Annotated in this window: 97 protein-coding genes, 2 tRNA genes and 2 pseudogenes (1 of these 101 running past the window's edge); 56 read left to right on the top strand and 45 right to left on the bottom strand. The window is 61.4% G+C overall.

The window, feature by feature from the left end:
* On the top strand, positions 1-1,638 hold the 3' portion of the coding sequence (gene putA, locus NP503_RS21610; RefSeq protein WP_127328132.1) for a bifunctional proline dehydrogenase/L-glutamate gamma-semialdehyde dehydrogenase PutA. The gene continues 1,974 nt to the left of window position 1, outside the view; only the last 1,638 of its 3,612 coding nucleotides appear in the window; the start codon falls outside the window, past its left edge; the stop codon is at positions 1,636-1,638.
* Between the two features lie 69 nt (positions 1,639-1,707).
* On the opposite strand, the gene NP503_RS21605 is transcribed toward putA, so the two are convergent.
* The 4 genes from NP503_RS21605 to NP503_RS21590 all read right to left on the bottom strand — a co-directional run bounded on the left by NP503_RS21605 (position 1,708) and on the right by NP503_RS21590 (position 5,820).
* Complete coding sequence (locus NP503_RS21605; RefSeq protein WP_027039045.1) at positions 1,708-2,022, bottom strand: antibiotic biosynthesis monooxygenase; 315 nt, start codon at positions 2,020-2,022, stop codon at positions 1,708-1,710.
* Positions 2,023-2,082: 60 nt separating this feature from the next.
* Complete coding sequence (locus tag NP503_RS21600; RefSeq protein WP_306255281.1) at positions 2,083-3,087, bottom strand: TonB family protein; 1,005 nt, start codon at positions 3,085-3,087, stop codon at positions 2,083-2,085.
* Between the two features lie 85 nt (positions 3,088-3,172).
* Positions 3,173-3,616: a hypothetical protein gene (locus NP503_RS21595; protein WP_023812248.1), complete on the bottom strand. Its 444-nt coding sequence runs from the start codon at positions 3,614-3,616 to the stop codon at positions 3,173-3,175.
* A 5-nt stretch (positions 3,617-3,621) separates the two neighbouring features.
* Complete coding sequence (locus tag NP503_RS21590; protein ID WP_127272242.1) at positions 3,622-5,820, bottom strand: TonB-dependent hemoglobin/transferrin/lactoferrin family receptor; 2,199 nt, start codon at positions 5,818-5,820, stop codon at positions 3,622-3,624.
* Between the two features lie 198 nt (positions 5,821-6,018).
* Between NP503_RS21590 and hemP the strand changes: the two genes are divergently transcribed.
* The 5 genes from hemP to NP503_RS21565 all read left to right on the top strand — a co-directional run bounded on the left by hemP (position 6,019) and on the right by NP503_RS21565 (position 10,240).
* Positions 6,019-6,231: a hemin uptake protein HemP gene (gene hemP / locus NP503_RS21585; protein ID WP_127271521.1), complete on the top strand. Its 213-nt coding sequence runs from the start codon at positions 6,019-6,021 to the stop codon at positions 6,229-6,231.
* A gap of 124 nt (positions 6,232-6,355) precedes the next feature.
* A complete protein-coding gene (locus NP503_RS21580) occupies positions 6,356-7,417 on the top strand; it encodes a hemin-degrading factor (RefSeq protein WP_127272243.1) in 1,062 nt (353 codons plus the stop codon).
* A gap of 10 nt (positions 7,418-7,427) precedes the next feature.
* A complete protein-coding gene (locus NP503_RS21575) occupies positions 7,428-8,336 on the top strand; it encodes a hemin ABC transporter substrate-binding protein (RefSeq protein ID WP_127272244.1) in 909 nt (302 codons plus the stop codon).
* An 11-nt stretch (positions 8,337-8,347) separates the two neighbouring features.
* Entirely contained in the window at positions 8,348-9,445 is a 1,098-nt protein-coding gene (locus NP503_RS21570) for an iron ABC transporter permease (RefSeq protein WP_127267526.1), read from the top strand.
* A gap of 6 nt (positions 9,446-9,451) precedes the next feature.
* Positions 9,452-10,240: a heme ABC transporter ATP-binding protein gene (locus tag NP503_RS21565; protein WP_127267527.1), complete on the top strand. Its 789-nt coding sequence runs from the start codon at positions 9,452-9,454 to the stop codon at positions 10,238-10,240.
* 29 nt (positions 10,241-10,269) lie between these two features.
* On the opposite strand, the gene rirA is transcribed toward NP503_RS21565, so the two are convergent.
* Positions 10,270-10,731, bottom strand: coding sequence for an iron-responsive transcriptional regulator RirA (rirA, locus tag NP503_RS21560; protein ID WP_127267528.1), 462 nt, complete (start codon positions 10,729-10,731; stop codon positions 10,270-10,272).
* Positions 10,732-11,006: 275 nt separating this feature from the next.
* On the opposite strand from rirA, the gene NP503_RS21555 reads away from it, so the two are divergent.
* The 3 genes from NP503_RS21555 to NP503_RS21545 all read left to right on the top strand — a co-directional run bounded on the left by NP503_RS21555 (position 11,007) and on the right by NP503_RS21545 (position 13,532).
* Complete coding sequence (locus NP503_RS21555; protein ID WP_127272245.1) at positions 11,007-12,302, top strand: DUF445 domain-containing protein; 1,296 nt, start codon at positions 11,007-11,009, stop codon at positions 12,300-12,302.
* Between the two features lie 112 nt (positions 12,303-12,414).
* Positions 12,415-12,843 (top strand): phasin family protein, encoded by a 429-nt coding sequence (locus tag NP503_RS21550; protein WP_127267529.1) that lies wholly within the window; start codon positions 12,415-12,417, stop codon positions 12,841-12,843.
* A gap of 191 nt (positions 12,844-13,034) precedes the next feature.
* Positions 13,035-13,532 carry a MaoC family dehydratase gene (locus tag NP503_RS21545; protein WP_127267530.1) on the top strand — a complete coding sequence of 166 codons (498 nt, stop codon included), beginning with the start codon at positions 13,035-13,037 and terminating at the stop codon, positions 13,530-13,532.
* A gap of 39 nt (positions 13,533-13,571) precedes the next feature.
* Here NP503_RS21545 and NP503_RS21540 read toward each other — a convergent pair whose 3' ends face one another.
* Positions 13,572-15,023, bottom strand: coding sequence for an MFS transporter (locus NP503_RS21540; RefSeq protein WP_127267531.1), 1,452 nt, complete (start codon positions 15,021-15,023; stop codon positions 13,572-13,574).
* 128 nt (positions 15,024-15,151) lie between these two features.
* On the opposite strand from NP503_RS21540, the gene NP503_RS21535 reads away from it, so the two are divergent.
* Entirely contained in the window at positions 15,152-16,045 is an 894-nt protein-coding gene (locus NP503_RS21535; RefSeq protein WP_127267532.1) for a LysR family transcriptional regulator, read from the top strand.
* 49 nt (positions 16,046-16,094) lie between these two features.
* On the opposite strand, the gene cml is transcribed toward NP503_RS21535, so the two are convergent.
* Together cml and NP503_RS21525 are read right to left on the bottom strand one after the other, a co-directional pair.
* Entirely contained in the window at positions 16,095-17,291 is a 1,197-nt protein-coding gene (gene cml, locus NP503_RS21530) for a CmlA/FloR family chloramphenicol efflux MFS transporter (RefSeq protein WP_127267533.1), read from the bottom strand.
* A gap of 213 nt (positions 17,292-17,504) precedes the next feature.
* Positions 17,505-18,914 carry a PLP-dependent aminotransferase family protein gene (locus NP503_RS21525; RefSeq protein ID WP_127273129.1) on the bottom strand — a complete coding sequence of 470 codons (1,410 nt, stop codon included), beginning with the start codon at positions 18,912-18,914 and terminating at the stop codon, positions 17,505-17,507.
* A 104-nt stretch (positions 18,915-19,018) separates the two neighbouring features.
* Between NP503_RS21525 and NP503_RS21520 the strand changes: the two genes are divergently transcribed.
* A complete protein-coding gene (locus tag NP503_RS21520) occupies positions 19,019-19,909 on the top strand; it encodes a DMT family transporter (protein WP_127272798.1) in 891 nt (296 codons plus the stop codon).
* A 121-nt stretch (positions 19,910-20,030) separates the two neighbouring features.
* Here the strand turns inward: NP503_RS21520 and NP503_RS21515 are convergent, their stop codons facing one another.
* Together NP503_RS21515 and NP503_RS21510 are read right to left on the bottom strand one after the other, a co-directional pair.
* The gene (locus NP503_RS21515) at positions 20,031-21,071 is read right to left on the bottom strand and encodes a zinc-dependent alcohol dehydrogenase family protein (protein WP_127258661.1); all 1,041 of its coding nucleotides are present in this window, start codon (positions 21,069-21,071) and stop codon (positions 20,031-20,033) included.
* Positions 21,072-21,169: 98 nt separating this feature from the next.
* Complete coding sequence (locus NP503_RS21510) at positions 21,170-21,631, bottom strand: helix-turn-helix domain-containing protein (protein WP_127271974.1); 462 nt, start codon at positions 21,629-21,631, stop codon at positions 21,170-21,172.
* A gap of 102 nt (positions 21,632-21,733) precedes the next feature.
* Here NP503_RS21510 and NP503_RS21505 point away from each other — a divergent pair, with 102 nt between their 5' ends.
* Positions 21,734-22,975, top strand: a complete 1,242-nt coding sequence (locus tag NP503_RS21505) for an MFS transporter (RefSeq protein WP_127273130.1) — start codon at positions 21,734-21,736, stop codon at positions 22,973-22,975.
* Positions 22,976-22,977: 2 nt separating this feature from the next.
* Here NP503_RS21505 and NP503_RS21500 read toward each other — a convergent pair whose 3' ends face one another.
* From NP503_RS21500 to NP503_RS21490, 3 genes are read right to left on the bottom strand one after another with little or no spacing between them, the layout of a single operon-like run.
* Positions 22,978-23,451 carry a DUF4262 domain-containing protein gene (locus tag NP503_RS21500; protein ID WP_127271343.1) on the bottom strand — a complete coding sequence of 158 codons (474 nt, stop codon included), beginning with the start codon at positions 23,449-23,451 and terminating at the stop codon, positions 22,978-22,980.
* Positions 23,441-24,091 (bottom strand): maleylacetoacetate isomerase, encoded by a 651-nt coding sequence (gene maiA, locus NP503_RS21495; RefSeq protein ID WP_127271345.1) that lies wholly within the window; start codon positions 24,089-24,091, stop codon positions 23,441-23,443. Before maiA ends, NP503_RS21500 begins: the two co-directional genes overlap by 11 nt.
* Before the next feature lie 4 nt (positions 24,092-24,095).
* Complete coding sequence (locus NP503_RS21490; RefSeq protein ID WP_127273131.1) at positions 24,096-24,791, bottom strand: fumarylacetoacetate hydrolase family protein; 696 nt, start codon at positions 24,789-24,791, stop codon at positions 24,096-24,098.
* Between the two features lie 174 nt (positions 24,792-24,965).
* Between NP503_RS21490 and NP503_RS21485 the strand changes: the two genes are divergently transcribed.
* Entirely contained in the window at positions 24,966-25,649 is a 684-nt protein-coding gene (locus tag NP503_RS21485; protein WP_027039066.1) for a response regulator transcription factor, read from the top strand.
* 38 nt (positions 25,650-25,687) lie between these two features.
* On the opposite strand, the gene NP503_RS21480 is transcribed toward NP503_RS21485, so the two are convergent.
* Both NP503_RS21480 and NP503_RS21475 read right to left on the bottom strand, forming a co-directional pair.
* Positions 25,688-27,028: a hybrid sensor histidine kinase/response regulator gene (locus NP503_RS21480; RefSeq protein WP_127270232.1), complete on the bottom strand. Its 1,341-nt coding sequence runs from the start codon at positions 27,026-27,028 to the stop codon at positions 25,688-25,690.
* 15 nt (positions 27,029-27,043) lie between these two features.
* Positions 27,044-28,228 carry an FIST signal transduction protein gene (locus NP503_RS21475; RefSeq protein ID WP_127270230.1) on the bottom strand — a complete coding sequence of 395 codons (1,185 nt, stop codon included), beginning with the start codon at positions 28,226-28,228 and terminating at the stop codon, positions 27,044-27,046.
* Between the two features lie 264 nt (positions 28,229-28,492).
* Between NP503_RS21475 and NP503_RS21470 the strand changes: the two genes are divergently transcribed.
* The 4 genes from NP503_RS21470 (at position 28,493) to NP503_RS21455 (ending at position 33,636) form a co-directional block, all read left to right on the top strand.
* Entirely contained in the window at positions 28,493-28,990 is a 498-nt protein-coding gene (locus tag NP503_RS21470) for a (2Fe-2S)-binding protein (protein WP_127272058.1), read from the top strand.
* A gap of 122 nt (positions 28,991-29,112) precedes the next feature.
* Entirely contained in the window at positions 29,113-31,461 is a 2,349-nt protein-coding gene (locus NP503_RS21465; RefSeq protein WP_127276722.1) for a xanthine dehydrogenase family protein molybdopterin-binding subunit, read from the top strand.
* A gap of 85 nt (positions 31,462-31,546) precedes the next feature.
* Entirely contained in the window at positions 31,547-32,344 is a 798-nt protein-coding gene (locus NP503_RS21460; RefSeq protein WP_127268336.1) for a xanthine dehydrogenase family protein subunit M, read from the top strand.
* Between the two features lie 269 nt (positions 32,345-32,613).
* Positions 32,614-33,636, top strand: a complete 1,023-nt coding sequence (locus NP503_RS21455) for an acyltransferase (RefSeq protein WP_127268337.1) — start codon at positions 32,614-32,616, stop codon at positions 33,634-33,636.
* A gap of 42 nt (positions 33,637-33,678) precedes the next feature.
* On the opposite strand, the gene NP503_RS21450 is transcribed toward NP503_RS21455, so the two are convergent.
* From NP503_RS21450 to NP503_RS21440, 3 genes are all read right to left on the bottom strand, one after another.
* The gene (locus NP503_RS21450; RefSeq protein ID WP_127268338.1) at positions 33,679-34,176 is read right to left on the bottom strand and encodes a GNAT family N-acetyltransferase; all 498 of its coding nucleotides are present in this window, start codon (positions 34,174-34,176) and stop codon (positions 33,679-33,681) included.
* A complete protein-coding gene (locus NP503_RS21445; RefSeq protein WP_127268341.1) occupies positions 34,173-34,943 on the bottom strand; it encodes a copper homeostasis protein CutC in 771 nt (256 codons plus the stop codon). Before NP503_RS21445 ends, NP503_RS21450 begins: the two co-directional genes overlap by 4 nt.
* An 85-nt stretch (positions 34,944-35,028) precedes the next feature.
* On the bottom strand, positions 35,029-35,460 hold the full coding sequence (locus tag NP503_RS21440) for a cupin domain-containing protein (RefSeq protein WP_127268342.1): 432 nt from the start codon (positions 35,458-35,460) through the stop codon (positions 35,029-35,031).
* 223 nt (positions 35,461-35,683) lie between these two features.
* On the opposite strand from NP503_RS21440, the gene NP503_RS21435 reads away from it, so the two are divergent.
* The 4 genes from NP503_RS21435 to NP503_RS21420 all read left to right on the top strand — a co-directional run bounded on the left by NP503_RS21435 (position 35,684) and on the right by NP503_RS21420 (position 37,493).
* On the top strand, positions 35,684-36,172 hold the full coding sequence (locus NP503_RS21435; protein WP_127268343.1) for an Hsp20 family protein: 489 nt from the start codon (positions 35,684-35,686) through the stop codon (positions 36,170-36,172).
* Between the two features lie 68 nt (positions 36,173-36,240).
* Complete coding sequence (locus tag NP503_RS21430) at positions 36,241-36,696, top strand: hypothetical protein (RefSeq protein ID WP_127268339.1); 456 nt, start codon at positions 36,241-36,243, stop codon at positions 36,694-36,696.
* 43 nt (positions 36,697-36,739) lie between these two features.
* Positions 36,740-37,039: a DUF982 domain-containing protein gene (locus NP503_RS21425; protein ID WP_127268340.1), complete on the top strand. Its 300-nt coding sequence runs from the start codon at positions 36,740-36,742 to the stop codon at positions 37,037-37,039.
* Positions 37,040-37,247: 208 nt separating this feature from the next.
* Entirely contained in the window at positions 37,248-37,493 is a 246-nt protein-coding gene (locus tag NP503_RS21420) for a hypothetical protein (RefSeq protein WP_127272080.1), read from the top strand.
* A 381-nt stretch (positions 37,494-37,874) separates the two neighbouring features.
* Here NP503_RS21420 and NP503_RS21415 read toward each other — a convergent pair whose 3' ends face one another.
* Positions 37,875-38,123, bottom strand: a complete 249-nt coding sequence (locus NP503_RS21415) for a hypothetical protein (protein WP_127272210.1) — start codon at positions 38,121-38,123, stop codon at positions 37,875-37,877.
* Between the two features lie 688 nt (positions 38,124-38,811).
* On the opposite strand from NP503_RS21415, the gene NP503_RS21410 reads away from it, so the two are divergent.
* Positions 38,812-40,131, top strand: coding sequence for a site-specific integrase (locus NP503_RS21410; RefSeq protein ID WP_127272211.1), 1,320 nt, complete (start codon positions 38,812-38,814; stop codon positions 40,129-40,131).
* A gap of 150 nt (positions 40,132-40,281) precedes the next feature.
* Here the strand turns inward: NP503_RS21410 and NP503_RS21405 are convergent, their stop codons facing one another.
* Positions 40,282-40,521, bottom strand: coding sequence for a helix-turn-helix transcriptional regulator (locus tag NP503_RS21405; RefSeq protein ID WP_127271801.1), 240 nt, complete (start codon positions 40,519-40,521; stop codon positions 40,282-40,284).
* Positions 40,522-40,686: 165 nt separating this feature from the next.
* Here NP503_RS21405 and NP503_RS21400 point away from each other — a divergent pair, with 165 nt between their 5' ends.
* The gene (locus NP503_RS21400; RefSeq protein WP_127272212.1) at positions 40,687-41,352 is read left to right on the top strand and encodes a hypothetical protein; all 666 of its coding nucleotides are present in this window, start codon (positions 40,687-40,689) and stop codon (positions 41,350-41,352) included.
* Positions 41,353-41,702: 350 nt separating this feature from the next.
* On the opposite strand, the gene NP503_RS21395 is transcribed toward NP503_RS21400, so the two are convergent.
* Positions 41,703-41,915, bottom strand: coding sequence for an AlpA family transcriptional regulator (locus tag NP503_RS21395; RefSeq protein WP_127269046.1), 213 nt, complete (start codon positions 41,913-41,915; stop codon positions 41,703-41,705).
* A 928-nt stretch (positions 41,916-42,843) separates the two neighbouring features.
* On the opposite strand from NP503_RS21395, the gene NP503_RS21390 reads away from it, so the two are divergent.
* From NP503_RS21390 to NP503_RS21375, 4 genes are all read left to right on the top strand, one after another.
* A complete protein-coding gene (locus tag NP503_RS21390; RefSeq protein ID WP_256754990.1) occupies positions 42,844-42,978 on the top strand; it encodes a hypothetical protein in 135 nt (44 codons plus the stop codon).
* 411 nt (positions 42,979-43,389) lie between these two features.
* Positions 43,390-44,283 carry a helix-turn-helix domain-containing protein gene (locus NP503_RS21385; RefSeq protein ID WP_127269045.1) on the top strand — a complete coding sequence of 298 codons (894 nt, stop codon included), beginning with the start codon at positions 43,390-43,392 and terminating at the stop codon, positions 44,281-44,283.
* A 423-nt stretch (positions 44,284-44,706) separates the two neighbouring features.
* A complete protein-coding gene (locus tag NP503_RS21380; RefSeq protein WP_236383342.1) occupies positions 44,707-56,085 on the top strand; it encodes an autotransporter-associated beta strand repeat-containing protein in 11,379 nt (3,792 codons plus the stop codon).
* Positions 56,086-56,160: 75 nt separating this feature from the next.
* Entirely contained in the window at positions 56,161-56,706 is a 546-nt protein-coding gene (locus tag NP503_RS21375; RefSeq protein ID WP_236383341.1) for an invasion associated locus B family protein, read from the top strand.
* Between the two features lie 228 nt (positions 56,707-56,934).
* On the opposite strand, the gene NP503_RS21370 is transcribed toward NP503_RS21375, so the two are convergent.
* Complete coding sequence (locus tag NP503_RS21370) at positions 56,935-57,270, bottom strand: hypothetical protein (RefSeq protein ID WP_127268392.1); 336 nt, start codon at positions 57,268-57,270, stop codon at positions 56,935-56,937.
* A gap of 203 nt (positions 57,271-57,473) precedes the next feature.
* Entirely contained in the window at positions 57,474-57,749 is a 276-nt protein-coding gene (locus NP503_RS21365; RefSeq protein WP_127270657.1) for a hypothetical protein, read from the bottom strand.
* A gap of 849 nt (positions 57,750-58,598) precedes the next feature.
* Between NP503_RS21365 and NP503_RS21360 the strand changes: the two genes are divergently transcribed.
* On the top strand, positions 58,599-59,234 hold the full coding sequence (locus tag NP503_RS21360) for a helix-turn-helix domain-containing protein (protein WP_236383339.1): 636 nt from the start codon (positions 58,599-58,601) through the stop codon (positions 59,232-59,234).
* Between the two features lie 342 nt (positions 59,235-59,576).
* On the opposite strand, the gene NP503_RS21355 is transcribed toward NP503_RS21360, so the two are convergent.
* The 7 genes from NP503_RS21355 to NP503_RS21325 all read right to left on the bottom strand — a co-directional run bounded on the left by NP503_RS21355 (position 59,577) and on the right by NP503_RS21325 (position 68,975).
* Positions 59,577-60,236 (bottom strand): hypothetical protein, encoded by a 660-nt coding sequence (locus tag NP503_RS21355; protein ID WP_127270661.1) that lies wholly within the window; start codon positions 60,234-60,236, stop codon positions 59,577-59,579.
* Between the two features lie 1,472 nt (positions 60,237-61,708).
* On the bottom strand, positions 61,709-62,407 hold the full coding sequence (locus tag NP503_RS21350; protein ID WP_164748741.1) for a YoaK family protein: 699 nt from the start codon (positions 62,405-62,407) through the stop codon (positions 61,709-61,711).
* 536 nt (positions 62,408-62,943) lie between these two features.
* Positions 62,944-63,990, bottom strand: coding sequence for a cytochrome d ubiquinol oxidase subunit II (cydB, locus tag NP503_RS21345; protein WP_127269965.1), 1,047 nt, complete (start codon positions 63,988-63,990; stop codon positions 62,944-62,946).
* Positions 63,991-63,993: 3 nt separating this feature from the next.
* On the bottom strand, positions 63,994-65,418 hold the full coding sequence (locus NP503_RS21340; RefSeq protein WP_127270663.1) for a cytochrome ubiquinol oxidase subunit I: 1,425 nt from the start codon (positions 65,416-65,418) through the stop codon (positions 63,994-63,996).
* Positions 65,419-65,420: 2 nt separating this feature from the next.
* Complete coding sequence (locus NP503_RS21335; RefSeq protein ID WP_127270666.1) at positions 65,421-67,718, bottom strand: FdhF/YdeP family oxidoreductase; 2,298 nt, start codon at positions 67,716-67,718, stop codon at positions 65,421-65,423.
* A gap of 175 nt (positions 67,719-67,893) precedes the next feature.
* Entirely contained in the window at positions 67,894-68,358 is a 465-nt protein-coding gene (locus tag NP503_RS21330; RefSeq protein ID WP_127270298.1) for a nuclear transport factor 2 family protein, read from the bottom strand.
* Between the two features lie 101 nt (positions 68,359-68,459).
* Complete coding sequence (locus NP503_RS21325) at positions 68,460-68,975, bottom strand: Dps family protein (protein ID WP_127270297.1); 516 nt, start codon at positions 68,973-68,975, stop codon at positions 68,460-68,462.
* Between the two features lie 342 nt (positions 68,976-69,317).
* Here NP503_RS21325 and NP503_RS21320 point away from each other — a divergent pair.
* Positions 69,318-69,883, top strand: a pseudogene (locus tag NP503_RS21320) (transposase); the annotation flags it as partial.
* A gap of 96 nt (positions 69,884-69,979) precedes the next feature.
* Here the strand turns inward: NP503_RS21320 and NP503_RS21315 are convergent.
* Positions 69,980-70,609: a uracil-DNA glycosylase family protein gene (locus NP503_RS21315; RefSeq protein ID WP_127270300.1), complete on the bottom strand. Its 630-nt coding sequence runs from the start codon at positions 70,607-70,609 to the stop codon at positions 69,980-69,982.
* Between the two features lie 564 nt (positions 70,610-71,173).
* Positions 71,174-71,419, bottom strand: coding sequence for a hypothetical protein (locus NP503_RS21310; protein WP_127270296.1), 246 nt, complete (start codon positions 71,417-71,419; stop codon positions 71,174-71,176).
* 939 nt (positions 71,420-72,358) lie between these two features.
* Here NP503_RS21310 and NP503_RS21305 point away from each other — a divergent pair.
* From NP503_RS21305 to NP503_RS21270, 8 genes are all read left to right on the top strand, one after another.
* Positions 72,359-73,510, top strand: coding sequence for an HlyD family secretion protein (locus NP503_RS21305; protein ID WP_127269550.1), 1,152 nt, complete (start codon positions 72,359-72,361; stop codon positions 73,508-73,510).
* Positions 73,507-75,072, top strand: coding sequence for an MDR family MFS transporter (locus NP503_RS21300; RefSeq protein WP_127270669.1), 1,566 nt, complete (start codon positions 73,507-73,509; stop codon positions 75,070-75,072). The genes NP503_RS21305 and NP503_RS21300 overlap by 4 nt, the downstream gene beginning before the upstream one ends.
* Before the next feature lie 293 nt (positions 75,073-75,365).
* A complete protein-coding gene (locus NP503_RS21295; protein WP_127269552.1) occupies positions 75,366-75,806 on the top strand; it encodes a nuclear transport factor 2 family protein in 441 nt (146 codons plus the stop codon).
* Between the two features lie 9 nt (positions 75,807-75,815).
* Positions 75,816-76,304: a Gfo/Idh/MocA family oxidoreductase gene (locus tag NP503_RS21290; RefSeq protein ID WP_127269553.1), complete on the top strand. Its 489-nt coding sequence runs from the start codon at positions 75,816-75,818 to the stop codon at positions 76,302-76,304.
* Entirely contained in the window at positions 76,297-77,334 is a 1,038-nt protein-coding gene (locus tag NP503_RS21285; protein WP_127270672.1) for a zinc-binding dehydrogenase, read from the top strand. Before NP503_RS21290 ends, NP503_RS21285 begins: the two co-directional genes overlap by 8 nt.
* A gap of 42 nt (positions 77,335-77,376) precedes the next feature.
* Complete coding sequence (locus tag NP503_RS21280) at positions 77,377-77,550, top strand: hypothetical protein (protein ID WP_164748740.1); 174 nt, start codon at positions 77,377-77,379, stop codon at positions 77,548-77,550.
* 238 nt (positions 77,551-77,788) lie between these two features.
* Positions 77,789-77,998 (top strand): DUF2945 domain-containing protein, encoded by a 210-nt coding sequence (locus NP503_RS21275; protein WP_127270674.1) that lies wholly within the window; start codon positions 77,789-77,791, stop codon positions 77,996-77,998.
* A 2-nt stretch (positions 77,999-78,000) separates the two neighbouring features.
* A complete protein-coding gene (locus tag NP503_RS21270) occupies positions 78,001-78,537 on the top strand; it encodes a DUF488 family protein (protein ID WP_206517121.1) in 537 nt (178 codons plus the stop codon).
* A gap of 141 nt (positions 78,538-78,678) precedes the next feature.
* Here the strand turns inward: NP503_RS21270 and NP503_RS21265 are convergent, their stop codons facing one another.
* Positions 78,679-79,458, bottom strand: coding sequence for a carbon-nitrogen hydrolase family protein (locus NP503_RS21265; RefSeq protein ID WP_127270679.1), 780 nt, complete (start codon positions 79,456-79,458; stop codon positions 78,679-78,681).
* A gap of 380 nt (positions 79,459-79,838) precedes the next feature.
* Here NP503_RS21265 and NP503_RS21260 point away from each other — a divergent pair, with 380 nt between their 5' ends.
* From NP503_RS21260 to NP503_RS21230, 7 genes are all read left to right on the top strand, one after another.
* On the top strand, positions 79,839-80,681 hold the full coding sequence (locus NP503_RS21260) for an alpha/beta fold hydrolase (protein ID WP_127270695.1): 843 nt from the start codon (positions 79,839-79,841) through the stop codon (positions 80,679-80,681).
* Between the two features lie 232 nt (positions 80,682-80,913).
* Complete coding sequence (locus tag NP503_RS21255) at positions 80,914-81,948, top strand: DUF4331 family protein (protein WP_127270681.1); 1,035 nt, start codon at positions 80,914-80,916, stop codon at positions 81,946-81,948.
* Positions 81,949-82,027: 79 nt separating this feature from the next.
* Positions 82,028-82,618: a HupE/UreJ family protein gene (locus NP503_RS21250; protein WP_127270684.1), complete on the top strand. Its 591-nt coding sequence runs from the start codon at positions 82,028-82,030 to the stop codon at positions 82,616-82,618.
* A gap of 547 nt (positions 82,619-83,165) precedes the next feature.
* A complete protein-coding gene (locus tag NP503_RS21245; RefSeq protein ID WP_127270687.1) occupies positions 83,166-83,807 on the top strand; it encodes a response regulator transcription factor in 642 nt (213 codons plus the stop codon).
* Position 83,808: 1 nt separating this feature from the next.
* Positions 83,809-84,186, top strand: a complete 378-nt coding sequence (locus NP503_RS21240; protein ID WP_127270690.1) for a response regulator transcription factor — start codon at positions 83,809-83,811, stop codon at positions 84,184-84,186.
* Positions 84,187-84,425: 239 nt separating this feature from the next.
* On the top strand, positions 84,426-89,969 hold the full coding sequence (locus NP503_RS21235; RefSeq protein WP_127273142.1) for an ATP-binding sensor histidine kinase: 5,544 nt from the start codon (positions 84,426-84,428) through the stop codon (positions 89,967-89,969).
* Positions 89,970-90,117: 148 nt separating this feature from the next.
* Complete coding sequence (locus NP503_RS21230) at positions 90,118-92,349, top strand: PAS domain-containing protein (protein ID WP_127266652.1); 2,232 nt, start codon at positions 90,118-90,120, stop codon at positions 92,347-92,349.
* A 63-nt stretch (positions 92,350-92,412) separates the two neighbouring features.
* Here NP503_RS21230 and NP503_RS21225 read toward each other — a convergent pair whose 3' ends face one another.
* Together NP503_RS21225 and NP503_RS21220 are read right to left on the bottom strand one after the other, a co-directional pair.
* Positions 92,413-93,159 carry a response regulator transcription factor gene (locus tag NP503_RS21225; RefSeq protein ID WP_127266653.1) on the bottom strand — a complete coding sequence of 249 codons (747 nt, stop codon included), beginning with the start codon at positions 93,157-93,159 and terminating at the stop codon, positions 92,413-92,415.
* A 377-nt stretch (positions 93,160-93,536) separates the two neighbouring features.
* Positions 93,537-94,349, bottom strand: coding sequence for a HAMP domain-containing sensor histidine kinase (locus NP503_RS21220; RefSeq protein ID WP_127266654.1), 813 nt, complete (start codon positions 94,347-94,349; stop codon positions 93,537-93,539).
* Positions 94,350-94,577: 228 nt separating this feature from the next.
* Here NP503_RS21220 and NP503_RS21215 point away from each other — a divergent pair, with 228 nt between their 5' ends.
* Entirely contained in the window at positions 94,578-95,612 is a 1,035-nt protein-coding gene (locus tag NP503_RS21215) for a cupin domain-containing protein (RefSeq protein WP_206517119.1), read from the top strand.
* 143 nt (positions 95,613-95,755) lie between these two features.
* Positions 95,756-96,589: an SDR family NAD(P)-dependent oxidoreductase gene (locus NP503_RS21210; RefSeq protein ID WP_127266655.1), complete on the top strand. Its 834-nt coding sequence runs from the start codon at positions 95,756-95,758 to the stop codon at positions 96,587-96,589.
* Positions 96,590-96,999: 410 nt separating this feature from the next.
* Here NP503_RS21210 and NP503_RS21205 read toward each other — a convergent pair whose 3' ends face one another.
* The 3 genes from NP503_RS21205 to NP503_RS21195 form a co-directional block, all read right to left on the bottom strand.
* A complete protein-coding gene (locus NP503_RS21205; protein ID WP_127266656.1) occupies positions 97,000-97,599 on the bottom strand; it encodes an HdeD family acid-resistance protein in 600 nt (199 codons plus the stop codon).
* 140 nt (positions 97,600-97,739) lie between these two features.
* On the bottom strand, positions 97,740-98,234 hold the full coding sequence (locus tag NP503_RS21200; RefSeq protein ID WP_127266657.1) for a hypothetical protein: 495 nt from the start codon (positions 98,232-98,234) through the stop codon (positions 97,740-97,742).
* Complete coding sequence (locus NP503_RS21195) at positions 98,221-98,727, bottom strand: helix-turn-helix transcriptional regulator (RefSeq protein WP_164748739.1); 507 nt, start codon at positions 98,725-98,727, stop codon at positions 98,221-98,223. The genes NP503_RS21200 and NP503_RS21195 overlap by 14 nt, the downstream gene beginning before the upstream one ends.
* A gap of 184 nt (positions 98,728-98,911) precedes the next feature.
* Between NP503_RS21195 and NP503_RS21190 the strand changes: the two are divergent.
* Positions 98,912-99,388 (top strand): annotated as a pseudogene (locus tag NP503_RS21190) (AraC family transcriptional regulator); the annotation flags it as partial.
* A 498-nt stretch (positions 99,389-99,886) separates the two neighbouring features.
* Here NP503_RS21190 and NP503_RS21185 read toward each other — a convergent pair.
* Positions 99,887-100,135 carry a conjugal transfer protein TraD gene (locus NP503_RS21185; protein ID WP_127266660.1) on the bottom strand — a complete coding sequence of 83 codons (249 nt, stop codon included), beginning with the start codon at positions 100,133-100,135 and terminating at the stop codon, positions 99,887-99,889.
* Position 100,136: 1 nt separating this feature from the next.
* Positions 100,137-100,463 carry a conjugal transfer protein TraD gene (locus tag NP503_RS21180; protein WP_127266661.1) on the bottom strand — a complete coding sequence of 109 codons (327 nt, stop codon included), beginning with the start codon at positions 100,461-100,463 and terminating at the stop codon, positions 100,137-100,139.
* 182 nt (positions 100,464-100,645) lie between these two features.
* On the opposite strand from NP503_RS21180, the gene traA reads away from it, so the two are divergent.
* On the top strand, positions 100,646-103,693 hold the full coding sequence (gene traA / locus NP503_RS21175) for a Ti-type conjugative transfer relaxase TraA (RefSeq protein ID WP_127266667.1): 3,048 nt from the start codon (positions 100,646-100,648) through the stop codon (positions 103,691-103,693).
* Between the two features lie 236 nt (positions 103,694-103,929).
* Here the strand turns inward: traA and NP503_RS21170 are convergent, their stop codons facing one another.
* From NP503_RS21170 to NP503_RS21160, 3 genes are read right to left on the bottom strand one after another with little or no spacing between them, the layout of a single operon-like run.
* A complete protein-coding gene (locus NP503_RS21170; protein WP_127266662.1) occupies positions 103,930-104,469 on the bottom strand; it encodes a hypothetical protein in 540 nt (179 codons plus the stop codon).
* Positions 104,470-104,475: 6 nt separating this feature from the next.
* Positions 104,476-105,024: a hypothetical protein gene (locus tag NP503_RS21165; RefSeq protein ID WP_127266663.1), complete on the bottom strand. Its 549-nt coding sequence runs from the start codon at positions 105,022-105,024 to the stop codon at positions 104,476-104,478.
* 54 nt (positions 105,025-105,078) lie between these two features.
* Positions 105,079-105,399 carry a hypothetical protein gene (locus NP503_RS21160; protein ID WP_127266664.1) on the bottom strand — a complete coding sequence of 107 codons (321 nt, stop codon included), beginning with the start codon at positions 105,397-105,399 and terminating at the stop codon, positions 105,079-105,081.
* A 47-nt stretch (positions 105,400-105,446) separates the two neighbouring features.
* On the opposite strand from NP503_RS21160, the gene NP503_RS21155 reads away from it, so the two are divergent.
* Positions 105,447-105,803 carry a hypothetical protein gene (locus tag NP503_RS21155; RefSeq protein WP_127266665.1) on the top strand — a complete coding sequence of 119 codons (357 nt, stop codon included), beginning with the start codon at positions 105,447-105,449 and terminating at the stop codon, positions 105,801-105,803.
* Between the two features lie 323 nt (positions 105,804-106,126).
* Here the strand turns inward: NP503_RS21155 and NP503_RS21150 are convergent.
* Positions 106,127-106,201, bottom strand: a tRNA-Asn gene (locus tag NP503_RS21150).
* Between the two features lie 222 nt (positions 106,202-106,423).
* Between NP503_RS21150 and NP503_RS21145 the strand changes: the two genes are divergently transcribed.
* Positions 106,424-106,681, top strand: coding sequence for a hypothetical protein (locus NP503_RS21145; protein ID WP_024503836.1), 258 nt, complete (start codon positions 106,424-106,426; stop codon positions 106,679-106,681).
* Positions 106,682-106,705: 24 nt separating this feature from the next.
* Here NP503_RS21145 and NP503_RS21140 read toward each other — a convergent pair whose 3' ends face one another.
* Entirely contained in the window at positions 106,706-106,909 is a 204-nt protein-coding gene (locus NP503_RS21140; RefSeq protein ID WP_127267807.1) for a hypothetical protein, read from the bottom strand.
* A gap of 221 nt (positions 106,910-107,130) precedes the next feature.
* Here NP503_RS21140 and NP503_RS21135 point away from each other — a divergent pair.
* The 6 genes from NP503_RS21135 to NP503_RS21110 all read left to right on the top strand — a co-directional run bounded on the left by NP503_RS21135 (position 107,131) and on the right by NP503_RS21110 (position 115,176).
* Positions 107,131-107,204 (top strand) — tRNA-Cys (locus NP503_RS21135).
* Between the two features lie 90 nt (positions 107,205-107,294).
* Entirely contained in the window at positions 107,295-107,963 is a 669-nt protein-coding gene (locus NP503_RS21130; protein ID WP_127267806.1) for a protein-L-isoaspartate O-methyltransferase, read from the top strand.
* A gap of 181 nt (positions 107,964-108,144) precedes the next feature.
* Positions 108,145-109,536 (top strand): TolC family outer membrane protein, encoded by a 1,392-nt coding sequence (locus tag NP503_RS21125; protein WP_127272694.1) that lies wholly within the window; start codon positions 108,145-108,147, stop codon positions 109,534-109,536.
* A 205-nt stretch (positions 109,537-109,741) separates the two neighbouring features.
* Positions 109,742-110,566, top strand: a complete 825-nt coding sequence (locus NP503_RS21120; protein ID WP_127267804.1) for a PopZ family protein — start codon at positions 109,742-109,744, stop codon at positions 110,564-110,566.
* Positions 110,567-110,786: 220 nt separating this feature from the next.
* Positions 110,787-113,570: a valine--tRNA ligase gene (locus NP503_RS21115; RefSeq protein WP_127328213.1), complete on the top strand. Its 2,784-nt coding sequence runs from the start codon at positions 110,787-110,789 to the stop codon at positions 113,568-113,570.
* A gap of 358 nt (positions 113,571-113,928) precedes the next feature.
* Positions 113,929-115,176: an OmpP1/FadL family transporter gene (locus tag NP503_RS21110; RefSeq protein WP_127267802.1), complete on the top strand. Its 1,248-nt coding sequence runs from the start codon at positions 113,929-113,931 to the stop codon at positions 115,174-115,176.
* The last annotated feature ends 167 nt before the right edge of the window (positions 115,177-115,343 follow it).

The following is a 115,343-nucleotide window of genomic DNA, read 5'->3' as shown; positions in this document are numbered from 1 at the left end:
GCGGGCACGCAAGCGCGCGGCGCCATCGTCTGCATTTCACCGTGGAATTTTCCGCTCGCCATCTTCACCGGCCAGATCGCGGCCGCGCTCGTCACCGGCAATTCGGTCATCGCCAAGCCGGCCGAGCAGACGCCGCTGATCGCCTTCCGCGCCGTCGAATTGCTGCGCGAGGCCGGCGTGCCGGAAGATGTCATCCAGCTCCTGCCCGGCGACGGCCCGTCGGTCGGTGGCCCGCTGACCGCTGACCCGCGCATTGCCGGCGTATGCTTCACCGGCTCGACCGAGGTTGCCAAGCTGATCGAGAAGCAGCTGGCCGAGACGGCCGAGCCCGACGCCATGCTGATCGCCGAGACCGGCGGCCTTAACGCGATGATCGTCGATTCCACCGCGCTGCCCGAACAAGCGGTGCGCGATATCCTGGCCTCGGCCTTCCAGAGTGCCGGCCAGCGCTGCTCGGCGCTGCGCGTGCTCTACGTGCAGAAGGACGTCGAGAAGAAGATGCTGGAGATGCTGAAGGGCGCCATGGAGGCGCTCAATGTCGGCGATCCCTGGCGGATTTCGACCGATGTCGGCCCGGTCATCGACGACGAGGCACAGACCTCGATCCGCGAGTACTGCACGAAGATGGGCCTGCAGGGCCGGCTGATCGCCAAGCTCGAAGCGCCGAAGGAAGGTCGCTTCGTCGCGCCCCACGTCTTCCGCGTCAAGGGTATCGAGGATATGGAGCGCGAGGTGTTCGGGCCGGTGCTGCATGTCGCCAGTTTCGACGCCGACGAGATCGACGCGGTCATCGCCGCCATCAACCGCAAGGGCTACGGCCTGACCTTCGGGCTGCACACCCGGATCGAGGGCCGCGTGCAGCATTTCGTCGACGGCATCCACGCCGGCAACATCTATGTCAACCGCAACCAGATCGGCGCCGTCGTCGGTTCGCAGCCGTTTGGCGGCGAGGGGCTTTCAGGCACCGGTCCGAAGGCCGGCGGCCCGCACTACCTCCGCCGCTTCCGCAAGGGGCCGGAGGCTGGCACCCATGTGCAGGATGGCCACAAGGTCACGGCGACCGAACTTGCCGACAATCTGCCGGATCCCGCACTTGGCGGCTGGTCGACGCGGCCCGACCGGATCGCCATTCTGAGGAAGCATCTGCGCGGCAAGGGTGCTGCGGCCATTGGTGCGGCCGCCGGCATCGATTTCGGCCAGGTCGACCTGCCCGGGCCGACCGGCGAGGCCAACACGCTGTCGCTGTCGCCACGCGGACGGGTGCTGTGCCTTGGTCCTGACGGCGATACGCTGCTGGCGCAGACGATCCAGGCGCTCGCCGCCGGCAATGCCGTGCTGGCCGTTGCGCTAGGTGCACCGGCAGCCCTTTCCGCGTTGACCGGCAAGGGCCTGCCGCTGGCCGCCATCGACGGCCGGCCGGATCCGGTCGAGGCGCGCGCGCTACGCGTCGACGTCGTCGCTTTTTCAGGCACGTCCGAGGCCGCGCGCATCGTGCGCAAGGTCATCGCCGACCGCTCCGGCCCGATCGTGCCGCTGGTCACGGAGGTGCTCAACCCGGCGGCTTATGCGCATGAACGGGCGGTCTGCGTCGACACCACCGCCGCGGGCGGCAATGCGAGCTTGCTGGCCGGGGCCTGACCCCCGGTCAACTTTTGTTTTTATGCATGTCGTTGTCCCAAAACCGGGACCACTTTTGGACGACATGCATTACGCGCCTTCGACGACCGAAAAACCCTCGAACTGGGGGTGGCCGAGATAGTGGACCTTTGTCGTGCCGACATTCCTGTGGGCGGCGCGGAAATTCTCGGACTTGGTCCAGGCGATAAAATCGTCGTGGCTGGCCCACACCGTGTGCGACGCGAAAAGCGTGTAGCCTTCGGTCTCGTTGACCGGGCCGCGCAGCAGATGGAATTCCCTAAACCCCTTCATCTCAGCAAGGCTGGAATCGCGGTTCTTCCAGACGGCTTCGAAGTCGTTCTCCGAGCCGGTCTGCACCTTGAAGCGGTTCATTGCGATGTACATGGCGGTTCCTTTCGTGCGGATGTTGATGATTGGCGGCTGCAGCGTTTGTTCTGCGCACATTCAAAATGGGCCGATTTCGGTCTCGAACTCCAAATTTGCGCTTGCTGCCTGCGGTGGAATCGGAGGGAAGGGGGCTGCCTTGCGGACAATGCCAAGCGCTGCCTGATCGAAAGCCGCCGATCCTGAGGTTTCCAGAATGCGCAACTCGTTTATGTTGCCCTTCCTGCCTATGACGAATGTGACAACCGCATTGTTGCGTGCCGCCAGCTGTAGGGAAGGCGGGAGGGTGCGATTGACGCTGCCGAGCTTTCTAAAAACATCGCCGCGGTAGTTGTCTTCCGCGGCCGTGCCTGCCTCTTTTTGCCTTTTGCCCTTGCTGGCTGCTTGCGCCGACCGGTCCTCGCCATCCGCCGTGCCGCGCTTCTCATCCGCCATCTTTGAAGGGGCAGCTGCCGGAGTTGGCCTGGCTCTAGGGATCGGAGGCCGCTCCGGAACGGCGACAGGCGCTTCCGTGCTCTCAGGCTGAACGGTCAGCTGCGCCGGCGTTTCGGTCTTGGGAGCCACGCTCTGGCCATCGGGGCGTGGGACACCGGCCACCAATATGTCTGGGGCAACCGTCTGCTGTTTGACAGGTTCCGGCTTGGTCGTTGCCGCTTCCTTGGCTGGCCGAGAAGGCTCCGTTGGCGGCGACGGCTTGGGCGGCGTTGCCGGCTGTGGTTTGGCCGGTTGCGGGCTGGGCACCAGTGCAACGTTTATTGCCGCCGGGTCCTTGTCCAGCGCGCTGCCGGCCACGTTGCTGCCCGACTGTTCACTACCTTCCGGCTGCTCGGCGTCCTGGAAACTGGAAATCCCCGTAGGGGAGATCAGAAAGGCCGCCGCCACCGCGACATGGAGCAGGCAGGAGACGACGATCGCCGCCGTCCATTTGCGGCTCCAGGCCGATGGCCGCGGCAGCGCGAGCGGCTCGGTTGGCTCTATGGTCAGCTCGGCGCCGGCCTCGGGGAGGGGATTGATGTCCTGCATGTCTCGCCGCGAGACCTGCAGCGACAAGAGTAGAGTTGTCAAATCAAGATCGTTCGCCGGCAGTCTGCTATCGCCGGCCAGAGGCTGCACTACGGTGTTTCGCGGGAATGCATGATGCAGCCCCACCTCAGACTCCGAAAGCGATCCCGGTCTTGGTGTCCGTCTTCAGCTTTCGCATGCAGGCGTTCGGTTCGACGCCGGTACCGGTGCATTCGGTCGCGCTGTTGATCAGCACGCGGCTGACTTTCGAGCACTCGGTGCCGGCCAGATCGAAACGCGTCACCTTGGTCTTGCCTGCCGGCAATTCCTTGAAGTCGAGCACGGTCAGCCGGTCGACGACGCCGGCCTCGTTGAACAGGGCGATCTCGAACGCCGCCTTGGACAGGTCGGCGCCGAGATTGTTGTTGACCACGAACGTCAGGCGGCAACCCTTGTCGGAAGGTTGCGCACCGTTGAGTTCAAGGGTCAGCGCAGGGACCGGCGCGGACTCTTGTGCCCATGCCGGAACCATCGCAAGCGACATCGCCAGCATCGAGGTCAGCAGACGAAGGGATGTCATCAAGCTCGTCATGGTCATCAGCCTCCAAATCGCATCGTCGCCGCCAGCTTCAGGGTGACGCCGGGCTCGTAAGCCGCGAAAACCGGCTGCGGCGGCTGGCCGGCCGTGGTCAGGTTGAGCGGGTTGGCGTATTTTACATCGAACAGATTGTCGGCGCGGAAATCAATCTTCAAATTGTCCGTCGCCTGGTAGCTGGCAAAAGCATTGACCAGCGTGTAGTCCTCGGCGATCGGATTGCCCTTGGGCTTGCCATTGTATTGCACTTCGCCGCCCACGGTCAGCTTGTCCTCGAGGAAGCGCAAGCCGAGCTGCGCGGTGACCTGGGATGAGGGGATGGTCAGCAGGTCGGCCCGAACGTCCTTGTAGGAAATGGTATGACCATTGGTGATTGAGGCCGAGAGCCCGGCATAGCCCCATCCGGCATCATAGACGCCCTCAAGTTCGAAGCCGTCGATCTTGGCCTTGGCAAAATTCTGGTACTGGAAGCATATCGGGATACCGGGTCCGCTCGGGCAGCCGGCTGTCGGGTCAAACCGCGACAGGGTAACGCCATCGATGTAGTCTTCGACATCGTTGTTGAAATAGGCTGCCTTGATGCGCAGCGCATCGCCGGCTTCGAGGATGTCATCCTGCTTGTAGTTGACGCCGAATTCGACGGTCTTTCCGGTTTCCGGCCGCAGATTGGGATTGGGCAGGAACGGGAAGGTGACACCTGCCGGATGGCGACCGCTGATCAGTGTTTCCGACAGGGAGGGTGACCGGTATCCTTCCGCATAGGTGCCGTAGAATTGCAGGCCGGCAAGGCTGGCGCTGTCGAAAGGCGAGACGCCGACGGTGATGCGCGGCGACAACCGGTCCCCCGACGTTTCGTGGGTGTCATCCTTGAGGCTGTAATTGTCGTAACGCAGCCCGGCGATGACTTCGAGCCACTCCCAGGTGAGCTTGTCCTGGACATAGGCGCCGGAGACGTTCCGCTTGCCGGAAGGCGTATAGAAGCTGTCGCCACCGGCCGTGCCGCCGGTCTCGACTTTATCGCCGGCCCAGTCGCCGCCATAGGTCAGTTCGTGCGCGATTCCCGCAGTCTCGAATCTGGACGTGTTCCAAATGTCGATGCTGGTCGTGCCGATGTCGAATCTCGATGTCGAGCCAGCCGGCAAAACAACTGGAAGGCCGGTGCTCGGGTCAAACCGGTTGAGAGGCACGAGGCTGGTCAGATCGAGATTGGTCTTGTTGTAGGAGGTGTTGATATGGAGATCGAGCCAGCTCTTGTCCTCATCCGTAATGTTGTAGCGGGCGGTGAAGGTGTTCGACTTCAGGTCGACGTCATTGACCGGCACGCCGCCGCTGATCTCGTTCCAGCCGTCGCTTGAGCCGACCCAGCCGAGCTTCAGCTCACTGTTGTCGGTCGGCCGGATGGTGGTCTTGAGCAGGCCGCTAAGCACATCGAAGCCGGTGCCCTTGACGGTGTCGCCACCGCCATCCTTGTAGTCGTCATAGTTGCGGTAGACGATGTTGCCGAGCACGTCCCAGTTCTCGTTGAGGCGGTAGGCACCGGATGCGCTTGTTGTCCAGCCTTTGCCGTTGCTCTCATAGCGTCCCGTGACGGAGCCGGCCCATGTTTCTTCCGGCTTAAGGAAATCCCCGGCGTCCTTGGTGTCGAAGAAGACGACGCCGCCGATGGCGCCTGAGCCATAGGTGTTGGCGACAGGACCACGGATAACATCCACGGATTTAACGAGTTCGGGGTCGATGTAGAAGGTCGACTGCGTGCCGTGGTCGGAACGCTGGAAGTTCTGACGGGCGCCGTCGACGATGACCGCGACGCGACCAAAATCCTGCAAGCCTCGGATGTTGATACTGGTGCTGACGCGTCTGGCGTCGGCCTGCGCCGCGACACCGGGCACGCCAAGCAGCATCTCATTCGGCGTCGTCGCCATGCGGCGGTCGAGCTGTTCCTGGCCGACATGGCTGGTCGATGCCAGCGATTCGATCGCCGTCTCGCCGGTGCGGCTGATGACGAGGATCTTGTCGAGCAGCGTTGCTCCCGCTGGTGCGGCGTTTTCTTCTTCAGCCTTCTTCGTTTGCTCTGTCGGCTGCGCCGCTTGCTGGGCGTTAGCCAATTGCGCCGACAAGGCGATAGCCGCCACGCTTGCCAACAATGCCGCCGCGCCGTTCGCCGCCGACCGGCCACGCCATTCCCAAGTCACCAACCCCATGCCCCAACTCCAAAGTCCAGGTTTCATGCTGGCTGGCCCGGGGCTGGCTGGCATTTTTGATCGTCTCCGGCGTCTTAAATGTTGACTCATTTAATCCGGTATTGCACTGACTAGTAAACATGATTATTCAAGTCAAGAAATGAATCGGATTACGCAACGCCTAGCCAGACGCCCGGCACAGGAAAGGGATCGACAGAGATGAACACCCACAATCCCAACGATTTTCGCTATCGCGTCCGCCGTTCCGACGATGCCTCGGCCCCCACCCGTTTCGACCGGGTTCCGCTGGCGGTGCGAACCCTGTCCAGCAACACTCTGTTCCAGGGCGAGCACGAGATCGGCATCGAGCATCACGGTGCGCTCTACCGGCTGAAGATCACCCGTCAGGGCAAGCTCATTCTCAACAAGTAAGGCTAGAGCGGTTCACCGTTTCTCGGAAACGCCGAACCGCTCTAGCTCTTTGTTTTAACGCAATTCCGGACGGAAAACCGTTTCACACTTTTCCCGGAATTGCTCTAGGCAGCAGGGACGAAACATGGATCAGCGCGTAAAACCCGCCCCGCATGAAATCCGGCGGGCACGGACAGACAATCCGAAGACGCGCGAGCGTGATCTGGCTGCCCAGCTCGGCATTTCGGAAGCCGAACTGGTCGCCGCGCATTGCGGCGACGGCGTCGTGCGCATCGAGCCGCGCGTCAACGATCTTCTGACCGGCCTCGAGGCCGTCGGCGAGGTCATGGCGCTGACCCGCAATGAGAGCGCGGTGCACGAAAAGATCGGCGTCTATGACAAGGTCGTCACCGGCAACCACAATGCCATGGTGCTTGGCGAAAACATCGACCTGCGCATCTTCCCGAAGGTCTGGGCACACGGCTTTGCCGTCGAGAAGCGAGACGGCGACGAAATCCGCCGCAGCCTGCAGTTTTTCGATGCGGCGGGCGAGGCCGTGCACAAGGTGCATTTGCGTCCGGCCTCCAGCCTCTATGCCTATCAGAAGCTGGTTGCCGCGCTCGAATCGTCCAATCAGGAGCCGACCGTCGACATTTCGGGACCACTCCCCGATGACGAGAGCCATGGCGACGAAGCGGCCGCCAATCTCGACGATCTGCGCGACCGCTGGAGCCGGCTGACCGATGTGCACCAGTTCTTCGGCATGCTGAAGACGCTGAAGCTCAGCCGCCGGCAGGCGGTGCGCCTGGTCGGGCAAGACTATGCCTGGCAGCTCGACAATGATGCCGTCCGTGCCATGTTTCATCACGCTGCGGAGGGCGAGATGCCGATCATGTGCTTTGTGGGAAACCGCGGCTGCATCCAGATCCATTCCGGTCCGATCAAGTCGATCAAGCCGATGGGGCCATGGATCAACGTGCTGGACGAAACCTTCCACCTGCATTTGCGCACCGACCACATCCAGGAGGTCTGGGCGGTGCGCAAGCCGACCAAGGACGGTCATGTCACCTCGCTTGAGGTCTATGATTCCGACGGCAAGATGTTCATCCAGTTCTTCGGCAAGCGTCATGAAGGCGAAAGCGAGCGGGATGACTGGCGCTTCCTGGCGGAAAACCTGCCGCGCATCCCAAGCCCGACCGCAGCCTGAGGAAAATGCGATGCGTTTTTTCCCAAGATTGTCGACCGTGCGCGGATCTATTTTCCGGCCGGTGATCGGTCTCTCCATGGCTGTTATCGCACTGCAATCCGCCAGCGCCATGGAAGGCACGGCCGTGTTTGCCGATCCTTCGAAAATCGTGGCCGTTGGCGGCTCGATCACCGAGATCGTCTATGCGCTCGGCGAGGAAAAGCATCTGGTGGCTCGCGATTCCACCAGCCGGTACCCAAAGGCGGCGCTTGAGCTGCCCGATGTCGGCTATATGCGTGCGCTGTCACCGGAAGGCGTGCTCTCGGTCAACCCGACCGGCATCCTGGCGTTGCATGGCAGCGGTCCCAAGGAAGCCGTCGACGTCTTGAAGAAGACGAGCGTCCCGTTCATCGAAGTGCCCGAGCACTATAGCCACGAAGGCATCCTCGAAAAGGTCCGTATCGTCGGCAAGGCGCTCGGCGTCGACGCCAAGGCAGAGGTGCTCGCCGGGGAGCTCGATGCCAAGCTCACGGCCGCCGAAGGGCAAACGACGTCGATCAAGGAACGCAAGCGCATCCTGTTCGTGCTGTCGATACAGGGCGGCAAGATCCTGGCGGCCGGCAGCGAGACCGCGGCGGACGGTATGGTCAAGCTGGCTGGCGGCGTCAACGCGGTCGAGGGCTTCTCCGGCTACAAGCAAATGTCCGACGAGGCGATCATAACCGCCAGACCGGACGTGATCCTGATGATGAGCAATGCCGGGCCTCCGGTCTCGGATGACGAACTGTTCGGCAATCCGTCGATCGCCTCGACGCCGGCCGGAAAGGCGCGCAAGCTGATCCGCATCGACGGTGCCTATCTGCTCGGCTTCGGGCCACGCACGGCCGATGCCATCCACGACCTCGCTGTCTCGCTTTATGGCGGGCAGGTCACGGACTGAACGGGCGGATCATGGTCGATCAATCGATCGCCGGCCCGGTGATGGCAAGCGTATCCGAAGGCGACAGGTCGGGCCGCGCCCGCATCGTCATTCTGCTGCTGTGCCTGGGGCTCGCGGCTGCCGTTTTTCTGTCGCTGACATCGGGGGCTTCGGACGCTTCGGCCGTCAACGTCATCGGGGGCTGGCTGTTCGGCACAGTGCCTGATGACGCCGCAGTGAGCGCCCGCGACAGCCTGATCGTCTATGACATCCGCCTGCCGCGCATCATCCTCGGCATGCTGGTCGGCGCGGCGCTCGCGGTCTCCGGCGCGGTCATGCAGGGACTGTTCCGCAATCCGCTGGCCGACCCCGGCCTGATCGGCGTCTCGGCCGGCTCCAGCCTCGGCGCGGTTGCCGTCATCGTGCTCGGCGCCACGATATTGGCTCCGGTGACCGCCTTGCTCGGCACGCTTGCACTGCCGCTGGCGGCCTTCTGTGGCGGGCTCGCCACCACGCTGGTGCTTTACCAGGTCGCGACGCGGCGGGGGCAAACCTCGGTTGCCACAATGCTGCTTGCCGGCATCGCGCTGGCGGCGCTCGCCATGGCGCTGACCGGCATTCTTATCTTCATGGCCGACGATCGCCAGTTGCGCGACCTGACCTTCTGGCAACTCGGATCGCTCGGCGGCGCAACCTGGGCGAAGATCGCGTCGGTAGGGCCGATCATCGTGCTGGCGCTGGCGGCGATGCCGTTCCTGGCACGCGGCCTCAACGCGCTGGCGCTTGGCGAGGCGACCGCCGGTCATCTCGGCATTCCGGTGCAGCGGCTGAAATACACGGCCATCGTCGGCGTCTCTGCCGCGGTCGGCGCATCCGTCGCCGTCAGCGGCGGCATCGGCTTCGTCGGCATCGTGGTACCGCATCTGCTGCGCCTGCTGATTGGTCCGGACAATCGCTATCTGCTGCCGGCGTCGGCGCTGCTCGGTGCCTCGCTGCTGCTTCTGGCCGACGCGGTCGCACGCACCATCGTTGCGCCGGCCGAACTGCCGATAGGCATCGTCACCGCGATAGCGGGCGCGCCGTTTTTCCTTTGGATCCTGCTGCGCAAGCGCGGCGTGGTTGATTTGTGAGGCTTGATGATCGAGGCCAAGGATGTTTCGGTTGATATCGCCGGCAAGCCTATCGTCAGCGGTATCGATTTCCACGCGCGGCCCGGCGAGATCGCCGCCATCGTCGGCCCCAATGGTTCGGGCAAGACGACCTTCCTCAAAGCGCTTTCCGGCGAACTCGCCTACACCGGGCGCGTTGCCCTCAACGGCCGAGATCTCTCGACGATGAAGCCGGTCGAGGTGGCCGTCCATCGTGCGGTGCTGCCGCAGGCGACGACGCTGTCGTTCCCGTTCACCGTGCGGGAAGTGGTCAAGCTCGGCCTTGTCGGCGGCCGCTCAGGCGTCTTGCCGGGCGAGGATGCGCGGCTGCCGGAACGGGCGCTGGCGCGTGTCGATCTCGACGGCTTTGCCGGCCGTTTCTACCAGGAGCTTTCGGGCGGCGAGCAACAGCGCGTTCAGCTCGCACGCGTGCTGAGCCAGGTCTGGGCACCGGTGCTCGACGGCAAGCCGCGCTTTCTGTTCCTCGACGAGCCGGTTTCCAGCCTCGACATCAAGCACCAGCTGATCATCATGAACATTGCCCGCGACTTCGCCAGAAGGGGCGGCGGCGTGGTCGCCATCCTGCACGACCTCAATCTGACGGCCATGTATGCCGACCGGATCTTCGTCATGCATCGCGGCCGGCTGGCCGCCACCGGGTCGCCGCGGGATGTGCTGAGCGATGACCTGATCGAAAAAGTGTTCGACTGCCGGCTCAGGGTCGGCGTGCTGCCGGCCGGCAATATGCCGTTCGTTCTGCCTCAGTCAGCGGCCTGATTGCAGATCTAGCCCGCGCCCCTGCTGGGTCAGGCAGCTGGTGCGCGGCGCTCCAGCATGTCGATTCCGAGCAGGTTGCGCACATTTGGACGTGCCGCCACGAGGTCGGCGATCGTATAGCGCTCCAGCACGGCGAAGAACGCGTTCAGCGCCTCGCGCAGCGCCGAGTTCAGCGCGCAGCTATCGACGAGCGGGCATTCGGCGGCATCGTTCTCGAAGCATTCGGCCATAGCGAAGCTCTCTTCCGTCACGCGCACGACATCGAACAGGCTGATGGCTTCGGCCGCCCGGCCAAGCTTGACGCCGCCATTCCTACCGCGCACGGTCTGGACGAGGCCGTGCTCGACCAGGGGCTGCAGGATCTTGAACAGGAAAAGCTCCGACACCGAATAGGCGGCCGCGATCTCGGGGATGCGGCTCAATCGGTCATCATTGGCCGCGCAATACATCAAGATGCGCATGGCATAGTTGGTCTGGCGCGTAAGCCGCATTTTGTCCTCACAAGGCACTGGTGCGGTGCAACCACGCCAGATCTGGAAATTTTGCTGATATGGCTTTGACCCGAATTTCCGGATTCGCCACATTGGCCTCGGCGGAATATGGCCTATACCTTGGAATAATTCCAGACTAGCTTCGCCCGATAGATGAATTTTCTCCTCAACTTTGTGTGCGCGGCCGGGGAAAGTTCCGGGCGAAACCCGCTGTCGCGGGTATTTCGGCCATCGGAACACTAAATAGGCTGAGATCGACGAGGAGCGGCTCACCCATGTCACAATCGGCTTCGCCCCTGGCGCCGGTCCGTTTCGATGCCGAGGCGGATGCCAAGCTTTCCGCGTTGCGGCGGACGAAATTCCTCGCGGCGGCCGCACTGGCGCTTTGCGTGCTGGTGTTTGCGCTCGCCAAATCCTTCGAGCGCACCTATCCATGGCTCGGCTTCGTCGCCGCCTTTGCCGAGGCCGCGACCATCGGCGGTCTGGCCGACTGGTACGCGGTGGTGGCGCTGTTCAGGCGGCCGCTGGGGCTGCCGATCCCGCACACGGCCATCATCCCGGAGAACCAGAACCGCATCGCCGACAATCTCGGTCGCTTCATCGAGGTCAACTTCCTGGCGCCTGAACCGGTGCGCGAAAAGCTCGCCGAGGTCGATTTCTCGGCACTCGTCGCCGACTGGCTGGCCGATACGGAGCGCGCCGCCGGCCTGTCGCGCTTCGTCGTGCGGCTGGTGCCGCAGACGCTGGCCGCTGTCGAGCAGTCCGGCCTGCGCGGCTTCGTCACCAGCCGCATGCTCGAACAGATCGAAAAGGTGCCGCTGGCGCCGCTGGCCGCCGAGCTGTTGTCAGCGCTTACCGACGACCGCCGCCACCAGAAACTGTTCGACGAGTTCACCAAGGTGATCGGCAGGTTCCTCAATGACGAACAGGCGCTGGCGACGATGCGCGAAAAGATCCGCGAGGAACTGCCGTCGCTGTTCAACCTGTTCCGCGCCGACGCCTATCTCCTGAAGAAGATCGTCGCCTCGGCCGGCTCGCTTCTCGACGAGGTGAGGGCCGATCCCGACCACCCGATGCGCGCCGAATTCGACCGCTTCGCCCAAGGCTTCGTCGAGAAGCTGAGAACATCGAAGCAATACGCCAAACGGGCCGAGAAGCTGAAGCGCGACTTCCTGGCCCGGCCGGAGGTCAAGGGGTTGGCCGGCGAGATGTGGGCAAGCCTCAGCCAGTTCATCGAGCAGGACGCCAAGGCGCCGAATTCGGTTGTCCGCGCGCATCTTGCCAACATGTTCGTCGAGGTCGGTCGCCATCTTGCCGGCGATGCGCAGATCCGGGCCGACATGAACCAAGGGTTCGTGGTGGCTCTGGCGTCGTTCGTGGAGAGCCAGAAGGCCGGCGTGTCGACATTCATCGCCGACCAGGTCAAGCGCTGGGATCTTGCGCAGCTGACGCGGCTGATCGAGATGAACATCGGTCGGGACCTACAGTATATCCGCTTCAACGGCATGATCATCGGCGGGCTCGCCGGTGTCGTGCTCTATGTGGCCGAGCGGCTGTTCCTCGTGAATTGATGCGCGACCAGACTGGCGCTCACTCCTCCGTGTCCGAATGGACTCACGGCATGCGAGTGCTATTCTCCCGCCGAGGGTGCCCGCATCATGCGGCAAAGGGGAGCAAACGAGCATGGCGAAACAACCGGAATCCGATTCCTTCATGGACATGTTCGGCAGGTTCGGCCGCGACCTGAAGGTGCCCAATGTCGATGTCGAGGTGATCCTCGCCCATCACCGCAAGAACCTCGAAGCGCTGGAGAAATCGGCACGAGCCAGTGCCGCCGGCGCGACCTCGCTGTTGTCCAGGCAGCGCGAGATGCTGGAGGACACGCTGCGCGAGGTCACGGACATGGCGCAAAGCTACAGGGCGCCGGGCAATCCGCAGGAACTGATGACCAAACAGACGGAGTTTGCCAGAAAGTCTTTCGAAGTCGCATTGAAGAATGCGGGCGAAGTGGCTGAACTGGTCAAGAAATCCGGCGCCGAATCGGTCGACATCCTGCGCACGCGCATCAAGGAGGCGATGGAGGAAATCCGCGCCGGCTACGAGAAGAAGTAGCGGAAATGGCCGAGGCTGGCTCGTTGCTGCCAGCGGCCCCTGAAGCCTGGGAATCCCGTTTTAGCCTGCGACTGCGCTCGCGGCGTGGCACGATTGCGGCCGAAACCGGCGGAACGGATTCGCGCCGAGCGAATTGACAGAGGCCGTCAGTTCGTGGTCCGGAGGCTTTGGAAGCGATCGGGAAACCAGGAATGAACGAAATACGCCCTAAAGCGCCGCCGACCTACGAGCAGTTGAGGATGATGGCCGGGCAGGAGCTTGGCGTATCGGAGTGGACGACGGTCGACCAGAACCGCATCGACCAGTTCGCCGAATGCACCGGCGACCACCAATGGATCCATGTCGACCCTGAAAGGGCGCGGCGGCAAAGCCCGTTCCGCACGACGATTGCGCATGGCTATCTGACGCTGTCGATCATCGGCGCACTGGCGCTCGGCATGGGTATCGTGCCCGAGAACACCCAGGCTGCCTTCAATTATGGCTTCGACAAGGTGCGCTTCCTGGCGCCGGTCAAGGTCGGCGCGCGCATCAGGCTGCGCATCACGCTGCTGTCCATGGAGGACAGGGGTCCCGGCCAGTATCTCATGAAGGCAGCCAATACGGTCGAGATCGAAGGCGAGGAAAAGCCTGCCTTGACGGCTGAAACGCTGGTCATGCTCTATGAACGCCGCAAGCGGGCAGGCGCCTGAGCCTGTTTGGGAATTCTACTCTCTGAGCGGTGTGGCGCGTCACGAACCCCTGGATTCCGTGCGGCCTGCGGCGCGGGCAGAGAGCAGCGCGAGGACCAGCGCGATCAGCGCCAGCACTGTCGCCGTCTGAAATGTGACCTGCATCCCCCGGGCGGCCTCGGAACTCAGAAGACCAATGCTTTGGTGCTTTTCGGCCGATGCGACGGCGAATATGGCACCCATCAACGAGGCGCCGGTGATCAGCCCGAGATTGCGCGAAAGGTTGAGCAGGCCGGAGACGACGCCGCGCTGGCCGGCACTGATGCCGGCCATGACGGCTGCATTGTTGGATGTCTGGAACAGCGCGTAGCCGATGCAGGTGACGGTGATCGGAACGACATAGCCGGCAATGCCGAGCGTCACCATGGCGAGCGACAGCAGGAACGTGCCTGTCGTGAGGCTGAGCAGGCCGGCGACCATCATCTTGTGGGCGCCGAAGCGATCGGTCAGGCGTCCAGCCACCAGCGCCGACAGGGCCGAGACAAGCGGCCCGGTCGACAGCACGAGGCCGACCATTGCGGCATCGAGCCCAAGTCCTCGCGAAAGATAGAACGGGGCAACCACCAAAGTCGCCATCATTACCGTCGCGACAACGAGGCTCATGGCGAGGCTGGCGCTCAGTTGGAAGTCGCGGAAGCTGGCAAGCTGGATCAAGGGGTTTTTCACACTCGCCTGCGCGGCGGCGAAAAGAAAAACACCGATGCCGGCAGCGACCAGCAGGCCGACGTTGAGCGGTCCGAAATTGCCTCTGCCAAGCGTCATGGCCAGCGCATAGGCGGCCAATGTCAGGGCCAGCAGGGCAGTGCCCATGACATCGAACGTGCCTCGGTCGAGCCGCGCGGTTTTATTGCGTGCCGGCAAGGCACGCCAGGCGAGAGCGAAGGTGAGCACACCCAGCGGGACATTGACGAGGAAGATCGCGCGCCAGCCAAAGCCGGCGATCAAAAGGCCGCCGAGCGAGGGGCCAAGTGTCGTGCCGATCGCGGACATGGCGCCGAGCAGGCCCATGGCGCTGCCAATTCTGTCTTTGGTCACGGTTTCGGCGACAAAGGCCAGCGTCAGCGCCATCATCAGCGCCGCGCCAAGTCCCTGCACGGCGCGTGCGGCGATCAGCAGCCACAGCGTCGGCGCCAGGCCGCAGAGCACCGATGCCGATGTGAACAGCGCGATGCCGCCAAGCAGCAACGGCCGGCGTCCAAACATGTCGGCCAGCCGGCCGGCGCTGACGATCAGTGTGGTGATGGCGAGCAGATAGGCCAGAACAACCCATTGCACGGACTGGAACGTCGCGCCGAAATTCTGCATCAGCGACGGCAGCCCGACGCTGGCAATGCTGGTTCCCAGCGACGACAGCAGCGTGGCGAGCGACAGGCTTGCCAACGCCCAGCCGGCGGATTGCATCCGTGGTGGCGCCGATGTCAGCCCGTCCCGATTTTGCTCAGCGATTGCCACGGCGATCTCCTTCCATCAGTCCCACAACCGGAACTGCTGGAGATCTAGTTCCTTGGCCAATGTGGCGGAAGGCGCAGCATTTGCATCTTATTCGTGCGTTTGGCGCCATATGATGCCATGATCTGCCGATGACATCACCCGATCTCAACTTATTGTTCGCTCTCGACATCCTGCTGACCGAAGGCAGCGTGGCGCGTGCCGCCAGCCGCCTGCGCCTCAGCCCCTCGGCGATGAGCCGGACGCTGGCGCGGCTGCGCGAGGCTACGGGCGATCCGCTGCTGGTTCGCGCCGGTCGCGGCCTGGTGGCGACGCCGCGTGCGGAAGAACTGCGACAACAGGTGGGCCGTGTCGTCCAGGATGCGGAGGCGCTGCTGCGCCCTGCCACCTTGCTCGATCTCCCGAGCCTGGACAGGGTCTTCACGCTGCGCACCAATGAGAGCTTCGTCGAAGAATTCGCACCTCGTCTCGTTGCCCGTATCCAGGCCGATGCGCCCGGCGTGCGGCTGCGCTTTGCGCCGAAGTCCGATAGAGACGTCATGTCGCTGCGCGACGCGGCGATCGACCTGGACATAGGCGTCGCTGGCGAGACCGGACCGGAGGTGCGCATCCAGGCATTGCTTCGCGACTGCTTCATCGGCGCCGTGCGAATGGGCCATCCGTTGAGCGAGGGCACGGTGACGCCAGAGCGCTATGCGGCAGGCCGGCACATCAGCGTTTCACGGCGTGGCCGCGAGAAAGGGCCGATCGACGAGGCCCTGAACCGGCTCGGGCTGCAGCGGACAGTCGTGTGCATGGTTTCCGGTTTCTCGGCAGCCCTTGCCATGGCCCGCACATCAGACCTGATCGCAAGCGTTCCGGAGCGGCATACCGAGGGTGCACGCACCGGCATGCACAGTTTTCCCCTGCCGGTTGCCACCGCCGAGGTCACCATCTCCATGCTCTGGCATCCGCGCCTCGATGCCGATCCGGCGCAACGCTGGTTGCGCGACCGCGTGCGGGAGGTCTGCGCGGCGTCGCGCTGACAACGATGAGAAGCCTGCGCCAACCGCCCAGGCTTCTCATCTGTCCCGTCTATTCGGTTTGGCGTTTCTGCAAATGCCTCAGTGCGCCTAGTGTGAGCGTCGCCATGACCGAACAGTAGCCCACCAGCGGCCACGCCGTGTCTCCATCAAGCAGGATGACGAACAGCGTGCCGAGGATGCCGACGACAAGGCTCTGGATGCAGAAGTAGAGCGCGACGGCGGTTCCCGCGACATCGCCGAACGCCTCGAGCGCACCGTTCGCGGTGACTGAGACAGTGAAGACGATACCCGCGGCAACGACCCACATCGGTAAGACGAATGTCGCGAAGGACGGCGCCGCGAACAGTTGCCCGGCCGCAAGCAGAGCCGCGCCGAGCAGCAACATCGCCATACCTCTGATAGCACTGCCCGCGACGCCCCAACGTGCAATGAACTTTTTGGCGAAGCGGGTGGTCACGATCATCACCAGCGCCGCGGTGGCGAAGGCCAGGCTGAAACCGAGCTGTGAAAAGCCGGCGCGGTCCATGAGCACCCGCGGCGCCGTCGAAAAGAACACGAAGAAGGCGCCCATGGCGGCACTGAAGCCGAGCGTGTACGCCCAGAAGGCGAAGCTGGAGAGAATGGGACGAAACGCCATTCGCCTGTCGTTGCCATTGGTAGGTCGTGTTTCATGCCATCTCGGCCATGCATTGAGGGTGGCGGCTACCGCCAGACCGCCGAGCGTCAGGAAGATCGCGCGCCAGCCGAGATTGTCGGCGATCAACGCACCGGCAATCGGCCCTAACGCCGGCACGAAGGCCAGCATCGAACTGAACAGGCCGTAGATGACGGCACTTTCAGGCCTCTGCGCATAGACGTCGCGAACCGTTGCAAAGGTCGCAACGAGAACGGCGGATGCACCGATGGCCTGCACGACCCGCAAGGCGACGAACACCATGGCCAGCGAGGTGCAGGCGAGCAGGGCGGAAGCGCCTGCAAACAAAAGCGCGCCGCCGATCAGCACCGGACGCCTGCCGATCCTGTCGGAAATCGGGCCGAAGACGATTTGGCCGAGCCCAAGGCAGATCATGTAGAGGCTCAGTGTCAGTTGGATGACATCGGGCGATGTCTTGAGGATCTCCGGCATCGCCGGGACAATCGGGAGGTAGATGTCCATGGCCAGCGAGGCCAGGATGTCGAAGGGCGCCATCAGCACCATGGCTGCTGGCAGGGAAGTGGTCCATGTCGGGTTTTTTGGAAAAGGCATGATTGAACATCCGCTCAAATGGCTACATTTGGCGGCGATCTGCCGTTCGCACTGAAGATGGGAAATGACGGGCCGCCGCAACAACGAAGTGCTGTTGCGGCCTACTTGTCTGCTGACTTGCTGGTTCCCATAGTCGTTATCCCGGATCGCGCGGATATTCTCTCGACGCGCAGATCCGTCCCTTAGCAGCCGGAGGTTGTCCAGGCAACAGGATCAGCTTGGTCGCGCCATCGCTGCCTCGATCACCCTGAAAATCCGCTCGTCCGTGCATTGGGCGACGTTGAAGCGCAGGAAGCGGCTGGCCGTTCCAGACAGGCTGAATGCGTTGCCGGGCGCCAGCACGATATTGTCGGCCAGAGCGCGGCGGGCCACTTCGGCCGCATCGACGCCATCCGGCAGACTGCACCACAGGAACAGGCCGGCCGGCTGGTCGATCCAGGGTGAGATGCCGATCGCCTTCAGGCGGGCGCCCGTCTCGCCCATGGCGCGCGCAAGCCGTGCGCGCAGCAAATCCATGTGCTTCCGGTAACTGCCGTCTTTGAGCAGCGTCAGCACCAATTCGGCCGCAAGCCGGCCGCCGCCAAAGGTGGTGGCGATCTTCAGGTCGGTCAGGGGCTCGATCCAGTCGCGGGGGGCTGCGATGAAGCCGCAGCGAACCGACGCCGACAGCGTCTTGGAGAAGCTGCCGATGTGGACGACGCGGTTCAGACCATCGAACGCCGCCAGCCTGGGGGCGGGCGCATGTTCAAAATCGGCGAAGATGTCGTCTTCGACGATAGTCAATTCCGACTGGTCGGCGAGCTTGAGCAGCCGATGGGCGGTGACTGGCGACAGCACCGCGCCGGTCGGGTTGTGGATGGCGGAATTGGTGATGTAGAGGCGCGGCCGATGCTCGGCCAGCGCCTGCGCGAACAGATCGATGTCCGGCCCCGACGGCGTGTAGGGAACGCTGACGACCTTGGCTCGGTGGGCGCGCAACAAAGCATGGAAGTTGAAGTAGCAGGGGTCGTCGACCAGCACGGTGTCGCCGGGCTCGATCAGGAACCGGCACAACAGGTCGATGGCCTGCGTGCCTGATTCCGTCAGCATGATCTGCTCGGGAGAGGCCTCGATGCCGTGCCCGGCCATACGCCGCGCCAGCAATTGCCGCAGCGGCGGCAGGCCGAGCGGCGTGCCGTAATCGGCCAGTGCGACATCGTCGGCACGCGCTACCGTGCGCAGTGCCCGGCGCAGACCGGCCTGCGGCATCCACGAGGCCGGCAGCCAGCCGCAGCCGGGTTTCAGCATGTCGTCGCCGGCCTCCAGGGACTGGCGTGAGATCCAGAGTGGATCGACCGCGCGGTCGAGGCGGGGGCCGATTTCGGCCAGCGACAGCGGCGCCAGCGATCCGGCGGCATAGAATCCGGAGCCCGGCCGCGAGCGGATCGTCCCTTCGGCGGCGAGCCGCTCATAGGCTTCGACCACGGTGGATTTGGACACTCGCATGGATTTGGCAAAGGCGCGGATCGACGGCAATTGCGCTCCCGGCGTCAGGCTGCGCGCCGCGATCCGCTGGCGGATCGTCGCCATGACACCTTCGACCAGCGTTCCGCTGCTCTCGCTTCCTGTGGTCTGTTTGTCCATCCGTACTGCTCTGCCAAGCATGACAGTTTTGCATAATTGTACCGCATTGTCTCTGGCGATACCACCGGCTCCGCGCGATACGGAGCCGACAAACGGAGCATACGATGGACAAGACCGCGAGCGGCTGGATGAATGGATTCATCGGCGTGTTGATCTTCAGCGGCTCCCTGCCGGCAACGCGCGTGGCGGTCAGGGATTTCGATCCGACATTCCTGACGTCGGCCCGGGCGGCGATTGCCGGCCTGCTTGGCCTGGCGCTGCTGCTTCTGTTTCGGCAGAAACGCCCGGAGCGCGGCGATCTGCTGTCGCTGGTGATCGTCGCACTTGGCGTGGTTGTCGGGTTTCCCCTGCTGACCGCGTTGGCGCTCAAGCACGTCACCACGGCCCATTCCATCATCTTCGTCGGCCTGCTGCCGTTGGCGACCGCGATCTTCGGCGTGCTGCGCGGCGGCGACCGTCCGCGCCCGGCGTTCTGGCTGTTTTCATGCATCGGCAGCGCGCTGGTCGCGGGTTTTGCCCTGACGCAGGGCGTGACGGCCTCGCCGGTGGGCGATGGTCTGATGCTGGCCGCCATCATCGCCTGCGGCCTGGGCTATGCCGAGGGCGCCGCGCTGTCGCGCAAGCTCGGCGGCTGGCAAGTGATCTGCTGGGCGCTGGTGCTGTCGCTGCCGATCATGCTGGTGCTGACGCTGATGACCATGCCGCCATCGTTCGAAGGCGTCGGCGTCAGGGCGTGGATAGGGCTTGCCTATGTCTCGCTGTTCAGCATGCTGATCGGCTTCGTGTTCTGGTATCGCGGGCTGGCGCAAGGCGGCATCGCCGCGGTCGGGCAGTTGCAGCTGCTGCAGCCATTTTTCGGATTGGCACTGGCAGCGACGCTGCTGCACGAGCAGGTCAGCCCGCTGATGGTGGTCGTCACGCTTGGCGTCGTGCTCTGCGTCGTAGGCGCCAAGCGATTCGCGAAGCAGGAATTGCCACGACGCGCGATCGCCTGACGACGGTGCCGTCCTCGCCCAATGCATGTCGCCCAAAAGTGGCCCCGGTTTTGGGAGAACGACATGCATAAAAACAAGGACCTAAAGCGCGTCGCCTGGATCCGTTCAAACGCGACGCGCTTTAGAACTTCGTCACCACTCCAATACCAATCCCCTCGAAGCCGCCCATCGCCATCAAGGCCGCGGGCGCCTCGTCGAGACTGATTCTCTTGCCGACCAGCAGTTCGGGCTTCAGCTTGCCGTTGCGGATCATGTCCATCATCGCCTGGTAGCGGTAGGCCTGCATGCCGTGGCTGCCAAGGATTTCGAGTTCGAAGGCGATCACCTTGTCCATCGGCACCTGCGGCCGGGCATGCTCGCCCAGCATCAGGCCGACCTGCACATGGCGGCCGCGCCGGCGCAGATTGGATATCGAATTGAACGAGGTGGTGGGGTGGCCGAGCGCGTCCATCGACATATGCGCGCCGCCATTGGTGATCTGCTTGACCGCCTTGACCACGTTCGGCGTCGTAGATGCATTGATGGTGGCGACGGCGCCGATCTTTTTGGCGAAATCCAGTTTCTCGTCGGTGAGATCGATGGCGATGACATTGGCGCCCATGGCGCTGGCGATCATGATCGCCGACAGGCCGACGCCGCCGCAGCCATGCACCGCGACCCATTCGCCCGGCGTCACCCGGCCCTGGTCGACGATGGCGCGAAACGAGGTGACGAAGCGGCAGCCGAGGCTGGCGGCGGTGGCGAATTCCATCTCGTCGGGTAAGCGCACTAGGTTGGTGTCGGCGTGTTCGATGGCGACATATTCGGCGAACGAACCCCAGCCGGTGAAGCCGGGTTGGGTCTGATGCTCGCAGACCTGGTGATTGCCCGAATTGCACTCGAAGCAGCGGCCGCAGCCGACGGCGAACGGCACGGTGACGCGCTCGCCGGCCTTCCAGCGGGTGACCTGCTTGCCGGCGGCGACGACGATACCGGCCAGTTCGTGGCCCGGTACATGCGGCAGCGTGATGCCATCGTCATGACCCATCCAGCCATGCCAGTCGCTGCGGCACAGACCGGTCGCTTCGACCTTGATGACGACGCCATCGGCTGCCGGCTTCGGATCGGGAACGGTCTGGATCGTCGGCGCTTCGCCGAATTTCTCGAAGACGACGGCTTTCATCGGTCACTCCACCCTCTGTGCTGCAGGAAACGATAGCCGATTCCCTGTCTGGTCGAGCGGAAATCGATTCCGCCACGCCTGTTGGCAGGCAGCAGCTCTTAACCGGTTTCGCGGTTGCGAAAGTCGGCAAGCCGGGTTTCGCCGGGGGCAAGCTGCCGCCCGTCCTCGGCATGGACTTCCAGGCGCTTGATCGGCCGGCCGGTGAGATTGTCGACCATGAAGGTATAGGGTTCGCCCGGTCCGGCGAAGTAGGTCTCGCCCCATTGCCGCAGGGCAACCAGGACATAGAACAGGCCGCGTCCCTTTTGCGTCAGCACATATTCATGGTGCGCGCTGCCGTCGGGTGCCGGGACCGTTTCGAGGATGCCATGCGCGACGAGATTGCGCAGCCGCGACGACAGGATGTTCTTGGCGACGCCGAGGCTCTTCTGGAATTCGCCGAAGCGCCGCAAGCCGTCGAACGCGTCACGCACGATGAGCAGCGACCACCAGTCGCCAATCGCGTCCAGTGGTCGCGCTATGAGGCAATCCGCTTCGTGGTGGCTCGTTCGTTTCACCATGGCAGTCGTTGGTCCAGCATTCGATTTTCGGTTGCAACATAAAACTGTTCTGCCTATCCAGCAAGAGGTTTCAAGTTGAAACCTTTTATGGAGAGAGCAGACATGAACATGCAGGTGGTGAACAGCGGTGCAACAAGCCTCGAGCAATCCGATGGGCCGCCTCGGGTGGCGCCGCCGCCTGCGGGATTGTCACGATTGACCGCGCTGATCTTCGCCATCGCCTGCGGCCTGAGCGTTGCCAATGTCTATTTCGCCCATCCGCTGCTCGACGCCATGGCGCATGATTTTGCTATCGCGCCGGCCTCGGTTGGCATCGTGGTGACGGTAACGCAGATCGGCTATGGGCTCGGCCTGTTCTTTATCGTGCCGCTGGGCGACCTGTTCGATCGCCGCAAGCTGATTGCCGGGCAGGCGATTCTGTCTGCCGTGGCGCTGGTGGCGGTCGGGGTCGCGCCCAATGCGGCGATGCTGCTGGCGAGCCTGGCGGTGGTCGGGCTGCTTGCGGTGGTGGTGCAGGTGCTGGTCGCCTTCGCTGCCGACCTCGCCGTAGCGTCGCAGCGGGGGCGGGCGGTCGGCACCGTCACCAGCGGTGTCATCCTGGGCATCCTGCTTGCCCGCTTCGCTTCAGGGGTCGTCGCCGATTTCGCCGGTTGGCGCTGGGTTTATCTTGTCTCGGCCGGGTTGACGCTTGTCATGGCGATGGTTCTCTACCTGATCCTGCCGCGCCACGAGGCGGAGCGGCCACGCACATCCTATCCGCGCCTGCTCGCTTCGGTGCTGCTGCTGTTCGCGCAGGAGCCGCTGCTGCGCGTGCGGGCGGTGCTGGCCATGCTGATCTTCGCCAGCTTCAACGTGCTGTGGGCGCCGCTGGTGCTGCCGTTGAGTGCTGCGCCATTTTCACTTTCGCATACCGAGATTGGGCTTTTCGGCCTTGCGGGCGTCGCCGGCGCGCTCGGTGCGCGCTGGACCGGCGGCCTCGTCGATCGCGGCCGCGGCCAGTTGGTCACCGGCTTCAGCCTGCTGCTGATGATGGCAGCCTGGCTGCCGATCGCCTTCATGGGCATGTCGCTGTGGCTGCTCGTTGCCGGCATCGTCATGCTCGATCTGGCGATCCAGGCCGTCCACGTCACCAACCAGAGCCTGATCTTCGCCCGGCGCCCGGATGCGCGCAGCCGACTGGTTGGCGGCTATATGATCTTCTACTCGGTCGGCAGTGCCCTGGGCTCCATCGCCTCGACCATGGCTTACGGTGCAATGGGCTGGAATGGCGTCTGTGTGCTTGGCGCCGGCATCGGCCTGTTGGCGCTGCTGTTCTGGGCGTTGACGCTGCGCGTCGGCAGATAGGCCTATGGCGACGGCGCGGTGTCGAGAAGCGGCTGCCAGGCCCGGAACCAGTTGCTCGCCTCGGCCTGCCATGGCCAGATGCCGTCCACAGTGGGATAGATCAGCTGGAGAACACGGAAATCCAGGCCGTCGTAGAACCAGAGGTCCCAGCCGAAATGCTCGCGGTAGTGTTCGATGTGAACGGTGCCGAATTGACAGTCGAAACCTTCGATAAAACCGGACGATCGCTGCCCTGGTTGGAAAACCTCGCCGGAGCGGACGCGGCTGCAATACTCGTTGATGATGAACTGGGAGATTTCCGGCTTCAGGCCGATGACGATGAGTTCCGGCGCCTTGAAGTTGTGCTCTATTCCAACCGAATAGGTGAAAGGCGGATCGTCGCCTTCCTCCAGCACATGCAAGATGTGGCAGCCATAGGCCTCGATATCGGCCAGCGCCTTGGCTTCATCCGGGTCAGTGGCTTCTCTACTCGGCATCGAGCTGGTTCTGGGGCGCGGCTTTCTGGAAGGCCGGCAGCGCCATGCAGGCGGCGTTGATGCGCGCGATCGTCGGGTAGGGCGTCAGATCGACGCCAAACCGGGCGTTGCTGGCAATCTGCGCGGCGAGGCAGATGTCGGCCAGGCCCGGCGCATCGCCATGGCAGAATGTACCCGTCTCCGCCGACGACGCCATGATCTTTTCAAGCGGCCGGAAACCCTCGTTCACCCAGTGGCGGAACCAGTTGGTGATGTCTTCGTCGCCGGCGCCGAACAGAGTGCGCAGCGAGGTCAGCACGCGCAGATTGTTCACCGGGTGGATGTCGCAGGCGATCATCTGCGCCAGCATTCTCACGCGTGCCCGGCCGGCCGGGTCCTTCGGCAGCAGCGGTGGTTCCGGTTTGGTCTCGTCGAGGAACTCGATGATCGCCAGCGATTGGGTCAGCAGCGTGCCGTCGCCGAGGATCAGCGCCGGCACCAGCCCTTGAGGATTGACCGCGAGATAGGCTGGTTCCAGATGCTCGCCATGGCGCAGATGATGCGGGACATAGTCGTAGCTCAGCCCCTTCATCTCCAGCGCGATCCGCACCCGATAGGAGGTGGAGGAGCGATAGTAGTTGTGCAGGATGAGTTCGCTCATGGCCTCACTTCGGTTGGCCGATGGTCACTTCGATGGTCCCGATGCCGTCGACGCCGCCGGTCATCGTGTCGCCGACGCCAACCGCGCCGACGCCTGCCGGCGTACCGGTGAAGATCAGGTCGCCGGGCTCGAGTTCCATCGCCTCGCTGCAGATCGACACGATATCCGATATCGGCCAGATCAGTTCGGCGAGGTCGGCGTCCTGCCTGACCTTGCCGTTGACGGCGAGCCAGATGCGGCCTTTCCGTGGATGGCCGGATTCCTGCGCTTGCACCAGCGGGCCGCAAGGGGCGGAGCGGTCGAAGGCCTTCGACCAGTCCCAGGGCCGGGCGGCCTTCTTGGCCTCGTCCTGCAGATCGCGGCGGGTGAGGTCGATGCCGACACCATAGCCCCAGACATGGTCCAGCGCCTTGTCGCGGGGAATGCGGAAGCCGGCTTTGCCGATCGCGGCCACCAGTTCGATCTCGTGGTGCAGATTGGCCGTCAGCGGCGGGTAGGGGATAGCGGTGCCGGAATCGACCACCGCGTCGGCCGGCTTGGTGAAGAAGAAGGGCGGATCACGCTCGTCATTGCCGAATTCGCGGGCATGCGCCGCGTAGTTGCGGCCGACGCAGTAGATACGGCGCACCGCAAAACGATCGGACGAACCGGCGACGGCCACCGATGCGGTTGCGGGCAGGGGAAGGACGAATTCTGTCATCAAGGGTCTCTGCTTGGTTGCCGGAACATTCGACCGATTTAGGGCCTGGACAAGGCGATTTGGTCGAGAAAGTGCCGGCGGCACTTTCCGCCGGAGATGGCGATATACTATTTGGCAATAATCTGGCCATGGTGGAGAGGTTATTCTAATCGCTCACGAACTGAAATGAACCCCATGACCGCAACCCACGATCGCGCCCGGTTCCTGATCATCGACGACCATCCGCTGTTTCGCGAGGCGCTGCACAGCGCCGTGCAGATGGCCTATCCGGAAGTCGACACGGTGGAGGCGCGCTCGATCACCGAGGCGCTCGATCTTCTGGCCGATGCCAAGCCGTTCGACCTCGCGCTTCTCGACCTCTCGATGCCCGACGTGCACGGTTTTGACGGGCTGCTGCAACTCCGGACCCGCTATCCGCGCCTGCCCGTGGTCATCGTCTCAGGCTATGAGGAGCCGAAGATCATTTCTGAGGCGCTGTCCTACGGCGCTGCCGGCTTCATCCCGAAATCGGCGCGCAAGAGCGACCTCGCCGCCGCCATACGCTCGGTGATGGAAGGCGCGATCTATGTGCCGGAAACCTATGAAGGCCGCACGCCGGACGCCGAAAGCGTCGACCGCGCCGACATGGTGCAGCGCCTGTCGACGCTGACGCCGCAGCAATTGCGCGTGCTGCAGATGCTGCGCCAGGGTCTCCTCAACAAGCAGATCGCCTACGAGCTGCAGGTGGGCGAGACGACTGTGAAGGCGCATGTCTCGGAGATATTGCGCAAGCTCAATGTCTATAGCCGCACGCAGGCGGTGATCGAGGTGTCGAAGCTGGACAATGCGGAGCTGTTTCGGGACCAGGCGGGATTTTGAGCTTTGCTGCGCTCGGCCCTCTGGAGATAAATGACCAGCTAAGCCAGCAAATGCGCCAGCAGCGCCCTTAGTTGTGCCGGTTTCAGCGGCTTGCGCATCAGTTCGATGCCGCCGGAGCGGGCGGCTTTGGCGACTGCTTCCGAACTGTCGGCGGTGACGATCAGCGCCGGCACGGCGCGGCCGAGATAGTCGCGGACTTCAGCGATGGTCGTGGTACCGAGATCGCCGCCGTCGAGATGCTGGTCGGCAATGACGATGTCGGGCACCCAGTCGGTGTCGCCAAGCATGTCGAGCGCATCGTCGGTCGAGGTCGCGGCCCGCACCAGGCATTGCCAGCGTTCGAGCAGGAAGGTCATGGCCTGCAGCACCTCGATATCGTTCTCGACCAGCAGCACCTTGGTGCCGAACAGGCCATAGCCGCGCGGCCGTTCCATGTCGGCAACGCTGGCGATGGCATCGGCTGGCGCACCGATGCCGACCGGAACATCGATGTGGAAGATCGTGCCGCGTCCGACCTTCGACGAGAATGTCACGGGATGGCCGAGCGCGCTGGCCATGCGGCGCACGATGGCGAGCCCGAGCCCGAGACCGCCACCGTCCAGTTCGGCATTGGCCGGCGAGGTGCCGCGATGGAATTCCTCGAACACCGCCTCGCGCTGGTCGTCGGGAATGCCGCAGCCCGTATCGGCGACGTCGATGCGGATGGTGTCGCCGCGATGTCTGGTGCCGACAAGCACGCCGCCCGAGCGTGTATAGCCCAGCGCGTTGGAAAGAATGTTCTGCAGGATGCGGCGCAGCAGCGTGCGGTCGGAGCGGACCACGGCGTGGACCGGCCGGAATTTCAGCGACAGGCCTTTCATCTCCGCCACCGGCAGGAAATCCGAGCGGAGCGACGAGAACAGCGCCTCCAGGCTGACGTCGCCTATGTCGGGCTGCACCACGCCGGCATCGAGCTTTGAGATGTCGAGCAGGGTTCTAAGCAGGTCCTCCATCGTCTCCAGCGAGCGCTCGACCTGCCGCACCAGTTTCTTGCCCTCGTCACTGGTCTGAACTTCGGCGAGCGCCGAAACCGAGAGATGGGCCGCGTTCAGCGGCTGCAGCACGTCGTGGCTGGCAGCGGCGAGGAAACGGGTTTTCGACAGGTTCGCCAGTTCGGCGTTTTCCTTGGCGGCGCTGAGGTCGATGTTCGACTGCTCCAGCCGGCGCAAGGTCGAGTGCAGTTCCTCGGTGCGGGTGCGCACCCGGTTTTCCAGCGAGATCGCGGTCTGGAACAGCGAAAAGGCGTTGCCTTGCTGGTCCATAGAGCGCTCGACGCGGCTGACCAGTGCCGCGTTGATCTTCTTCAGCTTTTCAAGATCGTTTATGTCCCTCAGCGGCATCTTGTTTGCGCCGTCCTATTCCGCCGCCTGGCGCTCGCCAAAGGCGATGCCGGTGAAAGTCTGGTTCAGATGCATCGACCGGTACTGTTCGCCATAGGTGCCGAAGCCGATGACATTGTTGACCCGGTAGAGTTCCGAGATCTCGCGAAATACCTGCCGATTGCGCGCGTCCAGCCGGCGCAGCACGCAGTCGAAGCCGAGGATCATGTCGATACCGCCAAGCCTCTCCTCGACATCGCGCAGGGCGGCGCGCGTCGATTCGACCATGTCCTTGGGTTGAGCGATCGACAGCACAACGCCATCGTCTATGGCGCAGAAGAACGACAGCGAGCCGTCGGCATGCATCTTCTGGATCGACCGGCAATAATATTGGCCGCCCACCTTCACCACCACGGGATGCGAGGCGAAGCTCAGTGGCGTCAGCATCTGCGCGACGATGCCGACGGACGCGGAATATTCCTGCGCCGCATTGGTGGCATTGAACTCGCGCACGATGCGGTGATCGGGATCGGAAGCCGTCACCACCAGTTTTTCATCGGTGGGAACGAAATTGTCGGTCTTGAAGACATGGAAGGGAATTTCGGTCGATATCAGCACGATGATGGCGCTGTCGGAGGTGACCTTGCCGTTCGAGATCAGGCGCGTCGTCTCGAATTTCAGATCGTCGCCGGCGGAGCCGCCAAGCAGCGGAATGTCGTCGAGGCCCCAGTGGATGGCTGAACTCACCGCTTCTTCGGCATAAGAGAGCCCGTCGATGAAGCAGAGCGCGAAAGTGCCTTTGGTCCGATCGCAACCAGGGCGCGCGCGCAGCGATCGCCGCAGGGTCTCCACCTCGCCGGTGATCCTGTCCATACCCGACGAGGACAGATTTTCGACCATCACGCTGACGGCGGTGAACGCGGTGGACGGAAGCAGCATGGCCAGCACATGGCCATCCTCGAGACCTTGCGGCGTGATCTCGCCGGCAGTCGAACAGCCGGCGTGGTGGAGCGCCGGTGCGTGGGTCATGAGCGCCTGGGAAAGGGCGCTGGCTTCGACCAGGCTCTGGGAAAAGAACAGCAGGGCAAAGCCTGCGTCGATGGCGGCTGCTTCCAGTGCGATCGCCTTGGCGAACGCCTCCATGTCGGGCTCGTCCGTAGTGAGCGCCGACAGGCCGCATGCATAGCGCGTCTGTGAATTGGCCAGCGATGTTCTCCGCATTTCCTCCGACGCTTTTTTGTGCGCGGCTGTTTTTAAATGCTTCTGGCGCGCGGGCGTCGACCGACATTGTTGCCTTCAATCGGCGGTTTGGCAATGGGGCCACCGGCACCGCATGTTTGGGCGCGGCCATGACCGAAAGTACAATGTTCCGCGTTTGCGACGTGCTGTTTTTTGTCCGATGTGCGGTGTACGAATAATGCACCACCGAAGCGCGAATACCGCGTCGGCAGCGTGGATACCAAGGTTGATACCCAGGGAGGGACCATGTCGGACGTTTCGTTGATGGTGAACGGAAAGCGGGTCAGCGGTGCTGCCGAGGACCGAACACTTCTGGTTCACTTCCTGCGGGAAAATCTCGGCCTTACCGGCACGCATGTCGGTTGCGACACCTCGCAATGCGGTGCCTGCGTCGTCCACGTCGATGGCAAGGCGGTCAAATCCTGTACGATGCTCGCGGTGCAGGCCTCCGGCTCCACCGTGCTGACGATCGAGGGCCTGGCCAATGGCGCCGACCTGCATCCGGTGCAGGCCGCCTTCAAGGAACATCACGGGCTGCAATGCGGCTTCTGCACGCCGGGCATGATCATGACGGCGACCGACATGATCAGCCGCCACCCCGAAGGGCTCGACGAGGCGACGGTGCGTGCCGAGCTCGACGGCAACATCTGCCGCTGCACCGGCTACCACAACATCGTCAAGGCGATCCTCGCCGCATCGACGACGATGAAGGGGTCCAAGGGTAAGGCGAGACAAGCTGCTTAGGCAAGGGAATAAGGGAGTAGGGCAGTAGGGGAGTAGGGCAAAAAGGCCAACGCAACGAGGCCCTTTTTCCCTAGTCCCTTACTCCCTACTGCCCTACTCCCATAATTCCGGAGGAATTTCTGATGGGCATTGAAGGTGTTGGCGCTCGGGTCGCGCGCAAGGAAGACAAACGGTTCATCACGGGCGCCGGCCGCTATGTCGACGACATGGTGGTTCCCGGCATGAAGCACGCCGCCTTTGTGCGCAGTCCGCACGCGCATGCGCAGATCAAGAAGATCGATGTGAAGAAGGCCCAAGGCATGCCCGGCGTCATCGGCGTGCTGACCGGCAAGGAACTCAAGGCCGACGGCATCGGCAATCTCATCTGCGGTTGGATGATCCACTCCAAGGACGGCTCGCCGATGAAGATGGGAGCGTGGTCGCCACTCGCCTTCGACCGGGTCCGTTATGTCGGCGACGCCGTCGTCATCGTCGTCGCCGAGACCAAGGGGCAGGCGCGCGACGCCGCCGAGGCGGTCGAGATCACCTACAAGGAGCTGAAGGCCGTCGTCGATGCCTCCAAGGCGATGGACAAGGGTGCGCCGCAAATCCACCCCGAAGCGGACAACAATCTGATCTTCGACTGGGACATCGGCAATGCCGACGACACCGCGGCGGCTTTCGGGAAGGCAGCCCATGTCGTCAAGATGGACATCATCAACAACCGGCTGGTGCCCAATGCCATGGAGCCGCGCGCCGCACTTGGCCATTACGACAAGGCCGAGGATCACTATACCTGCTGGACGACCTCGCAGAACCCGCATGTGGCGCGGCTGGTGATGAGCGCCTTCTACAATGTCGCGCCGGAAAACAAGCTGCGCGTGATCGCGCCCGATGTCGGCGGCGGCTTCGGCTCGAAGATCTACATCTATCCCGAAGAGATCGTCTGCCTGTGGGCGTCGAAGAAGACCGGCGTGCCGGTCAAATGGGTGGCCGACCGGACCGAGAGTTTTCTGACCGATGCGCATGGCCGCGACCATCACACCCATGCTGAAATGGCCTTCGACAAGGACCACAGGATCCTCGGCCTGAAGGTGGAAACCCAAGCCAATCTCGGCGCCTACATGTCGCTGTTTTCATCGGCGACGCCGACCTATCTCTATGCGACTCTGCTGTCGGGCCAGTACAACATCCCGGCCATCCACGCCAATGTGAAGGCGATCTACACCAACACCGCGCCCGTCGATGCCTATCGCGGGGCAGGGCGGCCGGAAGCGACCTTCGTCATGGAGCGTATGATGGAGACGGCGGCCCGCCAGTTCGGCGTTTCGCCGGCTGAGTTGCGGCGCAAGAACTTCGTCACCTCGTTTCCGCATCAGACGCCGGTCATCATGTGCTATGACGCCGGCGACTATGCCGCTTCGCTCGATGCGGCAATGCAGGCGTCGGATTATGCCGGCTTCGCCAAGCGCAAGGCCGCCGCCGCCAACAAGGGGCTGCTGCGCGGCATCGGCATGAGCTGCTACATCGAGGCCTGCGGCATCGCGCCGTCTGCGGCCGTCGGCTCGCTCGGCGCCGGTGTCGGCCTTTGGGAATCGGCGGAAGTGCGCGTCAACGCGGTCGGCACGATCGAGGTGCTGACCGGCTCTCACAGCCACGGCCAGGGCCATGAGACGACCTTCGCGCAACTGGTCAATGAGCGCTTCGGCGTGCCGCTCGATTCGGTCTCGATCGTGCATGGCGATACCGACAAGGTGCAGATGGGCATGGGCACCTATGGCTCGCGCTCGGGTGCGGTCGGGATGTCAGCCATCGTCAAGGCGCTCGACAAGGTAGAGGCCAAGGCCAAGAAGATCGCGGCGCACCTGCTCGAGGCCGACGAAGGCGACATCATCATCGAGAACGGCGCGCTGAAGGTGGCCGGCACCGACAAGAACGTGCCGTGGTTCCAGATGGCGCTGGCCGCCTACACTGCCCACAACCTGCCGGGCGGCATGGAGCCCGGGCTCAAGGAGACGGCGTTCTACGATCCGTCGAATTTCACCTTCCCGGCGGGCTGCTATATCTGCGAGGTCGAGGTCGACCCGGAAACCGGCGTGACCGAGATCGTCCAGTTCGTCGCCGCCGACGATTTCGGCAACATCATCAATCCGATGATCGTCGAGGGCCAGGTGCATGGCGGGCTGGCGCAAGGCATTGGCCAGGCACTGCTCGAAGGCGCCCATTACGACAACAGCGGACAATTGCTGACCGCGAGCTACATGGACTACACCATGCCGCGCGCCGGCGATCTGCCGTCGTTCAAGGTCTCGACCTCGAACACGCCTTGCCCGGGCAATCCGTTGGGGATCAAGGGTTGCGGCGAGGCCGGCGCGATCGGCTCGCCGCCGGCGGTGATCAACGCTATCACCGACGCCATCGGCAGCAACGATCTTGCCATGCCGGCTTCGCCGTCCACCGTGTGGGCCGCGATCCGCGCGACGAAACATTGAACGCGAATGGCGAATAGGGGTAGCGAATAGGGAAGAGAATGTTCGCTACTTCCTGCTCGCTCTTTCACCCAGGGGAGAAAGACAAATGTACGCAGTCAACTATCATCGCGCCGCCTCGGTCGCCGATGCCGCCAAGCTGATCAAGACCGGCGACGCCAAGCTGCTTTCGGGCGGTATGACGCTGATCCCGGCGATGAAGACGCGGCTTGCCGCGCCGTCCGACCTTGTCGACCTGTCGCGGATCACGGAGCTGCAGGGCGTCACGGTGTCGGGCAAGACCGTCACCATCGGCGCTGCCACCACGCATAATGCTGTTGCCAATGACGAGAAGCTGAAGAAGGCCTGTCCGGCGCTTTCCCATCTGGCATCGCTGATCGGCGATCCGGCGGTGCGCCACAAGGGAACGATCGGCGGCTCGATCGCCAACAACGATCCGGCGGCCGATTATCCGGCGGCGCTGCTGGCGCTGGGCGCCACCATCATCACCAACAAGCGCGAGATCGCTGCCGACAAGTTCTTCAAGGGCCTGTTCGAGACCTCGTTGAAGGACGGCGAAATCGTCACCGCCGTCACCTTCACCGCGCCGGCCAAGGCGGCCTATGAAAAATTCCGCAATCCGGCATCGCGCTACGCCATCGTCGGCGTGTTCGTGGCCAAGGGCAAGGATGGCGTCAGCGTCGCCGTCACCGGTGCCGGCGACGACGGCGTTTTTCGTTCGAAGGAGATCGAGGCAGCATTGGCCAAGAATTTTGCGGCCTCGGCACTCGAAGGGGTGAAAGTGCCGGCGAAGAATTTGATGACCGACATCCACGCCTCGGCCGACTATCGCGCCAATCTGATCACGGTGATGGCCAAGCGCGCGGTGGCTGCCGCCAACGCCTGACACGATCCGTTGTGGACACGGAGAAGGGGTCATGCGGCCCCTTTTCCTTTTGTGGCGACCTGTAGTTGCCCAAACTTTTGATGGAATCGCCCCCGCACCAATCGTTTGCCTGAGCAATTTCTTCCGCCGACACTTCACCTGGAACTGCACCGGCGGCAATCTCGCACTTGCACAAATCCATATTGCACTGCAATATGGATTTGGGCGGGAATGCGAGCCGGGTTCGAAATGTCGTGCCCTTTCGCATGCCTATTTGCGAGAGGATCGGCATGACCGACATTTCCGCGACGCATGTCGTTCCGTCCCGATCCGCCGCCGACAGATCAACCAGAACAAGACTGGCCTATCTCGACGGCTGGCGCGGGCTTTCGATCGCACTGGTGCTGATCGGCCATTTCTTTCCGGTTCCGGGAATCAATCTTGGCGTGCTGGGCGTCGAATTCTTTTTCGTGCTCAGCGGCCGGCTGATGGGCGAGATCCTGTTCATCGAACGCTACCCGCTGAAAAAATTCTTCAAACGCCGCTTCTCCCGCATCTATCCGGCTCTTCTGGTCTTCGTAGTCGTCGCGATGATTGCGCTGTCCGGCACATTCATCGCCTTCAAATGGAAGGCGGCGCTGACGGCGCTGACATTCACCTACAACTATGCCGGCATTCTCGTGACGCGGGCAGGGGCGCTCGACCATATCTGGTCGCTCTGCATCGAGGAGCACGCCTACATCATCCTGGCGCTGATCAGCGTCATCGTCTCAAGTCGCTCTCGCGTGGTTGTGCTGCTCCTGGCGCTGGCCTTGCTGGCCATGGCCAATGGCGCGGTTTCGTACTGGGTCTTCGGGATGGACTACGAAACCACCTATTGGCGCACCGACGTGCACATCGCGTCGATCCTGCTGTCGGCTTCGATCTGCCTGCTGAAGGCCGACGGCATGCTGCCGGCGTTTTTGAGAGGCAAGCATGTGGCCCTGGTGGCGACGTTCTGTGCCGTTGTCCTGTTCCTGGATCAGGTGCCGACGCCGATCCACTATCTCTTCGCGGTGCCGCTGCTGGCTCTGGCCGTCAACGCACTCGATTTCAGCCCACGGTATATTTCCGGATTGCTGTCCTCCTGGCCGATGGCGACGCTGGGTCTGTGGTCGTACTCGCTCTATCTGTGGCAGCAGCCGTTCTACAAATTCGTCTATGAGCAAGGCGTCATGCCGATGCCGATGCTAGCCGCAGTCTTCGCTTGTGCGGCCTGCAGCTACTACCTCATCGAGCGCCCGGCGCGCGAATGGCTCAACCGCAACTGGTGAGCAACAGGGCGTTCAGGCCGTCTTGCGGCGCGCCCGCCCTCTCTATGCCTGCAGCGATCTGACGTAATAGCGCACTGCTTTCTTACCGCCATGGATCACTGCGTCGCCGGCCTCAGTGAAGCCAAGGGCGGCGTGAAAGACATCCGAGGCAGGGTTCGGCGGGTCGGTGTTGACTTCGCAGGTGACCAGATTGTAGCCGGCGCGCTCAACATGGCCGAACAGATCCTGATAGAGCCGGCGGGCATGGCCTCGGCCGCGCGCGTGCGCCGCCACGACAACCCGGTCGACATAGACGAAGCGCTCGTAGCGTTCGCGAAACCAGAGGAAATTCGGGCTGTCGTAGCGGGCGTCCTGGTCGAAGGTCATGATGAAGGCTTCGAGATCGCCGATGCGCCTGGTGTAAAACGCTTCGCCAAGCAGGAAGGACAGCCGCTCAGCCTCCAGCCACGACAGTTCTGCGGCATGCTCGTTGTTGAGCGCCAGGATCGCCGCTTCGTCTGCGGCCGATACACGGGCTATCGGGGCAGGGGTCGAGGTCATGCCTTGGCTGCCGCGATCGTTGCCGCCACCAGTGATGTGTCGGTGAGCGTGTTGCGGTATTCGCGATCGAGATCGGAACCACCCATGCCGACATGGGGATTGCGGTAGTCCATGGCACTCGGCACATCCTTGAGGGCGGCAAAATGCATTTCGGACAGGCCGGTTTTGCTGCGCACTTCGGCAATGTTGTGCAAATCCAGTCCGCCGCAGCCGAGGATGACGATGCGCTCGCCGGCCTGCCGCACCAGATCCGCCAACAGCGGCAAGCCTTCGATAGCAGTGTCACGCTGGCCGCTGGTCAGCACGCGGCCGACCTTGCTGCGGATCAGCGATTCGAGCGCCTCGGCCGGGTCGCGCGTCATGTCGAAGGCGCGATGACAGGTGACGTTCAAGGGGCCGGCCGCCTGCGTCAGTTCGCTCATGCGCGCCTCGTCCATGGTGCCATCGGCGTTCAGGCAGCCAAACACCACGCCGGGCACGCCGAGTTCGCGCAATGCCGAGACATCGGCCAGCATCGAGGCATATTCGGTCTCACTGTAGAGAAAATCGCCGCCGCGTGGCCGCACCATGACGTGAAACGGCACACTTGCCTGCTCGAGGGCGGCGCGGACCGTGCCGAGGCTCGGCGTGATACCGCCTTCGATGAGGCTGGCGCATAGTTCGACCCGGTCGGCGCCGGCGGCTTGCGCCGCGAGAAGGCCGTCAATGCCTTCGACACAGATTTCGATCAGCGGAAGGCGGAGAGCTTTGGTCAAGGGGCGATCCAGTCCATGATTTCCCGCCAGCCCTAGCACCGGGCCGGTCGCAGCGAAAGCGCGAACAGCCTTCCGCCTTCGGGCACGGACTTAGCGGTTATTGGCGCAATTCCGTATTCTTCGCGCCTTGCTCGACCTGATCGATCACAAGAAGCTTCACCTCGACATCCCCGATATTGGTGGCCTGATGCCACTGGCCGATCATTTCGATGATGAAATCGCCAGCCTTGTAGGTGTTGCTGATGCCGGTCTCGACATTGGTGACCTTCAGCGTGCCGGCCTGGACATAGGCGTAGCGCGGAAAGGGGTGCCTGTGGACCGGCAAGGTCGCGCCCGACGCGATGTCGTAGGTCGAGACCAGCACCTGCACGCTCTTCTGCGGCAACGTGATCGGTTGGCCGGACGCGGTCGTCGTGCGCGACGCAAGAGGTGTCACGACGACAGGCGTGCCGCTGCTGTCCAGCGCGCGGGCCGGGTTCGCGGAAAAGGCCACCGCGAGCAGCAGTCCGGACATCAAAATTTTTCGCATGATTCGCTCCACCCCTGGCGTCAACATCGCGCAGTGGCCAGCAGCACGCAAGGCAGCGCCTTGGGCACCTGCCTGCCGGCCAAAAATATTTTTGACGTCCCTCTTGAAGGAAAAAAACACGATTACCAGATCGTTTTCCGTCGAGGCTTCGGCTCGACATACTGGCGTCGCAGCGGCGCTGCGACAGCCTCGTAACCCATGTTGCTTCACGGAGGATATGGCTATGAGAAGTTCTGATTATACCCCTCTTTACCGCACAACGGTCGGCTTCGACCGTCTCTTCGATATGCTCGAAAAAAGCGTGCGCTCTGACTGGCCTCCCTACAATATCGAGAAGATTGGCGAGAACGACTATCGCATTACGATGGCTATCGCCGGCTTCGCTCTCGATGAGGTCGAACTCATGCAAAACGGCCCCGAATTGTCTGTCATCGGCCAAAGGAAACCCGACCAGGAAAATCGGGAGGTCCTTCATCGCGGCTTGGCGACGGGCAACTTCAAGCAGGTGTTCAAACTTGCCGACCATGTAAAGGTCAAGGCGGCCAACCTCGAGAATGGCTTGCTGTCGGTGGACCTGATCCGCGAAGTGCCCGAGGAACTCAAGCCTCGGCGCATTGAGATAGGGTCCGAAGCCAAAGCGGTTTCGCTCGAGCAACCCGGCAAGAAGCAGTTGATCGATTCGGATGCGGAGCCCCAGCGCGAGGTCGCCTGATTCCTGGAACCTGGATCTACGGTCCGCCTCCCGGTTCGGCCGGGAGGCACAGTTCGCGGAGAATGGAGATGAGAACCGAAGCCTACAGTTTTCACCAACCTGAACCGAAATATCTTGCCGCGGAATCCGCTGAGTTGCGGACGCCGGATGATGTGCTGAACGAGGAGACGATGACGATCGGTGCAAAGCGGGCTTTGCTCGCTTTCTGGGCTTCCGACGTTCATGCGGTTCCTGACAATCCCGCGTTGCGGCAATTGGACAACGGCGCCATCGTTGAAGTCAGTGACATACTCCGCGCGCTCCACCTCCTGGACGAATCCGGGCGGGAACCGCGTTTTTCAATGTTGCCGTCAGCCGTCAGCCTGTCTTTCGACCGGCGCCGCAGGAAGAGCCGTCTCGGTTGGATGCGGCACCCCTGGCGAGATGACGACGATGATCCGCCGCCAATCCCGGCCTTTGCAACGGTGCCGCCCGGGCGTGGAGGTGGCGGCATGTTGGCCGAGCCGGAGCATGCAATCGCATGATTTCCCGAACCACAACAACCCACCGTGCCGAATGGAGGATTACATGAGTGACAGGACGTTCGACCAACCGGTCCTGGTCAAGAATGGCGAGTTCATTCAAGAAATAGGGTGCCTCGACGACGCGTTCGACTTCTTTGACGAGTGGCCAAGGGAACGGCGGGGTCCGATTTTCGAGACGGCCTTTCGAGCCTGCCAGCGTGCTCACGACGGCCAGGTTCCGCTGACGGTGGCGCGCGATGCCGTCGCCGGCTTCGCAAGATCCGTCAAGATCCTGCAGGACCCGCTTGCTCAGTTTCCTTGGATGGACGGCACAAGGTCAGGTCGCGGTGGGGTTACCGCTTAGCCTTGATAGGGGCGGCGCTACCAGGATGGCCGGGCCTGCATCGTCGTTTTCACATCGCTACAAGGTGATCTGTCCTACCAGTTCACCTTGTAGCGGGGCGGCTCGATCGTTTGTTCGAACTCCTGGTGCGGTTTTTGGCGACTGGCTAGGTCAGCCTCGCAACAGTCAGCGCTAATATAATGTTCGAAGCGTCGCCACAGGAGGTTCAATGGTTTCCGCTATCGCAAGTCAACATCCGCATGTCCCGGAAAAACAAACGGCAGTGGGGAAGCCGCAAACCGGCGAAGGATTTTCGCCGGGCCGCAGCACGGACGCCGTGGGACATCTGGCCAAAATCATGGTTGCCGCAGGCGGCGATATGGATGCTGGCGCGCAAGGCCGCGCGGCATCCAAGATTGCCAGGATGGACATCACGGTTCTGACCGCACCACCCGTAGAAACACCAACAGAGTAAGATATGCTCGTTCGGGCGCCTCCGCGCCGTCATCAGCGGCGTGGGCCGCTCTCGCGGATTACGCCACGGCTCTCAGCGGAGGCTCCGCCATCGTCCCCAGGCCGTCGCATTCCGCGCAGGCGCCCGTCTTTCCGGGGCAGCCGCCCCGATGGGTTCCCTGCGGGCAGCAGTGCCCGTTTGACGCGTGCCACTTGGAGCAGTCGAAAACCCTGCCGCTGCCATGACAGCGCGGGCATTCCATATTCGATGAAATCATACCAATTCTTGCCCAACCCAAACGCACTCGCCCTGCGCCGCAAGTAACAGGAATCATTGCGCTTTCAAGCACATCGCCCTGACTTAAATTGGGGGGATCGACGGATGGCCGGCATCGATGGCGAGCTATTGTTGCGCCGTAATCAGGTTCCCCGTGAAGACCTTGCTCGCCACAAGCCGCGTTGGGCATTGGCCGGCAACAATAGGCTGCGCCGGCTTGTCCCGTTCGTTCTCGGCGGTGACAGCAACTGCGTCATCGGGCTGCGCGTTGGCGGCCTGTGTGGCCGTGGACGCGAAGAGCACCGTCTGGGTGATGAGAGCGGAAACTGCGGCAACCTGGACCAGCACGGCGGCGAGGGCGATCTTCTTCAGCATGCGAGAAAACGCTCTTCGATGTTCCCGGTTCCCCACGCATTCAGGTTTTCTGCTCGCTACGGAACAAGAGACCGGCAGGGCGGTTAACTCGGTTATGCCGAGCAAGATCAAAGAGCCACCATCGACGCCCGCACCGGAGAAGGTACCTGTGCAACGCCGGGACAAAGAAGCCCCGCCCGAGCTTGAGCATGTCGACCCGCCACCCCGAGATGTGCGAGAGGCACCGGCACCCAACCGAACGGCGACAAGAGATAAGATCGCCGAGATCGCAGCAAGGCCTTATGCCTGCTCGCGCGAACCTTCCCGATGCCGCGGCGTCATCGAGAGCGCTGGACAGCGGCGCCAGGTCAAGTTGAGAATCAACCTGCTGACCACGATTTTGCAGACATGCCATAGATCAGCCCCTATGGGCGACCTGACCGTCTCAAGGGCTTGAAAAATTTGGCTCCCCGGGCCGGATTCGAACCAGCGACCAACCGGTTAACAGAGGGTTTCCAATGTGATTTTCTGGATCAGCGTGCGACAGCCTGAATTTCTAAAAATTCTTTGAATAACAATAAATTAGTGTTTCATCCCGTCGCGACCTGTCGCAGCCGGTATCGACAAAGCGCGTGGTTTTATGTAGATCATTCTGTAGATCACTTATGGGCCCGGGCAACCGGTTGTAGCAAGATTGGTCGCTGGACAGATGCCGAAACTCGAACTCACCGACAAATTCTGCCAGGCTGCCAAGGCCGGCTCCGGCCGAAAAGCCGACTATTTCGATACGACCGTCAAAGGTCTTGTGCTGCGCGTCTCGGCGGGTGGGCAAAAGACCTGGTTCGCGGTTTACGGGCCGCCCGACAAGCGGCAATGGTTGAAGCTCGGCACCTATCCCGAGACACCGCTCGGCACCGACAAGGGCGCTCGCCAGAAGGCCAAGGACACTCGTGCAAGCGTGCAAGAGGGCGGCGACCCTGTGGCCGCCAAGAAAGCGCACGCCGCCTCGATGACCGTCTCTGATTTGGTCGAGAGCTATCTCACCCGCCGGGCATCATCGCGGCGGTCGGTCGATGAGATCGCGCGCCGGCTGCGCAAGAATGTGTCCGGCTATGACGCTGACGGAAAGAAGGTCGAGAAGGCATCATCTGGGTGCATCGGCGAGGTGAAGCTCGCGGACCTGCATCGTCGCGACATCACTAAGGCGATCGACGCGGTGAAGGACCGGGGCGCGGCCGTCGAGGCAAACCGGGTGTTCGAGGACATTCGCGCCATGATCCGATGGGGGCGCGGTCGTGGCGATCTGGACAACAACTTGACCGAAGGTATGGCTAGGCCGACCGAAACGGTCGAGCGCGACCGCGTGCTGACGGCCGACGAGATCAAGACGATGTGGGCGGCCTTGCCCGAAGCCGACATGCGGGAAAGCACCCGCCGCATTCTGCGCCTGTGCTTGGTTACCGGACAGCGTGTTGGCGAGATCGCCGGCATGGAGCACGGCGAACTGGACTTGACACGCGACCTTTGGACGATACCAGCCAGGCGCGCGAAGAACGGCCGCGACCATATTGTCCCGCTGTGCGAAATGGCAATCCGGATCATCGGCGATCAGATCGCAGACGTGAAGGCGCTGTCGGAGCGCAAGGGCAGGGCGGTACCGCCTTTCGTTTTTCCTGGACCGGGCGCCCGTGCAGCAGTCACCGGCGCATCTGTCCCGAAGGCAGTGAAGCGAGAAGAGATCAGCAAGCGCGGCGTAGCGATGATCATGGGCATTGCACCGTGGACGCCGCATGACCTTCGGCGATCTGCTGCGACGGGCATGGAAGAAATCGGCATTTCGCCGTTCATCGTCGGGCATGTGTTGAATCACGTTTCGGCGACCAAGAGTACGGTCACGTCGCGGGTATATGCGCGCTACGACTATATGAGCGAGAAACGGGATGCCTTGGAGCGTTGGGCCGATCGGCTTGCCGGCATCATTGCAGGCAAGAGCCACATCGAACCTCTGCGAGCGAAGGCAGTTGCATGAACCGGTCTGAGCAGTCGCCGTTCGACCCCGAAACCCTTCTGCCGCTCGTCGAAGTCTTCGCGGTTGATCCCTCTGACTGCGGCCGCAATCGAATGATTGTCGGCTAATGGACGCGCTTTGCCTTGCCTATCGGGAGCTGTTTCACCGATCCTACGTCCTTTCGGAACGCCGTGACAAACGCACGCCGACACCACCGCCATTTTCAGGAATGAACTCGATGCCGGCATTCTCAAGCGTTTTCTGGAGGAGATATCGCGTTCCTGTTTGAGGAACAGAACGCTCGTTTTCGAAATTGCGAATGGTAACAGCACTCGCGCCGGAGCGGGCGGCGAGATCCTCTTGCGTCCATTTCAACAGCGCTCGTGCGGCGCGACATTGGGAAGAATCCATGCCGCAAACTGGTGATAACTCCCGAAAATCGCAAGCCTTTTCGGAAAACGTTGACAATGGCTTTCTAAAAACAGACAATCCTTTCGTTTTTAGAAAGCGGCCGCACCGAGTGCGCGAACACTCGATGCGGCCTCACCAAAACCCCAGCTGTTAGGAGCTCGGATAATGGCTGATTCCGACAGTAGCATGAGTTCGTTTTTCGTCACCCGGCGGCGCTTGCTGGCGGGCACGGCTACGGCCGCGGCGGCGTGGCCCTTCCAGGTAAAGTCGCGAGCCGCCGAACTGACGGACGGCAGCAGCGCGGCTGATCCTGCTCTTCGTCTGTGTGGCGACTGGCAAAAGATCCATGATGAGACACTGACGCTGTGTCACGAACAGCAGCAGTTGGAGACACACCTCGCCAGGACCGTCGGCTTTCCCTGCGCCGAGGTGCGACTTGCCGATGGTACGAACGTGACGCTCCATTCCATCGAGAGCCTGAACGATGCCTACTCTCCTGAAAATGAAGTCGAATTGGGCAGGGCGCTTGCAGATTTCGCGGCACACCAGGCGCGCTGGGACGCTGCTGATGCTGAGATCGGCTATTCGAGAACAGACGAACTGATCCGGCAATCGGAAACAGCCGAAAGCGCACTTCTGGAGGATCTACCGCAGACAGTGGCCACGTCCATCGAAGGCATTTTGGCCAAGCTCGAGGTCATCCTGCGTGACGGTGAGCACTGGGAACATCCAGACGATTTCCCCTGGCCGCATATCCGATCGGTGTTGGATGACCTCGCCCGCCACACCATAAATATCGATCCGGCGACGATCGCCGGATCGATCGGGTAATCGATAGCTGACGGCTCTTATAGGCGGAGAGGAAGCTGTCTGCCTCAAGGGAAGCCTGATCGATCGCCGGCGTCACGGCCGCTCCGCTGAACGCTTGCTCTGTCAGCCTGAGGGGCGGCCACCGATTCGGCGCGGGCTCTGAAAGGAGATAAGCGGCCAGTTCTGGGCGGTTCGACCCAAAGTTGACTTGGTTGAGCGTGAGGCCGACCATCGTTTCTGGTTTGCCGTGTTCGTTCGCCTCGGCGACGCTTGTAATGGACATGGCCCACTGGGCTCAAGCAATAGCCTCGCCGCCGTGACCGCTGCGTCTCGATGAAGCCCAGTTTTCCGCGCAGTGTGCATCACCCTCATCACGCCTTGTCGCCCTGGTCTTGTGGACGCCACGAAACGGGATTGGAGATCCAGCGACTGATATCGGATTCATGCCAGCCTGCACCGGGGATACTGATCTGAATCTGGCGTGGGAAGGTGCCTTTGGCGATCTTGCGATAGATCGTGGATCGGGACAGACCGGTCCGGGAAAGAACGGTTTTCAGGCGGATGATACGATCTGGTTCAAGCATGGTCGCGCTGCCTTCTGTTGGCTGTTCTTGATTGCTCCTGATCCAGAGAGGACAGACACTTACGGGCGTGCAAGAGGTTTTCCGCCGACGTCGTACCCCGGCCTAGAGACGGCGGCAAATGGGATGGGTTTAGAGTCCAATGCCACGGCCCCGCCCAAGCTCGATACCGTGATTGAAGGCGTTCTAAGTCCGAAACGAAGGCCTGAGACCGAAGAATCCGTGCCCTGAGACAGTCCATACGCGCCCCGAGTCCAGTTTGCCTGGGGTTCCTGGAAGCTTTTCGAACTTTCTGGGTCACTCCACAGCCCAAATTGCGGGTGCTCATGGACAAAGTGGGATACTAGTTTCGGCTTTTCCATGCCTTTGCAGGGATCGACCCCAGTGGCACGTTGCGCCCGATAGCGCGACGGCATGACTTCCAAGTGTGAACGGCAGCTTGGCGCCCAACCCCCGACGCTAGGATCTCTCTCAGTACCGCTCAAAAAGCGCACATTCCGAGTTCTCAGGGGCAGCTCGATCCAGTGGCGGACGTTCGATGTGAGCTTCCTGGCGGTAACGGCCGTCCATGTCGACGGCCAAAGCTAGTGCAGGAACACACTAGACCTGCTGGGGCCTGTGTTCTACTCGCCGCCGATCGGCCGATTGCAGGGCAGAGATGCAGCGTTCCAGCCGTTGAAGCCGCGATTTGCTGGAATGAATGTGGTAGCCGAGCTCGGTAAGCCTTCTTGGCTTGGCAGCCCCTGTCTGGGTAAGTAGCTCAGTTTCCAGTCGGACGATCTGTTCCCTGAGCATTTGGGCTTCGGCCAGCCGCATTTGCCGGATCCAGCTTCGACCTCGCATTCTCCCGGTCCTCCACGCTTTAGTCAAAAGCCCCGGAGGCGCTGCTGCTCTGGTGGGTTCTCGATTGGGCGCTGTTCGGAGTCACGCAATGTCCGTCACCATCGTTGGATATTTTGTGGCTCGCGCGTCCAACCGCGGTTCAAACCTCGACCAATATGCGTCGGCATCTGTGCGCGGCAATCTTTCGATGGGATTTTTTCGCGGCTGGGTTTGGTCAAATTGAGTGACACTCGGAGCCTATGTGCCGACTTAAAAGCGCGATCGGCGAGACGCTCCTTCAGCCGTCTACTGCACGGACGAGGCCCGTAGCAAACCTATCGTTCGCTCGCCCAGCATCGCATGGACGGCAGAGGCGATGATTGAGCCAAGACGCGGTCGGATGCAGCCACTTCGCTGGGCAGAGCCGCTTAACTCTGGTCCACAAACGTTGCGTTTGTGTGGTACAGAACTGCTGTACCATCGTTAAGTGGAATCAAAATCGAACGACCGGGAACCGGGTCATTCGAGGAACAGTTTACATCCCAAATGGTAAAGACGCTCAGCCAGGCTGCATGGAAGAGTGTTATATAAATTAGAGAATTCTAATAGATGCCGTGAATGTGTTTCCTGCCGCCCATGACACCGACGGACTAACATGATTTCTTCTGATCACGAGCTTGATGACGGCTTCAATTCATCCGATCAGGATTTGCAGTCTGTTTCTTCGATTACCGGTGAGTGGACGATTGCGACACAGCGGGGCAGGGCGACCTATTCCCTCATGCCACCCGGGCTGCACACCTTCGAGGCGAGTGAACACGTTGTCTTTGTCGGTCTCGAGGCCGCACCCGTGTGTGCCACACTTGGAGGGGGCAAGGCCGAGCGCTATGACGCGCCGGCAGGAAGCATCATTGTCAAGCCGGCACATCTTGAAGCGCGGCTGCGTCTATCACAGGCGCGGGAGAGCGCCACTATCGTCTACCCGGACGACAGTCTCAAAGAACTGGCCAGGCAGCAATTTGGCCCAGTGGAAACGGAGCTGACGCCTCCGCCCCTGGGCACACGGGACGACAATGCGTTGCGTGTCGCCCAACTGCTCAAGACGGAGCTCACGAAGAAGGAGGGCGCAAACCGCTTCCACGTCGAGCAGCTGATCGCGATCCTGGGCATTCACGTGCTTCACGCATATGCCATACGAACCAGCGGGCCGGAGCAGTTCAAGGGCGGTCTTTCCAGGCAGTCCGCGCAGAAACTGCAGGAGTTCCTGCGAATCAACCTCGCCCGCAAGATATCTGTCGGCGAGCTAGCCGCACTTGCAAAGCTTTCACCGAAGCATTTCACCCAAGCGTTTAGCCGAAGCTTTGGGATGACGCCGCATCGCTACCTTTTGGACCTCCGGCTCGACCACGCCACGCGTCTGTTATCGAACCGAGACATGACCATTGCGGAGGTTGCCTATCTAAGCGGGTTTTCAAGCCAGAGTCATTTGACAGCTGCGATGAGGAAGTTCCGGGGCGCGACCCCGACCCGCTTTCGATCCTCAATCTAGCGTGCGATTTCGGGCATCAGTTAAGGCAATATTAGCGTTACGAAATAATGAGTTGTGATATTCCAGTAACACTCCGGTAGAAGTGTCTAATCAAAACAAAGCGCGTCGGACGTTTTTGTCAAACGTCGTACCTTTTTGAAATACGTCCGGATGTTTCCATGCCCATGTTGGCGCCAGTGTCCTGATTCCTTGGGATGCATTGCATTAAGACTTTCTAATGTAGGGGGATACATGGCTGGGTTGGCCTGCGGCGGGACCATCCATGACCAGAAGGACGGCGGCGACAGTGCCGGCGACCCGAGGCTGAAAGCCGGCCACCTTCATCCTAGGCGCGCATCCTCTCAAGCGCTACCGGGTCCCAAGGGACGGGCGGCGAGGCAAGCAGATAGGCCTATCTTCTCCCAGCTACTGCGCGGTGGCCGGATGACCAAGTGGAAGGGCGAAGCGGCGAGCTACGCCGCTCATATGGCGCAGCCGGCCTCCGCGGCGGCGCGGGCGTTGGCCGCCCCGCTCCTGCCAGCGGTCCTGCTGATGACGCTGGCCACGGGGCCGGCCGCCACCGCCGACAGAAACTGGGATCCCAACGGCACGGCGGCCGGAACTGGCGGCACTGGGACCTGGGACGTGAGCTCCAATCGGTGGAGTCCCAACAGCGACGGCGTCAGTGGTCCTTATACGCCGTGGAGCAACGCCGCTCTCGACAATGCCATCTTCGGCGGCGCCAGCGGAACAATCGCCACAGTGACGCTGGGCGCGCCGATCACCGCGAACAGCCTGACCATCAACACCAACACGACCTATACGGTCACGGGCAGCACGCTGACACTCGCCGGTGCCACCCCGACGATCACCACCAACGGTGTCGCAACCATCAGTTCGATTCTGGCCGGCACTGCGGGACTGACCAAGGCGGGAGCGGGTACCCTGACCCTCACCGGCGCCAATACCTTCGGCGGCGGTATCAATGTGACCGCGGGTAGGTTGAACGTCAGTGGCGATTCGGCGCTCGGCGCCGCCAGCAATGGCATCACCTTGTCGGCGGGCACGATTTTGCAAAGCACTGGCGCGCTCGCCGCTAGCCGCGTTGTTACGCTGCTCTCCGGCACCGCCGCCATTGGAGGAGGTGTCGGCTCTGCGCACATCACCGGCGCCGGCGGCTTTTCCCTGGTCGCACAGACGGTGCTGAGCGATGATACCAATGATTTCACCGGGGCGGTCGCTACCGACAGCTTCAACCTGTACTTCACATCGATCGGCAACCTGGGCGAGGCAAGCGCGCTCGGCGCGGCAACCACGGTGGCCAACGGAACGGTCTTCGTCCGCAATGCCTCCGCCGTCTATACCGGCAGCGGCGATACTTCGAACCGCAGCTGGAACATGGCGCCTAGCACCGGCTCCTCCGCCCTGACAAATCAGGGAACCGGCACGCTGACCGTAACCGGAGACATGACAGCGGGCGGCGGGTTTGCAGCATCTGTCATTCTGAACGCGCAGACGGCGGACCTTGGAGTGCTGGGCGTCATCAGCAGCAACCTTGCAACCCGGCCCTTCATATTCATGGGCGGCGGGACAAACCGCACTATCACATTGGGTGGAGCCAACACCTTTGGTGGTGCCGTCACGATCCAGACCGTTACCGTGAAGGCCAGTTCACTGGCGAACCAGGGGGCCGCCAGCTCGCTGGGTTCAGGCTCAATCATCAACCTCAACACCGGCGTATTGTCCTATACCGGCGCGGGGGCCAGCACCGACCGCATACTGTCGCTCAACGGCGCCAGCGCGATCCTCAATGATGGCACCGGCTCGCTGGCGCTGAGCGGCGCGGCCTCGTTCAATCCAGCCAATCCGGGCGACACCTTCACGCTTGGCGGCAGCTTCGCCGGCGGCAACACCTTTTCGGGCGCGATTTCCGGCAACGGCAATCTGGTCATGAACGGCGCGGCGGGAAACAGCTGGCTGCTCAGCGGCGCCAACACATATGTCGGGTCGACTACCGTCACCAGCGGAACCCTGCGGGCCGGCAGCGCCAACGCGTTCGGCGCGCCCAACGCGGTGGTCGTCAATGGCGGCACGCTGGACCTCAATGGCTTTGATACCACGGCCACGTCGCTCGCCGGCGCGGGCGGCAGCGTGACTCTCAACGGCGCCGATCTGACGATCAACGGCGCCGCCAGCACCAGCTATGCCGGCGTTATCGCCGACGGCGCCACCAGCGGCGGCGGCCTCATCAAGCGCGGCACCGGCACGCTCACGCTGAGCGGGGCAAACACCTATACCGGCGACACCACGGTCAATGGCGGCACCCTGGCGCTGAACTTCGCCGCGCCAGGAGCGCCGACCAGCAACATCATCTCAGGCTCGTCCGGCCTCAACCTGGCCGGCGGCGTGGTCACACTGACCGGCGCAGCGGGCGTGGCAAACAGCCAGACTTTCGACGGTCTGAACGTCAGCGCGGGCAACAACCAGATCGTCGCGACAGCCGGTGTGGGCGGCAGCATGACGCTCAACCTCGGCGCGATCACGCACACCGGCGGCCTGCTCGATTTCAAGCTGCCGACGAGCGGCAGCATCACCACGACCAATGGCGATGGCGCGCTCAGCTGGGCAACCGTCAACGGCACCGACTACGCGCAGGTCAGCGGCGGAGCCATCAACGCCTTCACCGCCTATGCAAACAAGGACAATGCCAGCACCTGGCTGACCGGCGACGTGGTCAGTGACGCGGGCGGGGCGGCCAACACCCCGTTCGCCAACACCGTTGCGGGCAACGTCCAGCTCGGCGGCATCAAATACACCGCCGCGGCCAACTCCATAGTCACCGTCGGCGCCAGCAACACGCTCGGCGTGGACGGCACGATCATTGTCGCCTCCAGCGTCAACAATGCCAGTCAGACCATCACCGGCGGCTCGATCACCGGCGCGACCGGCGGCGGTACGCTGGGCGTGCTCGAAAACAGCACGGGCACCGGTACCTTCACGATCGCGTCGACGATCGTCGACAATGGCGGCGCAACCAGCTTCGCCAAGGGCGGCGCCGGCAAGGTCGCGCTGACCGGCGCGAACAGCTACACCGGGGGCACGACGCTGAGCGGCGGCACGTTGGCCATCGACAGCGTCGCCAATGGCGGCTCTGCGAGCAGCATTGGCGCTTCGGGCGCGGCTTCGGCGAACCTGGTGCTCGAAAGCGGTACGCTGGAATATACCGGCGTCGGTGCGGGCACGACCGACCGCGGCTTTACCCTGGTCAATGGTGGTGCACCGCGGACGATCCAGGTCGACAGCGGCAATCTGAGCTTCGGCGGCGTGGTCGTCGGTTCGGACGATGCCGGATTCAACAAGACCGGCGCCGGCCTGCTGACACTTGGCAATGCCGCCAACACCTATACCGGCATCACGACGATCTCCGCCGGTACGCTGTCGGTCAACACGCTGGCCGATGGCGGTGTGGCGAGCGGTATCGGCGCATCGTCCTCGGATGCCGAGAACCTCGTGATCCAGACCGGCGGAACGCTGCAATATACCGGGGCGACCGCCAGCACCGATCGCGGCTTCACGCTCAACGGAGGCGCGGGTGGCTCGCTCGATGTCACCAATGCGGCAACGACGCTCACCGTCAGCGGCACGGTGGTTGGCGCCGTGCCGTTTCACAAAGCCGGCGCCGGCACTCTGGTTTTTTCGGGCACCAACAGCAACAACGGTCCGACATTCATTGACGGCGGCACGTTGCGCGCCGGATCGACCCAGGCCTTTGGTGGTCCCAATGCCATGAATTTGGCGGATGTCGCCGGCGTCACGCTCGACCTGAACGGTTTCAACAACAAGGTCGGCGGGTTGTCGGGAGGCGGCGCGAATGGCGGTACCGTTCGCCTCGGCGGAGCGACCCTGACGGTCGGCGGCACGACCGTCAGCTTCAGCGGCGCCATCACCGGGGCCGGCGGCCTCACCAAGGACAATAGCAGCACCCAGACGTTTGTCGGCTGCAACAACACCTATACCGGCGCGACGAACATCATCGGCGGTACGCTCAGCGTGGATTGCCTTGCCAATGGCGGCCAGGCAAGCGGCATCGGCGCTTCGACCAGCGCCTCCGCCAACCTTGGCCTGAATGGCGGCGTCCTTGCCTATACCGGCGGCAGCATCAGCATCGACCGCGGCATCACACTTGCCACTACCGGTGGGGCCATCAACGTGGTGAATGCCGCCACCGTGCTCGGCGTGAGCGGCCCGATCGTCGGTGCCGGCGCCTTCCGGAAGGACGGCGCAGGCACGCTCGTCCTGTCCGGTAACAACACCTATACCGGCATCACGACAGTCACAGGTGGCATCCTGCGCGCCGGCTCCAGCAGCGCCATCGGAGCGGGTGGATTCGGCCTGAACAACACCGCCGGTGTCGCACTCGATCTCAACAATTTCAGCACCTCCATCTCCTATCTGAATGGCGGTGGCGCCATAGGCGGCAATGTCACGCTTGGCACGGCGACGCTGACGATCGCCTCGAACGTCAGCGCGGCCGGTTTTGCCGGCGCGATCAGCGGCAGCGGCGGGATCATCAAGGGCGGAACCGTCACCCAGGCGCTCAGCGGCTGCGCGAGCTCCTATACCGGCAGCACCACTGTCAGAGGCGGCGTGCTGCAGGTCTCGTGCCTGGCCAATGGCGGCGTCAACAGCGCGATCGGCGCATCGAGCAGTGCTGCGGCCAACCTCGTCCTCACCGGCGGCACCCTGCAATATGTCGGCACGGGCGACAGCACCGATCGCCTGTTCACGCTCGGCGCCTCGGCCGGCAGCCGGCTCGAATCCTCCGGCACCGGCGCGATCGCCTTCACCAATACCGGAGCGATCGCATTCTCGGCTCTCGGCACGAGCCAGACGCTGGCGCTCGGCGGCACCAACACCGGCAACAACAGCCTTGCCGCACAGATCACCAACAACGGCGCCGGCGTGACCTCGCTGACCAAGGACGGCGCCGGCACCTGGATCCTCAACAATCAAAACAGCAGCTACGCCGGCATCACCACGATCAATGGCGGTGTGCTCGGCGTCAGCAAGCTGGCGAATGGCGGCCAGGCAAGCAGCATCGGCGCCTCGTCCAACGCGGCGGCCAATCTGGTGATCGGCAACGGCTCGACGTTGCGCTACACCGGTAGCGGCGACACGACTGACCGGCTGTTCACGCTCTCGGCCGGCACCAGCTTCATCGAATCCTCAGGCACGGGCGCCGTCGTCTTCAGCAACACGGCCGCGGTTACCTATTCCGGCAGCGGCCCGCGCACCATCGCGCTCGGCGGCACCAATACCGCGCTCAACATCATGGGCGGGGCGATCGCCGACGGCGCCGGCGGTGCAACCACGCTGGCCAAGAACGATGCCGGCACCTGGGCGCTCACCGGCAACAACACTTTCACCGGCAACACCGTCATCAACAACGGCAATCTGATGATCGGCAATGGCGGCACCACCGGCAACGCCGGCGCCGGCAACGTGATCGTCAATGCTGCCACCTCAACCTTGTCGTTCAACCGCAGCGACACGTTCAATTTCACCGGCCTTCTCAGCGGCCCAGGCACGATCGCGCAAATCGGGACGGGCGCGACCGTGCTGACGCAAGCCGGCAACGATATCGGCGCCACGCGCATTGACGCGGGTGTCCTGCAGGTCAACGGCGGCCTCACCACACCGACGATCGCCTTGAACGGTACCGGCACGCTCACCGTCAACGGCACGGTCGGAGCCGCCGCCGGTGGCTTCTCAACTCTTGCCGGCGATGGCGGCGCAAGCACCATCACCATCGCGGCGGGCGGCACGTTGCGCGGCAATGGCAATCTTGGCGCCGGCAACGACACGGTCAACGTAAGCGGCACGCTCAACACAGGCGCCGCACAGCTCAATCTCGGCGCCGGCAACGACACGCTGGTGCTCAATGACACCGCCGTCATCAGTGGCGCGGGCGTTGACGCGGGTACCGGTGGCGAGACTGGCGTCGGAGACACACTGCAAGTGGTCGCCGCCGCGGGACGCACGCTGGACGCCGCCAATGTCAGCAATTTCGAGAGCCTCTCCAAGCAAGGCGCCGGCGCGCTGACGCTGACCGGGAACCACGGCTACAGTGCCGGCACGACTATACAGTCCGGGACGCTGCAAATCGGCAACGGCGCGACGGCCGGGGCGCTCGCGACGCCAGCCGTTACGAACAACGGCGTGCTCGCCTTCAACCTCAACAGCGATTACATCTTTGCCGGCGCGATCTCGGGCAGCGGCACGGTCAACAAGCTCGGCAGCGGCGTTACGACGCTCACTGGCACCAACAGCTATAGCGGCGCGACCAACGTCAATGCCGGCACCCTGCTCGTCAACGGCAACCAGTCGGGCGCGGCCGGGCAGATTTCGGTCGCCGGCGGCGCGACGCTTGGCGGCACAGGCATCATCGGCGGCAGCGTCACGGTCGCCGACGGCGGCACGTTGAGCGCCGGTGGAGCAGGCAGCATGCCCGGCACGCTGACCATCAACGGCAATCTCGCCCTCGGCAATTCCAACCTCAACGTCGATTTCGGCCAGGCCAATGTGCCTGGCGGCGCGCTCAACGACCTGATCAACGTCGGCGGCAATCTCACCCTCGACGGTACACTCAACATTACGAAGACATCGGGCGGCAGCTTCGGCCCCGGGATCTATCGCGTGTTCAACTATGGCGGCTCGCTGATCGACAACGGCCTCAACGTCACCGATCCGAACTATTTCGTGCAGACGTCGGTCGCCAACCAGGTCAATTTGGTCAACTCGGCGGGCCTGACGCTGAGCTACTGGGACGGCGACGCCGGTCCGCATTCCAACGGTGCCGTCAATGGCGGCAACGGCACCTGGCGTGCTGCCGGCGACCAGAACTGGACGGATTCGACCGGACTTTTCGCCGCTCCCTTTGCCAATGGCAGCTTCGCCATCTTCCAGGGTACGGCTGGGACGGTGACGGTGGACGGCACGAATGGCCCGGTTTTGGCTGCCGGCATGCAATTCGCGATCGGCGGCTACCGGGTGCAGGGCGCGGACGTAGGGCTTATTGGGCTGCAGTCGATCATCCGCGTTGGCGACGGCTCGGCGGCGAGCGCGGGCTATACGGCAACCATCGCCTCGAACCTCACGGGGGCCGGGCAACTGGTCAAAACCGACGCCGGCACGCTGGTTTTGGCAGGCACCAACACCTATACCGGCGGCACCGCGATCAATGGCGGCACCGTGCAGATCTCCTCCGACAGCAATCTCGGCGGCTTCCCCGGCGTTCTTTCGCTTGACGGCGGCACGCTGCACACTACCGCCGGTATCGCTTCCGGGCGCTTCGTGACGCTCAACGCCGGCGGCGGCACTTTCGATATCGACGGCGCGACCAACCTGGCGCTCGGCGGCACCATCGCGGGTGTTGGCGCGTTGACCAAACAAGGCGACGGCACACTCATCCTGGCAGGCACCAACACCTATCAGGGAGGCACGTTCATCAAAGGGGGCACGGTCCTGATCACGGCCGACGCCAATCTTGGCAGTGCGGCGGGCAAGGTCACTTTCGATGGTGGCACGCTGCACGTGAGCAGCCTGTCCAACGTGACTTCCGGACGCAACGCGACCCTTGAAGCGGGCGGCGGCACATTCGAGATTGACAATACGCTTGCATGGAATGGAACCATCGACGGCGCGGGCGGGCTGACAAAAACCGGCACGGGAGCGCTGTTCCTCGGTGCCGACAACACCTACACCGGCGGCACGACCATTGCGGGCGGCGTCCTGGCTTTGGGCACTGGCGGCACGACGGGTGCGGTTCTCGGCGATGTGGTCGACGACGGCACGCTCAGCTTCAATCGCTCCAACCTTTATACATTCGACGGCACGATCTCCGGCAGCGGCAGCGTTACCCAGGCCGGAACGGGGACCACCGTGCTCACGGCCGAGAATAGCTATTCCGGCTTCACCATCATCAACGGTGGCGGTGGGCTCTACATCAATGGAGACCAGACTGCCGCGAGCGGACAGACCATCGTCGCCGCGGGTACGCTTGGCGGCACGGGCGTTGTCGGCGGTGACGTCCTTGTTGACGTGGCAGGCAGACTGGCTCCTGGCGGCCTTGGCGCCACGCCCGGCACGCTCACGATCAATGGCAGTCTTGATCTGGCCTCCGGGTCGAACCTCGACTATTCGTTCGGCCAGGCGGGCGTGGTCGGCGGCGCTTACAACGATCTGACCGTCGTGCATGGCAATCTGACGCTCGATGGCACCATCAATGTCACGGAAGCCCCGGGCGGCAATTTCGGGCCGGGCATCTATCGCGTCATCAGCTATGACGGCGCGCTTGCCGACAACGGGCTGGACACAACATCGGCCAACCACGTGGTGCAGACGTCGGTCGCGGGCCAGGTCAACCTCGTCGACATCAGCGGCCAGACCCTCAATTTCTGGGATGGCGACGCCGGTCCAAAAAGCAATGACGTTGTCAACGGAGGAAACGGAACCTGGCGGGCCGCTGGAGACGACAACTGGACCGGTTCGGATGGCAACCTGAACGCGGCCTTCACCAATGGCAGCTTTGCCATCTTTGCCGGCGCAGCCGGTATGGTCAGCGTCGACAACACCAATGGCCAGGTGCAGGCCGTGGGCATGCAGTTCGCGACCGGCGGGTATGTGGTCCAGGGACAGGACATCGAATTGCTCGGGCCGCAGTCGACCATCCGGGTCGGCGACGGCACGCTGGTCGGGGCAGGCTTCAGCGGAACCATCGCATCGAACCTCACAGGTGCGACTCAACTGGTGAAGACGGATCTTGGAACGCTGGTGCTTACCGGCACCAACAGCTACACCGGCGGCACGGCCATCAAGGGCGGCACGCTGCAGGTTTCGGCGGATGCCAATCTGGGCGATACCTCTGGCGGCTTGAGCCTGGACGATGGCGCAACGCTGCAGACCACCGCGGCCTTCACCTCGGCGCGTGACGTCACTCTCAATTCGGGTGTCGGCACTTTCCAGACCGATGCGGATCTCATCCTTTCGGGCCCGCTCACCGGCGCTGGCGGTTTTAACAAGACGGGCGCCGGAGCACTCACCCTGACCGGCTCCAACAGCTATGCCGGGTCGACCATGGTCACGGCCGGCGGCCTCTATGTCGATGGCGACAACGGTGGTGCGACGGGCGCGGTCTCGGTTGCGAGCGGCGCGACCATCGGCGGCAAGGGCGCGATCGGCGGCGATATCACGGTCGCCGACGGGGCGACCCTGTCACCCGGCTCGGCCGACGACACCCCAGGCACGCTGGCGATCGCTGGGAATCTCAATCTCTCCAGCGGCTCGATCCTCAACTATTCCTTCGGCGAGGCGAACGTCGTCGGTGGGGCGCTCAATGACCTGACGACAGTGGGCGGCAACCTCGTCCTCGACGGCACGCTCAACGTCACCACGAGCGCAGGCGGAACCTTCGGGCCAGGCGTCTACCGTGTCTTCAGCTATGACGGCACTCTCACCAACAACGGCCTCGCCGTGGGCACGATCCCGTCGACGGGTTATTCGATCCAGACATCGATCGATCACCAAGTGAACCTCGTCAACACCGAAGGCCTGACCTTCAACTACTGGGATGGCGCTGCCGGCCCCAAGAACAACGGCGTGATCAATGGCGGCGACGGCGTCTGGCAGGCTTCGGCCGGCAATGACAACTGGGCCAATGAGACGGGCACCATCAATGCCCCTTACGCCGACGCTTCCTTCGCCATCTTTGCCGGCCAGGCCGGCACGGTGATGGTGGATGAAGGCTTGGGCCACGTAACTGCCTCTGGCATGCAGTTCATGACCGATGGCTATAGTGTCCAGGGCAATGCCATCGAGCTCACCGGACCATCCAGCAGCATCGTCGTCGGCGACGGTACTGCGGCGGGCGCCGGCATGACGGCCACGATCGCCTCCGTTCTTTCGGGCGACGCGCAGCTTGTCAAATCCGACCGCGGCACGCTGGTGCTGACCGGCACCAACACCTACACCGGCGGCACGGCGATCAATGGCGGCACGCTGCAGGTTGCTGCCGATGCCAATCTTGGCGACGCCGCCGGCGGGCTCAGCCTCGACGGCGGCACGCTCAGCGCGACCAACAGTTTTGCTACCTCTCGTGCGCTGAATGTGATGAGCTCCGGCACCGTCTCGACCGCCGCCGCCACGACCTTGACGCTGAACGGCGCGCTGACCGGGTCGGGTGCATTCACCAAAGCCAGCGATGGAACCCTTGTGCTGGCCTCAGGCGACTCCGCTTTCGCCGGTGCAACTGGCGTGCAGCAGGGCACCTTGGCGGCCGGTACCGTCGACGCGCTTGGCGCCGCGTCGGCATACACGGTTGCCTCAGGTGCAACGCTCGACCTCGCCGGCTTTAACCAAACCGTGGCTTCGCTCGGCAACGCAGGCTCGGTGCGGCTGGGCACCGCGCCCGGCACGACGCTGACGATCAATGGCGATTACACCGGCAATGGCGGAACCATCTTCCTCAATGCCGCGCTCGATGGCGATGCCTCGACCACCGACAAGGTCGTCATCCATGGTAGCACCTCCGGCACCGGCATTTTTGCGGTAGGTAATGTCGGCGGAGCGGGGGCGCAGACCATCGAGGGCGTCAAGATCGTCGATATCGACGGAACCTCGGCCGGCACCTTCTCGCTGGCTGGCGACTATGTCTTCCAGGGCGACCAGGCCGTGGTCAGCGGCGCCTATGCCTACCGGCTCTACAAGAACGGTGTCAGTACGCCGGCGGACGGTGACTGGTATCTGCGTTCGGCGCTGATCAATGGATCGCCGAACCCACTCTATTCGCCGGCCGTACCGATCTATGAGGCCTATGCGGGCGTCCTGCAGAGTCTCAACGAACTGGACACCCTGCAGCAGCGCCTCGGCAACCGGTCTTGGGTGGGCGCTGCTCAAGGCGCCGACGAGATCGGGTCCGTTCCGTCGCAGAACGCGATCTGGGCTCGCATCGAGGGCGCCCACACGCGGCAAAGTCCCGAGAGCGCCACGACCGTGTCGGACTACGACGTGACGACATGGAAACTGGAGACGGGGGTCGATGGTCTCCTCTACGAAGATGCCACCGGCATCCTGCTCGGCGGTGTCTCTTTCCACTATGGCACGGCTTCCTCCGACATCTCGTCGATCTATGGCGTCGGCTCGATCGACGCCAAAGGCTATGGCTTCGCCGGCACGCTGACCTGGTATGGCGACAACGGCTTCTACACCGACGGCCAGGCCCAGGTAACGTGGTATGACAGCGACCTGAAGTCCACCACCCTGGGCAGCGAGCTCGCGAAGGGCAATAATGGCTTCGGCTATGCTGTGAGCATCGAAGCCGGCCAGAAGTTCGCGCTCGGGGCCAAATGGACGCTGACGCCGCAGGCTCAGCTCTCCTATTCTTCGGTCCGCTTCGACAGCTTCACCGATCCGTTCGACGCAGCGGTGTCGCTGAGCCGCAGTGAGGCGCTGATCGGCCGTGCCGGCCTGTCGCTCGACTATGAGGACGCCTGGACCGGCGCCCAGGGCAAGGTCAGCCGCTCGCATTTCTACGGCATTGCCAATCTCTATTACGACTTCCTCGACGGCAATGACGTGGATGTCTCCGGCACCGCGCTTCACGAGCACGACCAGCCGCTGTGGGGCGGTGTCGGTCTCGGCGGATCGCTCTCCTGGGCCGACGATCGCTACACGGTCTTCGGGGAAGCCTTCGCAAAGTCGAGCCTGAAGGAATTCGGCGACAGCCGCTCCATCGGCGCGAAGCTCGGCCTCAGCGTCAAGTGGTAGTCAGCAGGTTGACGGCTGACAAAGACAATGAGCCCTGATTCGAGTGCGCCGGGCTGGACAGGAATGGATGAAGATATGACCCGTAAGAGCTGGGGTAGAAGCCTCCTCCTGGTGGCCACCGCGCTGCTCATCATGGGCTTTGCGATTTCGGCATTTGCTCAAGAGAAGACAGGCCTTCCAGGCGGTGCTACTTCGCTCCAGGAGAGCTACCAGGACTGGAACCTAACCTGTCAAAGCGGGGCACCACAAATAGCGTGCGCTGTCTCCCAGCAACAAACGCAGCAGAACGGGCAGCGGGTGATGGCTGTCGAGCTTAGGCGAAACAGCGACGGCACGCTCGCCGGCAATCTCGTTCTTCCGTTTGGCCTCCTGCTCGACGCCGGTGCCACACTGCAGATTGACGACAGCCAGCCGCTGGCGGCGCTGCGCCTCTCCACCTGCCTGCCGGCCGGCTGCATCGTGCCGCTCAGCCTCGGGGAAGAAACAGTCGCAGCTTTGCGGGCCGGTTCGGTGCTCAAGATAAAGGTCAGAAGCGCAGATCAGAAGGAGGTGGTCCTGCCCGTGTCGTTGAAAGGACTTGCACCTGCTCTGGACAGGCTTGGCGTCCTCGCTGGAGCGTGACAATTCCTGCCGGAGCGCGTTTCTTAGCGAAAAGCCGATGCTTGCCACCGGTTCAAGTAGCACTGTGCTGGGTCGTAATGCAGGGGTAGGCTAGTGACTGACAATAAAGCCGTCGGTCCGCTGCCGGTCTCAACGCGGACGTCAACGGTTCTACAATTGGCCATCGACTGGGGTTCTTGGAAGCTTTTCGAACTTTCTGCCTTGCGCCTCCGGCCGAATTGCGTGGGCTTACTCAGGACGTTGGGGCGGCTGAACTAGCTGCGGTGCAAACTTGATCGAGATGCTCATCTGGGGTTCGAGCCGGTAGACCGTATCGCCGACGTTCAGCATGGGGGCAAAAATCTTTCTCGCGGTGACTAGCCCGGCTACTTGAAACTGGAGCTTTTGTCGCGTGCGCTGAGTCGGGTTGCCAATGAAATGGCTGCTCTTGAAGATCCCCAGCCCGAGGCTGCCGGCCCGCTCCGGCCGTGCTGGCTCTTCACGTCCGAAGAGGCAGCGATGCCAACCGCCGTTGCCATGGCGGGGACGATCCAGTGCGTCGTCATCGGGCCGCTCCGGCGTCAACGCCAGTGGATCCGCCAGTCCTGATCAACGGAGGTCCGATAGGAGGGTCCCTTCTTCGATAGCGTTGAAGGGCGTGATCCGGCGACCTAAAGCGCGTTGCGTTGAAGCGGATTTATGCGACGCACTTTAGGTTCTTTTTTCTATTTGCATGTCGTCCTCTGATAACCGAGGTCAATTTTTAGGCGACATGCATTACGCGCGTCCTAGTTGTGGCCGCCGAGTGTGTTCACGGTCGCGCAGAACGCGGTGAATGGCTGCATTACCTCACCCGCGCACTCACCCTTCATCTGTGCCTGCTTTTCGGCCGGCATGGAAAAAAAGACGCGCTCAAAATCAACCCGGGGCTTCATGGTTTTCATGCTGGAGTCGGTGAAGAACGGCATCATCGTGTCCGGCTCATCCAATGCCCCGGCCAGAGCATGGCCACCAAAAATCGAAAGACTGAATGTTGCAGCGAGACAGATAGCTTTGATGTTCATAAGAAATTTCCTCTCGTGTTAAACGGTTGCCCCAACGACAATCACGTTGGAATTCACAGGGTAGCATCTTCCCGGCTACAGTATTTCCGATGGGCACGGTCTTTTCTGCCTGAACGATGCTTGTGAGGGGGCAACTCGAAGCTGGTTTGGGAACATCAAGACAGAATGACTCCGCCGCCTATGACCTGTTGAACACGCAGCATCAACTTCCTTAAGCATGGATTTCGAACAACGTGCCTGTTCGCTGACGCCGACATCATCCCGGTTGCCAAACCGGTCCAAAAGCTATTCGCCGATGCGAAGACGGTGGCGTTAGCACCGAGATCGAGGAAGAAACCGTTAGCGGGCTCGAAATGCAGGGAGCAAGAGACGACGGCCCGAGTGCAAGCCAACCGGAGCACGATTGAAATGGCGCGCCGATCATTCCAGATCGGAAAGATCGGGCAAGCCTTGAGACAGCATGGTCCATACGGATAGACATAAGGATTATATCTAGGTAGGGGGAGCTCGAATACATGATGTAGACTGGTGAACTCCCGTAGAGTTGAGCACCTTGCCTGCCCGAATATTCTGAGCCCGTACTCGCCGAGGGTTTATCGGATAGGGTCGGAGCAGAAACGCGGAAGTCAGGGGTCCTGTTGGTCCCGCTACCGCCGCCCAATCAAGCTTCGACGGCGATCCGTTCCCTCCAAGAAACACAGGTTTCATGAAGGGCATAGGCCAATGACTATTCAGTCGCTTCCAACTTTTCCGAGAGGGATGGCTCCCATCGGTCTCCTGGTATCGAACGCCGTGTGTGAGCCTGAACGGCGCCAATCCGCAAGTGCTGCGGCGATGGGGACATCGAGTATGTCGCCGGAGACCGCGGGCTCGACCTTCCGGATCGACGTCCCCTACATGGATATGGTGCTTTCGATCTCCGCGCAGCCCTCGGGCTGCGCTAGTGATGAGGCAGGTTTCACGAGAACTGTGGCGTCCCACGGGATGCCTTTTGATCCGGTCATCGAGCGGCTACTTTCCCAGTTCGAGCAGGCTGTTAGGCCGGAGGGAGTTGATGGGGTCCACGGAGACGCCATCCTCCACGCCATCCTAGCCCGCTGGCTCTGGCTGCGATCGCCGTCCGAGGTCCAGCAGGAGGCCAACCACGGCGCACTGCAGAAATGGAGGCTGAAGCGGGTGATGGCTTACGTTGACGAGCATATCGGTGAAGCCATTTCGCTGGCGGATCTCGCTCGGGCGGCAGGCCTCAGCCGGATGTATTTCGCCGCGCGATTCAGGATGGCGACCAGTCTTCGTCCTCACGAATACATCCTGCGCCGCAGAATCGAGCGGGCCAAGGACATGCTGATCAAAACCAATGACAGCCTCGTTGATATCGCGTTCAACGTCGGCTTCCAGACTCAGGCACATTTCACCACGGTCTTCAAGCGCTTTGCCGGCATCACTCCCGGCCGCTGGCGCCAGTCCAACCGCCTCCAAGCATGAAGCTTTCGGCCCCCGCCGTCGCATGGCAATGACCTCGCCGCGCCCTGCCTGCGCGATATATTTTCCTCGGAGTTGAGACTGCAAAAGGCCTCCCAGCCATTGCGATTGTGGTAGCGAGACGCCGATACCGGAGTGTGGAAGTCTGGGCCGGTATATGGTGTAAGTCGAGTTTACGTCTGCCGTAGTGCACTTCGCTTCCCGGGGGCATCCCTCTCAGCACTCGCGTTCGGGGCGGTAACGCAACCTCTTGGCCCGCTCAGGCAAAGGTCCGGCATCAAAAGACCTTCATTCCATCGCGAAGTTCTGCGAGCGCTTACAAAACTGTCTTACGACGATTTTCATTCAACGTATTGCATTTCCGCTCAGAAGGCGACTGAACGCTAGCGCGATTCCCCGAAGCGGAGATGTCTGCTCCGGCAACACCGGCACGGCATTTCCCAGGACGTGAACGCTTCCGCGCAGGACCGCTGCTGGCCAGCCAAAGCCGTCCGGAACGTTGCCATCGGCGATGAAGGGGTAAGGGGCAAATAGCAGTGCGACAAGCAGCCGCTTCACCGAAAAATCATCGCTGAGGGTCGGCAAAGCCATTATGGCGCACCGCCAGATTTCGCCATCGAGTGCCCAGGTCGCCCTGCTGATTGCTGGCACCCTCGTTGCTGCGGCGCGGACGCAGACGCGACGGAGATGGCTGCGGCTCGGCTGGGGGAAAGCCGACAACCGATCTGCGAGATGCGCGCCACCGCAAACTATGTCCAAGGCGGCGCCCCATTTCGAAAAAACGAAATCGGCACCGTGCTCGACCACCAAAACCTCGGCTAGATACGGTTCAAGCACACCAAACTCGTTGGGAAGGAGACTGCTCTCCGTTCGTCCGGCGACCTGCCCGAACCTAGCGACCCAAGCCTCCACGATGCAGCGGGCAGCAACCTTGAGGTCGCGGTCTTCTAGCCGGACGAAGGGCGCTTGGTGCCGATCTGCACGATACTGATCCAGGTGGGTCATTTGTCGCTCCGACTTCAGAGGTAGCGTCTCATTCTCAGTAGATCGTGAGAGCCGGAATGTATTACAGTTGAAACCGCTGATTTTCAGAAGGAACGGTTTGCCGCACACATTCTCCGTTCATGCGGTCCGATAGGACGCAGAAATTTCGGAAGCACCGCGAGCCGGAACCGGAATTGGCTATCATGTATCAAACCGCCGTCGAAAAAGTGGGGACGGCCTTTTCGAGGTGTGACACCCGCGGCGACTGAAAGCAGGCGCGACGAGCAGCCTGCGGCACGGGGCCTGCTGGACGGGCCTTGGCTGGCGATCCCGGAGGTAGACCAGCCGGAGCGGGTATCCGCCCGCGGAAAATGCGAATGCTAGGGCCATCCTGCATGGAGAAGGAAATCGGCGCATCTGGCGATGTCGTCGACGTTCAGCGCACTACGGCAACCGTCAGGCTCTACCGGCGGAGATCATCGGTATCACCGATGAGATGGTAGGTGGACAAACGGTCGATCCCGCCGCTCTCGGTGCGCTTGTCGATCTGGCCAATCTCGTCAATTCGCCACAGTGCGGGTTTCGACAGGCGTCTATCGCAATCTTTATCCCGAAACCATGCGTGTGCCCGGTAACCGAAGTCGCTCGCCGGATCACGGGGTTTGAAGGGACCAGACCTGTTCCATGATTGAAATCGCGCGGACGACGATTGCCACGCCGTTTCCATGAATGGTGTCGCGAGATCAATGTCGCTTATACCGACAGATTCCGGTTTTTCGATCCGCTCGAAGCCTTCGGTGAGTATCCCGAAAGAGGCGCCCAGGACATCGATCGAGTTCTCGCTCGTCGTTACGGAGTCTTGCGGGGGGAACCACGGGATCTCCAGTCGGAGGAGGAGCTCTTGCCGGGGAGGGGGAGCGACAAGGCCTGGGCTTCCGACGTGGACCGCGTTGATGTCCTGGGCTGGTGCGATATTTACCTGGAAGGAGCAGTAGCGTCTTTTGAGAACGCGGCAGCAATTTCCATATCGCCGGGCGGAAGGATATCTGGCCAGCGGCCGAGGTTCCTCAGTTCCTCGCCGTGCAAGGCGAAGTGAGCCACGGGGGGACGTCAAAGCTGGAATGCGTCGCCACCGGGAATCCTGTGCGCGCAGGTGACTCTGCATCCTCCACCTCCTGAAGAGAGCAATTGCGTTCAGGACGGAATACGATCGCAGATATTGGCACCCGAAGGCGGGCGGCAGCGCCGGCGCCATGTTCCGCGCGCCCTTTGCAGAAGCCGCGAGGTTCCTATGCGTCCTAGCTTTTCCGGTTCCGGGCCTGCGCTAGGCGGTTGCGACCTGAGCCGGTGCGGGCCTATTCGCTGTGGATGCAACGGCCACGGCCTTGTCGGCGCCAGTAGATGATGACCGCGGCATCGACTGCAACCATCACCAATGTGCCGATGCCTGTGCGAAAGCGGAGTGGTGTGGTGCTTGGAAGACATGACCACATTCACGCCAGTCTTGACGCTTGTGTGGCGTCTCTCGCGACGAAGACAAGTAAAAAGACGATTGCAGCAGGAATAACAACGCCGCCCAACCCTATCATTTGAAAGACGATGGCGCCCACGGCCACACCGATGAAGAAACCCGCAATGATCATGAAAGTCGGCAGCAGATTCAGTGAAAGGGAGCGGTTCAAAATGCTATCCGCCAGGTCTATGGACAATTGGGTTGTGTTAGTTGTCATTACGTTGGTCGACCCGTAGCCGGTCAGCAACAACCGTGCCGTGGCGCTCTGCACACCCATGGCCGCGAGCCCGAACAGAGCAACCTCCGCATTCAGTCCATCCGATGCCCGGAACAGCCAAGTCGCTGCAAGTACAGTTAGTAGCACCGCCTCGACACCTAGCATGACCGTTAGGGCTAAACGATCAGTGCGGGCGACCAAGCGTACGACAAAAGTTGCGAGCATGCCGGAAACGAGGAACACTGGTATCGCGAGTACTTTTAGCCCGTACTTGTCATTGGGGTTCAAGAGTTCAGAGCCTGCAACAACAAAGCTCCCCGTCGCCTGCGCAACAAAAAATCCCTGGAAAGCTAGGAAACTGCAGGCATCCACAAAACCTGCCACGAACGCCAGGGTGGCCGGTAAGATCGGCTTCGGGATCAAGGTTGGTTTGGTCGGTTCACGAACGATGGAGCTATGCATCTGAGAGCGGCCCTTCGGTGGTTCTACCATCGCGGTATCAAGGACAGCCTACACACGGGGCGGCAAGATAAGAATCCTCCCCATGTATATTGTTTAGACCAATGATTATTATCTCTGGTATGCGCAAGTACGATGGCGTTGATTGATGGTACAGATGGTTTCGAAGGGATAATGTCAGCTGCATGATACGAACATTGTGCGCAAATCCCTAAAAGGCGAGGCTAAATACGCGTGCTTGTGGCTGTTATGTTGCGCCTCGGCCTAAGCCTGGGTCTTTGTATTTGAAGAGCCAGCGAAAGGTGCGCATCAGGGGTTGTCAGACCGCTCGGTGGCGTCGCCGCCCCCGAGGGCTTGGGGCTTGCTACCCGAAGTCCTGTAGCAGTTCGATGCTGGCGGTGGCGAGACATACCGAAGCTAAATGAACAACGAGAGTCTTGATGGCTCACATAGAATCGGCCTTGCGGTCGCGGTAGTGCGCGAAGCTCAGCTAACGAGTTCATTCCGGGAGGGCGTGTGTTCCAGCAGTCGAAGCCCCTTCATTCACTTTCGGGGAGGGCCTGCGTGACGTAGCGGTTGCCACTGTGATGGCGGGTCTTACCCCGGAACACCCAATAGGCATGGGCTTGATAGGCCAGGACGATCGGGATGACGATCATGAGCCCGGTACCGGCGAAAGCTAGCGTCTGAGGATCGGCGGCGCCGTTCCAGATGGTGATTTGTCGCGGCACGACATAGGGCCACAAGCTGACGACGAGGCCGCCGAAACCGAGCAGGAAGATGACCAGCGCCAGCAGGAAGACCTCGGCTTCGCGGCCGATCCAGATGCGGCGCCAGATGGTCAGCAGCGCGGCGACCGTGAGCGACGGCACGGGTGCGAGGAAAGCGATGTTCGGCCAGGCGAACCAACGCGCGGCGACCTCCGGAACACTCCAAGCGCTCCACCCACTGACCGCGAGCATCATGCCGGAGGTGAGGATCAACGCAGAATGGGCGATCTCGCGGGCGAACACCTGCGTCGGCCCATCCGTCTTCCAGATCAGCCATCCGGCGCCGAGCAGCGCGTAACCGCCGACCAGCCCGGCTCCGCAGGCAAGGCCGAGCAGGCTGACGAAATCGAACGTGCCGCCGGCGAATATGCCGTTCTCAATCGTCACCCCGTTGATCAGGCTGCCGAGGATAAGCCCCTGACAGAGCGTTGCGAGCAGCGATCCACCGGCGAAGGCGATGTCCCAGATCCAGCGGAATTCGCCTGCTTGCAGACGGAATTCGAAGGCGATGCCCCGGAAGATCAAGGCGAACAACATGAACATTACCGGCAAATAGAAGGCGGGCAGCAGAACGTAGTAGCCGGCGGGAAAGGCGGTAAGCAGCAGCGTGCCGCCCATGACCAACCAAGTCTCGTTGGAGTCCCACACGGGTTCGATGCTGGCCATCATCAGGTCGCGATCCTCGTTGCGCGGCGCAAGCAGGAACAGCATGCCGACGCCGAGATCAAAGCCGTCGGCCAGCACGTAGATGGTGACGCAGAACGCCGCGAGTGCTGCGAACAGCACAGGAAGATCGGCTGCGAAGAATGCGGACATGGCTTACTCTCCTGATGCGAGGCGGGTTTTGTCGGCGAGCGCGACAGCCGGAGCCGACCCGACGATCGCCGGGCTGCCCCGGTCGAGGCCCGGACGGACAAGGCGCGGATCGCTAGCGCTGGTATCGCGCGGCCCGCGGATGGCGATGCGTCCGGCGAACCAGAGGAAAGCCAGCAGAAGAACCATGTAGACAACGACGAAGATGGCAAGCGTCGTTGCCACCGCGCCGGCCGCGACCGGCGCAACCGCGTCGATGGTGCGCAACTGGCCATAGATGACCCAAGGCTGGCGGCCTGCCTCGGTGGTCGTCCAGCCGGCGAGCACCGCGATGAAGCCGAGCGGCGTCGTCGCCATGGTGATCAGTTGGAACCAGCGTGTGTCGTAGAGGCGATGGCTCCAGCGCAGCGCCACGCCGGTGACGGCGGTGGCGAGAAGGATCAGCCCGATGCCGACCATGATGCGGAAGGCGAAGAAGACGATCGGCACATAGGGCTGGTCCTCGCGCGGCACCGCCTTCAGGCCCTCGACCTCGCCGTCCCAGGAATGGGTGAGATAGAGGCTGGCAAGATGCGGGATGTCGATCGCGTAGAGATTGCGCTGCTCCTCCATGCTGGGCCAGGCAATCACGGTCATCGCGGGTCCCTTGGTGGTGTCCCACAGCCCTTCCATCGCGGCGAGTTTTATCGGCTGATAGGCAAGCGTGTTGCGTCCGTGCAGGTCGCCCAGCAGGATCTGCGTCGGGGTGAGCACCAGCGCCATCCACATGGCCAGCGAGAAAGCGAGGCGGCTGGCCTCCACATGCTGCCTGCGCCAAAGATGGAAGGCAGAGACGCCGGCCACGACGAAGGAGCCGGTAATGAAACTGGCGCAGACCATGTGGGCGAGCCGGTAGGGGAAGGAAGGATTGAAGATGACCTGCCACCAGTCGACGACATGAAAAATGCCGTTGGCGTCGGCCACCGCGCCCTGCGGCGTCTGCATCCAACTGTTGGCGGCGAGGATCCAGGTGGCCGACGTCAGCGTGCCGCCCGCCACCATGCAGCAGGCGAAGAAATGCAGTCCCCTGCTGACCCGGTTCTGGCCGAACAGCACGATGCCGATGAAGCCGGCCTCGAGGAAGAAGGCGGTCAGCGCCTCGTACATGAAGAGCGGGCCGAGGACGTTGGAGACCGAGCGCGAGAAGCCCGCCCAGTTGGTGCCGATCTCGTAGCTCAGCACGAGGCCAGTGATGACGCCCATGCCGAAGGCCAGCGCGAAGATGGAAATCCAGAAGCGCATGAGATCGCGATAGACCTCGCGTCCGGTGCGCCACCAAAGGCCGCTCAGTAGCGCGACGAAGCAGGCGAGCCCGATCGTGACCGTCGGCCACAGGATGTGGAAGCCCATTGTGAAGGCGAACTGGAGTCGGGCAAGGATGACGGCATCCATGGTCAAGCCACCTCAACCTGGACCTGCGCCCGCACGATGCGGATCGGAATGCCCTTGTAGGAGGGTGTGAAACTCATTGGATCGTGGGCGTGAAGCGGCACCAGCGGATTGGTCTCTGGGTAATAGGCCGCGCAGCCGCCGGCCGGGAATGCATGGGCGACCAGCTTGAAATTGCGAACCACTCGCTCCACGCCGTCGTCTGAAACGGTGACTAGGTCGACGCGGTCGCCCGGCTTGAAGCCGCGCTTCTCGATTTCCTCGACGCTTATGAACAGCACGTCGCGTTGGCCGAACACGCCGCGATAGCGGTCTGAGAGTGAATAGAGCGTGGTATTGTACTGGTCATGGCTGCGCACGCTGGTGAGCCACAAAACGTCCGCATCGGATGCGTTATCCTCGCCGAGCCCATCGAACGGCATGAAGTTCGCCTTGCCGGTAGCCGTATTCCAAATACGCTCGCGCGCCGTCGAGGGGAGGTGGAAGCCGCCGGGTACGCGGATGCGAGCGTTGTAGCCCTCGAAAATCGGAAAGACGTCTTCGATGGCGTCGCGTATCAGGTCGTAGTCGGCGACGAAGATCTCCCAGTCCACAACTGAGCGCATCCCGAGGGTGGCGCGGGCCATGCCTGCAACGATCGCGGGCTCGCTCTTCAGGTGCTCGGAGGCAGGTTCGTTCATGCCGGTCGACGCGTGCACCATCGACATAGAGTCCTCGACGGTGATGGATTGCGGGCCTGCCGCCTGCAGGTCAACCTCCGTGCGGCCTAGGCAGGGCAGGATGAGCGCGTCGCGGCCATGGATGATGTGGCTGCGGTTAAGCTTGGTCGAGACGTGAACAGTGAGATCGAGACGGCGAAACGCCTCCTGCGTGACCTGCCAGTCTGGGATGGCAGCGACGATGTTGCCACCCATGCCGATGAAGACGCGCGCTTTTCCCTCGACCATGGCCTCCAGCGCGGTGACGACATTGTGTCCATGCTCAGCAGAGGGCTCGAAGCCAAAACGCTGTCCCAGCCGGCCGAGGAATTCAGGGGTCGGAATTTCGGTTATGCCGACGGTACGGTCGCCTTGGACGTTGGAATGGCCGCGCACCGGGCACAAGCCGGCGCCTTCCTTTCCGATATTTCCCTTGAGCAGGCAAAGATTGGCAAGCTGCTGGACGCTTTTCGCGCCGTGCCGGTGCTGGGTGATGCCCATGCCATAGACGACGATCGCCCTCTTCGCCTTCATATAGACATGGGCGGCTTCCTCGATCGCCGAGCGCGTGAGGCCCGATCGCCGCTCGATGTCTTCCCAGCATGTGGCCTTGAGGTCGGCGACGAGCGCCTCGATGCCGACGGTGTGGCCGCGGATAAAATCCCAGTCAAGGGCCTCGATCTGGTGTTCGGCGCGCAGCCGCTCATCCTCCTCGACTAGCACCTTCATCAAGCCCTTGAGCACTGCGATGTCGCCGCCGACCTTGACTTGGTGCAGGCGCGAGCTGATCGGGGTGGACGTCAGCGTCGTCATCTCGATCGGGCTCTGCGGCGCCTGAAAGCGCTCCAGCGCCCGCTCGCGGAACGGATTGAACGAAATAATGGTTGCGCCGCGTCGCGAGGCACTGCGCAGGCTGGTCATCATGCGCGGGCTGTTGGTGCCGGGGTTCTGGCCGAAGATGAAGATGCAGTCAGTCTTGTCGAAATCGTCCAGCAGCACCGTGCCCTTGCCGACGCCGAGCGACTGCGGCAAGCCGACGCTGGTAGCCTCGTGGCACATGTTGGAACAGTCGGGGAAGTTGTTGGTGCCGTATTCGCGCACAAAGAGCTGGTAGAGGAAGGCGGCCTCGTTGGAGGTGCGACCGGAGGTGTAGAACTCCGCCATATTCGGATTGGGAAGGGCGCCCAGATGCCGACCGATCATGGCGAAGGCGTCGTCCCAGTTCACCGACAAGTAGCGATCGCTGGCTTGGTCGTAGGCCATCGGATGAGTAAGCCGCCCGACCATTTCGAGTTCGTAGTCGCTCCATGTCGAAAGCTCGGTGACGGTGTGAGCTGCGAAGAACTCCGGCGTGCAGCGCTTCGCCGTCACCTCCCAGGCGACTGCCTTGCCGCCGTTCTCGCAGAATTCGAAGGGCGAGGTGTGTTTGGGATCTGGCCAAGCGCAGCCCGGGCAATCGAAGCCAAGCGGCTGGTTCATGCGCAGCAGCGTTGTCGCGCCCTTGATCGCAATATCCTGCTCGACCAGGTGCTCGCCGAGCGCCTTCAGCGCACCCCAGCCGCCGGCGGCCTCGTCATAACGCTCAATACGCTTCTTGCCACTCATTTCTATGCCCCTGTGTGGATTCAGCTACCGGCCGACCCCCTGTCAGCGAAGCCCCGCCAGTCGTCGAACCGCCCGCGACATCTTCCGATCCGCGCGAGCGGCACGCCGAAGCGGCTCTGCTGGCCTATCAGTGGGTAGCGCGAAAACGGTCGCCAACCCTCGACCACGCGTCAGATCAGAAGCCGAAACCGCTGAGACCAGGATGGTCGTCGGGGCGACGACCCAAAGGCCAATGCAACTTGCGTTCGGACTCCGCGATTGGATGTTCGTTAATGCTGGCGATCCGGCGGCGCATCAGCCCTTCCGTATCGAACTCCCAATTTTCGTTGCCGTAGGCCCTGAACCATTGGCCGCTGTCATCATGGTATTCATAGGCGAAGCGGACAGCGATCCGGTTTCCCGCAAACGTCCAAAGTTCCTTTACCAGCCGGTAATCGAGTTCTTTGTTCCATTTGCGGGTGAGAAAAGCCTCGATGGCTTCCCGGCCTGTCACGAACTCGGCGCGATTACGCCAGGCACTGTCAACCGTATAGGCGAGCGCGACACGGCCGGGGTCACGCGTGTTCCAGCCGTCTTCGGCTGAGCGCACTTTTTCTATGGCGGTTTGTTCCGTGAAGGGTGGAAGCGGTGGGCGGGACATGGCATTTTCCTGTGAGAGAGCAACGGGAAGTCGCAAGCGGCGACCGCTTGCCGCAGATCGGGGCGACGCCATTCCGCGCCGACGGTCCATGGCCTTGGGGGTCAGTCCGCCATCCGCCCGGCTTCGAAAAGGAACCAGGTACGGCGCTCGGCCTCATCAATCCAAACCTCGATCAAGCTGGTCGTCGCGACGTCGTCGTGCTCCTCGCATACTGCGTGCACGGCGCGCAGGAGACTTATGAAGGTGCGGTTGTCTTGGGCAAGCTCGGCCAGCATGTCGTGTGGCGTCACATAGGCCGCGTCATTGTCGGAGATTCGCTGCTCCTTCGCGATCTGTCCGATAGAGCGGAGCGTGGTGCCGCCGATCTTGCGACAGCGCTCAGCGATGTCATCGGTGATAGCGAAGATTTGCTCGCCTTGTTCGTCGAGTAACACATGGTAATCACGGAAGTGCGGCCCTGACATGTGCCAGTGGAAATTCTTCGTCTTGAGGTAAAGCGCGAAGGTATCGGCTAGCAACCCGGTGAGAGCGGCAGAGATATCTGTCACGGCATTCTCGCCGAGATCGGAAGGGGTACGGAGCGGTGCGGCGCGAAGGCGGAGGGCGTTGGTGGTCATGGGGATGATCCTTGGTCAGCGAGCTCAATGCGTGCTCAATTGCGCCAACCTAGGCCCCGAAAAGCCGTCTGGTCTTCTGCAAATGCCGGGTTTTCTTTCTGAATGCCCGGAAAGGACGGGCTCTTCATCGGCCAGCGAGGGGCGTCGCGGCGGTCAGCGCCCGGACGCCGCCAGCCCTGCAGTTTCATTTCGCTGGGCCACGAGACAAGGTTGTGTGCTGTGAGTTCTGCAAATTCGCTGAGAAAGGGCGGTCATGGCAGGCTGGTGATATTCAACGTCACCGAGTTCCGCCACATTCTGCTTTCGAGCCCTGATGGGCTGCGCGATGTGATCCGCGCGGTGATGCAGGAAGTCCTGGAGGGCGAGATGGATGAGGTGCTTGGAGCCGAGAAATGCTAGCGCACGCCGGAGCGGCTCGCCTATCGTTCGGGCCATTACGGTCGCACGCTCGTCACGCGCGCCGGCAAGCTCGGACTCAGGGTGCCGCAGAACCGGCAGGGCCGCTTCTCGGCGGAGTTGTTCGAGCGCTACTAGCTTTCCGAGCGGGCGCAAGCCGCTGGACGAGAGCCTCCCCGCCTTTGCCAATCGCCCGCTCCAGGAGCCGTTCCCTTACCTCATTGTCGATGCTCGCTACGAGAAGGTCTGCGAAGTCGGCATCGTCATGGGCCAGGCGGTGCTGATTTCCGTCGGGATTGACTGGGACGGAAGGCGCCAGAGCCATCGAGATGGCCAATCGCGACAACCGCTCGACCTGGCGGGATTTCTCGTCGGCTTGAAAGCGTGAGGCCTCAGGGACGTCGAACTGGTCGTGTCCGACGATCGACCTGAACAAGCAGCCGAAATGCACGGTCGTGTGTTCCGAAGTGCTCTGGTGGAGATGCCATAGCCGAAACATCGCCGACTATTTGATCGTCCATTGGATGGCGGTCTCTCTGCTTGGGCCCGGATAACGTCACGCCTGCGGTTCTCGCGATCTGCGCGGAGAAGGTCGCCGCGGGCTTGCCTTATCGAGAGCGTGTGGCCGGTTCATGAAGGGTAATGGCGCCGCTTAGAATGGCAGCGACCCGAACGCGCAGATAGGGCGCCAACTCATTCTCGAACCATGAGTTGCGCCGCAGCCAGCCTGCACATCTCCAGGAGGGGTGCGGCAGCGGGATCACCGCAGGCCCATAGGTGCGCCATGCCGCGACGGTCTCGGTCATCGAACGCCTCGGCGTGTCTCCCAACGCCCACCGCTGAGCATAAGCGCCGACCAGCACCGTAAGTTCCACCTTCGGCAGACATGCCAGGAGCGACTGCCGCCAGAGCGCGGCGCACCTGGGCGGTGGCGGATAGTCGCCGCCTTTGGGATTGGTCCCCGGAAAGCAGAACGCCATGGGGGCCACGCCGATACGCGGGTCCGCATAGAAGGCGCGCCGATCCACTCCAAGCCACTCGCGCAGCCGGTCGCCCGACGGGTCATCGAACGGAAGTCCGCTTTCATGCACGCGTCGCCCCGGCGCCTGTCCACAGATCAACAGCCGGGTGCCGGGGGCCACCTGCACCACCGGGCGCGGTTCATGGCCGAACTCCTCGACGCACACGCGGCATGCCCGAATGCTCGAAAGCAACGCGTCAAGTTGCGACTGTTCCAACTGGCCGCGCGTTCCGTCGTCGCGCGAATGTGCCACGAAGCTATGACTTGCAGAAACGTCTACCACGTCGTTCCGATCCCTATTGTTGCCTCGCCCTGTCGTCAGTTCAATTACTGACCAGAGGACGTAGGAGTTCGGATAACATTCGACCAGCCGCCGCCGGAGTTGCGCGACGCTTCACCGCGGGAACGTGCAGAGCTTCTGGACAATTGTTTCCTTCGATTCCATAGCATGCTGAAACCGTCCAACCGACATGCCGTGGCAGGTGATTGCCTTGGTAAGAATTTGCCCGCTTGCTGTGGTGCGTCGACAACCTTGGTCCTCGTCGCGCTCGTTCACAATGGGAAGCGCAGGTCGTCCCGAGTTGCTAAGGAAAACCTGACGCTTGGCAGTTGTGGTCCAAATGATGCTGGCAGCTCCGGCTGCACGCCTTTAACTGTTGGCTGCTCCAAAACTTCAAAGAGACGCGAAGCCAGTCAGTGCGGACCTACGGATTGCCGAACAATAACACGGCAAACTCTGGCACAACGAAAGGAAGCCGATCACTGCGTACTGGCAATCCAGCTATTTGATTGAATGGAGTTCTAGAACCGCCTGATCCACGGCCCCCTCGTCGCCACCCCAGCCCAATCGGGTTCCATGCTCATCGAGTGTTTGGCGGGTGGCCGTCAGTGCAGTTTGCAACATGGCGAGTTCAGCTAGAACTGCAGATGACAGAGGCCCGCCATCTGCCGCGATGGTTTCGACAGCATTCGTCCTCGCAGCCTCGAGCGCTGCGGAAAGTGCGCGAACTGGATGGACGCTGGACATGGGCTTCTCCTCGTCAATAACTTGGTACCGACCCGTTCGTGGATCGGCAGATTGCGTGCCTTACGTGCCGCAACGATGCCACACGCGGGAGGCAGGTTCTTTTCCAAAGGCATGCTGCGTTTCGTCTTTGACCGTTGCAGGGATCAGGCACGCTCTCAACCGGTGTTCGTCAATTTCTGCCTCGCCGACTAGCGCCTTCAGGCCCCAATGGTTTCGGCAGAACTAGACACATGACCTGGACCCGCCAATGAACTCGGCGCGCCTAAGAAGGCGACGATTCTGCTGCTCCTGATACCCTCCGCCGTAGGATCTCAATTGAGAATGGGGAGTCTGCCGTTCCTTATTGAAGCCGCCCCGCCGGAGGGGAAAGTCCGGAAATACGGTATGAGATATCGGTCGTCGTTCTCGCCGAGATGCGCAATCCATGACCTCACGTCTGGCATCGCTGGACGCAAGTATGATTTCGCTCAGTCGACGGCAAATACACTCTTGCGGCGCTTCCTCCCAAAGCGTGGGCCGCAAGGAGTACGACGATGCCAAACGTACGACATGTTTGGATAACAATTGCCTGGGCCGCGCTGTTAGCGGCAGGCTCGGGTTTGGCGGCCTTGGCTCATGACGGCGGCCACATTAGTGGCGGCCAAGGAGAGGGCTACGGTCACCGCCACAGTGACGAAGGACATGACGCGGGAGGGCCAAATGACCCTTCAAAGGCCGGGAGCATCGGCGGTCGCTGCCGGCGATCAGTTCTCAGAATGCTGATCTCATTGAGGCGAGAATTCCATCACCTGCAGAGGTGTGCGGCCAGTCGGGAGAACCAACTCGATACAGCGGTCGCCGAGGTCTTCCTGCGAGAATCGCTTCTTTGAATGTAACGAGACGAACCAGCATTGGTCCGGGCGCGCCCCGGATGGGCCGGCCTCCCCGGCAGGAGGAATCATGAATATCAATCATCCCGGCAAACCGGAGACGGAGGTCGTAGCATTGACCTTACCGCGTGCCAAAGAGGGGAGATTTGTCCGCGCGCTCCGCATCGTCGCATTTGGCGTTGCTGCCCTATCTGCGTTGTCCGCCGCTGCGTATGCCGGCCGGCAGTATTGGACGGTCTGGCGTTTCGAGGAATCGACCGACGATGCCTATGTGGAGGCCCACATCGTGCCAGTTGCACCTCAAGTCGCCGGCTACCTCGCCACTGTGCTGGTCGCAGACAATCAGAAGGTCAAGGCGGGCGACGTGTTGGCGACCATCGATCCGCGCAGCTTCAAGGCAGCCGTCGATGAGGCGAAGGCAGACGTCGCCGAGGCGAAGGCGAAAATCGTGAGCATCGACGCCCAGTTGGCAGAGCAGCGCGCCCTCATCGACGAGGCGGATGCCACCCTAAAGGCCGACCAGGCCACGGAGGTCTATGCCGCGCAAAATGACGAACGCTTCGAAACGCTTGCCAAGGGGGGATATGGCTCCGTCCAGAATGCACAGCAGGCAGCATCCCAGATCGGCGCCGCGAACGCATTGGTCGCGAAGGACAAGGCAGCCCTGGAGGCGGTGCGGCGAGAGGTCGGCACTCTCGCGGCCCAGCTTGATGAAGCAAATGCTGCTCTGCAGCACAACCAAGGAGCACTCGAGGAGGCAGAACTGAACCTAGGCTACACGGTTTTGCGGGCGCCCAGCGAAGGCGTTGTCGGTATGCGCCAGTTGCGGGTGGGCCTCTACGTCCAGCCTGGCATGCAACTACTTGCGGTAGTCCCGCTCGACGGTATCTATGTGGTCGCCAACTACAAAGAAACCCAGCTCTCCGAGGTCACTTCGGGCCAGAAGGTCAGGATCGACGTTGATGCTTTCGCCGACACCCCCGTAAGGGGCATCGTTGACAGCATCGCGCCGGCCAGCGGCCAAGAGTTCTCGCTCCTGCCCCCCGACAATGCCACCGGAAATTTCACGAAGATCGTTCAGCGGATCCCCGTCAAGATCGCAATAGACCGGGATGATCCTCTCGCAGGGTTGCTCCTGCCCGGAATGTCAGTCACCGCCACGATCACCGTTAGCCAACCGCCGCCAGATACAGAGCATGGCAGGTCTCGAAACCAGCCATGACCGAGACCCTACCGATGACATCGCATCGCGACAGGGAGGGTGCGACTTTCCGCGATTGGATCTGCATTTTCGGATGCATGCTCGGCGCGTTGATCGCTGTGCTGGACATCCAGATCACCAATTCCTCGCTTCCGGAGATCGAGGGCGGGATTGGTACGGGCTCCGACAACGGAACGTGGATATCCACCTCCTATCTCATCGGAGAAATCATCATGATCCCGCTGACGGATTTCTTCACGCGAGTGTTTTCGTTCCGCAGGTTTCTGCTCGGCAGCACCTGCCTGTTCCTCCTCTTTTCAGTCGCGTGCGCTTTCACGACAAGCCTCGGGCAGATGATCGTCCTCAGGGGTTTTCAGGGCTTCGCCGGCGGCGTGATGATCCCAATGGCATTCACCCGCGTGCTGACGTCCTTGCCACAACGCCAGCAGCCGGTTGGCTTGGCAGCATTTGCGCTCACGGCCACTTTTGGGCCTGCGATCGGACCGACTATCGGCGGTTACCTCACCCAGCACTATGGCTGGGAGTTTATCTTCTTCGTCAATCTCGTGCCGGGAGTCCTGATGCTCGGCCTGCTTTTTCCAACCCTCGAGCGGGAGAGGATGAACCTTTCGCTGTTGAAGGAGGGGGATTGGTATGGCATCGCCTTCATGATTGTTGGGCTTTCCTGCCTCCAGACCGTGCTCGACGAGGGCAACAAGAATGGCTGGTTTGGCTCGCCGCTCATCGTTCATCTATCGATCGTTGCCGTCGTCGCCCTTGCGGTCTTTGTCGCCATAGAGCTGACCGTTGATAGGCCTGCCGTTCAACTGCGGGTGCTCGTCCACCGTAACTTCGCGCTCGGAACCCTAGCCAACATGCTGGTCGGCGTCGCGCTGTTTGGCTCGGTCTATGTGCTCCCGGCCTATCTGAGCCAAGTCCAAGGGTACAATTCCGAGCAGATTGGTATGGTGTTGGCCTGGGTCGGGCTGCCCCAACTGGTAATTATTCCGTTCGTTCCCTGGTTGCAGAAGCATTTGAGCGCACGTGCAATCGTCTGCGCCGGGCTCGCGATCTTTGCAGCGAGCTGTTTCATGAACACGCATCTTAACGTGAATGATGGCAGCGATCAGTTCGTGACCACGAATTTCATCCGTGCATTCGGCCAGGCCATCGTCCTTGCTCCGCTTGCCGGTATTGTGATGGTCGGCATACCTAGCGAACTCTCCGGTGCGGCGTCCGGGGTTCTCAATATGATGCGCAGCCTCGGTGGGGCGCTGGGAACGGCCATGCTGGCAACACTGATCACCAGGCGGGAGCAATTCCATTCCAACATTATCGGGCAGTCTGTCACGCCCTACAGCGAGCCCACCGAGCAGTTCATATCTCGAATGACGGAATACATTATGTCGCGCGGTGTCTCAGACGAGAGTCTAGCACGCCACCAGGCGGAGGCCTTTCTCGGGAAGCTCATCGCGCAGCAGTCCCTGATCATGGCCTTCTCCGACACGTTCTACGTCCTTGGCATCATCTTGCTGGTGGCGGCGGTGGCGGTGCTGTTCACCCGGAGCCGTAGTCCAATGTGACAGGGTGCCGGGAGATCGACCTTCCCGCAGCTTCCGTCGCCGCGGTAGCCCGACAGGCCGAAGACGTCGTCTGGCTAGTGAATTCTCGTGTTGAACTGAAGTCGATTGCCACGGCCCGGAGGCCGACGAGCGTCATCGACGCATCCAGCTGCCTGCCAGTCATCCCTATGAATACTGGAACAGCCAAACCACAGAGCGAGCCGGACTGTACCTTCAGACGACCAGATCGGCCGATCTGACAGCTAATCGCGTGGGTCTCCCCCGACTTACATGCATCTAAAAGGAGTAGAGCAATGAATCCCCAACTGACTGACATCGAACAGGTCCGACGTGCCAAGGCGAGATACTGCCGTTTCGTCGATACCCGAGACCTGGAACAATTCGCCTCCCTTTTAGAGCCGACAGTCGAGGTTCGGGTCTTCAGCACCGAAGGCGAGCTCATCGCAAGCTTCGATGATCGCGAGAGCTATATGGACGCCATGCGGAGCTACATTCAAGGTTCGCACTCGATCCACCAGCTTCACAACGACGAAATCGATCAGATTTCGCAAACGGAGATCACCGCCATTTGGTCGATGGAGGACGTGCTTGTCTTTCCTGGAGCGGCCGCCGGTCTTCCGGCTCGGATCAAGGGCTACGGACATTATCATGAGCTATGGCGACTTGGCCCCTACGGTTGGCGTCTCGCGCGCATGACGCTTCGCCGGACGATCTTCGAAGTCACCAACGCGTAGGAGGCGATCATGGTTGGAAATCCGATTCATGTCGGAATTATCGGAGTGCACCCCGACAATGGCTGGCCGACGATCGCACACAAGGCGGCGGATGAAAGGCTGCTCGAATATCGCGTCACCACCATCAGCAGCAACCGGGTGGAGGTAATAAAGGTTGCAGCCGAGGGATTTGGCATCCCACATGCCGATACGAACGAGACGCTCGTCAATGATCCGGGCGTAGGTGTCGTCGTCGCGGTCACGGTGACGCAGCACAGGGAACTCGCAATCCGATTGCTCGAAGCAGGCAAGATCGTCTTCTGCGAGTGGCCTCCGGAGGCCTACGGTGCCACACGCCTTCAGGAAGTGCCATCGCCGAGCGTGGGCCTGAGTTCCCCGCGTCCCGTCTCCGACTTGAGGAACAACGCCCGCCTCGCACAGACCTTGGACGGCGCGGTTGACCTCCAGAGTCTAATCAATGCGATCGAATGTAGCGAGGGGGAGGCGGTCGATGTCTGAGACGATGCTGGCGCTTATAATGACGCGAGCGGGCGGACCCGAGGTCATGGAAACGCGCGAGATCGCCCGGCCGCGCATTGCGAACGATACGGATATTCTGGTTCGCGTGATGGCGGCGGGGGTCAATCCGGCCGACTGGCAGAACCGCCGCAATGGCGCGGTGTATGGGACTGGCCCGCGGGACGCATTCACCATCCTCGGCATTGACGGTACTGGGATTATTGAAGAGGTGGGTTCGGCAATCACCCATCTCCGTCCCGGGGACGCCGTCTGGTATGTCGATGGCGGCTATGCCGGCAATTTCGGCAGCTACGCCGAATACAAGGTGCTCAACGGGCATTATGCCGCGCGGAAACCCGTCAGCCTAGGCTTCGTCGAGGCAGCGGCGTTGCCGACGGTGGCGCTCACGGCCTGGGAGGCAGTATTCGAGAAGGCCGATGCCAAGCCGGGTAGCTTCGCCCTGGTGCATGGCGGCGCAGGAGGACTTGGACATATCACTATACAATACCTGCGCAGGCTCGGCGCCCGTATCGCGGCAACCGTCTCAGGCGACGCAAAAGCTGCCTTCGTGCTGTCACTTGGTGCTGAACTGGCGATCCAATATCGCGAGGAGGACGTTGCCGCCGCCTTGCGCCGCTGGACCGGAAAAGCCGGCGCGGATATCGTCTTCGACTTCGTGGGGCACGAGAATTTTGCGCGAAGCTTCGACCACGCCGCGCCGTTCGGCACTCTGGTGAACACCGTCGTCTCGCCATGGCCGAAGGGAAGCAACGATTCAGCGGAATGGAACAATCTCGACGTCCGCTTCGTCAATATCGGACAGCCGCAGATCGCGGGCGATCATCTTCGCCGGCTGAGACAGACCGATGTCTTGCGGCGGGTTGCCGGGATGGTCGATCGCGGCGAGCTGCACCCTCATGTCGACCGGGTGGTGTTGTTCGGCGGTGTTGGCGCGGCACACGAAGCTTTGGAGAACGGCCGTACGATGGGTCGTGTCGTCCTTTCCATTGCTCCGGACCTGGCTGCCTAGCGCCGGCGACCAACCACTGTTCATGTCAGTAAAGATCACACCATGGACATGGGACTTGTTGGAAAGCGCGTCCTCGTGATCGAACCGAGCACCGGGCTCGAGGCGATGGTGGAGGTATTCGCCGCGGAAGGTGAAGCCGCTTTCGTGCAGGGGCGGGACGAAGCCTGCGCGCAGGCCTTGGCCGAGTCGATCTTTGACGCCGGCGGTCGAGTCTAATGCGACCGCGTGCAGCGCTTCATCCGGCGGGGGGGACCGGGGCGCGACGCTGCTCGTCGACTGCGTGAAGCAGTCCGCATCGGCCGCGAGTTCGGGGTGCTTGGCATCACTTTCTCGAAGTCAAGATGGAAGTCGTGGGCCGACCGAGCCGAGTTGAATCCAAAGGCCGACCCATTCACCTGAAAAGACCGAGCCCGAGTTCTTCACTGACAAGATCTTTATGATGAAAAGGTGAACCATGCCGAAATATCACATTGGCGATCACGTCACTTGGAACTCGGAAGCGGGATCTGCGAGCGGCAGTATCATACGAATCCATGAAGAGGATTTCGTTTTCAAGGGATACACCCATCACGCCTCCAACGAAGAGCCGCAATATGAAATAAGGAGTGACAGAACGGATCATATCGCAGCCCATATAGAGAGGGCGCTCTCCAGAAAGCTGTGATCATGCAGTTCTATTCAATTGGCCATTCTACACGCTCTTTTCGCCAGTTTGCGGCGATTCTCGAACGCGCCTCTATAGACCTGATTGCCGACGTGAGAGCGTTTCCCCGGTCGCGCCGTAATCCCGAGTACAACATAGACATATTGCCGATCACTCTGGGCGCGTCCAGTATTTCTTATGAGTATTTTGCTGACTTGGGTGGCCGCCGACAGTGGCAAGTCGACGTGCCTGATTGCTGCAATGCGCTTTGGCGAAATCGCAGTTTTCACAACTACGCGGACTATGCACTATCAGACGCTTTTCAAGACTCTCTCGACGCGCTGATCTCACGAGGCAGCACAAACAAACTGGCGGTGATGTGTTCGGAGGCCGTCTGGTGGCGTTGTCATCGACGAATAATCGCGGACCATCTTATTTCACGCGGCCACGCCGTTTGTCACCTGATGGGCCTGGGGCAAATGAGCCGGGCGACGCTCACCGCAGGTGCGGTTGTTATAGAGCATGGACGTGTGGTTTATCCGCCCAGTGAGTCTGACTAGCGAAGCTGGCCCCATTTTACCGCCCTTAGGTCGACCTGACGGGGGCGCCGCCGATGCGTTGAGTGCGTCGAAGGATCTGAATCACGACCAGATCAAATGTATTCGCGAACATCCGTCGTGGGCGTTCTCTGGATGCTGTAGTCACTGGCGTGCCGGTTCCGTGACATAGCAGGGATAGTCTGCCTGCGCCCGCGAAGACCTTGCAGCGTCCAACTCGATAATGACGATTGGTCGGTCAGATGATGTCGTTGCAAGCAGCCGCCCGCCGGGAGCAAAGGCGAAGCCGCGACCGCCGAAGAGCGGCCCCTGATGTCCAAGCCGGCCGCTCCGGTTTGAACTGACCACGTAGCAGCCACTCACAAGCGCAGCCATCGCGCCGGCGATCTGCCAGGACCGGTAGTCTGGGCCAGTTGCGCGCGGCAGAGCAATTAGGCTGGCGCCGTTGCGTCCATATGCGCGAGCGTGTTCATTGAACATCGCCTCGGTGCATAAGAGCACACCCGCCATAACGCCGCCAACCTGCGTCGTCGTGAAGTCGCGCGCGGCGGTGGCATACCACTCGGTCTCGTGCCATCCGGGCTCCGCTGGAAAATACTGTTTTCGGTGTACTGCTCGGATCTGGCCATCCTCGATCACCACCGCCTCATTCGCAAGACGGTCTCCTTCCCAAATCGGGCGCGAGGTCAGTACCGTCGGCACCTCCAAAGCAGACAGCGCCGCTAAACCCTGATCGTGGAGCGCAATGCTAGCCGTCGCGATGCTCGCATTGAAACGGCTGCTTGAGGCAATCCAATTTCCAAATGGCAATTCGTTCGTGATGAGCAAGTCGGGCCGCTCGCTACGAACGCGTCTTGAGATATCGGTCCAAAGCGAACCGCGAGGTTGCAGGCCGTCTGGCCATTCGACAAAGCCGATACGCATTTACCCTCCGCCACAGCTTTCTCATCGTGGATCTTATGCGACGCCGACGACGGGAAATGAATGCAATCTCTCTCGCCTCGGGAGGCTTTTGACAGCACGTGATGGTCCATTCTAGCTGGCCAGCCAGCCGTTCGGATTGTGCTCATGTCTAGTCGAAAAAACCAATGGTACGATTCTCGCTCTGCCGTTTCCTGACTAGCCTCCAACCGTGAACTTAACCCTTGGAGGCGACGGACATGGACGTACAAGCACTTACTCCGGCATTCAGATTCAATCGCCGCGAGATGGTGGCCGGTATGGCGACCCTTGCGGCCACGCCACTGCTTCCCGTTCCAGCGTCCGCGCAGGACGCCAACCCTCTTTCTAAAGGAGAGCATCTAATGAGCAGCGGATACATCACGACAAGGGACGGCACGGAGATCTTCTACAAGGACTGGGGCCCCAAAAGTGCCCAACCTATCCATTTCCACCACGGCTGGCCGCTGTCTGCCGACGACTGGGACAACCAGATGCTATTCTTTCTGGCGAACGGATATCGAGTCGTCGCCCACGACCGCCGCGGCCATGGCCGTTCGACTCAGGTAGCCACCGGCAACGATATGGACCATTACGCCGCCGACGCCGCCGCCGTGGTCGAGCATCTTGACCTCCGGGATGTCATCCATATCGGCCACTCGACGGGTGGCGGCGAGGTTGCCCGCTATGTAGCCAGATATGGCGAGCCGCAGCGCCGCGTCGCCAAGGCCGTTTTGATCAGCTCGGTTCCGCCCCTGATGCTGAAGACCCCCTCCAATCCTGGGGGTACGCCGATCGAGGTGTTCGATGGCTTTCGCAAGGCGCTAGCGGCCAGCCGGTCGCAGTTCTATCTCGACGTCGCCTCCGGCCCGTTCTACGGCTACAATCGGCCTGGCGCCAAGGTCTCGCAGGGTGTAATCGAGAATTGGTGGCGCCAGGGTATGATGGGTGGCGCAATTGCACAGTACGAAGGCATTAAGGCCTTTTCCGAGACTGACCAAACGGACGACCTGAAGGCGATCACCGTGCCGACCCTGATCATGCAGGGAGAGGACGACCAAGTGGTTCCCTACAAGGATGCTTCGGTGCTCCAGCACGAGCTGATCAAAAACAGCACGCTGAAGCTTTACCCTGGCTATCCCCACGGCGCCTTTACCATCCATGCAGACGTGTTCAATCCGGAAATCCTGTCCTTTCTGAAAGGTTAGTAGTCGAGCACCCAATCTGGAGAAGACGTTCCGTACGCCTTCTCCAGGCCGCTGTCTTTGCCCATGCAGGCATTGGGGAACGCTCACACTTCTGGACAGGCCAAGACTGCCGGACGTGCGCCGACCAGCGCGACATGCTCAAAACATCGGCCGGGCCGGGCTTTTCGCGACCAACTGTTGAACCCTACGTCACTCGCCTGGCCCGGCCGGTAGAGCTTTTTTGGAGATCGTTATGTCCCACCATCTTGATTCCCCGATCGCACGCCAAGACATCCGCCTCGACATCACTGACCTCTATGTCTTTCGTGGGACGACAGGCACGGTATTCGCGATTAATGTCTGCCACTCGATTTTTGGCAAACTTCCGGTGCCTGGGTACCATCCGGAGGGAATGTACGAGTTCAAGATTGATCTCGACGGCGATGCGATCGAGGACATCACCTTTCGCGTAACATTCGATGCTGCGGACGCGGATGGCAATCAACGCTTTATGTTGCGTCGGATCGATGGGACGGATGCTAGCGATCCGAACTCGCCCGGGGTGGCGATCATCGATGGGTTCACCAACCGAGGCGCGACAACGGCCGATGGGCTTCGCTTCTGGGCGGGAAAGGCCGCCGACCCGTTTTGGATAGATCCTGACGTCCTTCACGCGGTAGGCCACGCATTCCAGGACGGCACAGTGATCAACCTTGTCGGATGGGATCCGGCAAAGGCCCGAAATCTCTTTGCCGGGCACACGGTATACTCGATCGTGCTCGAGGTTCCCGACGACGAACTGCTGATCGGGGCCATTAGCAAGCGCCTCGGCGTGTGGGCTGTTGCGACGTTAGCCACCGACGCGGGCGGTTGGCGCCCGATCAATCGCATCGGACTGCCGATGATCCACCCGCTGTTCACGCAATTCGACGAGGATCTGGGCAACAGGCTGAACGCCGGCCGGCCGGCCGACGATTTTGCAACTTACGGTCTCCGGACTGCCAACGCCATCGCGGCGGTCGTCGCCGCCAACGGTACCTCGGAGGACCCTGCAGGCTACGGTTCGACGGTCGCCCATCGTTTCTTCCCGAACATCTTACCCTACGAGGTGGGCACGCAGGCGACATTCGGATTTGGACAGTGGAACGGCCGTTCGCTGACGGACAATGCCGCCGACGTCATGTGCAGCATCGCGGCCAACGCGCCGATCCGCCTCGGCATCGGCAAGGAGTCTGTGACGTCGAAACCGTCAACGATCTTTCCTTATATGCCGCCGGTCGTTGCTTAAGGCTCCCAAACGAGAGTCAAGCATTGAGCTCCGATTCTTACATAGAATTTCAGACTGAGAGCCGAGAAAGGAATTCGACATGTTGAAACAACTGTTTGTCATAACCGTAACCTTGATGTTCAACGTCATGCCGGCGTTCGCACATCTTAACCCGGAGGAGCATGGCTCGCTTCTCGCAGGCTTCTCTCATCCTTTGTTTGGGCTCGACCACATTCTGGCGATGATCGCTGTGGGCTTGTGGGCTGCTCTGCTCGGTGGGCGGTCCACATGGCTCATCCCCTCAGCGTTTGTCGGAACCATGGTCGTCGGCTTCGTTGTGTCCATGCTCGGTGGTGACCTCCCATTCGCAGAGCCCGTCGTTGCAGCGTCAGTTCTCATTCTCGGTCTGCTGGCTTTCGCAGCACTTCAAGTTCCAACATCGGTGGGAATGGTATTGGTCGGCTTCTTCGCATTTTTCCATGGGTACGCACATGGCGGTGAACTTGGTGAAGCGGGAGCGTTTCCGTTCCTGGTAGGGTTTGTCATCGCGACTACTCTGCTTCATGCCCTCGGCGTGAGGATAGGTCTTGGGCTATCGCGGCCTGCGATTGGCGGAGTGCAACGTTGGGTCGCCCAAATGGCTGGCGGCCTCACGGCGCTCGCCGGTTTATGGATAGTCGCCGGCGGTTAGTAGGCTCGTGTTCTTCTAATGATCATAGGTGCGCTCGTAGCTTCGGCCGCAGGCTCCCCGCCACCCCCTTTGAGGTCAGCAGGCCACGCAGTGGTCGTTACGCCGCGCCGCGCCGATTAGTTCGTCGAAACATGTCGAAGATCGGCGGCCGTATCGTCCGCATGACAGTCGACATGGTTGATCATGCGACTCCATGTTCGGCAGTGCGACGATCGTGAACAACGCGGACTGCTGCGCATGCCGCACTCGGTCCAAATCCTGAACGTTTAGCGAGAGTCAAATGCGACGAACGCCTCACTATCGCGCGACAAGGCACGACTTGACAATTGCCGCAACTCCGAACGCGCTGAAAATCCTGTCTCGCGGCATAGAGACAACCGACCTGCGGTGATTTGATCATCATTCACCGCAATCGAGGGATAGCGGGGCACTCTGAAGAAGGCCCGCAATTATTGTTTTCTATTACATCTCATGCCTCCCATGTCTGCTAGTCTAGCGAAAGGGGCGGGCTTGCCGCTGGTTTATGGCAGGGAACGGAGAAATCGGCGTGGAAGGTTCCGACCAGGTCATCTTTCTCGTGGACGACGATGTCCATGTTCGGGAGTCGATCAGTGACTTCCTCGCATCGGCGGGCCTCCGGTGTGTCGCAGTGGGCTCGGTAAGCGAGTACCTCGAATACCGTCGGCCCGACTTACCAAGCTGTATCGTGCTTGACGTGGAGCTCCCCGGCGTAAGCGGGCTTGAGTTTCACGAACAGATCGCCAGCGGCGATCATCCGCCAGTTGTGTTTATTACGGGCCATGGGGATATCCCTTCGACGGTCAGGGCGATGAAACGGGGTGCCGTTGATTTCCTCACGAAGCCCTTCCAGGAGTCGGATCTGCTCATAGCTATCAAAGCTGGCATTGAGAGAGATCGGGAGCGCCGTTCGAAGCAGGACGAATTGGGCGTTCTCCGACGCCGCTTTGCTGAACTTACACCTCGAGAGCGGGAGGTATTTCCGCTCGTGGTCAGCGGGCTAATGAACAAACAGGCGGCGGCAGAGCTCGGAATACGCGAGGTGACGCTACAGGTTCACAGAGGCAAGGTCATGCAGAAGATGCGGGCTGCCTCACTTGCCGATCTGGTGCGGATTGCAGCCATGCTCGATATTCCGATAACTCATTCCCGCCATGCAGGAGCTTTGTGAAGTGAATTCTCGTCAGTGGGTCGTCGCGATCGTGGACGATGATCCGTATCTACTTGAGTCCCTGGGAGATCTCCTGGAATCAGCCGGGCATAAGGTGCGCTCCTATGACACTGCCTTATCTCTCCTCCAGGGTGATCGGCTGTCGGAAGTAGACTGCCTGATCACTGATGTCGGCATGCCGGTCATGGATGGAGTCGAACTGCAGCGGAGGGCAAATGCTCGACTTCCCAACCTTCCCGTCATCTTCATCACAGGCAGGCAGGAACTGGCCACTCAAAGGCGAGTGACCGAAGCTTCTGTTTCTAGAGTATTTCAGAAGCCATTTGATACCAGAGCATTGCTGGATGCAGTATCCGACGCTCTCTTGGCTCGTGATTGACGCGGATACAAATACACGATCGTCCTTTTGGCGGTTTGCAGGATGGGACTTGTAAAGGATTTACCGTCGGCCAACCGAGGCCGTAGTCCGGTGTTATTGCTCTCTGGTCGTTACGGGGGGACGATGCGACTGGGAAAGCAACTGCGACAGAGGAGCTGTTCAAGGACGGTGACAGCGCGAGTCTGGCTGATTACCGTTGGCATCGGCGACTTGACGCAACGAGACTCGGATAGAGGCCTATGACGAACACGCGCAGGCTCGTAGATCTCTCGAATGTTGACCTCAAGGTCCTCGCCGAAGACGAAGAGCGTTTGCTGATGAGGGTGAGGCGCCGAGACGGCAACGCTGAGAAGACCGCGCTCGTTGTCAGGCCAAAATTGGACCAGTCACGGTTGGGCCTCGCAGCGCGCCTCGTTAATGAACACAGCCTGAAACCATATATCGAGGGCACATGGGCCGCGCGCCCGATGGCGCTTCTGGGGGAAGGAAACGTTACCGAGCTTCTACTCGATGATCCCGGCGGCGAGCCGCTTTCGCGGCAGGTCGGGGCACCGATCCCGATCCGGCGGTTCTTGATATTGTCCATGGCAATGTCGGATGCGACGGGGCAGATGCATGAAGCTGGGCTAATCCACAAGGATATCAAACCCGACAATTTTCTCATAAGTGGCTCCGGCGATCGCGCTTGGCTGATTGGCTTTGGCATCGCTTCGCGGCTTCCACGCGAGCGTCAGACTCCGGTGCCCCCCGAGGTGATCGCCGGTACCTTCGCCTATATGGCTCCGGAACAGACCGGACGCATGAACCGGTCGATCGATGCTCGCAGCGATCTCTACGCTCTCGGCGTTACCCTCTATGAAATGATCACCGGCGCCCTGCCATTTGTCGCTGCTGACCCAATGGAGTGGATTCATTGTCATGTGGCCCGTCAACCTATCCCTCCTTCAGAAAGGTTGACCGGAATTCCGGAGCCTGTTTCAGCCATCGTCATGAAGCTCCTGGCAAAGGCTGCGGAGGACCGTTACAGGACGGCCGCTGGCCTGAAGGCGGATTTGCAGCGGTGTCTCGAGGAATGGGAGGCGCGCGGGGCCGTTCGGCCGTTTGATCTTGGCACGCGCGACACGCCAACTAAGCTAATCTTCCGGGAAAAGCTCTACGGGCGCGACGACGAGATCAGATCGTTGATCACTGCGTTCGATCGGGTCGTGGCGAATGGCTCTCCCCAACTCGTTCTTGTGTCCGGCTATTCGGGGATCGGCAAATCGTCGGTCGTCAACGAATTGCACAGGTCGCTTGCGTCTCGGCGCGGACTTTTCGCTGCTGGTAAGTTCGATCAATACAAACGCGGAATTCCATACGCGACGCTGGCGCAGGCATTGCAAGGCTTGGTTGCACAATTGTTGAGCAAACACGAGGCCGAGCTAGCGCTGTGGCGGAATGAGTTCGCCACAGCCCTCGGGCCGAACGGCCAATTAATAGTCAATCTCATTCCAGAATTGGAAACCATTATCGGCGAACAACCCAAGGTGCCTGATCTTTCCGGTCCTGAGGCGCAGAACCGGCTACGCCTTGTGGTCCGACAGTTCATCGGTGTGTTCGCACGCCCAGAACATCCCCTCGTATTGTTCCTCGACGATCTGCAATGGCTGGATTCGGCGACCCTGGACATCGTCGAGAACTTGGTGACCCAGTCCGAAACGGGAAGCCTTCTCCTCGTGGGCGCATACAGGGACAATGAAGTTGCTCCAGATCACCCCTTGTATAGACGCCTGCGCTCCATCCGAACGTCAGGAGCGCCGGTTCAAGATATTCAATTGAGCGGAATCCAGCCGCAGGACATTGTCCACATGATCGCAGATGCGCTCGACGATCATCCACAGAGAGTGGCTCCGCTTGCCGACAGCGTATTTGCGAAGGCTGGCGGCAACCCCTTTTTCACCACCCAGTTCGTAGCGAGCCTCGTTGACGAGAACCTGCTCGTATACGATCCGGATTCATCGGGCTGGAGTTGGGATATCGATCAGGTCAATGCGAGGCGTGTAAGTGACAGCATAGTCGATCTCATGGTCGAGCGCCTGCGTCGCCTTCCGGAAGCCTCACAGCAGGCGTTGAGGCAAATGGCTTGCATGGGCAACGCTGTGAAAGCCCTGACGTTCCAGCGGATTGTCGAAGCATCTGCCGAGAAGGCACACATGCTTCTCCATGACGCTCTCCTGGCCGGTCTGCTCCTCCAGGTCGACGATGGCTACGCGTTTGCGCATGATCGCATCCATGAAGCAGCCTATGCCACCCTTCCCGAACCCGAGAAGGCCGCCACCCATCAACTGATCGGATCGCGGCTGCTTGCGACGCTTGATGAAGCCGAGATCGATGCCGATGTCTTCAACATCGTGAGTCAGTTCAACCGCATCGAAATCGGAAGCATCGCACCTGCGGAGCGCGCGAAGGTCGCAAACCTGTATTTGCGTGCTGGGCGGAAAGCCAAGGCGTCCGCCGCCTATTCGGCGGCGTGCGGCTACCTGGCAAGGGGACGATCGCAGCTCGTCGATGTCGGCTGGACGACACATGCCGAACTTGCATTCGCGCTGGCAATTGAGCATGCCGAATGCACCTTCCTCAGCGGCGATCTCGCGCAGGCCGATCAGATGATCTCTGCCTTGCTGACCCAAGAAACTGCCAACGTGGAGAAGGCGGCGGTCTACCGGCTCAAGGTGGAGCTTTGCGTTGTCAAGTCGGACAACAGCGGTGCGGTCGAAAATGGAGTGGAGGGGCTGGGGCTTCTCGGCTTCGACTTGCCGATACGCCCTTCCTGGGCAGACGTCGAGCGTGAATACGACGAGATTTGGAGGAACCTCCAGGGCCGCCCGATAGAGAGCTTCGCCGATCTGCCACCCATGACAGATCCACAAGCACTCGCGGCGATGCGTCTCTTGGCGGAGATGCAGCCGCCGGCGTATTTCTCCAGCTTCAACATGACGATCCTGGTAATCTGCAGGATGATAAATCTTTCCCTGACCCGGGGGGCTGCGAGTACGTCGGCGCAGGGTCTTGTTCTGTTGGGCTACGTCATCGGCCCCGCCTTCGGCCGCTACGAGGACGGGTATCACATCGCCCGGCTAGCGAGTGACCTTGCCTCAGAGCGAAACGGACCAGTCGACAAAGCGCGCGTGAACCATTTGACGGGACTTGCCGCCGCATGGACGGAGCCGCTGCCCGTGGTCCTCGATTGGCTGCGTGCAGCATTCAGAGGCGGAGTCCAAGCCGGCGATCTCTATTACGCCTGCTTCGAGGCTGCCGTAATCGTCCTGCATGTATTTCTCAGCGGCCAGAAGCTTGAGGATGTCGACCACGAGTGTAAGCGTGCGCTCGATTTTGCCCGGGACACCGGCTTCCAGGCTGGAATGGATTTGGTGATAGCCACCGAGCGCGCGGTAGCTAGCCTGCGGGGCCGGACGCGAGGACTCTCCGAGTATAGCGACGAAACCTTCGACGCCGGCGCCTTCGAAGCCAATCTCGCACGCTCGCAGAACTCCGTCGTCATGTGGTGGTACTGGACCCGCAAAACCATGGTTCATTTCCTTGCCGGGGAGTACGAGGCTGCCTTGGCCGCCGCGGATAAGGTGCAATCGCATTTCTCGATCCGGAACATGCAGATCGAGCAGATGGACTGCTTCTACTACGCCGGGCTTTCGCTCGCTGCACTCATTGATGAAGCCCCCGTTGCCGAGCGTGGCGCAATGCACGCGAAATTGGCTTCGCGGCACGCGCAATTGCGGGCCTGGGCCGAGGAAACGGGATCTCCGACATTTGCCGACAAGCATCTCCTCGTCGCCGCGGAGATCGCGCGGGTAGACGGACAAGATCTGAAAGCCCAGCGCCTCTATGAAGAGAGCATCCGCTTGGCGAAGGAAAACGGCTTCCTGCACAATGAAGCCGTTTCCAATGAGATGGCCAGCCGGTTCTATGCACGACAGAACTTTGAAAGAATCTCCCTGATGTATCTACGGGAAGCCCGCCTCTGCTATCTCCGCTGGGGAGCTCACGCCAAAGTCACGCAGATGGAGGCCGCGTATCCGCAACTGCGAGAAGAGCAGCCAGTGGCGCTTTCGACCGGCACGACGTTCGCGCCGGTCGAACAACTCGAATTAGCCACGGTGATCAAGGTCGTTCAGACTGTTTCGGGAGAGATCGTCCTCGACAAGCTGGTCGATGCGCTGATGCGCATGGCGATCGAACATGCAGGGGCAGGGAGAGCGGTCCTTGTGCTGAGTCAAGTTGCGGGGACTCATATCGAAGCCGAAGCCGAGATGACTGGCCACGGCGTGGTGGTCAGGTTGCGGGAAAACCTGAACTCCACAAGTGCCGCGCTGCCGGATGCAATCGTCCAGCACGTCCTCGGCACGAAAGAAACGGTTATCTTGGAGAATGCACTGTTGACCAGTCCTTTCTCCACCGACCCATATATCCTCGACCGGCATGTGCGCTCGCTTCTGGCGCTGCCTTTGATCAATCAAGGAAAGCTGATCGGCCTGCTTTATCTGGAGAACAATCTTGCCGCCAACGTATTCACGCCCAGTCAGATAGCCATTCTGAAGCTGATTGCGTCCCACGCCGCCGTAGCCTTGGAGAATACACGCCTTTATCGCGACCTCGCTGAACGCGAGGCGAGAATCCGTCGCCTGGTGGATGCCAACATCATCGGCGTCTTCATGTGGAGGTTCGATGGCCTGATATTCGAGGCGAACGACTCGTTCCTTGACATGCTAGGTTTCGATCGCGACGATCTTGCTGCGGGACGAGTTTATTGGACTGATTTGTCTCCACCTGAGGGTTGGGAAAACGACGCCAGAATGGTCGCGGAAGTAAAGGCAACGGGGATAGCGCCACCCTGGGAGAAGGAGTTCTTCCATAAGGATGGAAGGCGGGTTCCCGTGCTTCTTGGCGCCGCCACATTTGGCGATCCCGAATCGGACGGTGGGGTCACCTTCATTCTGGATCTGACTGCGCGAAAGCAGGCGGAGGAGGCTGCTCGTGCAAGCGATCGCCGTTATCGCGACCTTCAATCCGAATTGGCCCACGCTAGTCGGGTCGCTACAGTAGGGCAACTCTCCGCCGCAATCTCCCATGAGCTGCGGCAGCCTCTAGTGGGTGTGGTCACTAGCGCTTCGGCAGGCCTGAATTGGCTATCGGCAGGACCACCCAACATTCCGGCAGTCCGGCGTGCACTCGAGCGGGCGATGAGCGAGGGGCACCGGGCAGCCGAAGTGCTCGATCGCACACGCGCCCTTGTCACCAAGATGCCACCCAGGAACGACCTGGTCGACGTCAATGCAATTGTCTCCGACACTGTCGCGCTGGTTCGAGAGCAACTCGTCCTGAACGAGGTGTCGCTTGAGCTGAGGCTAGACAAGACCCTCTCTCGCGTCTTGGCGGATCGCGTCCAGTTGCAGCAGGTCATCCTGAACTTGATGCTCAATGCCATAGACGCCATGGCAGGTGTCAACAGTCGGCCGCGTGAACTGAAGATAGTCTCCGGACGCGAATCCCCTCATGTTGTCTATGTCGCAGTTCAAGACACTGGACCTGGCGTTCCATCCGGCCTGGAGGAAAAGCTTTTCGACGCCTTCTATTCGACGAAACCGGATGGGATGGGAATGGGACTGGCAATTAGTAAGACAATTATCGAATCCCACGGTGGCTCGCTCGGCACGACGCGTAATGAGCCACAGGGGGCAATCTTCTCGTTTTCCCTGCCAATCGACGCTCCTGAGCCGCCGTCTTAGTGCTCTCGCAGGGAACCCCGATAATGCCCAGTGAAAGACGCCAGTCCTTACTCGAACTTTTGTTCTGTGTATGTCTATAATTCAGCTTCCACCATCTCAGCAACATCGGCATGTATTTGCCTTGGCATATCCATAGGGGACATCTCAGATGTTCCGGAACGTTGCACGACCCGTTCTGGCGATCTTCCCTTTGCTTATGGCGATCGTTCTCGTCTTGGTGAGTGGTGAGCCGTGGCTCCTGATCATGGGCGTCGTGTCGGTCTGTGCCTTTGATGCTTGGCGTATCGGCTTCATTGGGGCGATCTTCGTGACGATGCTTTTTGCCCTAGCCCACTTTCCGCCCGCACATCTGATGACAGAGGGCGACCTCTCTCCTGCAGTGCAAACCGCACTCTTTGGAGGGGCAGCCTTGGTGATTTTCACCGTGATTAGGTGTGCAATGATTTTCCCCTCAAAGGCGGATGATCGCATGCGGTTCGCGGCAGCCATCGTTGACAACATGCCGGCCATGGGGTGGTCTCTGAACGGCAAGGGCGAATACACGTACACAAATAAGGCGGTACAGAACTATGTCACCGGCAACGAACGCCAGGCAGACTTGGACGACTGGAAAAATGCCATTCCGCTTGTGCACCCTGCCGACGTGGAGCAGACGTTTGGCCGGCTGGTGGAATGCCTCGCCAGCGGCGAGGATTTTGTAACCGATTGCCGCATCCAAGGACATGACGGCAGCTATCGTTGGTTTCGTGCAGTTGCTCGCGCTGCCCGGGGTGCCAAAGGAGACATTACCGGCTGGTACGGTACGTCCGTGGATATACACGAGCAGAAGCTCGTCGAGGAGGCCCTCAGAGAGAGTGAGCGAGAGCTTAGACAACTCGTTGACGCCATTCCTGCCCTGATCTGGTGCGCGACGCCCGAAGGTGAGCCGTTCTACGCAAATAAGCAGGTCAAAGCGTTTGCCGGCATCGCGATTGGCGACTTGGAGGTTCCAAACAAGACCCGCCTGCGTGAGGCCCTCGACGTGACCGTGCACCCCGACGATCGAATTCGGGTCGGTGACGCAATGATGCGGTCATTCTCGACGGGCACCTCCTTCGCGGAGATATACCGGTTGCGCCGTCATGACGGCATGTTCCGCTGGGTCGACAGTCGTCTTGCACCTCAATGCGACGACACGGGAAAGATCATACGCTGGTACGGCGTCCTCATCGATATTGACGAGAGCAAGCAGGCCGAGGAAGCCCTGCGCGCGAGTGAGAGGCAACTGCAGCTTCTGGTCGACACGGTGCCTGTCATGGTTTGGTGCGCTTCTGCTTCGGGCGAACCAACTTACATCAACAGACGGCTCAACGACTACGCCGGTATCCGCGCTGAGAAGGTCGACCAAGCGCGGTTCGATCGCAACCAGCAGATAGACCGGTTGATCCATCCAGACGACAGGGAACGATTCCGCCGCGCCCTGGTCGAGTCATTTGCTTTAGGCAGGCCGTTTACGCTGCGCTATCGTCACATGCGACACGATGGGCACTACCGCTGGGCCGACAGCCGGTCGGAGCCGCTTCGCGACGGGGATGGCCGACTGCTACAGTGGTATACGGTCATCACCGATATCGACGATGAAACGAGGATGCAGGAGGAACTGAGGTCGGCACATGAGAGACTTGCGAGCGCCTCGAAGGCTGCCAGCCTTTCCGAGCTGACCGCATCCATCGCGCATGAAGTCAATCAGCCACTGGCCAGCATCGTGGCAAGCTCACAGGCCTGCGAACACTGGCTGAAAGCTGATCCGCCTAACATAACACGCGCGATCGCCAACGTGGGCAGGATCACGAGGGATGCAAATCTGGCCGCAGACATCATTCGCCGAATCCGTGTCCTGTTCTTTAGAACCTCTGAAACTAGGACGCCGGTTAGCATCAACGAACTCGTCTTGGACGTCTGCCGGCTCATGGAGAACGAGCTTGCGGTGAACGCAATTCAGATAAGAACCGGCCCGGATGACGGCTTGCCATCGGTAATAGGGGACCGTATCCAGCTTCAGCAGGTTCTCGTCAACCTGATCCGGAACGGCATCGATGCCATGGAACGCATGCCTCCGGAGGAACGAGTCCTTGAAATCGGCTCGCGACTTATCGCCGGAAACCGGATCTCGGTGGAGGTTCGCGACCAAGGATCCGGAATGGAAGACCCGCACATGATCTTCGAGGCGTTCTACTCGACCAAGGCGAACGGCAAGGGCATTGGACTGGCGATCTGCCGTTCCATCATCGAGGCGCATGACGGGGAGATACGGGCTGAGAATGGCGAAAACGGAGGCGCCGTATTCACCTTTACGTTGCCTATTTCCAACCCGGGGCAAGATAGAAGAGACGTCGCGTGACGCGATCACAGTAAGTACTACAACAGCACGGTGAACCGCGTAAGAAGAAATAGACTAAACTAACTAGAGCTGCTGCGATTGCCGAGGTTCGATGCTCTGAGCCATGATGTCGGCCATGCGTACTAGGTCGGGAACGGTCCGCACATTCAGTTTGCGCATGACGCTGCCTCGATGCAACTTCACAGTAGACTCGCTTATACCGAGCTCGGCGGCAATCTGCTTATTCATCCGTCCCGCAGCGACCAGCCAGGTCACATCCAATTCGCGTTCGGTCAGACACGAGAAACGCCGTCGCAAGTCATTAATGGCTTGCTGCTGGCGTCGCCTCGCGCGATCCCGTTCGAGAGCTGCGGAAACGGCGTCTAGCAGATCCTGATCCCGGAATGGTTTGGTGAGAAAGTCGACCGCTCCTGATTTCATAGCGCGGACGGTCATCTGTATATCCGCATGGGCGGTAAGGAAGACGATCGGAGTCTTAACTCCCGACCGGGCGAGATGCTCTTGGAACTCAAGTCCGCTGAGCCCCGGAAGCCGGACGTCCAGGACGATGCAACTTGGGTTGTCAGGCGACCTGTTCCGCTGAAGAAAATCACTGACCGAACCGAATGCTTGTGAGGAGAGATCGATGGATTTCAGAAGATCTTGAAGAGCTTGGCGAACCATAATGTCGGCATCAATTATAGATACGCTGGAGTCCCTACCGGCAAACTCGCTTCGGGACGTTTGACGACGAGAGGTGCCGTCGCCCGATAAAGCTAGGAATGCACCCGACGTCACGGTGTCAAGAAGCTCTTTTGCCGTATTTTCCATTGGTTCGACCTTAATCTTTAATTTCTCTTCGAGTTCTACTCAGAAAACGCGTGAAAGAGGTGGCACAATGATCAAAGATTGGCAGCATTGCGTTGGGAAACGGTGCGCCTGTCTGGTTTCTGGTCATAAACCTGTGTGTAATGAAGACCGTGATTCAGCACCATTAAACATTTCCATTAGACCTACGTTGACCGATCAGACGTCCGCATCCAGTTCGCCGCACTTCCCATGCGATTGTGCAGTGCCCCTCTCCACCCAAGGGAAGTTCACACTCAGAGCCGAGAACAGTTTGCTGATCAAGTGATCAAGGCGAGAGCAAGGGGAGCGTTGTTCACTCCGAATTTTAACTCTCGCTCCGGTGCAGTGCCGGAGCGAGATTATCTCGATCTGCGCGAAGCACGGAAGTTGCGGCGCAGGGTCATTCTTTCCGTGCCGCTGGGACTTGGTCGGACTCTCCACATGCGTTCGACACTATTTGCAAGAGGCAGTTCGATGGAGAACGTCGATCCGACATTTTGGATTGATCTCACCGCGACTTGATGGCGAAGCAGATCCGCAGTCTGGCGGACGATCATAAGGCCAAGACCCATTCCGTCCCACTCAGCGGAATCACCGCGCTCGAATGCGTCGAAGATGCGTTCGAGGCGTGCTGCGGGGATGCCGGCGCCGTCGTCCTGCACGTCGATGCACGCTCTGTGGCGCCTGGTCCGACACACCAGTCGGACATGGCCACGCGGACCGCTATACTTAATCGCATTGCCGACCAAATTGCGCAGGATCGTGTGGAGCATTTCAGGATCCGTTTCGACGATGCTGTCGGATGAGATTATCCGAAGCTCGACGCCGCAAGCCTCTGCATAGAAGCGCCAGTCGCTTTCGACCCGCTCCAGTACTTGAGCAAGGAGGACATTCTGGCGGCGCGGTTGCAACGTCTCGTCCTTCTGCGACAAGCGAGCGATGTCATCGAGTTCGCTACCGAGGCGCTTCATGGCATCAAGTGCGATGCGGAGACGATCTGCAATAAGGGCCGGCATACCAGCTTCTGCCGCGTAGGCGAGCGACATCATCGCGACATGCAGCGGTTGCTTCAAATCGTGGCCCGCTACCGCCATCATCCTCGCCATTGCGGCACGCGATGCTAATGCGCGCTCCACTGCTTCTGCACTCGCTTGCTCTGTCGTCATCTTCATTCCCGATCTTCGCCGTTATGCTCGACGCCACGCTACGGCGAAGGTCGATCGTGAATAATCCCACGTAGCGGCAGTCGCGGTCGCCTACACGGGCGAGCGACCGTACTTATGTACGGAAGAACGATCCCTTGCGCCGATATCTGAAGTGCCAACCGCCGCTTAGCTTCACACAATCTGGGGGACCCAGTACGGCAAGCCTACCGTTTTGTTGAAGCAAAGGAATCAAATATGACCATGCCTTCGTTCCGATACCAACTCGAAAAGTCCATCCCACGTGTCGGCAACGGCGGCATCACGCGGGGCGCGTCGATACACCAGTTTCCCGCCAGCATCGGTATCGCCGGCGTGTCGATGCGTCTCGATCCTGGCGCCATGCGCGAACTGCATTGGCATGCCAACGCCGCGGAATGGGCGTATGTGATTTCTGGCAACTGCCGCACAACGGTTCTTAATCCAAACGGGGGAGCGGCGACCGATACGTTCGGCCCGGGTGATGTTTGGTATTTCCCGCGCGGATGGGGTCATTCTATCCAGGGCCTCGGACCCGGCGAATGCCATTTCATTCTCATCTTCGACAATGGCGATTTCTCAGAGGATCATACCTTCAGCATCACCGACTGGCTGTCTTGTACGCCAGCGGAGGTCGTACGACAAAATCTGGGCCTTTCCGCTGAGTGCCTGTCAATGCTGCCGCACGGAGAGGCCTATTTCGCAACCGGCCCGGCGCCCGATGACCGGTCCCGGGATGCCGAGCCGCGGCCGGTTCCGGAACTGACAACATTCCATCGCTACCCGCTTTATGCTCAGCAACCGCGACGGGTGCCGGGCGGGGGAACGCAAAGAACCGTGTCGGTAGACGAGTTTCCGATCTCTACCACGATGGCCGGTTCGTTGTTGGAAATCGAGCCTGGGGCGATGCGCGAACTGCATTGGCACCCCAATGCCGACGAGTGGCAATACTACATCGAAGGCGCTGCAGAGATGGCGGTGTTCCTTGCCGAGGGACAGGTTGTCATTGAGCAGTTCGAGGCAGGGGACATCGGTTATGCGCCAATGGGTTCCGGCCACTATATCCGCAACACGGGGCCAGGAGTCCTGCGGGTCCTCGTCGGGTTCAATAACGGTCACTACGAGGCGAACGACCTCTCCGCCTGGCTAGCGGCCAATCCGGTCGACGTGCTGGCGGCGAATCTAAGCTTGCCGAGGGTGGCGGTGGCCGGTCTGAGGGCCAGACCGGGTTTTCTGGCGCCCGGCGCCCCGTGACGGACGCGGCTGAAACCGACCGCGTCACCCATCGCCGTCTCCCCGACTACTCTCCTCCTGGCGCGTAGGCTCGTTCTCGGTCGAGTGGTGGGCGAGAACGGAGCGGGGCTGAACACTGTGTTTCATCCAGAAGGAAAGCACAAATGAACACACCGGTTTGGCTCATCACCGGCGGATCGAGCGGGCTGGGCGCGTCTATTGCGCACGCGGCTCTGCGAGCCGGACATCGCGTGGCTGTCACGGCGCGGGACAGCTCTCGCCTGGACGCGCTGGCCGCGGATTATCCAGGCGCGGTACTGCCCCTATCGATGGATTTGACTAGCACCACCGAAATAGAGGCGGCCGTTGCGGCGGCCGAGGGATGGCATGGCCATATCAACGTACTCGTGAACAATGCGGCGGTCGGCTACCTCGCCCTAATAGAGGAAGGGCAAGACGAGAAAGTTCGTAAGCTATTCGAAACCAATGTGTTTGGCGCGGTCGCGGCCATACGGGCTGCCCTGCCTGGCATGCGCGCACGCGGAAGCGGGACGATCATCAATATCTCCTCGACCAACGGCATCGTCGCCATGCCGTCCCTCGGCTACTATAGCGCGTCGAAATTCGCTCTCGAAGCGCTCACTGAAGCGCTGACGCAAGAAGTCGCGCCGCTTGGCATACGCGTGATGTCGGTCCAGCCGGGGGGCATGCCGACGGGCATAGTCTCGCGCAATCTCCGGAGCCCGAGGATCGAGGGCTACGATGCCCCGGCGCATGCCATCATGGATCTTCTGGAAAACGACAGAGATGGCGCCCTTGCGCCGAGCGACCCCCATCGGATTGCACAGATACTTGTCGGTCTGGTGATGGCTAAAACCATGCCTCGGCAACTTATACTTGGCCCCGACAGTTGGGAGGCCATTACGTCAAAACTGATCGCGCAGCGTATGGAGTTCGACGCGTGGAAGGATATCGCCTACAGCACGGTCGCACTGTGAACGTTCCACGAGTTCGTCCGGGGATCGGTCAAACTGTCCGGAGAAGCTTCCGACCAATTAGCGCGGACGATACAGAGGTGGGAGCTAGCTCCGTCTCGAGCGAGGCCGCTGGTGTGTCGATCGAGAGGCGAAGGCGATCAGCTAGGATGGTCGCTTTGCCGGGCGTCTAGCCTCAATCTTCGTTCTCACGAGTGAGTCCTGACGTCCTGCCGCAACTCGGACGGCCCTGCGGCGTTCGCGTTGTGCTTGCTGGTGTAGGGTCACGCGTGGACGGCACGTACGCCATGTTCGGCTAGTGCGGCTGCGTTGCAGCCGTGTCAAACGGTTCGGTTCGCCGGAATCAAACCGAGATCTGCCAGGAGACTGGCAGATCTCGTCGGATCTATGGGTCTGTCTTTGCGGGTAGCAGGTCAGGCGGCGACGGATCGGCTGCTGATGCGACGCTTTTGTCTTGAACGCAGGGATAGCCCAAGACCAATGAAACCGCCGCCCTGGAACAAAAGGTCGACGGTGAGAACTGCGCCGAGGAGCCACAGGCCAACGGCAGGCCAAGTGGCGACAATGAACATGCCAACAACGACGGTGAAGACGCCGCTGCCGGCGATCCATCCCCACCCACCCTGGCTGCGAAGCTGCAAGCCAATAACAATGCGAAGGGTGCCAGCGGCAATGAGCAGGACGCCGAGCACCAGGGAAATGCCGACGGCGGTTAAGACAGGATCGTAGACCGAGATCGCTCCGGCAGCCGCATAGAGCAGTCCGGCCAGGAGGTAGAGAAAGCGGCGGCCCCAGCTGCCAGTCGTGAAGGCGTGGATGATCTGCATCACGCCACCGGCGATCATCATGGCGGCAATATAGAGAACGGATACGAGCGTCGCGAGCAGGAGGTTTAGGCCCGCAATCGCACCGGTGACCAGAAGTCCAATGCCAAGCGCTACGAACCAACCCCACTTGCCGTGAAGTTCCTTCAGTGGCGCTCCGGGCGAGCGGTTGATGGTGGTGTCGAACATTTCAGGTCTCCTTCTTTGCTGGATCGGATAGGCTTGATGCATCTGGCCAAGGGCCAGAAGATCGCGTGGCGACCACGGAATACCCGAGGAGGTGCGCTTATCGCTGAGCGCCTCAGAACGCTGGATGGACCGCTCGCCGGCTACCTGAGAGCGTCCTCGACGGTCGTCGCGATCCATTGTTCGACGGTGAGGCCGACGTCGCCCGCATGAACTGCCGCCGCGGCCGCCACGGAGGGAGGTAGCGGTACGTCGTAGATGATGTCCTGGATGCTGTTGGCTGCAAGCACTTGACGCGTAACGTTGTCGGCGAATTGTCTCACTCTTTCGAGCTTCTCCTCGTGGCTGCCGTCGGTACTGGCCGACACGGCCGGACAGTAGAGCGCGATAAGGTAGTTGATCGTATCGTCGCTGGACATTCCGTGCTCCCGCAGAAGCTGGATTGCCGTCTGCAACTGGGCGGGCTGGTCAAGCGTGAGCCCTTTAGGAACGAATCCCGTGACCTCGCCCTCTAGCGGGGAAACGTGGAGGTCGGCCGCGGACGGGCACTGCAGTTCTTGGGCATAAAGCCGCGCTGGAACCGCGACGAGCGCGACGTAAGCGGTCACCACAGCAACGACCAGGTTACAGGATTTCATGGCCATCTCTCCTGGAGAGGGAGTAAAGGGAGCGAAACGCATAGAGCACCCGCCATCGCCGACGTGTTTCCCCGGCAAAACGCTTGAAGACGGTGAACAAATGTGCCTGCGCCTGGAAGCCGACGCTCAGTGCGACCTCGACCAGTGAGTATGTGTTTTCGGCGAGCACGACCTTGGCGTGATGGGTCCGCCTGCGCACCACATACTCGTGCGGACGAAGATCGGTTGCCGTCCGAAACTGGGCTGCAGAATACATCCTGCTCAGGCCCGCTTGAGCCGCGAGATTACCAAGGCTGATCGTGTCAGCAATGTGGTCTTCGACATATAAGGCCCGCTTCAGCCGCCATTTCACCAGGGCATTTCCTGGGGTATGCGCGTTTTGGGTAACGCACAGTCCGAGCCAACGGGCGGCGACCGCAAGCCTGATCACGTCATCGTAGATGCCTCTAGACATGGGTTCGGGGTTATCAGTCGCAGGCGTATTGTCGAACATGCACGGCCCCTTGTGTCTCATTCCGCATAGGCCGGGCCGGCTGCGCTCGTCGTGGGGATCGTCGATCCTTTCCCCAGATGCGACAGCAGTAGGACTGCTCAACACGCCGAAATGACGGTCCGGTTACCCCGGTGAATCTGAACGTCACCCGTGCTCGGCTCAATTCGTACAATCGTCTTGCAACATGTACCCTCGCTTAGGATTCCCATGCTTTGGATTTAGACAACCTGCCGATGCGGTCCGCGAAGCCTTCCTGCGGCCAAGCGTCTGGCGCTCGGACGTCCGCGGTCGAGGCGCCAAGCCAACGTCGGAAGAGCGAGCGGAGGTCGCTCCGGTCAGCGGCTTCATGTTCGAAGCCAGCGCCCCGGTTCTTACTCGTCGTGCGCCAAGCTCTTCGCGCGCGGCTTCGCCATATCGATCGGCTCGGCTTGCAGCACGATCGGGCAGGACGCGCCCTGTTACACCTGAACTGCTCGATTCCTGGCTTCGCATGCTGAGCCTGATGGAGCGCCCGGACCAGGTTCCGGCCCTGGCCCCGGCCTACCAGCGCGAAATTCTCTTCCACGTGCTGAAGGGGCCACTCGGCTGGATGCTGCGGGATATGGCGACCCCAGATACCACGCTTTCAGGGGTCGGCATCGCCATTCAGTGGCTCAGGGAAACTTCGCCAAGCCGCGCCAGTTGTACGTTTGTTCGCAAAATCCACTCCTCTTGCGCAACATGACAAGAGTAAGTTTCGCCTCTGCCGTCCCATCGGCTGGGATGCCTTTGCCGATCTCATCTAGAGCGAGAAGCTTCCCTCGCTTTTCCGCCCGTTCCAGCTGTGCAGAGCCATTCCACTGGCTCGCATCCTGGCAATAGAGTTTCTCTCAACGCGCAGTGTGCATGATCGCATCTGGGGGCGTGGGACGTTTCGAGGGGAACACGATCTGGCATTTGAAGTTTGCTCATAACGCAGCGTCTGCTTTGACGAGTTTCGCCTGCGCAAGCCTTGCGCCTGTCATCATCTGGATCAAGGCTCGCGTGAGAAGAATGTCTCCGATAGCGACGAAGATCGCGAAAGCTTCTCGCAAGGGCTTGACTGTGGCGTCGGCGCTGGCGCACCGGCGGAAGTCTGCTGTCCCGGCTTCGTACCGGTCGCTGCTCACGCCAACTGTGGCTAAGCCCGACGTCCCATCCGCTCTTCACGCCGTTCAGCATCGAACGCCTGCCTTCCCTTCGCATTCCATAGGTTGCGCGCATGCTCGCCTTCATCGCTCTGCAGCTTGGCGGCGATCCGAAGCAACGCGCCGTAGATGGTAGCGCGATCGTCGTTGGTCAGATCAACGATGCCCGCCTTGACGACGAGACCGCCAAGTTCGATGAGCTGCCGTGTGCGCTTGCGACGCTCGACCTGCCAGGTGCGCATATCATGCCGAGCCAGAGCCGCCTGCCGGCGATTGTGGGCCGCCCGGTTGCGCTGGAGTGCCGCGAGGGTTGCGCTGAGATGCCGGAGCAGTTCGCCGGGAGCCGCTCTCGAAAAACATCACCCCACGCTTGGCCCATGCCTCACGCTTTGCGGTCTCTTTCGTCTCGGCGATTGCAACCAGTGCGCCGGCCAGTTCGTCGGTGCTGAGCTGGTCGGCGCCGGTGGCGATCACCAGCTCTCCAAGCTGCTGGACCTTTCTGGTTCTGAGCTCTCGCGCCTTGTCTTCCAGCGCCTTCAGTTCCGCATCGTAGTCGCGTGGCTTGCGCATCTGCTGTCTCCATCATCTCCATTGATTGTCGATGCAGCGATGATAGGCGAGCGTCTGCCGGATGGCTTCAGGGTTGCCGAGACGGCTCGGGACGCGCCGGTCCATCCCGAGAATTTTTCGAGGGAGGGCGCGCTTATACGTCGTGCCGACGTACGCTTTGCCGTGCAAATGATCTGCTCGCGATGGCGATCTATCATCTTCACGTCAAGATCATTGGCCGCAAGGCAGGCAGCAGCGCGTTGGCTTCTGCGGCCTACCGCTCGGCTTCGAGGCTGCGCGACGGGCGTATCGAACGTACTCACGATTTCTCGGCCAAGCGCGGTGTTGTCCATTCCGAGGTGATGCTGCCTGAGGATGCTCCGGAGGCCTGGCGCGACCGCGAGAGGCTGTGGAACGATGTCGAGGCGTTCGAGGTCCGCAAGGATGCCCAGCTCGCCCGCGAGGTGGAGTTTGCGCTCCCGCGAGAACTCAGCCAGGCGCAAGGCATCGAACTGGCGCGCGACTTTGTTCAGGCTGAGTTTGTGAGCCAGGGCATGGTCGCCGATCTCAATGTGCATTGGGACAGGGCGGAGGATGGCAGCCCCAAACCGCACGCTCATGTCATGCTCACCATGCGGTCCGTGGACGAGAACGGCTTTGGCGCCAAGGTTCGAGACTGGAATGCTACCCAGCTGGTCGAGCGCTGGCGCGAGCGGTGGGCGGAGCTTGCCAATGAACGCTTGGCCGAACTCGACATCGACGCCCGCATCGATCATCGCAGTCTGGAAGCGCAGGGCATTGCCCTGGAGCCGCAAACCCAGATTGGTGCGCCAGCGCAACGCATCGAGGGCAGTGACCTTGCTGCTGGCGATAGTGAAGCAGATCGCGCCGAACTGCACCGCGAGATCGCGCGCAACAATGGTGCGCGCATCATTGCCGATCCAACCGTAGCGCTCGATGCCATCACCCATCAGCAATCGACCTTCACCCGAAAAGACATTGCGAAGTTTGCGCATCGGCACAGCGATGGAGTGGAGCAGTTCAACGCGGTAGTGGCAGCCATCGGCAACGCACCCGATCTGGTCGAACTCGGCAAGGACATGCGCGGCGAAAACCGTTTCACCACCCGGCAGATGATCGAGACCGAACAGCGCCTTCACCGCGCTGCGGAACGTATTGATTTGGACGAGCGACACGCGGTGAGTAACGCACATCGTGAGGCAGCATTGGCGCAGGCTGCGCAACGCGGGCTTGTCCTGTCAGGCGAGCAGATCGATGCACTTGCGCACATCACCGATGGCCACGGTCTTGGTGTCGTTGTCGGCTTTGCCGGAACGGGCAAGAGCGCCATGCTGGGCGTTGCGTGCCAGGCATGGGCAGCGGCGGGCTATGAGGTTCGAGGCGCCGCACTCTCCGGCATTGCCGCCGAGAATCTGGAGGGCGGTTCAGGCATTTCGTCACGCACCATCGCCAGCATGGAACATAGCTGGGGACAGGGCAGGGATCTGCTCAGCGCCCGCGATGTCCTGGTGATCGATGAGGCCGGCATGGTCGGCACGCGCCAGTTGGAGCGCGTGCTCTCCCATGCGGCGGACGTTGGCGCAAAAGTCGTCCTCGTCGGCGATCCGCAGCAATTGCAGGCAATTGAAGCCGGTGCGGCATTCCGCTCGATCCATGAGCGACATGGTGGCGTCGAAATCGGTCAGGTGCGCCGGCAGCGTGAGGACTGGCAGCGTGATGCCACGCGCGATCTTGCAACCGGCAGGATCGGCGCTGCGATCGACGCCTATGACGCGCAGGGCATGGTGCACCAAGCTGCGTCGCGCGATGAGGCACGCAGCGATCTTGTCGAGCGCTGGGATCGGGACAGGCATGCAGAGCCTGAAGCGAGCCGGATCATTCTCACCCACACAAACGACGAAGTGCGCGCGCTCAACCAGGCAGCGCGCGAGCGGATGCGCGCGGATGGAGATCTCGGCGACGAAGTTCAGGTGGATGTGGAGCGCGGTGCAAGGACCTTCGCACGCGGCGACCGGGTCATGTTCTTGCGCAACGAGCGGTCGCTCGGCGTCAAGAACGGCACGCTCGGTGTGATCGAAGAGGTCAGCGTCCAGACGATGACGGTTCAAACCGATGACGCCAGGTCTGTGCGCTTCGATCTGAAAGACTATGCCCACATCGACCACGGCTATGCCGCGACCATCCATAAGGCCCAGGGCATGACGGTCGACCGCACCCATGTGCTGGCAACGCCGGACATGGATTCGCACAGCAGCTACGTGTCCCTGTCGCGACATCGGGATGGGATGGAACTGCATTACGGCAGCGAAGACTTCGCGACCCGCGAACGACTTGTCCGCGCGCTGTCACGCGACCGCACCAAGGATATGGCGTCGGATTACGACCAGATCGACCCGGCGCAACACTATGCCGAGCGACGCGGGATCAGCTTCCGTCAGCGTGTGGTCAAGATCGTGCGCCGGATCGTTCCGGAGAAGCTTCGCGACGGGATTGAAAGGATGCTGGACGGGTTGCGCTCGCCCGGACAAGCAGAGCCCGGCCAGGACCGTGCGTACAGGCCGAAAGGGGGAGAGGTTGGAACGCAAAACGGCGATGCCGGCGCCGAACCAGGAAGGGAAGCGGGCACCAGGGGAGCGCAACGCGGAGCGGATGCGTTGTTGGACGAGGAAGCGGCGTTGCGCAGAGCTCGCACGAAGGCTCTCGTGCGCCACGCGCGAGCGCTCGATGCTATTATCAGCAACGGAAATGTGGACGGGCAGGGTAGTCCCGGGCAGATGCGCGAATTGAGGGATGCACGCAACGCGTTCGATAAGGTTCGGCCGCATGGCTGGCGCGATGCCGAAGCGGCCTATATCAAGAATCCCGAGCTGGTTCGTGAAGCGGGAGCCGGTAGCGTCAACCGTATCGTGCTCGCTCTCCAGCTTGAAAGCGAAATCCGCACCGGACCGGAAGCCGATCCGACCCGCCGGGCCGACCGTTTCGTGGAACGCTGGCAGAAGCTCCACCGGACAAGCCAGGACCAATACCAGGCTGGCGACATGTCCGGTTACAAGTCAACCCGCTCGGCCATGTCCGACATGGCCAAGAGCCTCGAGCGCGATCCGCAACTGGAATCGCTTCTTGCAAACTATAAAAAGGCGCTTGGCGTCGAAGTGGAGTCCGGCCGGCGCCTGGGCGCGGAACTCGCGTTCAGCCACGGTATTGGCATTGGGCGTGGCATGGGCATCTAAACTTATTACGAAATGGCATGTCGAGCGTGTCGTCGACGAAGGTAGTTCCCATCGACAACGACGATGATGACCATGAATGAGATGGAGTCGTCGAACTCTCCCTTGGTAAGGGAGTAGTCTATCGCTGCATACCGGCGGATTTTTCGCTGCGATATCAGGCGCTTGCTCGTTCGCCGTTTTCGGCAGTGGTGTGAGCTGGTGCACGTGTAGTGCCCGGTCCGCATCCGCTGCCGGCCTCATTCGATGTAAGCCGGTCCGTCCTTTTTCACCGGTCCCCACATGCCTCCGGTGAAACTATCGCTGTCGGCGATCTGCAGGACGTTCGGCGGATCGTCGCGGTATTTCTTGCCAAACCAACCTTCGTATTCGAGTTGGATCGGAAATTCGGCTTGAGCCTTCCAAAAGCTCTTCTTCGGAATCCTATGTGTTAGGCCAAAAGAGCATGTCGTCTGCGCGCCGTTCTGAAGAAGGCGGATCACCATCGAGGACTCAAAACAGGCCAGCCAAAGGCCGCGTGCCTCGGCATCGGCGCCAGCGCCAAGGGCAGCCTCGAGCGCCGCCTGGTCTCGTACTATCAACCTGATGTTCTTGGCTGGGATCGACCCCGAATTCAGTACCACCAGATTATAGGCGATCGCCTCGTTACCTCCGTCATGCGTCTGAACCATCGCCGTTACGATCGGTCGGAACTGGCGCCGCCAAAAGAAGATCGATAGCCCGAACGCCAGGATCGCGACGACTAAGGCTACTACGGATACCGCGAGTTCGGCTGTCATCGTCGCCTAATCGCTCCATCGGATTTTGCTGCCGCGAAGGTGCTGTGTGTCGGCTGCGAACTGGATTTGCGCTATGATGAAGGCCTTTTCGACGCCCGGCGCGACCGCGGCGATCAGGGCATCGAGGGGAAGGACGCAATGCTTCGGGCCAGGAATGGATAGATTGAAGCCAGTGGGATAGCGCAGGTCGTAATCCTGATTGACATGGGCGAGCTGGATCGCCAGCGCTTTCATCATCTGGTCGGCAACCACAAGGCCTTGCTTTTCGCACTCAGCGAACACTTGTCCTGTGTCATGTCGCAATGGTCTTTTGCCAAGCTTGCTCTTCGGCGTGCCCTTCGCCACCAGATATGATTTGAGAATGACCTCCACGGCATGCGCGAGGAGGAAATAGGCCGGATAGCTAAGACCGGGTTCGTTACGCTCGGCAAGGATCTGGAACGCTTGATAGTAGGATCTTCCCCGCTTCAGCAGCTCGCCGGCGTAATCCCCCAAAGGCTGGGGCATCTCCCATAGGTTGGCCGATACCTGGTTAAGCGCGACGGTCGCCGCCATATATGGATCCCCTACTCGCTGGCTGAGGCGCGATGCGATCGGCCGCCGCTTACCTTACACCTCATCTTCATCCTGCTGCTGACTGTGAAGGTCATCAATCAGGATGTCATCAATGACTGAAAGAGCCAGACGGGCATCGATCTCGGGAATGCAATCCTTATGAATGATCTGAGTGAAAAGGCGTTGAAGCTTTTGCCGACGGTCGTAAGCGTCCATCTGCCTCCAGTCCAAGTTTACGGCTCCATACGTTTTCATATGACCATAGTCGTGCTGCGGCAGTGGAGCGGTTGTGACCATGATCGTCCCCGCCATAGGGCGGTCATGGAAGGGCGGCCTGTCAGGCGTCCAGCAGATCACAGTGTCTTTTGCAAGCATAGAAGGCTCCCCCATGTCGCGATGGACTCGAGTGTCGCAGGAAAGAATTGGCACCGCAATTCGGAGGCGTACCGCTTCCGGTCTTGATCTACTGGAAAAAGGAGATCACCTTCGACAGGGAGGTTTCAATCATGCCCGACGAAATGAAAGTGCTTCTCCGGAAAAATGTCGACTTTCGGGACGATCCCGGTCCGCCGCTCGACAGGCGTTACGAGACCGTCACCGTGCACACAAGCCGCGAACCCTTCGTTTTCGTTGGCGAAGGCGACACCGCACGTCACGTTTTCGACTACATCCGCCGAGCCCACTCCAAGAGTGGGTCGTCCAAAAAACTGAGAGACTGCCACGCGGCCGTCAAGGCGGACGGAGGCGCAAGGTCTGATGTTGTCTTTGCTTCGGGCTAACTTCACCGCATAGGTTTTTGCACCCGGAGGGTTTCATTAACCGCCTAGAGCAATACCGACGGCAATTCCGATGCCGATCGCCACGCCGGTTACTAGGTTCCTTGCCAAGCGAATCGTCCAGGCCGTCGCGGCGGCTCGCCAATTCGATCTCGGCTGAGTCTCTGCAGGCCGATCAGCTCATCAAAAACGTGTTCCATGGTGATTTCTCTCCTTCGGGCGATTCCGGTGTAGATCGGCGCCTAGCGAAGTCGAGTTGTGTAGACATGCTGTAGATCAGCCTATTTTCGGCCGTTCCTGAAAACTCTGAAACCGTTGGAAATGATTGGCTCCCCGGGCCGGATTCGAACCAGCGACCAACCGGTTAACAGCCGGTTGCTCTACCACTGAGCTACCGGGGAACGGATGCTCTATGTGAGTGGCGCAGCCTATAGCTGCCCTTTTCGGCTTTGCAAAGAAGCTTTTCACATTTTTCCGAGGCTTTTTCGCGCAGGCCTTTCTCGCAATCGTCGACGGTTGCCCTCATATTAGCCGTCTTGGCAGGGATATGGAACCGAAAGCGCGGCGGCGGCTTTGGTTCCAGCATGCTTGCGAAAAATCAAACGGGTCAATTTTTCGAGACGATGACAGCACAAGACAACCAGATGCCGGCGCGGAAAATCTCCGTTTTCGGGCGCGAGTTCAAAATGCCGCGCTCGCGCGGGCTCAGAATCACGATCGGCATCCTGCTGACCATCGGCGGTATCCTCGGTTTCCTGCCGATCCTCGGCTTCTGGATGGTTCCGCTCGGATTGCTGGTGCTGTCCTATGAATTCGCCATGGTTCGCCGTCACCGGCGTCGCTTTGTCGTCTGGTGGGAACGGCGTCGCCGGCCCGATTGACCGCCGATAGCGCAGGGTGGGTGTTCAACGGGCGGCGTGTTCTTCCAGTGCCTCATGGATCTGCTTGAGAATCGCCGCGGCCGAGGCAAGCCTTGCCCTGTCGTGCGGCGACAGGCTGTCCGCACCTTCGATGGACAGACGGTCGATTGCGTAATGCAGAAGCTCTCCGCATTGTAGCAGGGACAGGCCGGACGAGGCACTCGTATTTGCTGCCATTGTCCGGCGCATGGCTCTTCCTCCTGCCATGTCCAACGCACGGGCCGCCGATGAGTTTCTCCTCCGGGCAGGCTATGCTTAATTGTCCGCTAATGGAGCGGTCAGGCCCGGTCCGACGATTTGCCGGATGCCGTCCGGACTGACGCGAGGAAACCGTTCGGAATGCACGGTGGCCGCTTGACGGCATTTTCGCCGCAACCTATTGGAACCGGGTGGAACGCCGGGAGCAATGAGGCCTCGTGGCGGAGTGGTTACGCAGAGGACTGCAAATCCTTGCACCCCGGTTCGATTCCGGGCGAGGCCTCCAATGCCCGGGCCCCCGCGCGGCAGCGCAGGGGCCTGAAGTTCCTGACACAATGGACCGCGGTTCTGGCGCGGCAAGCGGATTGGTTGGGACATGAGCGCTGATTTCTCCGAACTACGCGTCAAGATGGTCGACGGCCAGGTCCGCACCACCGATGTGACCAGCGCGCCGCTGCTTGATGCAATGCTTGTCATCCCAAGAGAGATGTTTGTCGGCGCCGCCCAGCGCGATCTCGCCTATATCGACGAGGACATCCGCATTGCCGCCGGCGCGGACGGCGCACGCTACCTGATGGAAGCATCCCCGTTGGCCAAGCTTATCCAACTGGCCGAGATCAATCCGACCGATTCGGCGCTCGATGTCGGTTGCGGAACCGGCTACGCCTCGGCCATCCTGTCGCGGCTGGCCAGGTCCGTGGTGGCGCTTGAGAGTGATTCGGCGCTGGCGGAAACCGCCAGATCGACGCTTTCGTCGCTGGGCTGCGGCAATGTGACCGTCGTCCAGGGTGCGCTGCCGCAAGGGCATGCCGCCCAGGCGCCTTATGACGTCATCCTTGTCGGCGGCAGCGTCGCGGAAGTCCCTGTGACGCTGCTGGACCAGCTCGCCGAGGGCGGCCGCCTTGTCGCCGTCGAAGGGCAGGGCAATTCCGGCGTGGCTCGTCTCTTTTTCAAGGCCGGGGGGGTTGTAACCGGAAGACGGGCATTTAATGCGGCAATTAAGCCACTACCGGGGTTTGAACGCATTCGTGCTTTCGAATTCTGAATGATTTGGCCTTGCAGCAGAGGCTTTGTCATGGTCGCTTGCATTTGAACGATCGCTGCTGATGCCAAACTGGGGGCACTTTGGGGTGAGCAGCAGGGAACATCGAACACGCGGCGCCGGCTGATCAATGAGAGAAGCAGGCGCGGCGCGGTTCCCATGGAAAACGAATGAGGGTTTAACCGTGCCGTCTTTTCGCAAGTCACTTTTCACCGCCGTTCTCGTCTCGGCGACCATGCTGTCCCCACTGGCCGCTTCAGCCGAAACCATCTCCGGCGCGCTTGCGAAGGCCTACCAGTACAATTCTTCGCTGAATGCATCCCGCGCTGGCGTTCGCGTCACCGACGAGGGCGTCGCCATCGCCAAGTCGGGCTACCGTCCGGTTGTCACCGGCTCGGCGAATATCGATTATTCGAGCAGCCATCTCAACGGCACCAATTCAAGCGTGCGGCTGACCACCGGCAATTTTGGCGTCCAGATCGACCAGACGCTGTTCGACGGCTTTCAGACCAGGAACAATGTCGCTGCCGCCGAAGCGCAGGTCCGGGCTTCGGTCGAAAGCCTGCGCAACACCGAAGAGGGTATCCTGTTCAGCGCGGCCCAGGCCTATATGAACGTGATTCGCGACCGGCAGGTCGCCGTGCTGACCGAGCAGAACCTGCAGTTCCTGACCGAGACGGCGCGCGCGGCGCGTTCGCGTTTCGAGGTTGGTGAAGGCACGCGCACCGATGTCGCGCAGGCCGACGCTTCACGCGCCGCCGCGGTGGCATCGCTGAGTGCTGCCCGGGCGCAGGCGCTGGCAAGTGCGGCGCTCTATCGCCAGATCGTCGGCGACGAGCCGGGCAAGCTCAAGGGCGCTTCGCCGGTGGCAAAGCTGTTGCCGTCGAGCCTCGCCGCCGCCGTCGGGGTGGCCTCGAACGAGCATCCGGCCATCCTTGCCACGCAGCATCTGGTCGACGCCGCCGCGTTTTCGGTGAAGTCGGCCGAAGGCGCGCTGTTGCCGCAGCTGTCGGCTTCCGCCGGCGTTTCGAGCGCCTATCGCAATACCTCGCCTTTGCCAGGCGTCGGTTCGCAGGATGGCACGACCAATTCGGCCAGTGTCGGGGCAACGCTGACGATCCCGATCTATTCGGGTGGCCGCACCTCGGCGATCGTGCGCCAGAACAAGGAATCACTCAGCCAGGCCCGCATCCAGGTCGACGTCAGCCGCGACCAGGTACGCCAGGCCGTCACCGCCGCCTGGACCGAGTATACCGCCGCGCAGCAGCAGCTGACGGCCAACAGGCAAGTGATCGAGGCCGCGAAGCTGGCACTGAACGGTGTCATCGAAGAACGCAATGTCGGCCAGCGCACCACGCTCGACGTCCTCAACGCACAGGCGACGGTCATCACCGCCCAGATCAACCAGGCCGGTTACGAACATGATGTGGTGGTGGCGAGCTACGCCATCCTGCAGGCGACCGGCCGTCTGTCCGTGGACCGCCTTGGCTTGCAGGTAGCGAAGTACAAGCCTGAAGAGCATTACAACGCGGTCAAGGACAAGTGGTACGGCCTGCGCACGCCGGACGGCCGCTGAGGCGTTCGGCCAGGACTGGCCGTGTTCCCCGTTTGAGCAGGATCTTTCGCACTCGGGTTCAGATCGCGCTAATCTGTTGAAATCCCACAAGTCCCCAGATTGGGGATTCTCGTGCGGCGATCCGTCGGTTACGCTGTCGCCATGATTCGATCCGGCTCTGCCGGAGCGGAAACCCACAGGGGTCACAAAGGCGGCGGATGTGACGATGGCAACGGCAAGCAGCGCACAGCGCGAACCTTCCATGGAAGAGATACTGGCTTCCATCAGGCGGATCATCGAGGACAGTGACGGCGGCCGCAAGCAGCCGGGCGACGCCGATGAGCTGAGCCAGGATCTGGAGCGCGCGTCGAGCGCCTATGCGGCCCCCGACGTGGAAGCATTCCGTGCCGACCTGCATGCCGCCCCCGAAGGCAGGAAGCCGGTCACGCTGGCGGAAGTCCAGGCACAGTTGCCGGCGGCCGAGCCGGTGGTCGCGCGCATGGAAACGCCTGCGCGCCCCGATCCCAGCCCGGCAAAGCCATCGATGACACTTGCCGAAGTTAGCGCCCGCGTCGCCGCCGAGCCAATCACGGTTGAATCGCCGGGATCGCGTCCTGTCGCCGACGCTTCCATCGCCGATTGGCGTCGTGAGATCGCCGCGGTCGGTGAGCAGGCGAGGGCGGTGTCGGACCGGAGCGAGGCACGCAAGACGGCTGCCCAGCCGTCCGTGGAGACTCCAAGGGACGAACCGACCGCGAAAGTAGCCGTCGAACCCGAGCCGTCTCGTCCGGATGCAAGCGTGGTGCGGCCGGTGGCGGCCAGCGACGCGCCGCGTCCGGCGATCGTTTCCGAGCATACCGGCCGTCAGGTCGCGGCTGCCTTTGGCGAGCTTTCCGATGCGTTTGCCAGCCGCAGCAAGAAGACATTCGACGAGATGGCCGAAGAGATGCTGCGGCCGATGCTGCAGGATTGGCTGGACAACAATCTGCCGACACTGGTCGAAAGACTGGTGCGCGAGGAGATCGAGCGCGTGGCGCGCGGGGCGCAGTAGCTCCCCATGCCGATTGCTAGAGGAAACGGCGCCTTCGTGGCGCCGTTTCTTTTGGTGAGGTCAGTTTGTTGGCAGGACGGCGGATCGCTTTCCGTTGAAATGACCAAGGCCGCGCCTATCTGGTTGTGAGGGTCCGAGACAGCCCTTGCGGTTGACTTGGCCAAAACCTTCCGATTTACACCGGACCAGCAAAACTCCCGACAGCGCGGACCATTTTCCCATGCTTGAAAAGACCTACGACGCCAAAACCGTCGAGCCGAAGATCGCCAAAGTCTGGGAAGAGGCCGACGCGTTTCGCGCCGGTGCCGGCGCCGAGGAGGGGGCGGAAGCATTTACGATCGTCATCCCGCCGCCGAACGTTACCGGCTCGCTGCATATGGGCCACGCGCTCAACAACACGCTGCAGGATATATTGGTGCGCTTCGAGCGAATGCGCGGCAAGAACGTCCTGTGGCAGCCGGGCATGGACCATGCCGGTATTGCCACGCAGATGGTTGTCGAGCGGCAGCTGATGGAAAAGCAGATCCATCGCCGCGACCTGACCCGCGAGCAGTTTATCGAGAAAGTGTGGGAGTGGAAGGCCGAATCCGGCGGCGCCATCTTCAACCAGCTGAAGCGGCTGGGCGCCTCGGCCGACTGGTCACGCGAACGCTTCACCATGGACGAAGGCCTGTCCAAAGCCGTGCTCGAAGTGTTCGTCACGCTCTACAAGGAAGGGCTGATCTACAAGGACAAGCGCCTTGTGAACTGGGACCCCAAGCTGCTCACCGCGATCTCCGATCTCGAGGTCGAGCAGCAGGAGGTCAATGGCAATCTCTGGCACTTCCGCTATCCCATCGAGGGCCAGGTCTTCGACCCGGAAAACCCAACAACCTTCATCACCGTGGCGACGACGCGCCCGGAGACGATGCTGGGCGATACGGCCGTCGCCGTGCACCCTGACGACGAGCGATTCCGGCATCTGGTGGGCAAGAACATCGTCCTGCCAATCGTCGGTCGCAGGATTCCCGTGGTGGCGGACGAGTATTCCGATCCGGAAAAGGGTTCGGGCGCGGTCAAGATCACGCCGGCGCATGACTTCAACGACTTCGAGGTCGGCAAGCGCCACAAGCTGCCGGCGATCAATATCCTGACCACGGAGGCGGCGGTGAGCCTCAGGAACAATGAGGATTTCCTTGCCGGTCTCGAGGTGACGCCGGAGCGCCAGCTTGTCTGGGACGAACTCGATGGCCTCGATCGCTTCGTCGCGCGCAAGAAGATCGTCGAACTGATGGAAGAGGGCGGCTTCCTCGAAAAGGTCGAGCCGCATCGCCACGCGGTGCCGCATGGCGATCGCGGCGGCGTGCCGATCGAGCCGTTCCTGACCGAGCAGTGGTATGCCAATGCGGCGGAACTGGCCAAGCCGGCAATCGCTTCCGTGCGCGAAGGTCGCACGAACTTCGTGCCGAAGAACTGGGAAAAGACCTATTTCGACTGGATGGAGAACATCCAGCCCTGGTGCATCTCGCGCCAGCTGTGGTGGGGTCATCAGATCCCGGCCTGGTACGGGCCGGACGGGCGCGTCTTCGTCGAGAAGACCGAGGAAGAGGCGCTGAGCGCCGCGATCGAATTTTATCTGGCGCTGGAAGGACCGTGGAAGGCCTGGGTCGAGGCCAAGCTGGAGAACTTCAAGCCGGGCGAGATCCTGACCCGCGACGAGGATGTGCTGGACACCTGGTTCTCATCGGCGCTGTGGCCGTTTTCGACGCTGGGATGGCCGGACGAGACGCCCGAGCTGAAGACCTACTACCAGACCGACGTGCTGGTGACAGGCTTCGACATCATCTTCTTCTGGGTCGCCCGCATGATGATGATGGGCCTGCACTTCATGGACGAGGAGCCGTTCCACACCGTCTATGTCCATGCGCTGGTGCGCGACAAGAACGGGCAGAAGATGTCGAAGTCGAAAGGCAACGTCATCGATCCGCTCGACCTTATCGACGAATACGGCGCCGACGCGCTGCGCTTCACCCTGACGGTGATGGCGGCGCAAGGCCGTGACGTGAAGCTCGATCCGGCGCGCATCGCCGGCTATCGCAATTTCGGCACCAAGCTGTGGAACGCGACGCGTTTTGCCGAAATGAACGAGGTCGCGCGCAATGACGATTTCTGGCTGAACGACGCCAGGCTGGCGGTCAACCGCTGGATCCTGACCGAGCTGACGCGCGCGGCGCGCGAGATCACCGACGGCATCACCTCATACCGCTTCAACGAGGCGGCGGGTGCCGCCTACCGCTTCGTCTGGAACCTGTTCTGCGACTGGTATCTGGAATTGCTGAAGCCGGTGTTCATGGGCACCGACGAGGCGGCCAAAGCCGAAAGCCGAGCCTGCGTCGCCTTCGTGCTCGACGAGATCTACAAGCTGCTGCATCCGATGATGCCGTTCATGACCGAGGAACTGTGGGCACAGACCGCCGACGAAGGCAAGCAACGCCCCTCGCTGCTGTGCCACGCCGCGTGGCCGTCGCCGGACTTCGAAGACGCCGAGGCTGCAGCCGACATCAATTGGCTGGTCGATCTCGTCTCCGGCATCCGCTCGGTGCGCTCGGAGATGAACGTGCCGCCGGCAGCCATTGCACCGCTCGTCGTGGTCGGCGCCAACGCTGTGACACGCGAACGGCTTGTCCGCGAAGAATCGGCGATCAAGCGGCTGGCGCGGGTCGGCGACATCTCGCTTGCCGATGTCGCGCCCAAGGGTTCGGCGCAGATCGTGCTCAACGAGGCGACGATCTGCCTGCCGCTTGGCAGCCTGATCGACCTTGTCGCCGAGGCAGCACGGCTGCAGAAGGAATTGGCCAAGGTGACCGAGGAGATCGCGCGGCTGCACAAGAAGCTGTCGAACGAGAGGTTCGTCGCCAGCGCGCCGGCCGAGATCGTCGATGCCGAGCGTGAAAAGCTCGCTGAATACCGCGATGCGCAGGACAAGCTGTCGGTCGCGTTGGCCAGGGTTCGCGACGCCGGTTGAGGATAGATTCGCGAGACTTTAGCCCTCTCTAAAGTGCTGGTTTTTCGCGTCGAAAATCTGGATGCCGTTGCGTTAATATTGACGTAAACGGAAGTTTTAGCCCCATTGTTGCCATAATGTAACAATGGGGCTCCTGGAGCCCCAAAAAGGCCTGTTTTCGAGCCTTTTTGGATGGTTCTCTCTGTTTTTTGAGAGCCGCTCAGCCTTCACAGACCATTTTTCGGCTTTGCCGCACTAGGTTGCATTTCCTCGAAAATGCGCCTGGCCAATGTGTACATGTACGCCCGCGAATTCGTTGTTGCACCGTTAACCTGAATTGGTTCTAGCTTGATGCACTCGAATTCGGGGAGGACATTTCATGACTATTCTGCGACTGAAGGCGCTGCTGGGGGCGGGCTGCTTTTCGCTGGCTTTGATCGGGACGGCGATGAATCCGGCACATGCCGGCGGCCTGGAGCGCGGCGGTTACGATATCGATTTGCTGTTCGATCCGGCTCCGTTCGCGACCGAAGCCGAATCGACCTATGTGATGCCGCAACGCAAGCTCAAGAATGCGGTGGACACCAACCCGCTCGACGGCGATTTGACGCCTCTGGGCAGCACGGCGAAGGACAGCGAGAGCTATTGGGTGCCGCGGATCGGCGTCAAGGCGCAGATCGTCCAGGGTGTCGACTGTATGTTCGACTATTCCCAGCCTTGGGGTGCGCACACAAATCCGGGTCTTTGGGCCGGTGCCCAGTCCAACATGGAAACCGACATCAAAAGCAACAACTACGCCACAACCTGCTCCTACAAGATGGACGCCGGCAAAGGCCAGGTTCGCTTCATCGGCGGCGTCTACTACCAGGAAGTCTATGGCTTCAAGCAGGACCTGATATCGCCGCTGGTGCCGGATTTCCAGGGTACCGGGCGTGTCGATCTCAAGGGGACCGGCTGGGGCTGGCGCGCCGGCCTGGCCTATGAAATCCCCGAGATCGCACTGCGCGCCAGCCTCGTCTACAATTCGCGGGTCAAGCTCGACAATATCTCGGGCACGCTGGATTTGACGCATGTTGGCAGCGTGGTGCTTCCGATCTACGGCTCAACGCAATACATGCCGGATACAGTCGAATTGAAATTGCAGTCAGGCATTGCGCCAGGCTGGCTCGCCTTCGGTTCGCTCAAGTGGGTCAATTGGAGCCTGCTGCAGAGCGTTCCGATTTGCGTCGTAGGTACCCCCGCAGGGGCATGCGTCACTGGTGATGCTCTCCATTCGGGCCAGATCACCTCGCTGGACCTGATGTATCGTGACGGCTGGACAGTTACCGGCGGCATTGGCCACAAGTTCAACGATCAGTGGAGTGCTGCCGGCCAGCTTTCCTGGGATCGCGGCACGTCGCATGGCTATGGCTCGCAGACCGATACCTGGACACTGGGCGGCGGCGTCGCCTTTACGCCCAAGCCGAACATCGAAGTGCGTCTGGCCGGCGCGGTTGGGGTGCTGACCAGCGGCCATTCTGGAGCGTTGGCTGGTGAGAACGGATACGTCGCCGGCACGGATGTCAGCTACGACTTCGGCAACGATCTGGTCACGGCGATTTCAGGTGGCCTTAAGATCAAGTTCTAAGTCTCTGACAATTATAACAAAAGGCCAGGGATTACCCGGCCTTTCAGACTGCTGACAAACCCCTGGCATTTGCTGGGGGTTTTTGATTCACTGGGTCATGTTGAAGCGACCCGCCCCTGAACAGACCGCGCTCGAGATGGTGACGCTGGATCAGTTGGTTCCTGCCG

It is taken from the genome of Mesorhizobium sp. SEMIA396 (assembly GCF_024518615.1).
Classification (GTDB): Bacteria; Pseudomonadota; Alphaproteobacteria; order Rhizobiales; family Rhizobiaceae; genus Mesorhizobium.
The sequence above is the reverse complement of the archived record's forward strand: the minus strand, read 5'-3'. Positions and strand labels throughout refer to the sequence as shown.

Excerpts from the sequence above, each read along its gene's own strand:
- NP503_RS21605 (WP_027039045.1), bottom strand. The coding sequence starts at position 2,022 with ATGTACATCGCAATGAACCGCTTCAAGGTGCAGACCGGCTCGGAGAAC.
- NP503_RS21595 (WP_023812248.1), bottom strand. The coding sequence starts at position 3,616 with ATGACGAGCTTGATGACATCCCTTCGTCTGCTGACCTCGATGCTGGCG.
- NP503_RS21590 (WP_127272242.1), bottom strand. The coding sequence starts at position 5,820 with ATGGGGTTGGTGACTTGGGAATGGCGTGGCCGGTCGGCGGCGAACGGC.
- hemP (WP_127271521.1), top strand. The coding sequence starts at position 6,019 with ATGAACACCCACAATCCCAACGATTTTCGCTATCGCGTCCGCCGTTCC.
- NP503_RS21580 (WP_127272243.1), top strand. The coding sequence starts at position 6,356 with ATGGATCAGCGCGTAAAACCCGCCCCGCATGAAATCCGGCGGGCACGG.
- NP503_RS21575 (WP_127272244.1), top strand. The coding sequence starts at position 7,428 with ATGCGTTTTTTCCCAAGATTGTCGACCGTGCGCGGATCTATTTTCCGG.
- NP503_RS21570 (WP_127267526.1), top strand. The coding sequence starts at position 8,348 with ATGGTCGATCAATCGATCGCCGGCCCGGTGATGGCAAGCGTATCCGAA.
- NP503_RS21565 (WP_127267527.1), top strand. The coding sequence starts at position 9,452 with ATGATCGAGGCCAAGGATGTTTCGGTTGATATCGCCGGCAAGCCTATC.
- rirA (WP_127267528.1), bottom strand. The coding sequence starts at position 10,731 with ATGCGGCTTACGCGCCAGACCAACTATGCCATGCGCATCTTGATGTAT.
- NP503_RS21555 (WP_127272245.1), top strand. The coding sequence starts at position 11,007 with ATGTCACAATCGGCTTCGCCCCTGGCGCCGGTCCGTTTCGATGCCGAG.
- NP503_RS21550 (WP_127267529.1), top strand. The coding sequence starts at position 12,415 with ATGGCGAAACAACCGGAATCCGATTCCTTCATGGACATGTTCGGCAGG.
- NP503_RS21545 (WP_127267530.1), top strand. The coding sequence starts at position 13,035 with ATGAACGAAATACGCCCTAAAGCGCCGCCGACCTACGAGCAGTTGAGG.
- NP503_RS21535 (WP_127267532.1), top strand. The coding sequence starts at position 15,152 with ATGACATCACCCGATCTCAACTTATTGTTCGCTCTCGACATCCTGCTG.
- cml (WP_127267533.1), bottom strand. The coding sequence starts at position 17,291 with ATGCCTTTTCCAAAAAACCCGACATGGACCACTTCCCTGCCAGCAGCC.
- NP503_RS21525 (WP_127273129.1), bottom strand. The coding sequence starts at position 18,914 with ATGGACAAACAGACCACAGGAAGCGAGAGCAGCGGAACGCTGGTCGAA.
- NP503_RS21520 (WP_127272798.1), top strand. The coding sequence starts at position 19,019 with ATGGACAAGACCGCGAGCGGCTGGATGAATGGATTCATCGGCGTGTTG.
- NP503_RS21515 (WP_127258661.1), bottom strand. The coding sequence starts at position 21,071 with ATGAAAGCCGTCGTCTTCGAGAAATTCGGCGAAGCGCCGACGATCCAG.
- NP503_RS21510 (WP_127271974.1), bottom strand. The coding sequence starts at position 21,631 with ATGGTGAAACGAACGAGCCACCACGAAGCGGATTGCCTCATAGCGCGA.
- NP503_RS21505 (WP_127273130.1), top strand. The coding sequence starts at position 21,734 with ATGAACATGCAGGTGGTGAACAGCGGTGCAACAAGCCTCGAGCAATCC.
- NP503_RS21500 (WP_127271343.1), bottom strand. The coding sequence starts at position 23,451 with ATGCCGAGTAGAGAAGCCACTGACCCGGATGAAGCCAAGGCGCTGGCC.
- maiA (WP_127271345.1), bottom strand. The coding sequence starts at position 24,091 with ATGAGCGAACTCATCCTGCACAACTACTATCGCTCCTCCACCTCCTAT.
- NP503_RS21490 (WP_127273131.1), bottom strand. The coding sequence starts at position 24,791 with ATGACAGAATTCGTCCTTCCCCTGCCCGCAACCGCATCGGTGGCCGTC.
- NP503_RS21485 (WP_027039066.1), top strand. The coding sequence starts at position 24,966 with ATGACCGCAACCCACGATCGCGCCCGGTTCCTGATCATCGACGACCAT.
- NP503_RS21480 (WP_127270232.1), bottom strand. The coding sequence starts at position 27,028 with ATGCCGCTGAGGGACATAAACGATCTTGAAAAGCTGAAGAAGATCAAC.
- NP503_RS21475 (WP_127270230.1), bottom strand. The coding sequence starts at position 28,228 with ATGCGGAGAACATCGCTGGCCAATTCACAGACGCGCTATGCATGCGGC.
- NP503_RS21470 (WP_127272058.1), top strand. The coding sequence starts at position 28,493 with ATGTCGGACGTTTCGTTGATGGTGAACGGAAAGCGGGTCAGCGGTGCT.
- NP503_RS21465 (WP_127276722.1), top strand. The coding sequence starts at position 29,113 with ATGGGCATTGAAGGTGTTGGCGCTCGGGTCGCGCGCAAGGAAGACAAA.
- NP503_RS21460 (WP_127268336.1), top strand. The coding sequence starts at position 31,547 with ATGTACGCAGTCAACTATCATCGCGCCGCCTCGGTCGCCGATGCCGCC.
- NP503_RS21455 (WP_127268337.1), top strand. The coding sequence starts at position 32,614 with ATGACCGACATTTCCGCGACGCATGTCGTTCCGTCCCGATCCGCCGCC.
- NP503_RS21450 (WP_127268338.1), bottom strand. The coding sequence starts at position 34,176 with ATGACCTCGACCCCTGCCCCGATAGCCCGTGTATCGGCCGCAGACGAA.
- NP503_RS21440 (WP_127268342.1), bottom strand. The coding sequence starts at position 35,460 with ATGCGAAAAATTTTGATGTCCGGACTGCTGCTCGCGGTGGCCTTTTCC.
- NP503_RS21435 (WP_127268343.1), top strand. The coding sequence starts at position 35,684 with ATGAGAAGTTCTGATTATACCCCTCTTTACCGCACAACGGTCGGCTTC.
- NP503_RS21430 (WP_127268339.1), top strand. The coding sequence starts at position 36,241 with ATGAGAACCGAAGCCTACAGTTTTCACCAACCTGAACCGAAATATCTT.
- NP503_RS21425 (WP_127268340.1), top strand. The coding sequence starts at position 36,740 with ATGAGTGACAGGACGTTCGACCAACCGGTCCTGGTCAAGAATGGCGAG.
- NP503_RS21420 (WP_127272080.1), top strand. The coding sequence starts at position 37,248 with ATGGTTTCCGCTATCGCAAGTCAACATCCGCATGTCCCGGAAAAACAA.
- NP503_RS21415 (WP_127272210.1), bottom strand. The coding sequence starts at position 38,123 with ATGCTGAAGAAGATCGCCCTCGCCGCCGTGCTGGTCCAGGTTGCCGCA.
- NP503_RS21410 (WP_127272211.1), top strand. The coding sequence starts at position 38,812 with ATGCCGAAACTCGAACTCACCGACAAATTCTGCCAGGCTGCCAAGGCC.
- NP503_RS21405 (WP_127271801.1), bottom strand. The coding sequence starts at position 40,521 with ATGGATTCTTCCCAATGTCGCGCCGCACGAGCGCTGTTGAAATGGACG.
- NP503_RS21400 (WP_127272212.1), top strand. The coding sequence starts at position 40,687 with ATGGCTGATTCCGACAGTAGCATGAGTTCGTTTTTCGTCACCCGGCGG.
- NP503_RS21395 (WP_127269046.1), bottom strand. The coding sequence starts at position 41,915 with ATGCTTGAACCAGATCGTATCATCCGCCTGAAAACCGTTCTTTCCCGG.
- NP503_RS21390 (WP_256754990.1), top strand. The coding sequence starts at position 42,844 with ATGTCCGTCACCATCGTTGGATATTTTGTGGCTCGCGCGTCCAACCGC.
- NP503_RS21385 (WP_127269045.1), top strand. The coding sequence starts at position 43,390 with ATGATTTCTTCTGATCACGAGCTTGATGACGGCTTCAATTCATCCGAT.
- NP503_RS21380 (WP_236383342.1), top strand. The coding sequence starts at position 44,707 with ATGACCAAGTGGAAGGGCGAAGCGGCGAGCTACGCCGCTCATATGGCG.
- NP503_RS21375 (WP_236383341.1), top strand. The coding sequence starts at position 56,161 with ATGACCCGTAAGAGCTGGGGTAGAAGCCTCCTCCTGGTGGCCACCGCG.
- NP503_RS21365 (WP_127270657.1), bottom strand. The coding sequence starts at position 57,749 with ATGAACATCAAAGCTATCTGTCTCGCTGCAACATTCAGTCTTTCGATT.
- NP503_RS21360 (WP_236383339.1), top strand. The coding sequence starts at position 58,599 with ATGTCGCCGGAGACCGCGGGCTCGACCTTCCGGATCGACGTCCCCTAC.
- NP503_RS21355 (WP_127270661.1), bottom strand. The coding sequence starts at position 60,236 with ATGACCCACCTGGATCAGTATCGTGCAGATCGGCACCAAGCGCCCTTC.
- NP503_RS21350 (WP_164748741.1), bottom strand. The coding sequence starts at position 62,407 with ATGCATAGCTCCATCGTTCGTGAACCGACCAAACCAACCTTGATCCCG.
- cydB (WP_127269965.1), bottom strand. The coding sequence starts at position 63,990 with ATGTCCGCATTCTTCGCAGCCGATCTTCCTGTGCTGTTCGCAGCACTC.
- NP503_RS21340 (WP_127270663.1), bottom strand. The coding sequence starts at position 65,418 with ATGGATGCCGTCATCCTTGCCCGACTCCAGTTCGCCTTCACAATGGGC.
- NP503_RS21335 (WP_127270666.1), bottom strand. The coding sequence starts at position 67,718 with ATGAGTGGCAAGAAGCGTATTGAGCGTTATGACGAGGCCGCCGGCGGC.
- NP503_RS21330 (WP_127270298.1), bottom strand. The coding sequence starts at position 68,358 with ATGTCCCGCCCACCGCTTCCACCCTTCACGGAACAAACCGCCATAGAA.
- NP503_RS21325 (WP_127270297.1), bottom strand. The coding sequence starts at position 68,975 with ATGACCACCAACGCCCTCCGCCTTCGCGCCGCACCGCTCCGTACCCCT.
- NP503_RS21310 (WP_127270296.1), bottom strand. The coding sequence starts at position 71,419 with ATGTCCAGCGTCCATCCAGTTCGCGCACTTTCCGCAGCGCTCGAGGCT.
- NP503_RS21305 (WP_127269550.1), top strand. The coding sequence starts at position 72,359 with ATGAATATCAATCATCCCGGCAAACCGGAGACGGAGGTCGTAGCATTG.
- NP503_RS21300 (WP_127270669.1), top strand. The coding sequence starts at position 73,507 with ATGACCGAGACCCTACCGATGACATCGCATCGCGACAGGGAGGGTGCG.
- NP503_RS21295 (WP_127269552.1), top strand. The coding sequence starts at position 75,366 with ATGAATCCCCAACTGACTGACATCGAACAGGTCCGACGTGCCAAGGCG.
- NP503_RS21290 (WP_127269553.1), top strand. The coding sequence starts at position 75,816 with ATGGTTGGAAATCCGATTCATGTCGGAATTATCGGAGTGCACCCCGAC.
- NP503_RS21285 (WP_127270672.1), top strand. The coding sequence starts at position 76,297 with ATGTCTGAGACGATGCTGGCGCTTATAATGACGCGAGCGGGCGGACCC.
- NP503_RS21280 (WP_164748740.1), top strand. The coding sequence starts at position 77,377 with ATGGACATGGGACTTGTTGGAAAGCGCGTCCTCGTGATCGAACCGAGC.
- NP503_RS21275 (WP_127270674.1), top strand. The coding sequence starts at position 77,789 with ATGCCGAAATATCACATTGGCGATCACGTCACTTGGAACTCGGAAGCG.
- NP503_RS21270 (WP_206517121.1), top strand. The coding sequence starts at position 78,001 with ATGCAGTTCTATTCAATTGGCCATTCTACACGCTCTTTTCGCCAGTTT.
- NP503_RS21265 (WP_127270679.1), bottom strand. The coding sequence starts at position 79,458 with ATGCGTATCGGCTTTGTCGAATGGCCAGACGGCCTGCAACCTCGCGGT.
- NP503_RS21260 (WP_127270695.1), top strand. The coding sequence starts at position 79,839 with ATGAGCAGCGGATACATCACGACAAGGGACGGCACGGAGATCTTCTAC.
- NP503_RS21255 (WP_127270681.1), top strand. The coding sequence starts at position 80,914 with ATGTCCCACCATCTTGATTCCCCGATCGCACGCCAAGACATCCGCCTC.
- NP503_RS21250 (WP_127270684.1), top strand. The coding sequence starts at position 82,028 with ATGTTGAAACAACTGTTTGTCATAACCGTAACCTTGATGTTCAACGTC.
- NP503_RS21235 (WP_127273142.1), top strand. The coding sequence starts at position 84,426 with ATGACGAACACGCGCAGGCTCGTAGATCTCTCGAATGTTGACCTCAAG.
- NP503_RS21230 (WP_127266652.1), top strand. The coding sequence starts at position 90,118 with ATGTTCCGGAACGTTGCACGACCCGTTCTGGCGATCTTCCCTTTGCTT.
- NP503_RS21225 (WP_127266653.1), bottom strand. The coding sequence starts at position 93,159 with ATGGAAAATACGGCAAAAGAGCTTCTTGACACCGTGACGTCGGGTGCA.
- NP503_RS21220 (WP_127266654.1), bottom strand. The coding sequence starts at position 94,349 with ATGAAGATGACGACAGAGCAAGCGAGTGCAGAAGCAGTGGAGCGCGCA.
- NP503_RS21215 (WP_206517119.1), top strand. The coding sequence starts at position 94,578 with ATGACCATGCCTTCGTTCCGATACCAACTCGAAAAGTCCATCCCACGT.
- NP503_RS21210 (WP_127266655.1), top strand. The coding sequence starts at position 95,756 with ATGAACACACCGGTTTGGCTCATCACCGGCGGATCGAGCGGGCTGGGC.
- NP503_RS21205 (WP_127266656.1), bottom strand. The coding sequence starts at position 97,599 with ATGTTCGACACCACCATCAACCGCTCGCCCGGAGCGCCACTGAAGGAA.
- NP503_RS21200 (WP_127266657.1), bottom strand. The coding sequence starts at position 98,234 with ATGAAATCCTGTAACCTGGTCGTTGCTGTGGTGACCGCTTACGTCGCG.
- NP503_RS21195 (WP_164748739.1), bottom strand. The coding sequence starts at position 98,727 with ATGTTCGACAATACGCCTGCGACTGATAACCCCGAACCCATGTCTAGA.
- NP503_RS21185 (WP_127266660.1), bottom strand. The coding sequence starts at position 100,135 with ATGCGCACCTGGCAGGTCGAGCGTCGCAAGCGCACACGGCAGCTCATC.
- NP503_RS21180 (WP_127266661.1), bottom strand. The coding sequence starts at position 100,463 with ATGCGCAAGCCACGCGACTACGATGCGGAACTGAAGGCGCTGGAAGAC.
- traA (WP_127266667.1), top strand. The coding sequence starts at position 100,646 with ATGGCGATCTATCATCTTCACGTCAAGATCATTGGCCGCAAGGCAGGC.
- NP503_RS21170 (WP_127266662.1), bottom strand. The coding sequence starts at position 104,469 with ATGACAGCCGAACTCGCGGTATCCGTAGTAGCCTTAGTCGTCGCGATC.
- NP503_RS21165 (WP_127266663.1), bottom strand. The coding sequence starts at position 105,024 with ATGGCGGCGACCGTCGCGCTTAACCAGGTATCGGCCAACCTATGGGAG.
- NP503_RS21160 (WP_127266664.1), bottom strand. The coding sequence starts at position 105,399 with ATGCTTGCAAAAGACACTGTGATCTGCTGGACGCCTGACAGGCCGCCC.
- NP503_RS21145 (WP_024503836.1), top strand. The coding sequence starts at position 106,424 with ATGACAGCACAAGACAACCAGATGCCGGCGCGGAAAATCTCCGTTTTC.
- NP503_RS21140 (WP_127267807.1), bottom strand. The coding sequence starts at position 106,909 with ATGCGCCGGACAATGGCAGCAAATACGAGTGCCTCGTCCGGCCTGTCC.
- NP503_RS21130 (WP_127267806.1), top strand. The coding sequence starts at position 107,295 with ATGAGCGCTGATTTCTCCGAACTACGCGTCAAGATGGTCGACGGCCAG.
- NP503_RS21120 (WP_127267804.1), top strand. The coding sequence starts at position 109,742 with ATGGCAACGGCAAGCAGCGCACAGCGCGAACCTTCCATGGAAGAGATA.
- NP503_RS21115 (WP_127328213.1), top strand. The coding sequence starts at position 110,787 with ATGCTTGAAAAGACCTACGACGCCAAAACCGTCGAGCCGAAGATCGCC.
- NP503_RS21110 (WP_127267802.1), top strand. The coding sequence starts at position 113,929 with ATGACTATTCTGCGACTGAAGGCGCTGCTGGGGGCGGGCTGCTTTTCG.